The sequence below is a fragment of the Halobellus sp. MBLA0158 genome (assembly GCF_041477585.1).
Classification (GTDB): domain Archaea; phylum Halobacteriota; class Halobacteria; order Halobacteriales; family Haloferacaceae; genus Haloquadratum; species Haloquadratum rubicundus.
On the sequence record NZ_JBGNYA010000001.1, the window covers coordinates 1890257 to 2000108 of the forward strand.

Annotated in this window: 112 protein-coding genes, 2 tRNA genes and 2 pseudogenes (2 of these 116 cut by a window edge); 52 read left to right on the forward strand and 64 right to left on the reverse strand. The window is 68.7% G+C overall.

Annotated elements, in window-relative coordinates; genetic code table 11:
• The 3 genes in view from malA to OS889_RS09690 are tightly spaced (at most 60 nt apart) and all read left to right on the forward strand, a layout consistent with a single transcriptional unit that may run on beyond the window.
• On the forward strand, positions 1–1105 hold the 3' portion of the coding sequence (gene malA / locus OS889_RS09680; RefSeq protein WP_372389444.1) for an alpha-amylase MalA. The gene continues 995 nt to the left of window position 1, outside the view; only the last 1105 of its 2100 coding nucleotides appear in the window; its start codon lies off the left edge, out of view; it ends in the stop codon at positions 1103–1105.
• 18 nt (positions 1106–1123) lie between these two features.
• Positions 1124–3601, forward strand: a complete 2478-nt coding sequence (gene gghA, locus OS889_RS09685; protein WP_372389446.1) for a glucosylglycerol hydrolase — start codon at positions 1124–1126, stop codon at positions 3599–3601.
• A 60-nt stretch (positions 3602–3661) separates the two neighbouring features.
• Complete coding sequence (locus OS889_RS09690) at positions 3662–3913, forward strand: hypothetical protein (protein ID WP_372389447.1); 252 nt, start codon at positions 3662–3664, stop codon at positions 3911–3913.
• Between the two features lie 32 nt (positions 3914–3945).
• On the opposite strand, the gene OS889_RS09695 is transcribed toward OS889_RS09690, so the two are convergent.
• The 5 genes from OS889_RS09695 to OS889_RS09715 form a co-directional block, all read right to left on the reverse strand.
• Positions 3946–6138 carry a DUF7846 domain-containing protein gene (locus tag OS889_RS09695; protein WP_372389448.1) on the reverse strand — a complete coding sequence of 731 codons (2193 nt, stop codon included), beginning with the start codon at positions 6136–6138 and terminating at the stop codon, positions 3946–3948.
• A 3-nt stretch (positions 6139–6141) separates the two neighbouring features.
• Entirely contained in the window at positions 6142–7371 is a 1230-nt protein-coding gene (locus tag OS889_RS09700; protein WP_372389450.1) for an ABC transporter ATP-binding protein, read from the reverse strand.
• Complete coding sequence (locus OS889_RS09705; RefSeq protein WP_372389452.1) at positions 7361–8962, reverse strand: ABC transporter permease; 1602 nt, start codon at positions 8960–8962, stop codon at positions 7361–7363. The genes OS889_RS09700 and OS889_RS09705 overlap by 11 nt, the downstream gene beginning before the upstream one ends.
• 22 nt (positions 8963–8984) lie before the next feature.
• Complete coding sequence (locus OS889_RS09710) at positions 8985–10163, reverse strand: extracellular solute-binding protein (RefSeq protein WP_372389453.1); 1179 nt, start codon at positions 10161–10163, stop codon at positions 8985–8987.
• A 116-nt stretch (positions 10164–10279) separates the two neighbouring features.
• Complete coding sequence (locus tag OS889_RS09715; RefSeq protein WP_372389455.1) at positions 10280–11452, reverse strand: alpha-1 4-glucan-protein synthase; 1173 nt, start codon at positions 11450–11452, stop codon at positions 10280–10282.
• A gap of 117 nt (positions 11453–11569) precedes the next feature.
• On the opposite strand from OS889_RS09715, the gene OS889_RS09720 reads away from it, so the two are divergent.
• A complete protein-coding gene (locus OS889_RS09720) occupies positions 11570–12049 on the forward strand; it encodes an HPP family protein (protein ID WP_372389457.1) in 480 nt (159 codons plus the stop codon).
• Here OS889_RS09720 and OS889_RS09725 read toward each other — a convergent pair.
• On the reverse strand, positions 12039–14408 hold the full coding sequence (locus OS889_RS09725) for a DEAD/DEAH box helicase (protein ID WP_372389459.1): 2370 nt from the start codon (positions 14406–14408) through the stop codon (positions 12039–12041). The two genes, OS889_RS09720 and OS889_RS09725, sit on opposite strands and share 11 nt — an antisense overlap.
• Positions 14409–14540: 132 nt before the next feature.
• Here OS889_RS09725 and OS889_RS09730 point away from each other — a divergent pair, with 132 nt between their 5' ends.
• On the forward strand, positions 14541–14969 hold the full coding sequence (locus OS889_RS09730; protein ID WP_372389461.1) for a DCC1-like thiol-disulfide oxidoreductase family protein: 429 nt from the start codon (positions 14541–14543) through the stop codon (positions 14967–14969).
• Entirely contained in the window at positions 14970–15482 is a 513-nt protein-coding gene (locus tag OS889_RS09735) for a GIY-YIG nuclease family protein (RefSeq protein ID WP_372389464.1), read from the forward strand.
• A gap of 257 nt (positions 15483–15739) precedes the next feature.
• On the opposite strand, the gene OS889_RS09740 is transcribed toward OS889_RS09735, so the two are convergent.
• Positions 15740–16717: a PLP-dependent cysteine synthase family protein gene (locus tag OS889_RS09740; RefSeq protein WP_372389466.1), complete on the reverse strand. Its 978-nt coding sequence runs from the start codon at positions 16715–16717 to the stop codon at positions 15740–15742.
• Between the two features lie 169 nt (positions 16718–16886).
• Between OS889_RS09740 and OS889_RS09745 the strand changes: the two genes are divergently transcribed.
• Both OS889_RS09745 and OS889_RS09750 read left to right on the forward strand, forming a co-directional pair.
• The gene (locus OS889_RS09745) at positions 16887–17273 is read left to right on the forward strand and encodes a thioredoxin family protein (RefSeq protein WP_372389467.1); all 387 of its coding nucleotides are present in this window, start codon (positions 16887–16889) and stop codon (positions 17271–17273) included.
• Between the two features lie 72 nt (positions 17274–17345).
• Positions 17346–18746, forward strand: a complete 1401-nt coding sequence (locus OS889_RS09750) for a PAS domain-containing sensor histidine kinase (RefSeq protein ID WP_372389469.1) — start codon at positions 17346–17348, stop codon at positions 18744–18746.
• A gap of 48 nt (positions 18747–18794) precedes the next feature.
• Here OS889_RS09750 and OS889_RS09755 read toward each other — a convergent pair whose 3' ends face one another.
• Positions 18795–21035, reverse strand: coding sequence for a thioredoxin domain-containing protein (locus OS889_RS09755; protein WP_372389471.1), 2241 nt, complete (start codon positions 21033–21035; stop codon positions 18795–18797).
• A gap of 153 nt (positions 21036–21188) precedes the next feature.
• On the opposite strand from OS889_RS09755, the gene purD reads away from it, so the two are divergent.
• Together purD and OS889_RS09765 are read left to right on the forward strand one after the other, a co-directional pair.
• Positions 21189–22487 (forward strand): phosphoribosylamine--glycine ligase, encoded by a 1299-nt coding sequence (gene purD, locus OS889_RS09760; RefSeq protein WP_372389473.1) that lies wholly within the window; start codon positions 21189–21191, stop codon positions 22485–22487.
• 68 nt (positions 22488–22555) lie between these two features.
• Positions 22556–23185 carry an acyltransferase gene (locus OS889_RS09765; protein WP_372389475.1) on the forward strand — a complete coding sequence of 210 codons (630 nt, stop codon included), beginning with the start codon at positions 22556–22558 and terminating at the stop codon, positions 23183–23185.
• A gap of 19 nt (positions 23186–23204) precedes the next feature.
• Here the strand turns inward: OS889_RS09765 and OS889_RS09770 are convergent, their stop codons facing one another.
• The 3 genes from OS889_RS09770 to proS form a co-directional block, all read right to left on the reverse strand.
• Entirely contained in the window at positions 23205–24044 is an 840-nt protein-coding gene (locus OS889_RS09770; protein ID WP_372389477.1) for a mechanosensitive ion channel domain-containing protein, read from the reverse strand.
• A complete protein-coding gene (dacZ, locus tag OS889_RS09775) occupies positions 24044–24859 on the reverse strand; it encodes a diadenylate cyclase (protein ID WP_372389479.1) in 816 nt (271 codons plus the stop codon). The genes OS889_RS09770 and dacZ overlap by 1 nt, the downstream gene beginning before the upstream one ends.
• 93 nt (positions 24860–24952) lie before the next feature.
• Positions 24953–26419: a proline--tRNA ligase gene (gene proS / locus OS889_RS09780; RefSeq protein WP_372389482.1), complete on the reverse strand. Its 1467-nt coding sequence runs from the start codon at positions 26417–26419 to the stop codon at positions 24953–24955.
• A gap of 121 nt (positions 26420–26540) precedes the next feature.
• Between proS and OS889_RS09785 the strand changes: the two genes are divergently transcribed.
• Together OS889_RS09785 and OS889_RS09790 are read left to right on the forward strand one after the other, a co-directional pair.
• A complete protein-coding gene (locus OS889_RS09785) occupies positions 26541–26825 on the forward strand; it encodes a type II toxin-antitoxin system HicB family antitoxin (RefSeq protein ID WP_372389483.1) in 285 nt (94 codons plus the stop codon).
• Between the two features lie 6 nt (positions 26826–26831).
• Positions 26832–27086, forward strand: a pseudogene (locus tag OS889_RS09790) (type II toxin-antitoxin system HicA family toxin).
• Between the two features lie 81 nt (positions 27087–27167).
• Here the strand turns inward: OS889_RS09790 and OS889_RS09795 are convergent.
• Positions 27168–27656, reverse strand: coding sequence for a DUF7984 family protein (locus OS889_RS09795; RefSeq protein WP_372389485.1), 489 nt, complete (start codon positions 27654–27656; stop codon positions 27168–27170).
• A 338-nt stretch (positions 27657–27994) separates the two neighbouring features.
• Here OS889_RS09795 and OS889_RS09800 point away from each other — a divergent pair, with 338 nt between their 5' ends.
• The 3 genes from OS889_RS09800 (at position 27995) to OS889_RS09810 (ending at position 30906) form a co-directional block, all read left to right on the forward strand.
• Positions 27995–29914: a beta-CASP ribonuclease aCPSF1 gene (locus OS889_RS09800; protein WP_372389487.1), complete on the forward strand. Its 1920-nt coding sequence runs from the start codon at positions 27995–27997 to the stop codon at positions 29912–29914.
• Between the two features lie 68 nt (positions 29915–29982).
• Complete coding sequence (locus OS889_RS09805) at positions 29983–30357, forward strand: methylglyoxal synthase (RefSeq protein ID WP_372389488.1); 375 nt, start codon at positions 29983–29985, stop codon at positions 30355–30357.
• Positions 30358–30420: 63 nt separating this feature from the next.
• The gene (locus tag OS889_RS09810) at positions 30421–30906 is read left to right on the forward strand and encodes a DUF7332 family protein (protein WP_372389491.1); all 486 of its coding nucleotides are present in this window, start codon (positions 30421–30423) and stop codon (positions 30904–30906) included.
• 10 nt (positions 30907–30916) lie between these two features.
• On the opposite strand, the gene OS889_RS09815 is transcribed toward OS889_RS09810, so the two are convergent.
• Complete coding sequence (locus OS889_RS09815) at positions 30917–31741, reverse strand: endonuclease III domain-containing protein (protein ID WP_372389493.1); 825 nt, start codon at positions 31739–31741, stop codon at positions 30917–30919.
• 146 nt (positions 31742–31887) lie between these two features.
• Between OS889_RS09815 and OS889_RS09820 the strand changes: the two genes are divergently transcribed.
• Entirely contained in the window at positions 31888–32286 is a 399-nt protein-coding gene (locus tag OS889_RS09820) for a DUF302 domain-containing protein (RefSeq protein WP_372389495.1), read from the forward strand.
• 39 nt (positions 32287–32325) lie between these two features.
• On the opposite strand, the gene OS889_RS09825 is transcribed toward OS889_RS09820, so the two are convergent.
• On the reverse strand, positions 32326–32760 hold the full coding sequence (locus OS889_RS09825; RefSeq protein ID WP_372389497.1) for a DUF371 domain-containing protein: 435 nt from the start codon (positions 32758–32760) through the stop codon (positions 32326–32328).
• A 333-nt stretch (positions 32761–33093) separates the two neighbouring features.
• Here OS889_RS09825 and OS889_RS09830 point away from each other — a divergent pair, with 333 nt between their 5' ends.
• Positions 33094–34017 (forward strand): coiled-coil protein, encoded by a 924-nt coding sequence (locus tag OS889_RS09830; protein WP_372389499.1) that lies wholly within the window; start codon positions 33094–33096, stop codon positions 34015–34017.
• A 127-nt stretch (positions 34018–34144) separates the two neighbouring features.
• A complete protein-coding gene (locus tag OS889_RS09835; RefSeq protein ID WP_372389501.1) occupies positions 34145–35251 on the forward strand; it encodes a DUF373 family protein in 1107 nt (368 codons plus the stop codon).
• Between the two features lie 42 nt (positions 35252–35293).
• Here the strand turns inward: OS889_RS09835 and OS889_RS09840 are convergent, their stop codons facing one another.
• The 6 genes from OS889_RS09840 to OS889_RS09865 form a co-directional block, all read right to left on the reverse strand.
• Positions 35294–35485, reverse strand: a complete 192-nt coding sequence (locus OS889_RS09840; protein WP_372389505.1) for a DUF7333 family protein — start codon at positions 35483–35485, stop codon at positions 35294–35296.
• Between the two features lie 48 nt (positions 35486–35533).
• Positions 35534–36358: an aldo/keto reductase gene (locus tag OS889_RS09845; protein WP_372389506.1), complete on the reverse strand. Its 825-nt coding sequence runs from the start codon at positions 36356–36358 to the stop codon at positions 35534–35536.
• Between the two features lie 53 nt (positions 36359–36411).
• On the reverse strand, positions 36412–37647 hold the full coding sequence (locus tag OS889_RS09850) for a digeranylgeranylglycerophospholipid reductase (protein WP_372389508.1): 1236 nt from the start codon (positions 37645–37647) through the stop codon (positions 36412–36414).
• Between the two features lie 283 nt (positions 37648–37930).
• Positions 37931–39019: a DoxX family protein gene (locus OS889_RS09855; RefSeq protein ID WP_372389510.1), complete on the reverse strand. Its 1089-nt coding sequence runs from the start codon at positions 39017–39019 to the stop codon at positions 37931–37933.
• Positions 39020–39079: 60 nt separating this feature from the next.
• Complete coding sequence (locus OS889_RS09860) at positions 39080–39943, reverse strand: 2-oxoacid:ferredoxin oxidoreductase subunit beta (RefSeq protein WP_372389512.1); 864 nt, start codon at positions 39941–39943, stop codon at positions 39080–39082.
• Positions 39940–41694, reverse strand: a complete 1755-nt coding sequence (locus OS889_RS09865; RefSeq protein ID WP_372389514.1) for a 2-oxoacid:acceptor oxidoreductase subunit alpha — start codon at positions 41692–41694, stop codon at positions 39940–39942. Before OS889_RS09865 ends, OS889_RS09860 begins: the two co-directional genes overlap by 4 nt.
• Positions 41695–42049: 355 nt before the next feature.
• Between OS889_RS09865 and OS889_RS09870 the strand changes: the two genes are divergently transcribed.
• The gene (locus tag OS889_RS09870) at positions 42050–42688 is read left to right on the forward strand and encodes an FAD-dependent oxidoreductase (RefSeq protein WP_372389515.1); all 639 of its coding nucleotides are present in this window, start codon (positions 42050–42052) and stop codon (positions 42686–42688) included.
• Positions 42689–42778: 90 nt separating this feature from the next.
• On the opposite strand, the gene OS889_RS09875 is transcribed toward OS889_RS09870, so the two are convergent.
• From OS889_RS09875 to OS889_RS09890, 4 genes are read right to left on the reverse strand one after another with little or no spacing between them, the layout of a single operon-like run.
• The gene (locus OS889_RS09875; RefSeq protein ID WP_372389516.1) at positions 42779–43714 is read right to left on the reverse strand and encodes an ABC transporter permease subunit; all 936 of its coding nucleotides are present in this window, start codon (positions 43712–43714) and stop codon (positions 42779–42781) included.
• Positions 43707–44528 (reverse strand): ABC transporter ATP-binding protein, encoded by an 822-nt coding sequence (locus OS889_RS09880; RefSeq protein WP_372389518.1) that lies wholly within the window; start codon positions 44526–44528, stop codon positions 43707–43709. Before OS889_RS09880 ends, OS889_RS09875 begins: the two co-directional genes overlap by 8 nt.
• Positions 44525–46603 (reverse strand): NosD domain-containing protein, encoded by a 2079-nt coding sequence (locus tag OS889_RS09885; protein WP_372389520.1) that lies wholly within the window; start codon positions 46601–46603, stop codon positions 44525–44527. Before OS889_RS09885 ends, OS889_RS09880 begins: the two co-directional genes overlap by 4 nt.
• The gene (locus OS889_RS09890; protein ID WP_372389522.1) at positions 46603–47232 is read right to left on the reverse strand and encodes a nitrous oxide reductase accessory protein NosL; all 630 of its coding nucleotides are present in this window, start codon (positions 47230–47232) and stop codon (positions 46603–46605) included. The genes OS889_RS09885 and OS889_RS09890 overlap by 1 nt, the downstream gene beginning before the upstream one ends.
• 161 nt (positions 47233–47393) lie before the next feature.
• Here OS889_RS09890 and acs point away from each other — a divergent pair, with 161 nt between their 5' ends.
• Together acs and OS889_RS09900 are read left to right on the forward strand one after the other, a co-directional pair.
• The gene (acs, locus tag OS889_RS09895) at positions 47394–49373 is read left to right on the forward strand and encodes an acetate--CoA ligase (RefSeq protein ID WP_372389524.1); all 1980 of its coding nucleotides are present in this window, start codon (positions 47394–47396) and stop codon (positions 49371–49373) included.
• Between the two features lie 227 nt (positions 49374–49600).
• The gene (locus tag OS889_RS09900) at positions 49601–50575 is read left to right on the forward strand and encodes a DUF7351 domain-containing protein (protein ID WP_372389526.1); all 975 of its coding nucleotides are present in this window, start codon (positions 49601–49603) and stop codon (positions 50573–50575) included.
• A gap of 91 nt (positions 50576–50666) precedes the next feature.
• On the opposite strand, the gene sod is transcribed toward OS889_RS09900, so the two are convergent.
• Both sod and OS889_RS09910 read right to left on the reverse strand, forming a co-directional pair.
• The gene (sod, locus tag OS889_RS09905) at positions 50667–51269 is read right to left on the reverse strand and encodes a superoxide dismutase [Mn] (RefSeq protein WP_372389528.1); all 603 of its coding nucleotides are present in this window, start codon (positions 51267–51269) and stop codon (positions 50667–50669) included.
• 255 nt (positions 51270–51524) lie between these two features.
• Complete coding sequence (locus OS889_RS09910; RefSeq protein ID WP_372389530.1) at positions 51525–52280, reverse strand: GNAT family N-acetyltransferase; 756 nt, start codon at positions 52278–52280, stop codon at positions 51525–51527.
• A 177-nt stretch (positions 52281–52457) separates the two neighbouring features.
• Here OS889_RS09910 and OS889_RS09915 point away from each other — a divergent pair, with 177 nt between their 5' ends.
• The gene (locus OS889_RS09915; RefSeq protein ID WP_372389532.1) at positions 52458–52877 is read left to right on the forward strand and encodes a DUF7510 family protein; all 420 of its coding nucleotides are present in this window, start codon (positions 52458–52460) and stop codon (positions 52875–52877) included.
• Here OS889_RS09915 and OS889_RS09920 read toward each other — a convergent pair.
• Positions 52874–53929 (reverse strand): glycosyltransferase family 4 protein, encoded by a 1056-nt coding sequence (locus OS889_RS09920; protein WP_372391596.1) that lies wholly within the window; start codon positions 53927–53929, stop codon positions 52874–52876. The two genes, OS889_RS09915 and OS889_RS09920, sit on opposite strands and share 4 nt — an antisense overlap.
• A 134-nt stretch (positions 53930–54063) precedes the next feature.
• Here OS889_RS09920 and OS889_RS09925 point away from each other — a divergent pair, with 134 nt between their 5' ends.
• Both OS889_RS09925 and trxA read left to right on the forward strand, forming a co-directional pair.
• Entirely contained in the window at positions 54064–54732 is a 669-nt protein-coding gene (locus tag OS889_RS09925; protein WP_372389534.1) for a 2,5-diamino-6-(ribosylamino)-4(3H)-pyrimidinone 5'-phosphate reductase, read from the forward strand.
• Positions 54733–54815: 83 nt separating this feature from the next.
• On the forward strand, positions 54816–55154 hold the full coding sequence (gene trxA, locus OS889_RS09930) for a thioredoxin (protein ID WP_372389536.1): 339 nt from the start codon (positions 54816–54818) through the stop codon (positions 55152–55154).
• 84 nt (positions 55155–55238) lie between these two features.
• On the opposite strand, the gene OS889_RS09935 is transcribed toward trxA, so the two are convergent.
• Positions 55239–55427, reverse strand: a complete 189-nt coding sequence (locus OS889_RS09935) for a hypothetical protein (RefSeq protein ID WP_372389539.1) — start codon at positions 55425–55427, stop codon at positions 55239–55241.
• A gap of 209 nt (positions 55428–55636) precedes the next feature.
• On the opposite strand from OS889_RS09935, the gene OS889_RS09940 reads away from it, so the two are divergent.
• Positions 55637–56362, forward strand: coding sequence for a ribosome assembly factor SBDS (locus OS889_RS09940; RefSeq protein ID WP_372389540.1), 726 nt, complete (start codon positions 55637–55639; stop codon positions 56360–56362).
• A gap of 34 nt (positions 56363–56396) precedes the next feature.
• Here the strand turns inward: OS889_RS09940 and OS889_RS09945 are convergent, their stop codons facing one another.
• Positions 56397–56729, reverse strand: coding sequence for an FUN14 domain-containing protein (locus OS889_RS09945; RefSeq protein WP_372389542.1), 333 nt, complete (start codon positions 56727–56729; stop codon positions 56397–56399).
• 135 nt (positions 56730–56864) lie between these two features.
• Here OS889_RS09945 and OS889_RS09950 point away from each other — a divergent pair, with 135 nt between their 5' ends.
• Positions 56865–57350 carry an Lrp/AsnC family transcriptional regulator gene (locus OS889_RS09950; RefSeq protein ID WP_372389544.1) on the forward strand — a complete coding sequence of 162 codons (486 nt, stop codon included), beginning with the start codon at positions 56865–56867 and terminating at the stop codon, positions 57348–57350.
• 8 nt (positions 57351–57358) lie between these two features.
• On the opposite strand, the gene OS889_RS09955 is transcribed toward OS889_RS09950, so the two are convergent.
• Positions 57359–57432: transfer RNA gene (locus OS889_RS09955), tRNA-Lys, on the reverse strand.
• Between the two features lie 122 nt (positions 57433–57554).
• On the opposite strand from OS889_RS09955, the gene OS889_RS09960 reads away from it, so the two are divergent.
• From OS889_RS09960 to OS889_RS09970, 3 genes are all read left to right on the forward strand, one after another.
• Complete coding sequence (locus OS889_RS09960) at positions 57555–59009, forward strand: DHH family phosphoesterase (RefSeq protein WP_372389547.1); 1455 nt, start codon at positions 57555–57557, stop codon at positions 59007–59009.
• 41 nt (positions 59010–59050) lie between these two features.
• Positions 59051–59482, forward strand: coding sequence for an SRPBCC family protein (locus OS889_RS09965; RefSeq protein ID WP_372389549.1), 432 nt, complete (start codon positions 59051–59053; stop codon positions 59480–59482).
• Between the two features lie 180 nt (positions 59483–59662).
• Complete coding sequence (locus OS889_RS09970; protein WP_372389551.1) at positions 59663–61003, forward strand: hypothetical protein; 1341 nt, start codon at positions 59663–59665, stop codon at positions 61001–61003.
• A gap of 256 nt (positions 61004–61259) precedes the next feature.
• On the opposite strand, the gene OS889_RS09975 is transcribed toward OS889_RS09970, so the two are convergent.
• Positions 61260–61342, reverse strand: a tRNA-Leu gene (locus tag OS889_RS09975).
• A gap of 82 nt (positions 61343–61424) precedes the next feature.
• Between OS889_RS09975 and OS889_RS09980 the strand changes: the two genes are divergently transcribed.
• A complete protein-coding gene (locus tag OS889_RS09980) occupies positions 61425–61733 on the forward strand; it encodes a transcription initiation factor IIB family protein (protein WP_372389552.1) in 309 nt (102 codons plus the stop codon).
• Between the two features lie 22 nt (positions 61734–61755).
• On the opposite strand, the gene OS889_RS09985 is transcribed toward OS889_RS09980, so the two are convergent.
• Positions 61756–62259 carry a phosphopantetheine adenylyltransferase gene (locus tag OS889_RS09985; protein WP_372389554.1) on the reverse strand — a complete coding sequence of 168 codons (504 nt, stop codon included), beginning with the start codon at positions 62257–62259 and terminating at the stop codon, positions 61756–61758.
• Positions 62260–62317: 58 nt separating this feature from the next.
• Positions 62318–62743, reverse strand: a complete 426-nt coding sequence (locus tag OS889_RS09990; RefSeq protein ID WP_372389555.1) for a Tfx family DNA-binding protein — start codon at positions 62741–62743, stop codon at positions 62318–62320.
• A 60-nt stretch (positions 62744–62803) separates the two neighbouring features.
• On the opposite strand from OS889_RS09990, the gene OS889_RS09995 reads away from it, so the two are divergent.
• Genes OS889_RS09995 through OS889_RS10005 form a run of 3 tightly spaced genes read left to right on the forward strand, consistent with a single transcriptional unit; the run spans position 62804 to position 65536 of the window.
• Complete coding sequence (locus tag OS889_RS09995; RefSeq protein WP_372389557.1) at positions 62804–63724, forward strand: extracellular solute-binding protein; 921 nt, start codon at positions 62804–62806, stop codon at positions 63722–63724.
• Complete coding sequence (locus OS889_RS10000) at positions 63699–64508, forward strand: ABC transporter permease subunit (RefSeq protein ID WP_372389559.1); 810 nt, start codon at positions 63699–63701, stop codon at positions 64506–64508. Before OS889_RS09995 ends, OS889_RS10000 begins: the two co-directional genes overlap by 26 nt.
• A 2-nt stretch (positions 64509–64510) precedes the next feature.
• On the forward strand, positions 64511–65536 hold the full coding sequence (locus OS889_RS10005) for an ABC transporter ATP-binding protein (RefSeq protein ID WP_372389560.1): 1026 nt from the start codon (positions 64511–64513) through the stop codon (positions 65534–65536).
• A 137-nt stretch (positions 65537–65673) separates the two neighbouring features.
• On the opposite strand, the gene OS889_RS10010 is transcribed toward OS889_RS10005, so the two are convergent.
• The 5 genes from OS889_RS10010 to OS889_RS10030 form a co-directional block, all read right to left on the reverse strand.
• Positions 65674–66744 (reverse strand): tyrosine-type recombinase/integrase, encoded by a 1071-nt coding sequence (locus tag OS889_RS10010; protein ID WP_372389562.1) that lies wholly within the window; start codon positions 66742–66744, stop codon positions 65674–65676.
• Entirely contained in the window at positions 66734–67177 is a 444-nt protein-coding gene (locus OS889_RS10015) for a DUF5805 domain-containing protein (RefSeq protein ID WP_372389563.1), read from the reverse strand. Before OS889_RS10015 ends, OS889_RS10010 begins: the two co-directional genes overlap by 11 nt.
• Positions 67178–68364: 1187 nt before the next feature.
• The gene (locus tag OS889_RS10020) at positions 68365–69858 is read right to left on the reverse strand and encodes an MATE family efflux transporter (RefSeq protein ID WP_372389566.1); all 1494 of its coding nucleotides are present in this window, start codon (positions 69856–69858) and stop codon (positions 68365–68367) included.
• A gap of 144 nt (positions 69859–70002) precedes the next feature.
• Positions 70003–71097, reverse strand: a complete 1095-nt coding sequence (locus OS889_RS10025; RefSeq protein ID WP_372389568.1) for a putative sulfate/molybdate transporter — start codon at positions 71095–71097, stop codon at positions 70003–70005.
• Positions 71098–71273: 176 nt separating this feature from the next.
• Complete coding sequence (locus tag OS889_RS10030; protein WP_372389569.1) at positions 71274–71960, reverse strand: TOBE domain-containing protein; 687 nt, start codon at positions 71958–71960, stop codon at positions 71274–71276.
• 63 nt (positions 71961–72023) lie between these two features.
• Between OS889_RS10030 and OS889_RS10035 the strand changes: the two genes are divergently transcribed.
• From OS889_RS10035 to OS889_RS10045, 3 genes are read left to right on the forward strand one after another with little or no spacing between them, the layout of a single operon-like run.
• Positions 72024–73154 (forward strand): substrate-binding domain-containing protein, encoded by a 1131-nt coding sequence (locus OS889_RS10035; RefSeq protein WP_372389571.1) that lies wholly within the window; start codon positions 72024–72026, stop codon positions 73152–73154.
• A 27-nt stretch (positions 73155–73181) separates the two neighbouring features.
• Positions 73182–74165 carry an ABC transporter permease gene (locus tag OS889_RS10040; protein WP_372389572.1) on the forward strand — a complete coding sequence of 328 codons (984 nt, stop codon included), beginning with the start codon at positions 73182–73184 and terminating at the stop codon, positions 74163–74165.
• On the forward strand, positions 74162–75163 hold the full coding sequence (locus OS889_RS10045) for an ABC transporter ATP-binding protein (RefSeq protein ID WP_372389574.1): 1002 nt from the start codon (positions 74162–74164) through the stop codon (positions 75161–75163). The genes OS889_RS10040 and OS889_RS10045 overlap by 4 nt, the downstream gene beginning before the upstream one ends.
• A 22-nt stretch (positions 75164–75185) precedes the next feature.
• Here OS889_RS10045 and OS889_RS10050 read toward each other — a convergent pair whose 3' ends face one another.
• Complete coding sequence (locus tag OS889_RS10050) at positions 75186–75896, reverse strand: SOS response-associated peptidase (RefSeq protein ID WP_372389575.1); 711 nt, start codon at positions 75894–75896, stop codon at positions 75186–75188.
• 97 nt (positions 75897–75993) lie between these two features.
• Here OS889_RS10050 and OS889_RS10055 point away from each other — a divergent pair, with 97 nt between their 5' ends.
• Complete coding sequence (locus tag OS889_RS10055) at positions 75994–76776, forward strand: ribonuclease H-like domain-containing protein (RefSeq protein ID WP_372389577.1); 783 nt, start codon at positions 75994–75996, stop codon at positions 76774–76776.
• Between the two features lie 69 nt (positions 76777–76845).
• The gene (locus OS889_RS10060) at positions 76846–77529 is read left to right on the forward strand and encodes a dolichyl-phosphate hexose transferase (protein WP_372389578.1); all 684 of its coding nucleotides are present in this window, start codon (positions 76846–76848) and stop codon (positions 77527–77529) included.
• Between the two features lie 22 nt (positions 77530–77551).
• Here OS889_RS10060 and OS889_RS10065 read toward each other — a convergent pair whose 3' ends face one another.
• On the reverse strand, positions 77552–77749 hold the full coding sequence (locus OS889_RS10065) for a DUF5800 family protein (RefSeq protein WP_372389579.1): 198 nt from the start codon (positions 77747–77749) through the stop codon (positions 77552–77554).
• A gap of 125 nt (positions 77750–77874) precedes the next feature.
• Here OS889_RS10065 and OS889_RS10070 point away from each other — a divergent pair, with 125 nt between their 5' ends.
• Both OS889_RS10070 and OS889_RS10075 read left to right on the forward strand, forming a co-directional pair.
• Positions 77875–78726: a polymer-forming cytoskeletal protein gene (locus OS889_RS10070; protein WP_372389580.1), complete on the forward strand. Its 852-nt coding sequence runs from the start codon at positions 77875–77877 to the stop codon at positions 78724–78726.
• Positions 78727–78945: 219 nt separating this feature from the next.
• Positions 78946–79902: a DUF4349 domain-containing protein gene (locus OS889_RS10075; RefSeq protein ID WP_372389581.1), complete on the forward strand. Its 957-nt coding sequence runs from the start codon at positions 78946–78948 to the stop codon at positions 79900–79902.
• 6 nt (positions 79903–79908) lie between these two features.
• Here the strand turns inward: OS889_RS10075 and OS889_RS10080 are convergent, their stop codons facing one another.
• Together OS889_RS10080 and OS889_RS10085 are read right to left on the reverse strand one after the other, a co-directional pair.
• Entirely contained in the window at positions 79909–80661 is a 753-nt protein-coding gene (locus OS889_RS10080) for a nucleotide exchange factor GrpE (RefSeq protein WP_372389583.1), read from the reverse strand.
• Positions 80662–80737: 76 nt separating this feature from the next.
• Complete coding sequence (locus tag OS889_RS10085) at positions 80738–81481, reverse strand: proteasome assembly chaperone family protein (RefSeq protein WP_372389584.1); 744 nt, start codon at positions 81479–81481, stop codon at positions 80738–80740.
• A gap of 116 nt (positions 81482–81597) precedes the next feature.
• On the opposite strand from OS889_RS10085, the gene OS889_RS10090 reads away from it, so the two are divergent.
• Positions 81598–82536 (forward strand): RsmB/NOP family class I SAM-dependent RNA methyltransferase, encoded by a 939-nt coding sequence (locus OS889_RS10090; RefSeq protein WP_372389585.1) that lies wholly within the window; start codon positions 81598–81600, stop codon positions 82534–82536.
• The gene (locus tag OS889_RS10095; protein ID WP_372389586.1) at positions 82533–83078 is read left to right on the forward strand and encodes a DUF7122 family protein; all 546 of its coding nucleotides are present in this window, start codon (positions 82533–82535) and stop codon (positions 83076–83078) included. The genes OS889_RS10090 and OS889_RS10095 overlap by 4 nt, the downstream gene beginning before the upstream one ends.
• 2 nt (positions 83079–83080) lie before the next feature.
• Here OS889_RS10095 and OS889_RS10100 read toward each other — a convergent pair whose 3' ends face one another.
• Positions 83081–84637 (reverse strand): DUF790 family protein, encoded by a 1557-nt coding sequence (locus tag OS889_RS10100; protein WP_372391597.1) that lies wholly within the window; start codon positions 84635–84637, stop codon positions 83081–83083.
• 92 nt (positions 84638–84729) lie between these two features.
• Here OS889_RS10100 and OS889_RS10105 point away from each other — a divergent pair, with 92 nt between their 5' ends.
• Positions 84730–85131 carry a transcriptional initiation protein Tat gene (locus OS889_RS10105; RefSeq protein WP_372389587.1) on the forward strand — a complete coding sequence of 134 codons (402 nt, stop codon included), beginning with the start codon at positions 84730–84732 and terminating at the stop codon, positions 85129–85131.
• 27 nt (positions 85132–85158) lie between these two features.
• On the opposite strand, the gene OS889_RS10110 is transcribed toward OS889_RS10105, so the two are convergent.
• Positions 85159–86508 (reverse strand): DEAD/DEAH box helicase, encoded by a 1350-nt coding sequence (locus tag OS889_RS10110; protein WP_372389588.1) that lies wholly within the window; start codon positions 86506–86508, stop codon positions 85159–85161.
• Positions 86509–86617: 109 nt separating this feature from the next.
• Between OS889_RS10110 and OS889_RS10115 the strand changes: the two genes are divergently transcribed.
• Positions 86618–86821, forward strand: a complete 204-nt coding sequence (locus OS889_RS10115) for a hypothetical protein (RefSeq protein WP_372389589.1) — start codon at positions 86618–86620, stop codon at positions 86819–86821.
• Between the two features lie 17 nt (positions 86822–86838).
• Here OS889_RS10115 and OS889_RS10120 read toward each other — a convergent pair whose 3' ends face one another.
• The 3 genes from OS889_RS10120 to OS889_RS10130 are packed head-to-tail and all read right to left on the reverse strand — an operon-like array spanning position 86839 to position 89572.
• Positions 86839–87639 (reverse strand): ABC transporter ATP-binding protein, encoded by an 801-nt coding sequence (locus OS889_RS10120; protein WP_372389590.1) that lies wholly within the window; start codon positions 87637–87639, stop codon positions 86839–86841.
• Positions 87627–88508 (reverse strand): ABC transporter permease, encoded by an 882-nt coding sequence (locus OS889_RS10125; RefSeq protein WP_372389591.1) that lies wholly within the window; start codon positions 88506–88508, stop codon positions 87627–87629. Before OS889_RS10125 ends, OS889_RS10120 begins: the two co-directional genes overlap by 13 nt.
• Positions 88505–89572 (reverse strand): ABC transporter substrate-binding protein, encoded by a 1068-nt coding sequence (locus tag OS889_RS10130; protein ID WP_372389593.1) that lies wholly within the window; start codon positions 89570–89572, stop codon positions 88505–88507. The genes OS889_RS10125 and OS889_RS10130 overlap by 4 nt, the downstream gene beginning before the upstream one ends.
• Positions 89573–89822: 250 nt before the next feature.
• Here OS889_RS10130 and OS889_RS10135 point away from each other — a divergent pair, with 250 nt between their 5' ends.
• Positions 89823–90944: a pyridoxal phosphate-dependent aminotransferase gene (locus tag OS889_RS10135; protein ID WP_372389594.1), complete on the forward strand. Its 1122-nt coding sequence runs from the start codon at positions 89823–89825 to the stop codon at positions 90942–90944.
• 27 nt (positions 90945–90971) lie between these two features.
• Here the strand turns inward: OS889_RS10135 and OS889_RS10140 are convergent, their stop codons facing one another.
• From OS889_RS10140 to aglM, 5 genes are all read right to left on the reverse strand, one after another.
• Complete coding sequence (locus tag OS889_RS10140; RefSeq protein WP_372389595.1) at positions 90972–91346, reverse strand: DUF5615 family PIN-like protein; 375 nt, start codon at positions 91344–91346, stop codon at positions 90972–90974.
• Complete coding sequence (locus OS889_RS10145; RefSeq protein ID WP_372389597.1) at positions 91343–91618, reverse strand: DUF433 domain-containing protein; 276 nt, start codon at positions 91616–91618, stop codon at positions 91343–91345. Before OS889_RS10145 ends, OS889_RS10140 begins: the two co-directional genes overlap by 4 nt.
• Before the next feature lie 69 nt (positions 91619–91687).
• Positions 91688–92863, reverse strand: coding sequence for a redox-regulated ATPase YchF (locus tag OS889_RS10150; RefSeq protein ID WP_372389598.1), 1176 nt, complete (start codon positions 92861–92863; stop codon positions 91688–91690).
• Between the two features lie 56 nt (positions 92864–92919).
• A complete protein-coding gene (locus tag OS889_RS10155; protein ID WP_372389599.1) occupies positions 92920–93159 on the reverse strand; it encodes an AF_0619 family ribbon-helix-helix protein in 240 nt (79 codons plus the stop codon).
• A 57-nt stretch (positions 93160–93216) separates the two neighbouring features.
• Entirely contained in the window at positions 93217–94509 is a 1293-nt protein-coding gene (aglM, locus tag OS889_RS10160) for a UDP-glucose 6-dehydrogenase AglM (RefSeq protein WP_372389600.1), read from the reverse strand.
• A gap of 216 nt (positions 94510–94725) precedes the next feature.
• Between aglM and OS889_RS10165 the strand changes: the two genes are divergently transcribed.
• Positions 94726–95637: a DUF368 domain-containing protein gene (locus tag OS889_RS10165; RefSeq protein ID WP_372391599.1), complete on the forward strand. Its 912-nt coding sequence runs from the start codon at positions 94726–94728 to the stop codon at positions 95635–95637.
• Between the two features lie 266 nt (positions 95638–95903).
• On the opposite strand, the gene OS889_RS10170 is transcribed toward OS889_RS10165, so the two are convergent.
• Entirely contained in the window at positions 95904–96053 is a 150-nt protein-coding gene (locus OS889_RS10170; RefSeq protein WP_372389601.1) for a DUF7129 domain-containing putative zinc-binding protein, read from the reverse strand.
• 110 nt (positions 96054–96163) lie between these two features.
• Entirely contained in the window at positions 96164–96718 is a 555-nt protein-coding gene (locus OS889_RS10175) for a class I SAM-dependent methyltransferase (protein ID WP_372389602.1), read from the reverse strand.
• A 101-nt stretch (positions 96719–96819) separates the two neighbouring features.
• On the opposite strand from OS889_RS10175, the gene OS889_RS10180 reads away from it, so the two are divergent.
• On the forward strand, positions 96820–97020 hold the full coding sequence (locus OS889_RS10180) for an HEWD family protein (protein WP_372389604.1): 201 nt from the start codon (positions 96820–96822) through the stop codon (positions 97018–97020).
• Positions 97021–97027: 7 nt separating this feature from the next.
• Here the strand turns inward: OS889_RS10180 and OS889_RS10185 are convergent, their stop codons facing one another.
• From OS889_RS10185 to OS889_RS10210, 6 genes and pseudogenes are all read right to left on the reverse strand, one after another.
• Positions 97028–97711 carry an HAD-IIB family hydrolase gene (locus tag OS889_RS10185; RefSeq protein WP_372389606.1) on the reverse strand — a complete coding sequence of 228 codons (684 nt, stop codon included), beginning with the start codon at positions 97709–97711 and terminating at the stop codon, positions 97028–97030.
• Between the two features lie 83 nt (positions 97712–97794).
• On the reverse strand, positions 97795–100917 hold the full coding sequence (gene ileS, locus OS889_RS10190; protein WP_372389608.1) for an isoleucine--tRNA ligase: 3123 nt from the start codon (positions 100915–100917) through the stop codon (positions 97795–97797).
• Positions 100918–100993: 76 nt separating this feature from the next.
• A complete protein-coding gene (locus OS889_RS10195; RefSeq protein WP_372389609.1) occupies positions 100994–101587 on the reverse strand; it encodes a hypothetical protein in 594 nt (197 codons plus the stop codon).
• A gap of 231 nt (positions 101588–101818) precedes the next feature.
• Positions 101819–102277, reverse strand: a complete 459-nt coding sequence (locus tag OS889_RS10200) for a DUF7992 family protein (protein ID WP_372389611.1) — start codon at positions 102275–102277, stop codon at positions 101819–101821.
• A gap of 190 nt (positions 102278–102467) precedes the next feature.
• A pseudogene (locus tag OS889_RS10205) lies at positions 102468–102899 on the reverse strand (bifunctional nuclease family protein); the annotation flags it as partial.
• A gap of 73 nt (positions 102900–102972) precedes the next feature.
• Entirely contained in the window at positions 102973–103593 is a 621-nt protein-coding gene (locus tag OS889_RS10210) for an ArsR/SmtB family transcription factor (protein WP_372389612.1), read from the reverse strand.
• 113 nt (positions 103594–103706) lie between these two features.
• Between OS889_RS10210 and OS889_RS10215 the strand changes: the two genes are divergently transcribed.
• Positions 103707–104300 (forward strand): GNAT family N-acetyltransferase, encoded by a 594-nt coding sequence (locus tag OS889_RS10215; RefSeq protein ID WP_372389613.1) that lies wholly within the window; start codon positions 103707–103709, stop codon positions 104298–104300.
• 6 nt (positions 104301–104306) lie between these two features.
• Here OS889_RS10215 and OS889_RS10220 read toward each other — a convergent pair whose 3' ends face one another.
• Both OS889_RS10220 and OS889_RS10225 read right to left on the reverse strand, forming a co-directional pair.
• Complete coding sequence (locus tag OS889_RS10220; RefSeq protein WP_372389615.1) at positions 104307–104585, reverse strand: DUF8142 family protein; 279 nt, start codon at positions 104583–104585, stop codon at positions 104307–104309.
• Positions 104586–104783: 198 nt separating this feature from the next.
• Positions 104784–105098: a DUF7520 family protein gene (locus OS889_RS10225; protein ID WP_372389617.1), complete on the reverse strand. Its 315-nt coding sequence runs from the start codon at positions 105096–105098 to the stop codon at positions 104784–104786.
• Positions 105099–105220: 122 nt separating this feature from the next.
• On the opposite strand from OS889_RS10225, the gene cdd reads away from it, so the two are divergent.
• From cdd to OS889_RS10240, 3 genes are all read left to right on the forward strand, one after another.
• Positions 105221–105667, forward strand: a complete 447-nt coding sequence (gene cdd / locus OS889_RS10230) for a cytidine deaminase (protein ID WP_372389618.1) — start codon at positions 105221–105223, stop codon at positions 105665–105667.
• A gap of 57 nt (positions 105668–105724) precedes the next feature.
• Positions 105725–106543: a nucleoside phosphorylase gene (locus OS889_RS10235; protein ID WP_372389619.1), complete on the forward strand. Its 819-nt coding sequence runs from the start codon at positions 105725–105727 to the stop codon at positions 106541–106543.
• Positions 106544–106636: 93 nt separating this feature from the next.
• Positions 106637–107824: an NAD(P)/FAD-dependent oxidoreductase gene (locus OS889_RS10240; protein WP_372389621.1), complete on the forward strand. Its 1188-nt coding sequence runs from the start codon at positions 106637–106639 to the stop codon at positions 107822–107824.
• 209 nt (positions 107825–108033) lie between these two features.
• Here OS889_RS10240 and OS889_RS10245 read toward each other — a convergent pair whose 3' ends face one another.
• On the reverse strand, positions 108034–108567 hold the full coding sequence (locus OS889_RS10245; protein ID WP_372389622.1) for an Rrf2 family transcriptional regulator: 534 nt from the start codon (positions 108565–108567) through the stop codon (positions 108034–108036).
• Positions 108568–108754: 187 nt separating this feature from the next.
• Here OS889_RS10245 and rocF point away from each other — a divergent pair, with 187 nt between their 5' ends.
• The gene (gene rocF / locus OS889_RS10250) at positions 108755–109672 is read left to right on the forward strand and encodes an arginase (RefSeq protein WP_372389623.1); all 918 of its coding nucleotides are present in this window, start codon (positions 108755–108757) and stop codon (positions 109670–109672) included.
• Between the two features lie 93 nt (positions 109673–109765).
• Here the strand turns inward: rocF and gyrA are convergent, their stop codons facing one another.
• On the reverse strand, positions 109766–109852 hold the 3' end of the coding sequence (gene gyrA, locus OS889_RS10255) for a DNA gyrase subunit A (RefSeq protein ID WP_372389624.1). Its footprint extends 2490 nt past the window's final position; only the last 87 of its 2577 coding nucleotides appear in the window; its start codon lies off the right edge, out of view — the gene reads right to left on this strand; its stop codon occupies positions 109766–109768.

Below are 109852 nucleotides of genomic sequence, written 5' to 3' on the forward strand. Positions count from 1 at the left end.
CTGGCTCACGCCCGTCCTCCAGAACGACCACGCGCCCCACGGCTACAACATCACGGACTTCTTCTCGATCGCCGAGGACCTCGGCGACCGCGAGGACTACGAGCGGTTCGTCGAGGCCGCCCACGACCGCGGGATGAAGGTGCTCTTCGACCTCGTGATGAACCACTCCGCGCGGGACCACCCGTTCTTTCAGGACGCGTACAAGAACCCCGACTCGGAGTACTACGACTGGTACGACTGGCAGGACAGCGGCGAGCCCGAGACCTACTTCGAGTGGGAGTACATCGCGAACTGGAACTTCTCGAACTTGAAGGTCCGCCGGCACCTGCTCGACGCCGTCGACACGTGGTCCGAGATCGCCGACGGCTTCCGGTGCGATATGGCGTGGGCGGTCCCCGACTCCTTCTGGCGGGAACTCCGGGACCGCGTGAAGTCCCGGGACCGCGACTTCCTCCTCCTCGACGAGACCATTCCATACATCGCGGACTTCCACGACGGGATGTTCGATATGCACTTCGACACCACGCTGTACTTCACGCTGCGGCAGGTCGGCCGCGGCGACGAGCCGGCGGACGCGATCCTCGACGCGATCGACCAGCGCGCGGAGGTCGGCTTCCCGCCGCACGCGGCGTTTATGCTCTACATCGAGAACCACGACGAGACCCGGTACGTCGTCGAGTGCGGCGACGACGCCGCCCTGGCGGCCGCGGGCGCGCTCGTCACGCTGCCGGGCGTCCCGATGCTCTACGGCGGCCAGGAACTCGGCCAGCGCGGCCGCCGCGACGCCCTGGCCTGGGACCACGCCCGCGAGGAGTTCCGCGAGCACTACGATCGCCTCCTCGACATCCGCGAGGCGGTCGACCCACTCGGCTACGCGGGCGACCTCCGACGGATCGAATACGACGCCGACACCGACCGCGCGGTCGCGTTCGAGCGCTCGCTCGACGGGGACGCGTACGTCTGCGTCCTCAACTTCGGCGAGTCGACGGCGACGGTCACGCTCGACGGGCTGGAGGTGGATCCCACGGACGTCGTCTCCGGCGCGTCGCTGGCGACCGCCGAGGGCCTGGCGGTCGACGACGTCGCGGTCTTCCCGGTCGCCTGAGGGCCGGCGCGATCCCCGATGGCCCACCCGGACCCGGATCCGCCGCGACTACTCGACCGGCGCACCGACGATCTGCTCGCCCGACACCGCCGCATCGAGGCGGCCCACGAGGACCGGTTCGCGGTCGCGGCGGAGCTCGCAGCGCACCTGGGCGGCCGCGTCGTCGGCGACGAGACCGCCGCGTTCGGCTTCTGGACGCCCGAAATCGTCGAGCGCGGCGTAGAGACCGTCTTCCTGGAAATCCTCACCCCGCCGTGCGACCTCGATCCCGGGCGAACAGAGCGCCGTGAGGTCCGCTTCGACCGCACGCGCGTCCCGCTGGCGCGGCGCGGCGAGTACCACTGGGGCGCCGTGGCGGGGATCCGTCCGGGCACGCGCGACACCCTCGGTTCGCTCTACCGGCTGGCATACGAGACCGACGACGGCTGGGAGACCGCCCCCGATCCGCTGGCGTCGTCGCTGCCGTTCGGGGCGTTCGGCCCCGCGGAGCTCTACGACCGCGACCGCCTCGACCGGGACCGGACGGACCGCTCGTACTTCGCGTCGCTCGGCACCGACGACGAGCGCGTCGCGACGACCGTCGGCGACGACGGCGTCCCGCGGATCGACGCCGCGACGAACGTCCTCGAAGTCCATCCCGGGACGGCGACCGAGGCCGGCTCGCTCGGAGGCCTCGCCGACCTCTTCGAGTCGATCGGCCGGAAGCGGCGGGCCGGAGACGATCTGTCCCCGTGGGAGCGCAACTTCGCCGGCTACGACGCCGTCGAGCTCCTCCCGATCGAGCCGGTCACCGAGAGCCGCGAGCGGCACGACTTCTGGATCGAATCCGACGACCCCGACGGCTCCGGCGACGCCACCGGGGCCGCAGAGTCCGCCGATCCGACCGCCGCCGAGTCCGTGACGGCGACCGTCGCTCGGCCCCGGATCCGAAACTGGGGATACGACCCCGTGATCGCGGGCTTCGCGGCGCCGAACCCCGCGCTCCTGGCGTCGGGTCGGCCCGACGAGCTCGTCGACTTCGTCGCCGCGTGCCACGCCGGGCCGCGGCCGGTTCGCGTGGTCTTCGACGTCGTCCTCGGCCACGCCGAGGGGCGGGCGACGGAACTGCTCCCGAGCCGCTACTTCGACGGGCCGGGCCCGTACGGCAAGCGCCTGAACTACGCCGATCCCACCGTCCGCGCGGTTCTCCTCGAACTCCTGCGCCGGAAGCTCCGTTACGGCGCCGACGGAATCCGCGTCGACGCGTCCCACGACGTCCGGCGCGGAGGAGCGGCCGGCGGCGAGTCGGCGATCGACGACGCGTTCCTGGCGGCGATGCGGCAGATCGTCGTCGAGGTCGCCGGCGCCGAGTACCGGCCGTGGACGATCTACGAGGACGCCAGGCCGTGTCCGGACCCCGACTGGCCGCTGACGGCGACGTTCCGCGGACTGCTCGATCAGCACCCCGCGGCCTTCCAGTGGTCGCCCGTCACGTTCGGCGACAACACGCCGGGGCTCTCGACCTACTGGGCGCGGAACTGGTGGCGCCTCCGCGAGGTCGCCGACGCCGGCGACCGCTGGCTCACGGGCGTCGCCACCCACGACACCGTCCGCCGCGGGACCCAACTCGACCCGCACGGCGAGGCCGGCCGCGTCCCGGTGAATCCGCGCCTCGGCGACGACCCGCGGGAGCGACACGTCCGCGCCTACGACAACGCCGCCGTCTCGCTGCTGTTTCACGCCTTCCTCCCCGGCGTCCCGCTCGATTTCGCCCACGCGAACGTGCGCGCGCCCTGGGGGTTCTTCCGCGACACCGACGACGGCGGTGTCGGCGTCGTCGCCGACGAGGCGAACGCGCTCCACTGGGCGGTCCGCCCCGCCGACTTCGACGACGGGCGCTTCTTCCGGCGGACGAAGGCCCTCGGCTTCGAGTCGCTGTCGGCGCTCCGGTCGTTCACCGACGCGCTGTCGGCCGCCGTCGACGTCGCGGGCGCGGACCCGGCGGCACTGTCGGACGTCCTGGCGCGGACCGACCACCCCTTCGAGGACTGTTCCGCGGACCGAATCCGCACGTTCGCCACCGCCTGGCTGAATGACCTCCGCGACGCCGCCGTGCTCGAACGGTGGCGCGACTGCCAGGACGGGGCCAGGACGTCGTTCCGGCTGCGCGTGCGGGAGTTTCGTCGGGATCGGCCCTGGCTCCGGCATAGCCTCGCCGACGGTGACTACTTCGCATATAGGCACCCGGCAGACGGGACCGTGCTGTACTACGGCTACCGCGCGGCGCCCGCCGACGCAGAGACGGAAGGACTGCTCTTCGCGGGGAATATGGAAGGCCGTCCGGTGACGGTCACACCGCGGGGGATCGCCGAACTGGCGGCCGACGACGGTGGATCGGCAGTCCCGCCCGATGGGTGGGAGCCGGCGCTCGTCCCGCCGGGCGTCGCCCTCGGCGACACCGACGGGTCGGCGTCGCTCGACAACGCCGAGGCGGTCGTCTGGCACCGTCCGCGCTGACCCGACCGCGGCCGTCCGAAACCCACAGATACGAGTTACCTCGGTCCGTAGCCCCCGGCAGTGACCGAATCGTACGTCTGCCCCCACTGCGGGCGCGTCGAAGACCGCTCGTACCGGGTCCGTTTTATGATCTTCACGTGCCCGGACTGCGGAGAGAACGGTCGGTTCCTCAACGAGTCCCTCGTCGATCGCCTCGACGAGGTCCCCGAGGCGGAGCGCCCGGAGGGGTGGAGCGAGATGCCCCTCGACGAGCGCCTGCGGTACGCCGTCGAGGAGGGGCTCTTGGACGTGTCGTTCTCCGGACCGATGTAGACGCGTCCGGAGCGGCGTCGTGTCGGTTTCGACTACGCCGGTGTGCCGATCGAGCTGTTTTCCACGGCGCTGGCGCTCGTCTCCACGGCGACCCCGCGGACGTAGTCGCCGTCGGGGCCGACCCACGTGCCCTCGCGGCCGCACTCGGTCGTGAGCCGACAGACCCGCGTCTCGGGCGGCCAGACGGCCCGGACCGAGTCGCCCCGGGCGTCGAGGGTCACCTCCTGGCGGTACGTGACGCTCGACCCGCCGACGCCGACGAACGTCACCGCGAGGTCGACTTCAGCGCGGCCCGCTTCGAGCGGCACGTCGCCGAACCGCGAGCCGCCGGCGTACGGGAGGTTCCGCACCCGCGCCGTCTCGGGACCGATGGTCCACTCGACGGTCACCGACTCGTTCGCGGTCGCGTTCGCCGGCACCGCATAGCGCGCGTAGCCCTCTGGCGTCTCGATCCGGACGCTCGCGCTCGTCGCCTCCGCGGGGACGCCGACGGTGGTTCGCGCTCGCACTCGCTCGGCCTCGATGACCCGAAGCCGCGTGAGTTCGGGGTTCACGGGCGTCGCCGCCCCGGTCCAGGTCCCGCGGTAGGTGAAGCGGTACGGCGTCCGATCGGTCGCGTTCAGCACCCGGAGGTCGCGGTCAGGACCGCCGTCGGTCGCATACACCACGTCGCCGTCGTAGCCGGGATCGGAGCGGAGGTACTGGAAGGGGTGGGCCTGCCAGTCGCCGTAGGGGTCCGGCGTGAACACGAGCCCGTCGTCGAAGGACCGGTCCTCGAACGGCTCGTAGGTGGCCGCGAGGTTCTCGGTCCGGAGTTCGTTCGCCGCCAGCGGATGCTCAATCACCGAACGCTCGGCCGACGCCACGACCGGCGCGGCGGCGACGAGCGCCACGAGGACGACGAGCCGCGCGCGGCGACGCGTCGTGACCGACGAGAGGACGTCGGCGGCGCCGCGGACGAGGAAGGCGACCCCCGCGGCGGTGAAGACCGCCACGGGGATCAGGGCATCGAAGTGGTAGAACGGCCCCAGCAAGTCGATGAGTCCGTTCCGGAGGCCGTTGTGCGTGCCCCAGAAGTACGCCTCGCCGAGGAACACCGCGGGGACGACCCCGACGAGCACCGCGCGGACCTCGCCGTCGGTCATCCCCGCCGCGGGCCGGAACCGGGCGCGGAGGTTGACGCCGCGGGCTCGCCAGGCCGCCCCCGCGACGCCGACGAGCGCGAGCGCGGTCCCGAGGCTCCCCGCGGCGACCCACTCGGTGAAGAAGTACTCCGTGACCGTGACCGTGGTCTCGTGGGCCAACTCCGGCGTGTAGTTGCGCTCGTAGTTGAGGATCTCGTGGGGGCCGAACCCGATGCCGTCGTTCGGCGCGAACGCCGCGTAGGGGAACACGAGCAGGTCGCCGGTCACCACCGCGTTGTAGGCGAGCGTGACGCCGACGAGCGCCGCGCCGGGGAGCGCGACGGCGAGCGAGCGCCCGAGGACGTCGCGGAAGCCGTCGGTCCACCCCGCCCGTCGCCACGCGACCGCAAGCGACAGGAGGGTGTGCGCGATGAACGGGAGCGCGAAGAGCACGGCCGTGTACGGCCGACAGAAGAACGCCAGCCCGGTCGCGACGCCGGCGGCGGCGCCCCAGCGCGGGCTCCCGGACCTGGCGGATTTGACGTAGGCGACCGCGAACGCGACGTTCAGCATCGTCGCGGGCGCGTACGAGAAGAACGTCGCCGACGTCAGTAGGAACAGCGGCGCGGCCGCGAGCGCGGGGACGGCGAGGAGTCCGACGCGGCGGTCGAACGCCGCCGCCGCGAGCCAGTAGACGCCCGCGGCCGTGCCGGTCGCGACGAGGCCGAGCGCGAGATTCCAGTCGCCGAGTAGCCGCCCGACGGCGAAGACCGCGGGCGCGACCGGCGAGTACTTGCTGTACATCCGAACCCCGCTCTCGGTGCCGTCGACGACGAAGAACCACGGGCGGACGGCCTCCCAGGGGATGTCGCCGGGCCGGAGGAACAGCTTGCCCTCCAGGAGCATCGCCGCTTGGTAGAGATAGACGCCCTCGTCGTCGTTGACCGAGTGGTACGGGAAGAGATCGACCGCGAGGTAGTAGATCAGGAGACCCACCCCGACGGCGAGCGCGGCGGCGACGACCCGCTCGGGGTGGGCCCGCGCGCCCTCGATAATTCGTCCGAGGCGGTCGCGAACGCGGTCTGTGGCCCCTCGGAACACGGATCAGCCGCTGTACCGCTCGCCGTCGCCGGGGCGCTGTTCGCGCGGGAACCACGCGAGTTCGTGGTCGGCGTCGAGCTCGAGGGCGACGGGACCCTCGTCGGGGACGTCCTCGTCGTGGTTGTGCATACACTGGATCGACTCGCCGGTCTCCAGTTGCACCTCGTAGAGGAACGTCGGCCCCAGGTACCGACGCCCGACGACCTCGCCGCAGGCCTCGTCTTCGACGCCGGCCCGGCGGACGCTGACGTCGTCGGGGCGGACCAGGAGATCGATCTTCGTGTGGTCGTACTCGGAGGCGAGCCCGTGGATCTGCTCGCGGGGGACGGTCCCGAGGTCGGTCTCGACGCTGTCGCCGGAGACGTAGCCCGGGACGAAGCTCGCATAGCCCAGGAAGGCGGCGACGAAGCGGGACTCGGGGTGCTGGAAGACGCCCTCGGGGTCGCCGATCTGTTCGATCTCGCCGTCGTTCATCACCGCGACCCGGTCGGAGATCGACAGCGCCTCCTCCTGGTCGTGGGTGACAGAGACCGCGGTCACGCCGGTCTGTTTGATGATGTCGCGTACCTCCTCGCGCATCTCGACGCGGAGGTCGACGTCGAGGTTCGAGAAGGGCTCGTCGAGGAGGAGGATCGCCGGCTCGGGCGCCAGCGAGCGCGCGAGCGCGACGCGCTGCTGTTGGCCGCCCGAGAGCTGATCCGGGTAGCTGTCGCCCTGTCCCGCGAGGTCGACGAGGTCGAGCAGTTCGTCGACCCGCTCTCGGACCTCGTCCTCGGGGCGGTCCTTCAACCCGAAGGCGACGTTCTCGCGGGCGGTCAGGTGCGGGAAGAGCGCGAAGTCCTGGAACACGACGCCGACGCCGCGCTCTTCGGGCGGGACGAACGGCGTCCCCGACACCGCGCGTCCGTTGAGCCGGACGTCGCCGCCGTCGGGTCGTTCGAGCCCCGCGATCATCCGCAGCGTGGTCGTCTTTCCGCAGCCCGACGGCCCAAGCAGCGTGAGGATCTCGCCCTCGTGGACCGACAGCGAGAGCCCCTCGACGACGGTCTCGGCCCCGTAGGACTTCTCCAGTCCGTCGAGTTCGAGGACGGCGTCGCCGCGGTCGCTCTGGTCTGTCCCCGAACCCTGTGTCGTCGGGGCGACGGTACCGTCTGCGCCGCCGGTCGCGTCGGCGTCGCTTCCGACGCCGGTCCGATGGTCCGATTCTACGCCAGCCTGTGTGCTATTTGACATCATATCCCTCCTGTCTGAGAATCACGAGCATCGAGAGCCCCGAGACGAAGAGCAAGACCAGGGCCGGTATCGCCGCCTGTCCGAAGTACCCCGACTCATACGCTGTCCAGATATGCGTGACCAAGGTGGTAAAACCCGACGGTCGCAGAAGCAGCGTCGCCGGCAGTTCCTTCATCGTCGTCAGGAAGACGAGCGCGGCCCCGCCGAACAGGCCCGGCGCGACGAGCGGCAGCGTCACGTACCGGAACGCGCCCGCGGACGTCTGGCCGAGGGTCCGCGCGGCCTCGGGCAGTTCGGGGTCGACCGTGAGGAACGACGCCCGGAGCGAGCCGACCGACTGCGGCAGGAAGCGGATCACGTACGCGAACACGAGGAGATAGAGCGTCTGGTAGATCGGCGTCGCGTACTGGCTCCCGAAGTACACGAGCGCGAGGCCGAGCACGACGCCGGGGACCGCGTAGCCGACGTAGCTGATCCGCTCGAACGCGGTCGGCAGGAAGCCGTCGTAGCGCGCCGAGAGGTACGCGACGGGCAGTCCGGCGACGACCGCGACGGCCGCGGCCGCGGTGGCGACGACGACGGAGTTCGTCACGTAGGACCACTGGAACGCCAGCGACTGATTCACCGACGCGGTGGCGGTCCCGAGCCACGAGAGCAGGATGACGACGGGCACCGCCAGCGCCAGCCCCGCGATCAGGGTCGCAAAGCCCATCGCCGGGTACCGCCAGGCGCCGAGCGACAGCGTCGCGCGCGAGCGGCCGCCCGCCGTCGTCCGCTCCTCGCCGCGGACGCGCGCTTCGAGCCAGAGGATGAAGAGCGTCACCGCGACGAGCTGGAGCGACAGCAGGGTCGCGGTGTCGCGGCCGAACGTTCCGAACTCGACGAAGATGACGCGCGTGAACACGTCGTAGCGCATGATCGACGGCGTCCCGAAGTCCGCGAGGACGTAGAGCGCCGAGAGCAGCGCGCCGGCGGCGACCGCCGGGCGGATCTGCGGGATCGTCACCCGACGGAACGCCTCCCAGCGGTCGTGTTCCAGCGTCCGGGCCGCGTCGATCAGCGTCGTGTCCATCGACTTCAGCGACGCCCGCGCGGTGATGTAGACGTACGGGTACGTGTACAGCGTGAGGATCAGCACGGTCCCTTCGAGCCCGTAGATCTCGGGGATCCGCTCGATCCCGAGCGGCGCCAGGAACCGCTGAAATCCGCCCTGCGGACCGAACGCGGAGACGAACGCGAAGGCGCCGACGTAGCTCGGGATGACGAGCGGAAGCGAGACGACGACCGTCCAGAAGCGCCGGAACGGGATGTCGGTCCGGACCGTCAGGTACGCCAGCGGGACGCCGATGAGGACGCACGTCGTCGTCGTGAGCGCGACGAGGATGGCGCTGTTGACGAACACCTGGACGGTGGTCGGTCGGGTGAGGAGCGCGAGCGCCTCCGCGTAGCCGACGGAGAGTCCGGTGCGGACGAGCCACAGCACGGGCAGCACGACCGCGGCGGCGACCGCGGCGGCCGCGACCGACACCCCGAGGGGGAGCGGGCTCTCCTCGTCGGCGCCGTCGTCGGTCGTCTCGTGCTCCGTGGCCATCGTGTGTGTCCGTCTCGGAGGCTCAGAGGACGCCGGTCTCCCGCAGGAGATCGATCGTGGCCTCGAGGTCCGAGAGTTGAGAGAGGTCTAGATCCTCCGGTGGGTTCAACTCGTCGATCGCGGGCAGCCGACCGATCGGCTCGATCTCGGGGACCAGCGGGTACTCGAAGGTGGTCCGCGCGAAGTAGTCCTGGGCCTCCGCCGAGAGGAGGTGCCGGACGAAATTCGAAGCGAGCGTGTCGTCCTCGGCGGTGTCGAGGACGCAGGCGCCCGCGACGTTGAAGATCGCGCCGGCGTCGTTCTGGGTGAACGTCGTCCGGAGCGGCGCGGAGAGCCCGCGGCGGGCCAGCACGCGCTGGATGTAGTAGTGGTTCGTCAGCCCGGCGGAGATCTCGCCGTCGGCGACCGCGCGGGCGACCTGGAACTCGTCGGCGTACTGGCTCACGCCGAGGTCCTGCATGTCGGTGAGCCACTGCCGCGTCGCCTCCTCGCCTTCGAGGATCCGCATCGCGGTGACGAACGCCTGGAACGAGGAGTAGGTCGGCGCCCACCCGAGTTCGTTCTCGAACGCCGAGACGTCGGGGAACGACATGATGTCGGTCGGGATGTCCGACTCCGCGAAGGTGTCCGTGTTGTACGGGACCGAGCGGGCGCGGCCCGAGGTGCCGATCCACGCGCCGCTCGACGCGCGGAAGCTCGCGGGGACGAACTCCAGGACCTCCTGGGGGAGCGACTGGGTCCGCCCGCGGTCTTCGAGCGCGCCGAGCGCGCCGGCGTTGACCGAGTAGAAGACGTCGGCGGGGCTGTTCTGCCCCTCGGTCTCGATCTGATTCACCAGTTCGGCCGCGGAGTTGTACAGCGGCCGGATCGTGAAGTCCGGGTAGAGGTCCTCGATGAAGGAGACGAGTTCGCCGACGAGCGCCTGCCCGCGGCCGGAGTACAGCGTCAGTTCGCCTTCGAGGTCCGGCATCTCCTGCATCGAGACGCCGTCGGAGATGTCCCGGTCGCCGAACGGGGAGCGACCGGATCCGATCTGTTCCGGCGTGTCGCCGTCGACGCTGCCGGCGTCGGTCTCGGTGCTCGTTTCCGTCCCCTCGCCGGGGGTGTTACATCCTGCCACGCCGACGATCCCCGCGGCGGCGGCCGCCTGCAGGAACCGCCGCCGGTTCGGCCGCCGAGAGAAGTCCTGTGATTCGTCCATATCCGATTTAGGCTAACCTAAAACGTATATACCTTCCGGTTCGGAGAGAGCCGGCGGGGACGTCCGGCGCCGTCGCTCGCCGGCATCGCGTCGGAGAAGTCGAGCCGGCCGGCCGCTCAGTCGTCGGCGACGACGGCGTCGCGGGGCGGATCAGCTGGCGACTCGGCCAGTTCGGTGAGGCAGTCGAGCCAGTCGAGCCAGTACTCGCCGCAGTGATTCAGGAACGCGCCGTTGTTCCAGTCGCCGAAGTCGCTCGTCGCCAGGGCCGTCGCCATCGCGTCGGCGGCCGCGCGCCAGGAGTCGGCGTCGTCGCCGACGGCGTCGACGACCTCCCAGACGTGCTCGTTGAGCTCCAGGCCGGGGACCTCGTTGTTGAGGTCGTCGAACGTCGGCCGCGGCGCCTTGTTGTGCTCACAGAGGGGGTAGCCGTTGACGACGTCCTTGTCGAGGAGGTCGGCGGCGCGCTTGAGGAACACGCCCGACCAGATGTCGTCGAAGCGGCCGACGTCCCACTCGTTGTCGTCCATCGGGAGCTGGTAGAACGCCGGCACGACCTCGCGCTCGAACGCGAGGTTCATCGAGCACACGGTGAGGTACTGGCCGGGTTCGGCGACGAAGTCGCCCTCGAAGTCGTCCTTTCCAGTCCGGGTCTGGGCCTGCCCCTGCAGGTCGCCGTCCATCAGGATTCGGACCGCGTCGAGGTCCGGCACGTTCGTCCAGAGCCCCTGGGAGGCGACGACGTCCGTGAGCTCCTGTCGGTCGGTCTCGACGTCCTCGTCCATCGCGGAGTAGGGGTACCCGCGGGGGTAGAGACCGTGCTCGTCGGCGTTCTGGTAGAGGACGTTCACCCAGCGCTCGTCCGAGCGGACGGACTCGACCTCGTCGGTGCGGTCGAGGTTCGCCATGTGGCGGCCGAAGAAGTCCCACTCGTCGTGCGGCAGCGTGTCGTCGTCGATGAAGACGCCGCGCTCGAACCGCGGGTGGGCCCACATATACAGGAGGCCGAAACTGGTCTGGGCGTGGGAGGCCGCCGGGATCAGGTGGGAGAACTCCGAGAGCCCCTGGGACTCGAACCACGCCTCGCGGCGCGAGCCGTCGTAGACCGCGCCGTCGACGCCCTCCTCGTCGAGCATCCGTTCCATCGCGTCGGTGTCGCAGAAGTCCTCCGTCACGAGGAGGACGAACAGCCGGTCGAGGTCGAAACCGTGCTCGCGGGCGTTGTCGAAGTAGGCCCGCATACACTCGTACTCACGGATCGTCGGCACGATCACACAGACGTCCTGTTTCATTGCTCCGGGCTATTTAGGCCGCCCTAAAAACTCTGTCGCTATGGACTGCACGCGGGGGTCGGGCCGGCGCCGAGGCGTTTCGATCCATTCTTGACCCTCAGCGACCGCCTCGGAGTCGTGTCGAACCCGACTCTCGCCCGAGACGCGGCGGTGGGCCTCCGGGCCGGCGCGCTGCTGTCGCTCGTCGCCGCCGTCGCGTGGGTCACGGGCGCGCCCGCCGTCTTTCCGAGCCTCGGCCCCTCCGCGTTCGTGCTCGCGACGGCCGACTCCCGCCCGGACGGCGACGTCGTGATCGGCGGCCACGCCGTCGGCGTCGCGGCGGGACTCGTCGCCTACAGCATCGCCGTCGCGCTCGTCACCGTTCCCGCGGCGCCGCTGTCGTTCGAGCCGCCGTGGCTCGTGCTCAGCGGCATCGCCGCCGTCGCGCTCACCACCTTCGGAATGCGGGTGACGGACCTCGTGCATCCGCCCGCCTGCGCGACGACGCTCATCGTCGCACTGGGCCTCCTCGAACCCCGACCGGCGGTCCTCGTGATGCTGCCGGCCGTCGCCTCCCTGCTCGTCGTCGACCGCGCCCTCGACGCCCTCAGTCCGTGAGCGAATCGAGCAGGCGGACGGCCTCGTCCTTCGCGAGCGGGTCGTTGGCGTTGCCGCAGTGCGGCGACTGCACGCAGGCGGGACAGCCGTCCGCGCAGTCGCAGTCGGCGATCATCTCGCCGGTGTGGGCGAGCAGCCCCTCGATCTCGTCGTAGCCGCTCTCGGTCAGGCCGACGCCGCCCGGGTAGCCGTCGTAGACGAAGATCGTCGACTGGCCCGTGTGCGGGTGGTGCGGCGTCGACAGGCCGCCGATGTCGCCGCGGTCGCAGAGAAACGAGAGGGGAAACAGCGAGATCATCCCGTGTTCGGCGGCGTGGATGCCGCCGTTGAAGCCGTACTCGCCGCCCATCTCGCGCATCTCGACCTCGACGTCCCGCGGCACCGTGAAGTACAGCGCCTTCGTCCGCAGGGTGGTCTCCGGGAGGTCCAGCGCCTGCGTGCCGATCGCCTCGCCGCGGCGCGGGTCCCGGCGCTCGAAGCCGGTGATCCGCTTGCGCATCGTCACCTCGGCGAAGCGGATCTCGGTGTCCGGCCGGGCCGAAAGCGACTTCTCCCGCAGATCTTCCTCGACCGTGATCGTCTTGTCGTGGAGGACGCGCGTGTAGTAGTCCGCCCAGGTGCGCTGGAGCGTGGCGACGTCGCGGTCGAGATCCAGCTCGGCGACCTCGTAGGTGGTCCCCTGGTGGTGGTAGATCGCGCCCTCGTGGGCGTCGCGCAGGGCGTCCGAGAACGACAGCGACGCGATCACCTCACCCGAGCGCGAATCTACGAGGTCGATCTCCCGGCGCTCGATCGTCCGCAGGCTCATCTCGTGTTGGGGGCTCCCGTCGCCGTCGTGGAGCCAGCGGATCCCCCGATCGGTCTCCCGCCGATCGAGCCGTCCCGACTCGGTGAGGTTGGCGACGACCTCGGAGAATCCCTCGCCGAAGTGCGCGTCGTCGTCGACCCGAAGCCAGTTCTCGGCGGCCGCGCAGGCGACGTGGTCGGGGAGCAGTTCCTCGTTTTCGGGATCGCAGACCGCCCGTTCGGGCTCGCCCTCCCAGAACTCTTCGGGGTGCGAGAGGAGGTACTGGTCCAGTTGGTCCTCGCCGCCGACGAGGATCACGAGCGCGTCGTCGTCGCCGCGCCCCGCGCGGCCGGCCTGCTGGAACGCGGACATCCGGGTGCCGGGGTAGCCGTCGATGAGGACCGCGTCGAGTTCGCCGACGTCGACGCCGAGCTCTAAGGCATTGGTCGACCAGACGCCCCGAACGGAGCCGTCGTGGAGGCCCGCCTCGATCTCCCGCCGCCGCTCGTTCCGCAGGGTCGACTGGTAAGCCGTCACCGACGTCGCCGCGTCGTGGTGGCCGCGCTCGCGGAGGTCCGACGCGCTCTCTTTGGCGTACCGCTCGGCGGCCTGTCGCGCCCGGGTGAACGCGAGCGTCTGGAAGCCCTCGGCGACGAGGTCGACGAAGAGGTTCTTCGTCTCGACGTGGCTCGACCGGCGGCGACCGCTGCCACCGGAGGCCGCTGCCGCGCCGCCCCCGTCGCTGCCGTCCGTCCCGTACTCCGGCGGATTCCACAGCAGCCAGTGCTTCGGCCCCGTCGCGCTCGTGTCCTCGTCGACGAGGCGGAAGGCGTCCGCCTCGCGCCCCGTCACCCGCGCGGCGTGCTCGATGGGATTGCCGATCGTCGCCGAACAGCAGACGTACTGGGGGTCGCTGTCGAAGCGCTCGCAGATCCGATTGAGCCGCCGGAGCACCAGCGCGACGTGGCTCCCGAAGACGCCGCGGTAGCCGTGGACCTCGTCGATCACGACCGTCTCCAGCGACTCGAAGAACCACTCCCAGAGCCGGTGGGCGTGCGGGAGCAGGCCGTAGTGGAGCATATCGGGGTTCGAGAGGAGCACCGTGGGCCCGCGGTCTCGGATCTCCCGCTTTTCGGACTTCGACTGCCGGCCGGTGTACTGCGCGACCGAGACGCGACTGCCGAACCCGAGGCCGTGGGCCAACTCCGAGAGCGTCTCCTCCTGATCGGCGACGAGGGCGTTCTGCGGGCCGAGGTAGAGCGTCCGGCCGCCGTGGTCCATCGCGCGCTCGAACGCCGGGACCGTGTAGGCGAGGCTCTTCCCGCTCGCGGTCGGCGTCGCGAGGACGACGTCGTCGCCGTCGCGGACGGCCTCGATCGCGGCCGCCTGGTGGGCGTAGAGGCGGTCGATGCCGGCCTCCGAGAGCGCACCCGCCAGCCGGGGTTCGAGGTCGACGTCGGCGTACGTCGGGGACCGGCCCTCGATCCGGCGGTGGTCGCGGATCTGATCCACGTAGTGCGGTCGCTCGCGGAGGTCCTCGACGAGGTCGGCGACGGTCGGGCGGTCGTCCACGGTTGAGTCCCGTCTCACTGTCGGGGCGACGGCGACCTGATCGTTACGGTCCGAGCGATCGCCTCCGGAACCGCGGATCCGCCGATACCGTCCCGCCAGCACGGTTTAGGCCGCGCGGCCCCAATGTGGGATATGGCCGACTACGACGCGGTGCTGATCTACGACGGGGAGTGCCCGTACTGCTCGATCGCGGCGCGGGCGCTCCGCCGCCTCGACGACGTCGGCGCGATCTCGTGGTACGACGAGGCCGCCCAGTCGTTTCTGGAGACCCAGTTCGGCGAGACGCCGTTCGCGATGTTCCTCGTCGACCGGCGCCGCGGGCGGGTCTACGCCGGCCGTTCGGCGGCCGAGGAGCTGGCCGACCGCGCCGGCACGCTCGGCATCGTGGGATCGCTCGTCCGGGAGAACTACGACCGGATCGCGAAGGCCGTCGGGCTCGCCAGCGGACGCGGCCGCGACCCCGACGACTACCACGAGATCTACCGACTCGACGCCGAGGCCGAAGAGCTGTTCGACCGCCTCGTCGACGCGGCCGCCGAGCGGCCCGAAGCCCTCGCGTAGATGAGCGACTCGGAGGTCTACGTCCTCGATCCGGCCGCCATCGAGGCCGACCGCGACCCCCTCGGAGTCGGCGCCGGCGACGCGCCGTCGGGGACGTACGCGCTCGTGTACTCGCTCCGGAAGGCGGCGACGCTCCCCGTCGGCGCGCTCGGCCGGGCCGCGTTCCCGGCCGGCGCCTACGCGTACGTCGGGAGCGCCTTCGGCTCGAACGGGCTGGGCCGGATCGACCGCCACCGACGCGTCGCCGCCGGCGACCACGACGTCACCCACTGGCACGTCGACTACCTCGGCGCCCACCCGGAGACGTCGCTGACGTCGGTGCTCGCCGCCCCCGACGCCGACGTGGAGTGCGCGCTCGCGTCCGAACTGCTGGGGACTGAATCGGCGCGAGCGCCGCCGCTGGCCGGCTTCGGCGCGTCGGACTGTGACTGTCCGGCCCACCTTGTCGCGGGAGCGGACGGAGACGAGCTCCGCTCGGCGGTGCGGTCGGCGTTCGAGGCCGTCTCGGAGTAATCAGACGAACGCCGCACCGGTCCGGGCAAGGCCGGTGCGGGTTCGCGGGTGGCTCGCGGCGCACTCACCGGAGCCGCACTCACGGCGTGTGTCGTACTGCGAGGCCACGATATGCCGGTTGTCAGAGGCACCCCGGCAGGGCCTTCATTCGCCGTCTGACTACTTATACTCACCCACTCGTTCGACAGAATCGTACGAGTGTCAAAGAGTGACTCACGCGGCGGCCCAGAACCGAACGCCTCGCTCGGGGGTCGGCGTCACTCGAACATCCCGGTCGACATATACCGCTCGCCGCTGTCCCAGAAGACCGTGATCACGAGCGGTCGGTCGTCGGGCGCGGCGTCGTCTGCTTCGTCGTCCGCCTCGGGCTCAATGATGTATCCCGGCTCTGCGTCCCGCGCCGTCGCGTCGGGATCGGCGAGCCGTTCGGCGACGCGCTTGGCGGCGAGGTTCGAGGCCCCCGAGGACTGGCCGACGAAGATCCCCTCCTCGCGGGCGAGGCGGCGACACTCGGCCTCGGCCTCGTCGATGGTGACCGTCTCGACGCCGTCGAGCAGGTCCGTATCGAGGTTCGGGCTGACGAAGCCCGGGCCCATCCCCTGGAAGTCGTCGATGCCGGGCTCGCCGCCCGAGAGGACGGCGTTGTCGGCGGGCTCGACCGCGACGATCTCCATCTCGGGGAACGCCTCGCGGAGGCGACGGCCGATGCCGGTGATCGTCCCGCCGGTGCCGACGCCCGCGACGAGCGCGTCGACGGTGCGGTCGCCGATCTGGTCGAGGATCTCCTCGGCGGTCGTGAGGTAATGTGCGCGGGGGTTCGCGTCGTTTTCGAACTGCCTGAGCTGGAACATCCCCTCGGCCTCCAGTTCGTCGGCGCGGTCTTTCGCATCGGAGATGTCGCCCTCGACGAGTTCGATGTCGGCGCCGTAGGCCTTCATAATACCGCGGCGCTCCGGTGACTTCGAGGACGGCATCACGACCGTGAGGTCGTAGCCCTTCACGGCGGCGACGACCGCGAGGCCGATCCCGGTGTTGCCGCTCGTGGGCTCGACGAGCGCGTCGCCGGGGGAGATCTCGCCCTCGCGCTCGGCGCGCTCGATCATCGCGAGCGCCGGGCGGTCCTTCGCCGATCCCCCGGGGTTCTTCGATTCGATCTTCGCGGCGACCGTCGCGCCCGGCGGGGAGTCGACGCGGACGAGCGGCGACCCGATCGTCTCCAGCACGTTGTCCTTCATATCCCACCGTTCGACGGTGGGGCACAAGACGATGACGACGCCGGACGCGGCGTGCCGGTACCGACGACGCGCGCCGGGGACGCGCTCGTCGAGCCCACGAGCGGCGGCGAGACGGAGCGACGCGGATCCGACCGCGAGGTTTACGCCGCCGGCCCGCGTACGGCCGCGTATGTCCGAATCCGAGACCGAGGCCGGCACGCTGGAGACGATGCGACCGAACCCCGCCTGGAGCGCCGACGCCCACGAGGACGCCGTCGAGGCGCTCTCCGAGGAGGGGCTCGTGTTCCGCGTCTGGGGCGGCGACTGGTGCGGCGACTGCCGCGGCCAGCTCCCCGACTTCGGGGCCGCGCTCGACGCGGCGGGCGTCCCCGACGAGCGCGTCCACCACTACCCCGTCGAGAAGGAAGACGACGGGAGCAAGACCGGCCCGCTCGTCGAGGAGTACGGGATCGAACTGATCCCCACCGTCGTCGTCGAACGCGACGGCGAGGAGGTCACCCGCTACGTCGAAGACGAGGACCGACCGATCGCGGCCTACCTCGCAGCGCGGCTGTAACCCCGCCGCTCGGCCGTTCGATCGCCCGTCGACTCGTGCTTTTTTGTGCGTCCCGTTCCGTAGTCGACACGAATGGTCCCTCCGGACCCGGATGGTATCCTGCTCGATTACTCGCAGGACAAGGTCGTGCTCTTGGACGAGTCGGGGACGTTCACGTACGCCAACGACGCCGTCGAGCCCATCCTCGGATTCGCGCCCGAGGAGCTCGTGGGCGAGAACGCCTTCGAGTACATCCACCCCGAGGACCGCGAGGCGGTCCGGACGGCGTTCGAGCGGACGATCGCGAGCGACGCGTTCACCGAGACGAGCGTCGAGTACCGCCACCGGGCGAAGGACGGCTCGTGGGTCTGGCTCGAAAGCCGGATGTCGAACCTCACCGACTCGGCGCTCGACGGCTACGTCGTGAGCTCCCGCGACGTCACGGACCGCGTGCGGGCCGAAGAGGAGCGCCAGCGGACCGCAGAGCGGCTCGAAGAGATCGCCGCCGCCTCCGGCGACGTGCTGTGGATGTTCGACGCCGACTGGTCGGAGGTGCTCTTTGTCAACCCCGCCTACGAGGAGATCTACGGCCGGCCGGTCGAGGAACTGGAGTCGGACCCCGAGTCGTTCCTGGAGACGGTCCACCCCGACGACGTGCCGCAGGTGCGAGACGCGATGGAGTGTCTCAACTCGGGGATGTCGGTCGATATGGAGTACCGCATCGACGCCGAGGAGGGCCAGGACCGCTGGGTGTGGGTCCAGGCCGAGCCGATAATCGAGGACGGCGAGGTCGTCCGGATCACGGGCTTCACGAGCGACATCACCGACCGGCGCCGCCGCGAGCGACAGCTCTACGTGATGGACAATCTGCTCAGGCACAACCTCCGCAACGACCTCAATCTCATCCTCGGGATGGCAGAGCTCATCGAAGACGACGTCCCGGAGGCCGAAGCGCGGACGGCGGTGATCCGCCGGACCGGCGAGGCCCTACTCGAAAGCGCCGAGAAGGGCCGGGAGATCATCGACCTCCTCACGAAGCGCGGGCGACGGGAGCGCCTGGACCTCGGGAACGTCGTCGCGGACGCGTGCGACACCGTCCACGAGCGGTTCGACCGGCCGATCGTCGAGACCGGCTCGATCGAGCCCTGCACCGTCCGCGCTCGCACCGAACTCCGCCTCTGTGTCGTCGAACTCCTGGAGAACGCGATCCGCCACAGCGACAGCGAGACCCCGTTCGTCCGCGTCTCCGTCCACTGTGCGGACACTGGAGACGAGGCCGTACTCACCGTCGAAGACGACAGCGCGCCGATCCCGTCGATCGAGGCCGACGTCCTCGAAGGGAACCACGAGATGAACGACGTCTATCACAGCAGCGGGCTCGGCTTCTGGCTCCTCTACTGGTGCGTCGAGCTCTCCGGCGGGTCCGTGAGCGTCGAGTCCGACCCCGAGAGCGGCAACACCATCACGGTCAGGCTCCCGCTGGACGAAGGGTAGCCGGCGCTTGAGCGACGGAGCGCCGGGATGCCGCGTCGGATCCGCCGGCTACGACCCGTCGGCGTCGGTGCCGGCGCCGACGTCCGAAGCTTGTCCGTCGTCGAACCACCCGAACGCCTCAGCGAGGTCGTGCGCGGGCGGCGAACAGACTCGGTCCTCGCAGACGTAGACGGTCGGCTCGCCGTCGCGCTCGGTCCGGCCCTTCCAGATCGGCGGCGCGGCGTCGAGGCTGAGGAGGTCCAGCCACTCGGCGAGCCCGTCGTCGGTCGCGGGCCGCGGCGCCACGATCCCGTCGGGAAGGTACGTGGACGCGAGCGACGACCGGAACGCTTCCGGGAGCCCGGCGGAGGCCTCGCCGACTCCCGAGGCCGCGATCACGACCTCCGTGCCGCCGCGGGCGCGCTTGTCCGCTGCCAGCGCGAGGGAGACGTGTTCCAGCGGGCGCCCGCGGATCGTGTCCCGGTGCGTGTCGACGACGTCGCCCACGGCGGCCGCGAGGCCCGCCTCGGGCGCGAACGCGTCCAGATCGAAGAGGAGAGACGCCGCGACGCCCGCGCTGGCCGGGGTGGTCTGGTCGCGGAGGTCCTGCGGGCACGTGACGAGCGACTCCCCGTCGGCGGGCGTGAGATAGAACGTCCCGCTGTCGGCGTCGTAGAACGCCTCGACGATCGCCCGCGCGAGGTCGACGGCGAACGCCAGGTGGGCGACGTCGCCGGTCGCCTGATGCAGGTCGAACGCGCCGCGTGCGAGGAACGCGTAGTCGTCGAGGTAGCCCTGGCCCTTCACGTCGCCGTCCTTGTAGCGCCGGGCGAGCCGCGTTTTTTCGGGGTCCCACAGGTGCTCGCGCACGAAGTCGAGCGCGTCTGCGGCGAGGTCCGTGTAGTGGTCGTCGCCGAGAATGAGGCCGCCGCGCGCGAGACTGCCGATCGCGAGGCCGTTCCACGACGCCAGGATCTTCTCGTCGCGCGCCGGGCGGACGCGCTCCGAGCGGGCCTCGAACAGCGCCGCGCGGGCGTCGTCGAGATGCGCGATGATCTCGGACTCCGGGCGGTCGTACTCCGCCGCGAGGTCGGGGATCGAGCGCTGGACCGCGAGCACGGTGGACCCCTCGAAGTTCCCTCCTTCAGTGATGCCGAAGCGCTCCATCGCGATCCCGGCGGTCAGTTCGTCGTCGACCGCGGCTTCGACCTTCGCTGGCGTCCAGACGTAGAATTTGCCCTCCTCGCCCTCGCTCCGGGCGTCGAGCGTGCTGAAGAAGCCGCCCTCGGCGTGGCGGAACTCCCGTTCGAGGAAGTCGAAGGTCTCGCGGGCGATCGTCGCGTACGCGTCTTTGCCCGTGAGCTGGTAGGCCGAGAGGTAGACGCGGGGGATCTCGGCGTTGTCGTAGAGCATCTTCTCGAAGTGCGGCACCGTCCACTCGCGATCCGTCGCGTAGCGATGGAAGCCGCCGCCGACGTGGTCGTAGACCCCGCCGGCCGCCATCGCGTCGAGCGTCTGGGTCGCCGCCGAGCGCGCCTCCTCGGTCCCCGAGCGCGCGTAGGCCCGCAGGAGGGCGTCGATCCGCCACGGCTGGGGGAACTTCGGGCCGCCGGAGCCGAAGCCGCCGTGCTCGCGGTCTGTCGCCCGGAGCGCCGACTTCGCGACGCTCCCGAGGATCTCAGCGCCGAACGGCGCCGCGTCGGCGTCGCTGTCGGCCGACTCTCCGCCGACGCCTCCCATTCCGGCGTCGGGAGCGCCCCCCGACGTCGATTTGCCCGTCGTCTCCAACTGATCGCGGAGCGCGTCGGTCCACTGCGACGCGCGGTTTTCGATCTCCTCGCGGTCCCGCTCCCAGGCCTGCGCGAACGACTCGCAGACGTCCAGAAAGCCCGGAGCGTTGCCGCGGCGGTCCCCCTCGCGTTTCGGGAAGTAGGTCCCGACGTAGAACGGCTCGCCCTCGGGGGTGAGCCAGACCGACAGCGGCCAGCCGCCCCCGCCGGTGACCCGCTGACAGATCGTCTGGTAGACTCTATCGAGGTCCGGGCGCTCCTCGCGGTCGACCTTGATCGGCACGAAGTAGTCGTTGAGCACGGCCGCGACCGCCTCGTCCTCGAAGCTCTCTTCGGCCATCACGTGACACCAGTGGCAGGCCGAGTAGCCGACCGAGAGGAAGATCGGGCGGTCGCGCTCTCTCGCGGCTGCGAGCGCCGCCTCGTCCCACGGCTGCCAGTGGACCGGGTTGTCTGCGTGTTGCCGGAGGTACGGGCTCTCCTCCTCGTCGAGCCGGTTCCGAGCCAGCGGATCGTCCATACCCGCGGTAGGCGACTGGCAGGGAAAAGCGGTGTGACGTCGGAACCGATCCGCCCCTTATGCTCGCTCGTCCCGCGTCGACAACCACGAACGTGCATACCGAGCGATCGAAAAAGAGCAACCTTTACACTCCTATGCGTACCCCCTCCGGGTATGACAGACTCCGAGACGGTCCTCCTCGTCGGGGGCGGCGGACGCGAGCACGCGATCGCCCGCGCCCTGACGGACGACCCGGCGTGCGAACTGTACGCGGTCGCGAGCAACCGAAACCCCGGCATCGTCGGACTCGCGGCGGGGTTCGAGACGGCCGACGAGCGGGCCGCAGACGAGATCGTCGCCTACGCCGAGGACGTCGGCGCCGACCTGGCGATCATCGGCCCCGAGTCGGCCCTGGAGGCGGGCGTCGCCGACGCGCTCGACGAGGCCGGCGTCTACACCTTCGGGCCGGGCGCCGAGGCCGCCCGGATCGAGACGGACAAGGCCTTCCAGCGGGAGTTTATGCAGTCCGAGGACATCCCCGGCTGTCCGGACTTCGCCGTCTTCGACGACGTGGAGGCCGCCTGCGACTACATAGACGAGTACGACGGCGACCTCGCGGTCAAGCCCGCGGGCCTCACCGGCGGCAAGGGCGTGAAGGTCATCGGCGATCAGGTCGACGAGGAGGGAGCCAAGACGTACCTCCGCGAGAACCAGTACGATAGAGTCGTCCTCGAAGAGCGCCTCGTCGGCGAGGAGTTCACCGTCCAGGCGTTCGTCGCCAACGGCGAGATCCGGACGACGCCCGCCGTCCAGGATCACAAGCGCGCCTACGAGGGCGACGAGGGCCCGAACACCGGCGGGATGGGCAGTTACAGCGACGCGACGCCCGAACTGCCGTTTATGACGGCCGACGACTACGAGGCCGCCGTCGACATCCTCGAAGCCACGGTCGAGGCCTTGCCCGACTACAAGGGCGTCCTCTACGGGCAGTTTATGCTCGGCGCCGAGGGCCCCCGCGTCGTCGAGTTCAACGCCCGCTTCGGCGACCCCGAGGCGATGAACACGCTGCCGGTGCTCGAAACGTCGTTCCTCGACGTGCTGGTCGCCGCCCGCGACGACAACCCCCTTCCGGACCTCGAATTCGCCGAGCGGGCAACTGTCTGCAAGTACGCCGTCCCCGACGGCTATCCGACCGACCCCGACAGCGGCGCGAAGATCGCCGTCGACGAGGAGACCGTCGGCGACGCGCTCCTCTTCTATGCCAGCGTCGACGCCCGCGAGGACGGCCTCTACACGACGACCTCCCGCTCGTTCGCGGTCGTCGGCGTCGCAGACACCATCGAGGCGGCCGAAAAACAGGCCGAAGACGGCCTCGCGGCCGCCGGCGACGGCCTCCGCATCCGCCACGACGTCGGCAAGGCCGACCTCGTCCAGCGCCGCATCGACCATATGAACGACCTCCGCGGCGAGTAGCGGTCCCGTACGGACCTCGCCGCCTCCGACGAGCGAACCTTTTGTTCGTCGCCCGCCTATCGGGAGTCGTGAGCGACGACGCCGACGGGACGGACGAGTCGAGACCGGGAGACGATCGCAGAGCGGACCGCAGACACGATCGACTGCGGCGCCACTCGACCCCCGGCGTCGGCAACTCCCTCCGGCGCTGGACGGACGCGAAACCGGTCTGGCGGGTCGCGCTCAACTACGTTCTGGTGTGGATCGCCCGCGTCGTCCCGTCGCTCCGCCTCCGCAACTGGGCGCTCCGGCGTCTCGGCGTGACCGTCGGCGAGGGCGTCTCCTGGGGGCTGGAGGCGACGCCGGACGTCTTCTGGCCCGAGCATATCACCCTCGGCGACCACGCCGTCGTCGGCTACGACTCGGTGCTCCTCTGTCACGAGTTCCTCCAGGACGAGTACCGGACCGGGGAGGTCGTCGTCAGCGACCGCGCGATGATCGGCGCGAAGGCGGTGGTCCTCCCCGGGGTCCGGATCGGCGAGGGTGCACAGGTGGGCGCGAACTCCCTCGTGACCGAGGACGTCCCGCCGGGGGCGACCGTCGTGGGCGTGCCCGCGCGGCCGGTCGAACGCGAGGGAGGTGCCGACGACGGCGACAGCGACGACGGCACAGAAAGGGACGGCGACGACGAGACCTCGAACCGCGGACCCGACGAGTGATCGACGGGAGCGATGGCCGCTACTCGCGGATGCGGACGACGCCGTCCTCGAAGACAGCGCTGTTGGGGACGACGAACTCCTCGCCGTCGTTCTCGATGTGGGTCACGAAGAGGTTCACCTCCTGGACGATCCCGCGGTTTCCGCCGATCTCGACCTCGTCGCCGATAGAGTAGGGCTGATTCAAGAGGAGGTACGACCCGGCCGCACCGGACTTCAGAAGGTCCGAGAGCGCGATCCCGCCGAGCAGGACCACGGCGAAGAGGTACGCCGCGAGTAGGACGACCAGCGCGAGCGTCGCGACGCCGAGCTGGGAGAGCGCGATGAGCACCGCGATGTAGAAGACGGTTACCTTCGCGATCTGCGGGAACACCCCGATCTGCGGGAGCTTGATCCCCGTCAGGCGCTCGCTGACGACGAGGTGGGCCTTGTCGCCGACGACGACGCCGACGATGAGGATCACGACCGCGAGGAACAGCTGCGGGAGGAACTGGACGGTCCGGCTCCAGAAGGTCGCCGCGATCGAGATGTTCGCGATCGACAGCAGCAGCAGGACCGCGATCCCGATGACGAAGTAGCGCACCAGAGAGCCCAGCACCTCGACGGTCGAGGTGTCGAAGTTCCGCGCGGTCCGCTCGAAGGCGGTCCCCTCGATCGCCTCCGGGACGCCCAGGCGGACGAGGATCCGGGTCGTCAGCGCCCCGAGGACGAACGCGACCGTCAGCCCGACGACGATCACGAGGAGCGCCGCCCAGATCTCGCGGGGCACGGTCCGGATCACCCGATCGAGGATCTGCGTATCGAACTGGAGCGCGGTCGGAACCGCTCCGCTCGCGGCCGCGGGCGCCTCGACCCCGGTCATCAGTATTCCTCCGGGTCGATCTCCAGGATTATCTGACCGCTCTTGAACGCGCGGACGAGGCCGTCCGACTCCGAGAGGACGATCGCCGTGGCGTTGGTGTCGCGGGTGATCGCCGCGGCGGCCATGTGCCGCGCGCCGAGGCCCTTCGGGATGTCGACGCCCTCGGCCGCCGGTTCGAGGTAGCGGTAGGCGCTGACGATCTTTCCGGAGTCGGAGATGACGAAGGCGCCGTCCAGTCTGGAAAACTCCTTGAGCATCACGTTCACGATCGGGTCGCCGACGTGGACGTGGGACTTCTCGAAGGGGTTGTAGCTGAGCGGGCGGGACTTGTTCATCACCTTGCCCGCGTCGCCGACAACGAACAGGGCGCCGACGGGCTTGCCCTTCTGGCCCTTCTTACCCAGTTCGATCGCCACCTCGAAGACGTCGCGGATGACGCCCGGATCGGCCCGGGAGTTCGCGAAGAGGTCGTAGATCCCCGAGCGCATCGACTCGTCGATGCGGACGCGGACCACGCCGTCGGGATCGCCGTCGAAGACGCGCACGCTGCAGGCGACGTTGTCGCCCTCCTCGACGAGGTCCTGTTCGAGCGCGCCCTCGATGCCGAACCGGATCCGGTCGCGGACGTTGTCGAACTCGAGCGGCAGTTCGACGAACGTCTCGGCCCCGACGGCGTTCTCCGGGGCGACGACCACCAGGTCCACGTCGAGGTCGGCGTCGACGAACCGCTCGTAGTGGGAACTGCTCGGCGAGAACAGGAACGCGCCCTCGACGCCCGACACGACATCCCCCAGGAGGTCCGATAACGCCGTCATTGGTCACGATAGTCGTCGTGCGCTTATAAAGCGTTGTGGGACGTTTTCGCGGGTGATATCAGTCTGACGGACGTCTGACAGAACGGGGGCGGGTCAGTACGACTTCGCGAAGTACGCCGTCTCCTCGGCGTCGTCGTCGCAGATCGCACACGACTCGCCGCCGTGGATCTCCGCGTCCTCGTCGTTCAGCGGGACCATCACGATCTCGGCGGCGATCTGGTCTTTGATCTCGCCTTCGCAGGCCTCGTCGCCGCACCACGGCGCCTTGACGTAGCCGCCGTGCTGGCCGATCGTCCCGAGGATCTCCGCCCTGTCGTCGGCTTCTCGGACGTTCGATTCGAGGTTCTCCTCGGCCGCCGCATAGAGCTTCGCGTAGACCTCGTCGAAGTGCTCCTCGACGGTGTCGACGATATCTTCGCGACTCTCTTCTTCAGACTCCCCGTCGGGCCGGTGGACGAGCGTGACGGTCCCGTCGTCGGCCTCGTTGGGGCCGATCTCCATCCGGACGGGGACGCCCTTCAGCTCCCACTCGTTGAACTTGAAGCCCGGATTCCGCTCGTCGCGGTCGTCGAGTTCGACGCGGATGCCGGCGTCTTCGAGGTCTGCGGCGATGTCCTCGGCGTACTCCAGCACGTCGTCTTTCGTGTCGGCCTGCCAGATCGGGACGATCACGATCTGCTCGGGCGCGATCGCGGGCGGCAGGACGAGCCCCTGATCGTCGGAGTGAGTCATAATCAGCGCGCCGAGCGCCCGCCAGGAGAGCCCCCACGAGGTCGTGTGGGCTATCTGTTCGTCCTCGTCCTCGTCGGTGTAGGTGATGTCGAACGCCTCCGCGAAGGAGGTTCCGAGGTAGTGGGAGGTCGCGCCCTGGACGGACTTGCCGTCGGGCATCAGCGCCTCCACGGTGGTGGTCGTGTCGGCGCCGGGGAATTTGTCGTGTTCGGGCTTCGCGCCGCGGAGGACGGGCATCGCGAGCAGGTCCTCGTAGGTCTCCTCGTACTGGTCGAGCCGACGGGTGGTCTCCTCCCACGCGTCCTCGCGGGTGGCGTGGGCGGTGTGGCCCTCCTGCCAGAGGAACTCCTTCGTCCGGAAGAACGGCTTCGTCTCCGTGGCTTCCCAGCGGACGACAGAGACCCACTGATTCACGCGGAGCGGGAGGTCGCGGTGGCTGCGGACCCACTGGGAGATGTACGGCGTGATGATCGACTCGGAAGTCGGCCGGACCGCAAGGGGCTCCTCTAACTCCTCTTTGCCGGCGCGGTCGACCCACGCGACCTCGGGGTCGAAGCCCTCGACGATGTCCTTTTCCTGTTCGAGGTAGCTCTCGGGGATGAACATCGGGAAGTAGGCGTTCTGGACGCCCGTGTCCTTGAACAGGGAGTCCAAGTGGCCCTGGAGGCGCTCCCAGAGTTCGTAGGCCCGGGGGCGCGTGACGATGAAGCCGCTCATCCCCTCGGGCGCGTAGTTCGCGAGGTCGGCCTTCTGGACGACCTCGGCGTACCACTCGCCCGTGTTGTACTCTTTCGACTCGGTGATGCCGAGTTCCTGCTCGTCGCTCATTACGTGTTTCGAGCCCCAGGTCGGTCTTAAATCTCCTGAAGCGGCCCCCGCTCGGCGACGGATCGGTCTATCCGGACGGCGCCACAGCAGATTTATGCCTCGGTCGGTCGTTCGTAGGAGTATGAGCGCCGATGTCGACGGGTCCGACAAAGGGGACGACGGTGGTCCGGTCAACATAACCCTGAAACTGGGCGAGGAGACCGATCTGTGGATCGCCCGCGACGAGGACACCGGCATGACGTCGCAGGGGCCCACCCGCCAGGCCGCGCTGTCGAATCTGGACGAGGCCGTCGCGGGCTACAAAGGGGCGGGCGACGCCCCGACGGAGGCGGAACTCAGGGAGTTCGGGATCGATCCCGACGAGAACACCGCGGGCGATCTCGAATCGTCCGACGTGTTCCAGTAGGGCCGTATGGATCGCGGCCCATTCTCCGGTCGCGACGTCGTGAAGGTGATGGTGAACAGCGGGATCTATCGGTGGGACCGGACGAACGGTGACCACGCGATCCTTCGGTAGGAGCCACCCGATGAACACGACGCAGACGCGCGGACCGTCCCGGTGCCACTGCACGACGAGCTCGACACTGGAACGCTCCGGAGCATCGCCGACCAGGCGGGCGCGAAGAGTTTCGAGGAGTTCTGCCGCTGGATCGATCGGAACCGATAGCTTATACTGTCGGACACAACTGTTTCAAGATATTCGCCGCCCCGGGCGGCGAAATTCTTCACAGACTTGTGTCCGACAGTATTAGAGCTCTCCTGAATCGACCGCAAACGGACTCTCGCCCGCCTGCCAGTCCCACCCCGGCAGCCGCGTCTGGAAGCCCGCGGCGAGCGCGGCGTCGAGGTCGTCGGCGCCCGCCCCGCCGTCGGTGTGCGTCGCCACGTCGGCGTAGTGGAACGTCGCCTGCGCGAGCAGCGACAGCGGGCTCCCGCCCGCGATCGTCGCCGCCAATTCTCGGCCGAGCACCTCGTCGACGACGAACCCCGGGTAGTCGCCTTCGACGTCCAGCTCCCGTAGAATGGCGACGTAGCCGGCGACGTTGACCGCGACGTCGCCGTCGGCGAAGACCGCCCGGACTTCGTCGCGGTACTGGTCGGACGAGACGGTCCCGACCTCCGTCTCGAACTCCTCGCCGAGTCGCCGCCGCGTCTCGTTGATCAGGGGGACGACGACGTCGCTCCTGTCGCGCACCCACGCGGCCTCCGCGGCGACCCGGTCTGCGGTGAGCCTCATACGGCCACAGAGGCGACCGCGGGATATCGGCTTTGCGAAGGCTTTTATACGACCGCGGAGGAAGAAGCTACCAAGCGGGTTCTCCCTGCCTCCTCGAACGAACCGCAGAGACTGCCGGTCACAAGTCGTCTTATGCTCTCTCGTAGGACTTCGTCGTCTCGGATTCACGACCTGCACGCCCGCTCGGTCCGTCGAGGAGGCGGGGGCGCCCCGACCGAACGCCGACGGCCCGCGCTGTCGGTCGGATGGGACCGATCGCGCTCGGTGCGGCCACGCGCCGCCCCGGGTCGGCCGGTCCGAATCGACGGCGCCGCGGCCCCGACGACACGCTCTCAGGTATGAGTTCAGTAGACACGCAACTCGAGGAGTTGAAAGCAGAGATCAAATCGGAACTGCCGGCCGACATCTCGATCACGGACGTCACCTACGAGGGTCCCGAACTGGTGATCTACACCCGGGACCCCAAGCGCTTCGCCCGGAACGGCGACCTCGTCCGCGACCTCGCCGGCACGCTCCGGAAGCGAATCACCGTCCGTCCGGATCCGACGGCGCTGTCGACGCCCGACCGCGCCCGCGACCGGATTCTCGACGTCATCCCCGAGGAGGCCGGCGTGACGGACCTCGACTTCCACGAGGACACCGGCGAGGTCGTCATCGAGGCCGAAAAGCCCGGGGTCGTCATCGGGAACCACGGCGAGACGCTCCGGCGGATCACCCAGGAGGTCGGCTGGACGCCCGAGGTCGTCCGCACGCCCCCGATCGAGTCCTCGACCGTCTCGAACGTCCGGAGCTTCCTGAAGCAGGAGCGCGAGGACCGCCGGGACATCCTCGAACGGGTGGGCCGGCAGATCCACCGCGAGACCCTCGCCGACGAGGAGTGGGTCCGGATCACCTCGCTGGGTTGCTGCCGGGAGGTCGGCCGCGCCTCGTTCATCCTCTCGACGGCCGACACGCGGATCCTCGTCGACTGCGGCGACAAGCCCGGCTCCGACGACTACCCGTACCTCCAGGTGCCCGAGGCGCTCGGGGCGGGCGCGAACTCCATCGACGCGGTGGTGCTCACCCACGCCCACCTCGACCACTCGGCGCTGATTCCCCTCCTGTTCAAGTACGGGTACGACGGGCCGATCTACACGACCGAGCCGACCCGCGACCTGATGGGGCTCCTCACGCTCGATTACCTCGACGTCGCGGCCAAGGAGGGCCGGACGCCGCCCTACGACTCCGAGATGGTTCGGGAGGCGATCAAGCACACCATCCCCCTCGACTACGGCGACGTGACCGACATCGCACCGGACGTCAAGCTCACGTTCCACAACGCGGGCCACATCCTCGGGTCCGCGGTCACGCACTTCCACATCGGCGACGGCCTCTACAACGTCGCCTTCTCGGGCGACATCCACTACGAGGACACCCGCCTGTTCGACGGCGCCGTCAACGACTTCCCGCGCGTGGAGACGCTCGTCCTCGAATCCACCTACGGCGGCCGCAACGACTACCAGACCGACCAGGAGGACGCCGAGCGGAAACTGATCGATGCGATCAACGAGACCCACGACCGCGGCGGGAAGGTCGTGATCCCGGCGTTCGCGGTCGGGCGCTCCCAGGAGCTGATGCTCGTCCTCGAAGAGGCGATGCGCGAGGGGAAGATCCCGAGTATGCCCGTCCACCTCGACGGGATGATCTGGGAGGCCACGGCGATCCACACGACGTACCCCGAGTACCTCCGTGACGACCTCAGCGACCGGATCCTCCACGAGGACGAAAACCCCTTCCTGGCCGACGAGTTCAACCACATCGACGGCGGCGACGACGAGCGCCGGGACGTCGCCGACGGCGACCCCGCGATCGTCCTCTCGACGTCGGGGATGGTCACCGGCGGGCCGATTATGTCCTGGCTCGAACAGCTCGGCTCGGATCCGGACTCCACGCTCGTCTTCGTCGGCTACCAGGCCCAGGGCACCCTCGGCCACCGGATCCAGAACGGCCGCCGGGAGATCCCGATCGACGGCGACCGGGTCGGCCGCTCGGAGACGATGACCCTAAAGATGGACGTCGAGACCGTCGACGGCTTCTCCGGCCACGCCGACCGCCAGGGCCTGGAGAACTTCGTGAAGACGATGAACCCCCGTCCCGAGAAGGTCCTCTGTGTCCACGGCGACGAGCGCTCGGTCCAGGACCTCTCGTCGGGGCTGTACCACGACCACCACCTGCGGACGTTCGCCCCGAAGAACCTCGAGACGTTCCGCTTCCGGTGATCGACGTTTCGGGCGCGTGAGGCTCCCCCCGGACACACTTTCTTGCGGGCGCGGCCCGTAATTTTCGTATGCGAATCGCGCTCATCGCCCACGACGAGAAGAAGCCCGACATCGTCGAGTTCGCGCAGAACCGCATTGAGGACCTCCGACGGATGGAGCTGATGGCGACCGGAACGACCGGCAAGCGAATCCGGGAGGCGACGGGACTCGACGTCGAGCGCAAGCAGTCCGGCCCGATCGGCGGCGATATGCAGATCGGCGCCGAGATCGCCGACGGGAACTGCGACGGCGTGATCTTCCTCCGGGATCCGCTGACGGCACAGCCCCACGAGCCCGACATCACCGCGCTCCTGCGGATCTGCGATGTCCACGACGTGCCGCTGGCGACGAACCTCGCGAGCGCCGGTGCCGTCCTCGACGAGCTCGTCCGAACGATTGACTGACCCCAATCTCACGCGTGAGAATCGCGCAGTGAGACTTAATCCGGGAAGCGCGCAAGGCCCCGTATGCCCACTCCTCGGACCCCTGATACGCTCCGCCGCGCCGTCGCCGTCTTCGCGGCCCTGGCGGTGTGCGCCTCGCTCGCGCTCGCCGGCCTCCCCGCGGTCGCCGCACAGTCCGGCGGCGACGGCGGTGCGGCGGCGGCCGATTCCGACCGCTGCTTCCCGCCGGGCGGGCACGACCTCGCGGTCGGCTCCGGCGACCCGCACATCAACGTCACCGTCCACACCTCGCTCTTCACGTCGGCGCCGCCGAACGCGCTCGGCCTGTCGGCCCGCGGCGTCGCACTCGACGCCGACATCGTTCGGCTCCGGACCGGCGTGCTGTTCGAGGCGAACCAGGAGAACGTCTCGGTCGGCCAGATCTGGGACTCCTTCGTCGTCGTCTTCGACTACCGGCTCTCGCTGCCGATGTTCTCCGACGCGTTCGACGACTCGACGTACGAGCCCTCCGAGGGGCCGGTCTCGGGCGTCGAGACGCGGGGCTGTTAGGACGCGGAGGTCAGTCGCCGGCGACCTCGGCGGGATCGACGACCGACTCCGCCATCTCGTCGACGCCGACGCGGTCGCACAGGTCGTAGAGCGGGCACGCCTCGGGGCCGTCGAGACACGCGGGCTTGCGGGCCGAGCAGTACTCGCGGCCGAACTGGATCATTGCGGTGTGGCCGAAGCCGCATTTCTCGCCGGGGACGTCGGCTTCGAGGTGCTCGCGGACGGTCTCGTGGTCGGCGTCCGCGGGCGCGAGGCCCATCCGGCGCGCGATCCGGTGGACGTGGGTGTCCACCGGAAAGACGCCGTCGCGGCCGCCGGCGAAGAGCAGCACGCAGTCGGCGGTCTTCGGCCCGACGCCGTGGATGTCGAGGAGTGCGTCCCGCACCTCGCCCGGATCGCCCTCCGTCACAAACGCGTCGAAGCCGTCGGCGCCGCCGTACTCCTCGCAGATCCGCTCGGCCGCGCCGACGATCATCTCCGACTTCTGGTTGTAGAGCCCCGCCGAGGAGATCGTCTCCGCCAGTTCGGACTGCTCGGCGTCCGCGAGCGCGGCCGCCAGGTCGTGGTCGGCATCGCTCGATGTCTCCCCGGCCGAACCGTACCGCTCCATCAGCGCGTCGTGGGCGGGCTGGCTCGCCACGTCGCTCGTGTTCTGCGAGAGGATGGTCCGCACCAGCGACTCGAAGGCGTCCTTGCCGCCGTAGGTCTTCTGCCAGTACAGCCGGCCGAGCTCGTCGACGACGGCCTCGGCGCGCGTCCCGGCTTCCCCCGATTCGAAGGCCGCCGCGGTGGCGCCGTCGCCGCCGCTGATGTTCTCCCGCGGTTCCTCGGGCATACTCGCGGCTTCGGATCGGATCGAAAAAAGCCGTCCGGCCGCGGATCGGCTGCCGACGGACTCCCGACACCGTGGACCGATCCACTGCCGCGCACCGTAAGAGTGTAGTCCGTGTCCGGTCTCAGTAATCGTGTGGAAAATAGACTATGACGTACACGACATCAATCTCCGTCGACGGGTCGTTCGAGGACGTGGTCGAGACGACGACGGACGCGCTCGCAGCGGAGGGGTTCGGCGTCCTCTGCGACATCGACGTGCAGGCGACGCTGAAGGAGAAACTCGGCGAGGAGTTCCGCGACTATCGGATCCTGGGCGCCTGCAATCCCGAATTCGCCCATCAGGCGATGGAGGAGGAACTGGAACTTGGCGCGCTGCTGCCCTGCAACGTCATCGTCTACGCGGACGACGACGGGGGCGTCGTCGTGAGCGCGGTCGCGCCCGACAAACTGCTCTCGGTGGTCGAAAACGACGCGCTCGACCCGGTCGCCGACGAGGTCGACGAACGGCTCCAGTCGGCGCTCGCGACCGTCGAAGCGGCGTACTGACGGCCGTACGTCCGATCGTGAAGACGGACACTATCCATCCTACTCGACGACCAGCTCGAAGCGGAGGTCGGCGCCGTCCGCGAGCGCCTCGACGAGGTCGCGGTCGACGTCTGCGGCCGCGCCGTCGGCATCGACGAGCACCGTCCGATCGTCCACGTAGTCGCTGGTGCGACCGACGTGGCTCCGCTCGTTCTCGAAGGAGAGGTCCGGATCGCCGCTGCCGGTGATCGTTTGGGTGTAGGTGTCGCCGTCGGCGGTCGTCGCGGTGAGGGTCGCGGTGATCGTCGCGTCGGCGTCGCGGCAGGCCGCGACGAAGTCCGCGTCGAAGTCGGCCGGCACCCGGTCGGCCTCGACCGCGAGGATGCAGTCGCCGGCGGGGGTCAGCCAGTCGTCGCTCGTCACCTCGAACGTGCTCGCGTGTTCGGCGGAGACGTTCTCGTGTCCGCGCGCGTGAACGACCTCTCGCAGTGTCATACTGCCGACTCCGGGACTCCCGGGTAAATCCCGACCGATTCCACACCGCGATCGGCCGTCCGTATGCGAACAGTTCCCACTTTCTTTTATATATGACTCGTGTACACTGCGAACGTCTCACAAGGCCCGTATGGGGTGTGAGAGCGGCTTTCAGCCCGTCAGTTCACCGGCAGATTTATATGTAGTAGCCGACAACTGATAGGTACCAGAACGCCTCCGGCGTTCCGGCGGCACAGCACGCAGAATGATCGGGAATTCTTATCCACGGTCGGCAGCGATCCACCAGCGGCCGCCACGGTCCGGAGCGGTGATGGTATCGAGGTTTGATTACGTATGGTAACGAAGCAAGACGTTCTTCAGGAATACGACGTACAGGAACTCAAAGACGCAGACAACATCGAGCTCACCGACGACAAGCTCGAAAACGGTTCTAAAGGCCAGCTCATCAAGGTCGCCGGACAGCTCCGGGACCGACGAAACGAGCTCAATCAGATGGCCTCCGAGCGCGCCTCCAAGCGCGACGACCTGAACGCCAAGACGCGCGAGAAGGTCGACGAGGCCCAGGAACACCGCGAGAAGCGCGACGAGCTCAACGAGCAGGTCCAGGAACACAAAGAAAAGCGCAACGAGCTCAACGCGGAGGCCAACGAGCTCTTCGACCAGGTCGAGGAGATGAAAGAGGACCTGGAGCTCGACGACGGCAAGGACATCGAGGAGCTCGAAGACGAGATCGAGCAGCTCGAATTCCGCCAGCAGACCGAGGTCCTCTCGACCGAGGACGAGCGCGAACTCATCGAGAAGATCGAGGACAAGCGCGAGGAGCTCCGCCAGAAGAAGGAGAAGGTCGAAGACAGCGGTGAACTCGAAGAGCTCATCGAGGAGGCCGAAGAGGTCCGCTCGGAGGCGTCCCAGCACCACCAGAAGGTGACAGAGCTCGCCGACGAGGCCCAGGAACACCACAACCAGATGATCGAGGCCTACCGCGAGGCCGACGACATCCGCGACAAGGCCGACGCGATGCACGAGCTCTTCGTCGAGGCCCAGGAGGCCGCCGACCAGCACCACGAGGACTTCGTCCGCGTCCAAAAGCGGCTCCGCGAACTCGACAAGCAGGAGGAAGAAGAGCGCGAGGACGAGCGCGCCGAGGAGCGCGAGGCCGCCAAGGAGGAGGCCGAAGAGATCTACCAGAAGTTCAAGGAAGGCGAGACCCTCGACACCGAGGACCTGATGAAGCTCCAGAAGACGGGGCTTCTCTAAGCGCCGACGCTTCCGGATTCGACGCGGCCGCGGTTTTTTCGACGGGACGGACGTGACACGTAGCCGTAGCTTCGCTTCCCTGTCGCTGACCGGGAGGCCTTTAACCGAGTGAACCCTTCGCACGACCGTGACCACGCTCGTCCTCTGTGTCGATCGGTCCAACGACGTCGGTCACGCGGCCGGCCTCGAACTCCCGATCGTGGGGTGGGAGGCCGTCCAGTCGCTCGTGACCGACGTCGGCCTCGCCGATCCGGAGGATTCGAGCGTGAACTGCCTGCTGGAGGCGCTGCGAGTCGCTCGCGACCTCCGCGACGAACGCGAGGAGACCGTCGTCGCGGTCGTCGCGGGCGGCAGGGACTCGCTCGTCGGCGCCGACCGCTCGCTGTCGACCCAGGTGGACGCGCTCGTCGAGGAGTACGACCCCGACTCCGCGATCGTCGTCCTCGACTCCGCGAACGACGAGCGCGTCGTCCCCGTGATCGAGAGCCGCGTGCGCGTCGACTCCGTCGACCGCGTCGTCGTCCGGCAGGCCCACGACATCGAGTCGACGTACTACCTCCTCAAGCAGTTCCTCGCCGACGAGGAGCTCCGATCGACGGTCCTGGTGCCCCTGGGGGCGACGCTGCTCTTCCTGCCGATCCTGCTGACGCAGTTTCCGCCCGCCGTCGCGCTCGCGGGGCTGGCCGCGGTGCTCGGGGCCGCGCTGCTCTACAAGGGGCTCGCGGTCGACGAGTACCTCGCCGAGGTCCCCGACCGCGTCCGCGCGGCGCTGTACTCCGGCCGCGTCTCCGTCGTCACCTACGCCGTCAGCCTCGGGCTCGGCCTCGTCGGCATCTTCCTGGGCGCGCTGTCGGTGTCGCCGCAGCTCGGCCCCGAGTCGGTCGTCCTCCGGACGATGCAGTTCACCTACAATGCCGTCCCCTGGCTCGCGCTGGCCGCGCTCACCGCCAGCGCCGGCCGGCTGCTCGACGAACTCATCGGCACCGACGGCGTGAGCACGCCGTACCTGAACCTCCCGTTCGGCGTCGTCGCGCTCGGGCTCGTCGTCCGCGGCTTCGCCGGGTGGTTCCTCCAGCGCGAGGCCGTCCTGCCCGACCCGTTCATCTTCGGCTACATCGTGACGCCCCAGCAGCGGCTCGCGGCGTTCATCGTCGTGGGGATCGTCGTCAGCATCGTCGGCGTCCGCGTCGCCGCCAGCGTGAGCGGCGAGTCGATCGAGGACGTCGTGCAGTAGCGCGGTAGGCCGAAAGCCGCCGCGTCGGATTTCCTCGTTATCTCAGGTCCCGGCGCGGTACTCGCCGTGTTTGACGCCGATCGCGACGCAGATCACGCCGAAGACGAGCATCGACGGCGTCACCATCATCAGCACCGTGCTCGTCGCCATCACGCCCGACGCGACGAGGACCGCCGTTCCCACGGCGACGAGCGCGACGAGCGCGCCCACCGTGGTTCCGAGTGTGAAGTCCATACGGGTCGTTCGACCCCGACCGACAAGGCCGTTGCGCCCGCCGGAGCCTCACCAGGGCGAGAAGCTGGGGTCGACCTGGCGGTCCGTCCGGTCGATGGCGTCGATGGCGGCCACGTCCTCGTCGTCGAGGTCGAGGTCGACCGACGCGAGGTTGTCGAGGACGTGCGCCTCGCCCGTCGCTTTCGGGATCGCCGTCACGCCCTTCTCGCGGAGCCACGCCAGCGACACCTGGGCCTCGCTGACGCCGTGTTTCTCCGCGATCTCGGTGATCTCGGGGACGTTGAACACCTCGCCGCGAGCCAGCGGCGAGTAGGCGACGACCTCGACGTCGCGGTCGGCGCAGTGCGCGCGGAGCTCCTCCTGGGGGAGCAGCGGGTGGAGCTCGACCTGGTTCGCGAAGATCGGCGCGTCCGCGTGGTCGATGGCCTCGTCGACCTGCTCGGGCAGGAAGTTGCTGATACCGATCCGCTCGACCTTCCCCGCGTCGACGAGCTCGTCGAAGGCGCGGAGCGTCTCCTCGGGGTCGTACGCCCGGGAGGGCCAGTGGACGTACAGGAGGTCGACGTAGTCGACGCCGAGCTTATCGAGGCTCGCCTCGGTCGTCGAGAGCACGTCGTCGTACGCGAGGTTGTCGATCCAGACCTTCGTCGCCAGGAAGACGTCCTCGCGGTCGACGTCGGCCGCCTCGATCCCGCGGCCGACGGCCTCCTCGTTGCCGTAGGCCTGCGCCGTGTCGATATGGCGGTAGCCCTCGTTGAGGGCGGTCTCGACCGTGTCTGCGCAGGTGTCGGGATCGTCGTTCTGCCAGGTGCCGAGGCCCAGCATCGGCATCTCGCTCGCGAGCGGTACGCGTCGCTCACCTTGCTGACTCATATCCGAGTGAAGGTCCCTCGGACGGTTAGGGGTTTGGATAGCGGCGTGTCAGGTCACTCGGCGAGCCGCTGTTTCGCAAAGCGCGCAAGAAGCGGCACGTCGTCGAGGTGGATGAGCTTCGAGAGGCCGCGGATGCTGCCGTCGTTGGCGTCGCTGAGCGTCTCTACGTCCATCGCGTTCAGGTCGTTCATCAGGCGGTCGTAGCGGTCGTTCGGCGCGAGGTACAGCAGCTGGGTCATCGTCAGCCGCGTGCGCATATCCGGGGCGACCCGGGCGTGCCAGAGGTCGTCGTAGGCGGCCATCGCGTCCGCCGAGGTGTCGACCTGCGATCCCATCAGGCAGCGGTCCGCCGTGATGGCGGCCGCGCGCGCGGACTCCATACACTTGTGGATGCCCTCGCCCCACAGCGGGTCGATGGTGGGCACGGTGTCGCCGATGGCCATAAAGCTGTCCGTGCTGAGGTCCGCCGGCATCTGGATGTGTGCGCTGCCGCGGTGCTGTTGTTTGTCCGCGATGCGGTGGGCGTCGGCGAACCGGGGGTCGGTCTCCAGCCAGTGATTGAGGTGGTCGTCGATGCTCTTCGAGGCGTCGCCGAACCGCTGGTAGCTCTCGTTTTGGATGTAACACAGGCCGACTTTCGCGGTGTCGCCGCCCGTGTGGAAGATCCACGAGTAGCCGCCGGGCGCGTACTCGTGGTCGAGGCGCAGCATCATCGCGTCGGTGAGGTCTGCGAACTCGGGGTGGTCGACGTCGACGCCCTCCATCTCCCACTCGATGCCGACCGCCTGATTCTGCCGTTCGAGACCGCAGACGTCGAGTTTCTTCGCGAGCGGCGCCGCCGGCCCCGTGGCGTCGATGACAATCTCTCCGAACACCTCCTCGTCGCCGGCGTACCGGACGCCGACCACGTCGCCGTCTTCCACGACGGGGTTGTTCACGCGCGCGTCGAAGCGGTACTCCGCGCCGTGGTCGCGCCCCTCCGCGACCAGCCAGCGCTTGAAGTCCGCGAATTCGAGGACGGCTCCGGGCTGGTACTGGACGAAGTGCCTGTTGGGGGATTCGAGGACGACGTCGTCGGTGTAGTTCATCACGACGTCGTCGGGGATCCCAAAGGCGCCCGTCATCGACGCGAACGTCCCCGCCGTGGACTTGTTCGACTGCCGGGGGAACCCGTCTTCGGGCTCAGCCTCGAGCACGAGCACGTCGTAGTCGCGCTGTGCGAGGTCCCGCGCGCACTGTGCTCCGGCCGGCCCCGCGCCGGCGATGACGACGTCGTAGTGCTCAGACATAGCGTACTCCCGTGGTGTGCGTCGGCTGCGCGCCCCGGCGCGCCAGTGCGGTTGTCGCACAGACGCCGCGTGGCGAGCGCTGTTCCCCCCGCACACGTCTTCGGTCGGGCGTCACGGCGTCCGCGGTCATTGGTATTACCGTAAATCGGGGCGCGGGTAAAAAACGCGCCGGAACATTCCTGACGCCCACGAGAGGGCGGAATTCGGGACTCGGGATTCGAAGCGATCGATGCCGCGGCCGGCGAGCACGTGACCGCCGCGAGGGCGTCGGCCTCGACCGCCGCTACACCGCCGGCCGTTCGGCCCCGCCCACGCCGGCGCCGATCCGACGACGGAGGGCGGGAATGACCGTTCCGTCGAGCGAGAGCGCGCCCGCGCCGGTCACCATCAGCGCCGACGACAGCCCGAAGAGCGTGACGTGGGCCAAGACCGGATCGTCCGGGAGGCCGAAAAGCGTCGTCGTCAGGATGACGAACGCCGCGGTCGCGGTCCCGCGGGTGAACGTCCCGGTCAGGAGGAACACGCCGACGACGGCCTCGGTGAGGCCCGCGCCGAAGATCCACAGCTCCGGCGAGACGGGGACGACCCCGGTGAGCCCGTACTTCTCCACGACGGCCGCCGCCTGGGCGGGCTGGAACCACTTCTGGACGACGCCCAGGTACACGAAGTTCGCGCCGAGGAAGACGCGGATCAAAAGCGGCGCGGTCCCCTGGGTCAGGCCGAGCTCCGAGAGGACGTCCTCGGGCTTTGGGAATCCCCTGAAGCGGCTGAGGAGGGTCCCCTCGGCGGCCACGATCCGCCTGAGCATCATATCGGCGCTGGGCTGGCCGGGCCCCACGACGAAGATGCCGAGGAAGCCGGCGACGTACTCGCTGGCGAGGAGGAGTTCGGGGAAGGCGCCCGCGAGCGCCCAGAAGTACGCGAGCAGGCCGACGGCCGCCACGACGCGCGTCAGCAGGCCGAACAGCAGGAGGAATCCGATCCCGACCTGGAGGAGCCGCGCGTCGGCGGTGACGGTCGGCGAGAACAGGTAGCCCGAAAAGCCCGCGCCCACGAGCGGTAGGCCGACCGAGAGCCGGAGCATCCACGGCAGGTACGGGCGGTACGACGCCAGCGTCCGACGGGCCACCTCGACGTCCCGCAGGGACGCCGAAAAGCGGAGGTACCCGAGGGCCGCCACCGCGACGGTGGCCCCGCCGCCGGCGAGCAGCGCGAGCGCGAGCGGCGAGGACATCACCGCCGCGAAGAGCTCCGCCGCCGATCCGGGCGCGGTGTCCTCTGTGACGTAGTCGACGTGGGCCGCCGCGGATCCGGTGGCCACCGCGAGCGCTCCGACTGTCGCGCACACTGAACGCAGGGCTCTTCGGACCATACGCCTATGGTACGAAGTGACACGGGAAAAACGGTGCGCTGCGAGGCCGCCCCTGGCCCCTCAGTAGAACTCGCGGACGAGGTCCATCGCGCCCTCGGGGGCGCCGTCGTCGATCTGGGACATGTCGGCGTCGACGCCGTGCTTCTCGCTGTAGGGGATCGACTTCTCCGACTGCCAGATGACGCCCTGGTACTCCTTGCTGGCGTCGAGGATCTTCTCCTTGGCGGCGTCGTAGTCGGTGCGGTCGTGGCCCTCCTCGGCGACGTCGACGAGGTTGTCGCGGAAGTAGTCGTAGGTGTCGACGTCGTTGAAGGTGACACAGGGACTGAAGACGTTGACGAAGCCGAAGCCGTCGTGTTCGATCGCCTCCTGGACGATCTCGGCGTGGCGCTGGGCGTCCGTCGAGAACGACTGCGCGATGAACGTCGCGCCCGACGCGAGCGCGAGCGCCAGCGGATTGACCGGGGGCTGCTGGGGCCCCTCGGGCGTCGTCGACGTCTCGAAGTCCTTGCGCGAGGTGGGCGAGGCCTGGCCCTTCGTGAGGCCGTAGATGCGGTTGTCCATCACGACGTAGGTCATGTCGACGTTCCGGCGGACGGCGTGGACGAAGTGGCCCGCGCCGATCGAGTAGCCGTCGCCGTCGCCGCCGGCGACCATCACTTCGAGGTCGGGGTTCGCGAGCTTGACGCCGGTGCCGACCGGGAGCGCGCGCCCGTGGACGCCGTGGAGCGCATAGGAGTGCATGTACGTCCCGATCTTCCCGGAACAGCCGATCCCGGCCACGACGAACGTGTTGTCGGGGTCGTTGCCGGTGTTCGCGAGCGCTTTCATCATCCCGTTCATCGTCCCGAAGTCGCCGCAGCCGGGACACCACGTCGGTTGCTTGTCCGATTTGAAGTCGGTGAAACGTACGTCTGAGCTCATTGGTCTGCCTCCTGGAGGGTCGCTTTGATGTCGTCTGCGAGTTCGTCGGCCTTGAACCGCACGCCGTCGTACTTGTTCAGGCGGTCGACCCGCGAGAGCGTGTCGTGTTCGACGACGTCGGCGAACTGCCCCGTGGCGTTACACTCGACGACGATGACGTTCTCCGCGGACTCGACCTCCGCTGTGAGGTCCGGCCGAGGGAACAGATACGGCACCGAGAGGAACCGGACGTCGACGCGGTCCTCTTCGAGGAACTCGATCGCCTCCTCCATCGCGCCCTCGTTCGACCCCCACGAGATCACGAGGTTCTCGGAGTCGGGGTCGCCGAACTCCCGCGGCTCCCAGTTTTCTTCCTCACGCGCGGTCTCGACCTTGCGGTTGCGCTTGTCGACCTGTTCGACGCGCATCTCGGTGTCTTCGGTCCGGCGGCCGAGTTCGTCGTGTTCGAGGCCCGTCGACATATGTGCGCCCTCGGCGGTGCCGGGGAACGCCCGCGGGGAGACGCCGTCGTCGGTGATGGCGTGCGGCTTGAACTGGCCCTTCTCGTTTTGCCACTCCTCGATGGACTCCTCGTCGACGACCTTGCCGCGCTCGATCTCGACCTCGTCCATATCGAACGTCTCCGGCGGGAAGGTCTGTTCTGTGACCGCAAGCGAGAGGTCGGCGGCGATGTAGACCGGCGTCTGGTACTTCTCGGCGAGGTTGAACGCCTCGACGGTCTTCCAGAAGCACTCCGAGATGGTCGTCGGCCCGAGGACGAACCGGGGAATCTCGCCGTGGCCGCCGTAGAGCATCATGTTCAGATCGCCCTGTTCCTGCTTCGTCGGCATCCCCGTCGAGGGGCCCGACCGCATCACGTCGACGACGACGAGCGGCGTCTCGGAGGTCGCCACCAGGCCGAAGGTCTCGGCCATCAGGTCGATCCCGGGCCCGGAGGTCGCGGTCATCGAGCGGGCGCCGGCGCGCGCCGCGCCGAGCGCGATGTTGATCGCCGAGAGCTCGTCTTCGGCCTGGACGACGTGGCCGCCGAACTGCTCGATCCGGCCGGTGAGGTACTCCATCACGTCGGTCGCGGGCGTGATCGGATAGCCGGCGTAGAACTTACAGCCGGCGGCGATCGCGCCCATCCCGATGGCCTCGTCGCCGTTCAGGAGGACGTAGTCCGAATCCGTCGTCTCCAGTTCGTAGTCGAAGTCGTGGTCGTACTCGTCGGCGACGTAGTCGCGGCCCTTCCGGGCGGCCTCCTTGTTGTTGTCGACGAGGGCCTTCCCCTTCGAGCCGAAGCGCTTCTCCAAGGCGCTGTCGAGGTTCTCGATCGGGAAGTCCGCGACCTCGCAGGCGGCGCCGAGCGCGACGACGTTGCGCATGATCGCGCCGCCGGCCTCCTCGGCGAGGCGCTTGAGGGGGACGTTCAGCCCGATCATCCCCTCGGGGATCTCGACGTTCTCCATCGTCGTGCGCTCGCCGTCGTAGATGATGACGGAGCCGTCGTGGAGCTCGTCGAGGTTCTCCTCGATCGTGCGCGGGGTCAGCGCGATGAGGACGTCGAGCCGGTCGACGACGCTCTGGACGGGATCGACCGCGGTTCGAACCTTGTACGCCGTGTAGCCGCCACGGATCCGGGACGCGAAGTCCTTCGACGTGAACACGTGTCGCCCGGCCCGAGAGAGTGCCTGGGCGAAGATTTTTCCCGTCGAGTCGATGCCATCGCCGGCTTCCCCGCCGATGGCCCAGTTGAAGTCCGCAGGCATGTGGCTAAGGGGTTGCCCAGGCCCGAAGAAAAGCCTTCTGAAAAGCCTTGAAAAAAGAAACGGTTCGAGACAGCCAAAAGTTAACAGTAACAGGCATTATACGGAATATAAATTGAAGAAGTAATATAATATACCAAAATTTCCATCTAGAATGATCAAATGTCCATCCGAAATTTCCGGTCGCGAACGCCGTCGACTCGCCGGTTCGGCGGCACTTATACCGGGCGTCGACTCGCCGGTTCGGCGGCACTTATACCGGGGATTCCTCGTCGTCGTGCGCGCGAGCGGAATCGCCGGAGCGTCGACTACGAGGCCGGAAGGCAAAGGCCTTCTCGCCGGATCCGATAGTGGGGATATGGACGCGACAGTCACCGTCAGTGCGGTCCGCGACGTCGGACCCCACACGATCGCACTCGAACTGGAGTCGCCGGACGGATTCGACGCCGAGCCCGGGCAGTTCGTGAAGCTCCGCGGCACCGTCGACGGCGAGGACTACGCCCGGTTCTACACGCTCTCGTCGCCCGACGCAGACGCGACGTTCGAGGTCACCGTCGGCGTCGATCCCGACGAGGCGGGCCCGTTCAGTCAGTACCTCCTCGATCTTGCCGCGGGCGACACCCTGGAGATTTCCGGGCCGTTCGGGCGGAGCTTCTACGACGGGGAACCGCGCGCGGTCGTCCTCGCGGGCGGCCCGGGGATCGGCCCCGCGGTCGGGATCGCCGAGGCGGCCGTCGCCGGCGGCAACGAGGCCGCGATCGTCTACCAGACCGACGCTCCGGCCCACGAGGATCGCCTCGACGCGCTCGAAGACGCCGGCGTGTCGATCGTCGTCACCGACGGCGACATCACCGACGCGGTCGGCGACGCGGCCACCGGCGCCGAGGGCGAGCAGATCTTCGTCTACGGCTTCGCCGACTTCGTCGACGACGCGACGGCGGCGCTCGAAGCGGCGAGCGTCGACACCGACCGGGCGAAGTTCGAGAATTTCGGCTGAGGAGAGATCCGAAATCGAGATGGTCGGAGCGCCGGCCGAGACGACAGCCATCCCTCCGAACGACGATTTAAATAGTCCTCCAAGGACGCATCACATCTCGGTCTCGATCTCATCGACGACCGGCCAGACCCGCCAGACGGCGATCGCGAGGGCGCCGAGCCACCAGAGCAAGAGGCCGAACGCGTTCGCCAGCGCGTTTCCCGCGGCGACGTCGGCCCCGCCGACGACGCCCACGGCCGACGAGAGCACGAGCCCGCGGAACGCGCTGTTGGGGCTCAGCGCCAGCAGCGCCGCCACTACCTCCTCGGAGACGAAGCCGCCGGCCAGCCCGGCCACGAGCGCTGTATCGATCCCCAACACGAGCGTCACCGCGAGCGCGGCCGCGAGCGCGAAGGCCGTCCGGACGGTCCGGGCCGCCGCGGAGATGGCGACCGTCGCCGCGAGGACGACGAGCGTGAACGCCGCCGCGAGCGCCACGAAGCGGACGTAGCGGACGCCCGAATCGGCCGCGGCGTTGATCGCCAGGAACGTCGGGATGTCCGCGGTGAGAAGCGGGACGAGCAGGCCGACGGCGACGAGCGCCCCGACGACGACGCTCACCAGCGCCAGCGCGCGCCCGAGGTAGATCCCGCCGACGTAGGCGAGCCGGGGGACGTCGAACGTCCGGAGGACGTCCAGTTCGCCCGTCTCGCGGTCGCCGAGGATCGACCGGTATCCGAACGCGATTGCCAGGAGGGGCACCAGCACCTCGACGAACGTGAGCAGGTCCAGCGTGAGGGGGACGAACCCCCCGCCGCCGCCCGTGCCCGCCCAGGCAACGGCGACAACGCTCGCGACGAACGCCGCAGACAGCGCCAGCAACGCGGGCGTCCGGGCGATGGTCCGGAGTTCGCGCGTCGCGACGACCAGCAGGTCGGTCCGGATCCGCTCGGAGCGGGTCCACGTCGTCGCATCGGAATCCCTCTCGGGGGCGTCTCCGTTCCCACCACCCGTCGCCCCGGTTGCCTCGCTATTCGCTTCACTCATCGTCCCGCACCTCCGTTTCCTCGGCGTCTCCGCTTTCGCTTCCGCCTCCGCCGGCGCCGGCCCGCACCGTCGATTCCCCGGCCTCAGCGCGGACGAGCCGGAGGAACGCCTCCGAGAGCGATGCGGTATCGGTCTCGTCGAGGAGCGTCGCGGGCGCGCCGCTCGCCACGAACCCGCCGTCGTCGAGGACGTAGACGGTGTCGGCGTGGGCCTCGACGGCCGGGAGCTCGTGGGATGCGACGACGACGCCTGTGCCCTCCGCGGCGAGATCGCCGACCACGGCGAACAGCCGCTCGACCATCGCGGGGTCGAGGCCGCTGCCGGGCTCGTCGAGGAGCAGTACCGCGGGATCGCCGAGGACGGCCTGTCCGAGGCCGAGCAGTCGGGTCATTCCGCCCGAGAGCGAGCCGACCGCGCGGTCGCCCACGTCGGCGAGGCCGACTCGACCGAGCGTGGCCGCGACGGCGTTGCTCCCGACGCCCGGGAGCAGCGACGCGTAGAATTCCAGGGTGTCGCGGGCGGTGAAGCCCTCGCGGAACGCGGGCTGCTGGGGGAGGAAGCCCACGCGCCGGGCGCCCCCGGCGCCGCTCGGGACCGCGACGTCGCCGCCGGCGGCCCCGTCGAGGCCCGCGAGGACCCGGAGCAGGGTCGACTTCCCCGATCCGTTGGGACCGACGACCGCCGCGACCTCGCCGCGCTCGACCGTCAGGTCCACGCCCGAGAGCACCTCGACGTCGCCGAACGCCTGTTCGATACCGTCTGCGCGCAGGGCGACCGCGTCCCCGCTCGGACCCTCGCTCGCGCCGTCGCTCACGCCGCCTCACCCCCGGTCGGTCCGTGTGTCGGCTCGGGGACGGGCGTGCTCGATCCGTCCGAGGCGGCCGATTCGGACGCGTTCCGCGCGGCCGCGACGAGATCGGGGTGGAAGGGCCGCGTCCGGGCGGCGGCGTCGACGACGCCCGACTGCCGGAGGCCGGAGACGGCGTCTTGGACCCGCCGGAGCGTCGCCACCGCGGGCGACTGCGCGAGCGTCGTCGCGCCCGCGGCCGCGCCGAGCCGGGAGTCCACCGGCCCCGTGGGACGGTACGGCCGGTCGTAGACGCCGTCCCCGTCGCCGTCGGCGATCGGGAGCGCGCCCCAGTGGTTGCCGACGCCGCGGTGGGACCACGTCCGGAGCGGGCCGATTCTCGCCTCCACCGCGCGTCCGTTGCCGACGAAGTCGTTGCGGACGACCCAGTTCGACGGCAGGATCTCGCCTGCCCGCGCGCCGACGCGGTTGTCGACGACGACGTTGCCGACGAAGGCGTTCCGGTCGCCCGCGACGGTGATCCCGTACTCGTTGCCGGCGACGACGTTGCGGGCGTAGTAGGAGGCGCCGCCTGCCGGTACGACGCCGTAGGTGCTGTCGCGCACGTCGTTGCCGACCACGAGATTCCTGGTCGGACGCGTCATCACGATGACGCCGGCCTGGGCGTCGCGGACGGTGTTGTTCGCGACCAGCGACGCGGAGGTGTACATCTCGTGGACGCCGTACCGGCCCGGGTCCGCGCGGTTGTCGCGGATGACGCTCCCGTCCGCGCGGTGGGTGTAGACGCCGTCTCGGCCGCCGAGAAACGTCGAGTCCTCGACGACGCTCGGCGCGCCGATAAGCACGACGCTCATAAAGCCCTCGCTGGCCGTGTCGGCGCCGCGGACGGTCAGTCCCGAAATCACGCTCTGCGGGCTCTCGCGGACGATGACGCCGCTCGCGGGCGTATCGATCGCGACGTCCGCGACGGCGGCGCCGGCCGCCCCGTCGAGGACGATCCCGGCGTCGCCGTAGCCGTAGGCCAGCTGGACCGTGGTGTCCCAGTCCGCCGACTCGTTCCGGCGCTCGCGGCCGCGGCTTCCGATGTCGCCGACGCCCGCGATCCGGAGGTCCGTCACGGCGGCGCCATCGGCCCTGACCACGACGACGGTCCCGTTGCCGTCGCCGCGGAGGGTCGTCGGGGGCGCGGCTCCGTCGCCGCCCGCTCCGCCGGTCGCAGTCGCACCAGCGCCAGCGCCGGCCAGCGTCACCGAGCGGTTCAGCACGACCTGGTCGACGTCGTAGCTCCCGGCCGGGACGTAGACGGTCGTGTTCGGCGGCGCGCTCCCGACCGCGGCCGCGACCGTCGGCGCGGTCTCTACGTCCGCAGGCGTGCCCGAAGCCGCGGCGCCGCCGCTGCCGACGACGACGCTCACGGGCCGGTCACGTCGCTCGGCGGCTTCGCCGACCGTCCGGTTCGCCCAGGCCTGACGCTCTTCGATCGACGCCTCGAACTCGGCCAGTCGAGCGTCGAGCGGGTCGCCGGCGCTGTCTTTCAGCGCCTCCCAGCCGGCGACCGAACCCCCGTGCGCCGCGGCGAACCGCTCGGCGTCGTCACGCTCGGAGAAGGGCACGACGATCGTCCCCGAGGGGATTCGCGCGTCGCTGTCGACGACGAAGTGGGCGCTCTCGGCGGGCGTCCAGCCGACCGCGCGGCCGCGCTCGGGGACGACGTAGCCCTCGTCGGTCAGGGTCGGCGTGACCGTCGAGAAGTCCGAGACGTAGACCGCGAGCGGGTCGCCGAACTGCCGCCGGGCGCTCGCGTCGCCGAGTTCGCTCGCGACGGTCTCGATGCCGACGTAGCCGACGACGTAGCGGTATCCGGAGTAGAACACCTGGGCGCGGGGGAGCGCGAATCCCTCGGCTTCGGCCCGCCGGGCGTCGACGCCCGTCCCGCCCATACTCACGGTGTCCTCGAAGTCCACGGGGCGGAGCGTCTCGCCGCTGGCCGGCGTCAGCGCGAACGAGAGGCTCGCGACGACGAGCACGAGCGCGACCCCCGCGGTCAGCCACGCGGTCCCGGACGGCGAGAGCAGCGCCATCACTTGCCGAGGCCGGCGACGACCTCCGGGGTCACGCCGTCGTGGGTCGTGAGCGACCCGCCGTGTTCGGTCTGGAACGCCTCCGCGTCGCTTTCGCTCGTGAACGCGATGAGGTCTCTGCCCATCGTTCCCTTCACCTCGGAGTCGACGACGTAGGTCACGTCGCTCGCCGGCGCGAACGCCGACGCCTCGTAGTGCCGCGAGATGAGGGTGTCGCCGCCGTCCTCGAACACCTCGTAGTCGACCGCGGAGTAGTCGGTGACGTAGAACGCGACGTCCTCCCACTCCCCCTCGCGCTCGAACTCGTACTGGTAGGCCTCCCAGGTGCTGTCGAACCGCGCGGGGTTGTCGTGGCCGTTCGGCCGCTGGTCCGCGTAGAAGATCTCGGTCGTCGGCCCCGGGTGCTGTCGGATCGTCATCCCGCAGACGTCGCAGGTGGCGCCCTCGGGGACCGTGACCGCCGCGGGGGCGTCGGCGTCGTCGCTGCCGCCGTCCCCGTTGCCTCCGCCGCCGAGACACCCGGCCAAAGCCGTCGTCGCCGCGCCGGCCCCGGCGAGGAGGAACGGTCGCCGCCGGACGCCGGCGGTGTCGATACGGGCGTCGCCCGCCGCCCGTCGCTCGTCTCTCATACCCGAGCGTAGACGTGCGCCGGATAAAACACGCGGGTCGGTTCCAGCCTCGTGAGAAATGTTTGGGATATTTACAATATTAGGAAATACCGATCGGGGGATGGACCGTGCGAACGCGTCGCGAGGATTTATGAACTGGTGACAGAATGTTTCGAACGACTATGACCGACGACGGAGACGGAGACCTCGAAGCCCGCCTCGTCGAACAGGAGACGTTCGAGCCGTCCGACGAGTTCGTCGAGCAGGCGAACGTCTCGGACGAGTCCATCTACGAGGAGTTCGAGGAGGACTGGCCCCGGTGTTGGACCCGCGCGGCCGACCTCCTCGACTGGGACTCGCCGTACAGCGAGGTGCTCGACGACTCCGAGGAGCCGTTCTACGAGTGGTTCGCCGACGGCACCCTGAACGCCTCCTACAACTGCGTCGACCGCCACGTCGAGAGCGGCGACAAGAACCGCGCCGCGATCAAGTGGGAGGGCGAACACGGCGAGACGCGCACCTACACCTACCAGGACCTCTACCGCGAGGTCAACGAGTTCGCCGCGGCGCTCCGGGAGCTGGGCGTCGAGGAGGACGACGTCGTCACGCTGTATATGCCGATGGTCCCCGAGCTCCCGATCGCGATGCTGGCCTGTGCGCGGATCGGCGCGCCGCACTCTGTCGTCTTCGCGGGCTTCTCGGCGGACGCGCTCGCGACGCGGATGAACTCCGCCGACTCGCGGTATCTGATCACCTGCGACGGGTACTACCGCCGCGGCGACCCGCTCGACCACCTCGCGAAGGCGAACGAGGGCCTCGCGGGCGTCGACCACGGCGTCGACGCGACGGTCGTCGTCGACCGCCTCGGCGAGGACGGCTTCGGCCACGACCTCAGCGGGAACCAACACGACTGGGACGACCTCGTCGCCGACCACCAGGGCGCCCGCGTCGACCCCGTCGAGCGCGACGCCGAGGATATGCTGTTCCTGATGTACACCTCGGGGACGACCGGCGAGCCGAAGGGCGTCAAGCACACCACCGGCGGCTACCTCGCCTATGCGACCTGGACCTCCCACGCGGTACTGGACCTCGAACCCGAGGACACCTACTGGTGCTCGGCGGACATCGGGTGGATCACGGGCCACTCCTACATCGTCTACGGCCCGCTGTCGCTCGGCACGACGACGGTGATGTACGAGGGCACGCCCGACTACCCCGAGCGCGACCGCCTGTGGGAACTGGTCGAGAAGTACGCCGTCGACGTGTTCTACACGGCGCCGACGGCGATTCGGGCGTTTATGAAGTGGGGTTCGGAGTTCCCCGAGCGACACGACCTCTCCAGCCTGCGACTGCTGGGGACGGTCGGCGAGCCGATCAATCCCCGCGCGTGGAAGTGGTACTACAAGCACATCGGGAACGAGGAGTGCCCGATCGTCGACACGTGGTGGCAGACCGAGACCGGCGGGATGATGGTCACCACCCTGCCCGGCGTCGGCACGATGAAGCCCGGGTCGGCGGGCCCGCCGCTTCCGGGTATCGACGCGCGCGTCGTCGACACCGAGGGCGAGGAGGTCGGCGCCGGCCGCGCGGGCTATCTGACGGTCGATAAACCCTGGCCGGGGATGTTGCGGACGCTGTACAACAACGACGAGCGGTTCATCGGGGAGTACTGGGAGGAGTACTCCGACCCCGACGCCGACGAGTGGGTGTACTTCCCTGAGGACGGCGCGAAGATCGACGACGACGGCTACATCACCATCCTGGGCCGCGTCGACGACGTGATCAACGTCTCGGGCCACCGCCTGGGGACGATGGAGATCGAGTCCGCGATCGTCGGCGTCGAGGGCGTCGCCGAGGCCGCCGTCGTCGGCGGCGACCACGAGGTCAAGGGCGAGGCCGTCTACGCCTACGTGATCCTCGAAGACGGCTACGACGGGTCCGAGGAGATGCGCGAGGCGATCATCGAAGGCGTCGAGGACGCGATCGGGCCGATCGCCCGCCCCGAGCAGGTGATCTTCACGCCCGAGCTCCCGAAGACCCGGTCCGGGAAGATTATGCGTCGCTTGCTGGAGGAGATCGCCAACGGCGAGGAACTCGGCGACACGACGACCCTCCGCAATCCCGAAATCGTCGAGGACATCCAGGCGAAAGTGTCCGACTGAGTCGGCGCGTCGACGCTGCCGCGCTGGTGTATCGCGCCTTCCGCACGCTCGTCGGCGCTGAAGGGTCGACCGCGATGAGATGGTACAGGACAGGACGGGACCGCAGTCGTTTCGTCCGTTTCGTCTCCTCGCTTGGAATTCATCCGTCCGTCGTCGATCTTGCCCGTCGAAGAATCGCCGGCCATCCCACCAATAGGTTTACCGGGAGACCGGCGCGATAGTACTGTATGAGCCGGTATGGGTACGAGGTCGACTCCGAGACCGACGTCGACAACATCGAGGGAAGCGCTCAGTCCTCAGCGGAGCAGGGGCACCTCGGAACGGAGTCCACCGAGGAGCGACTGCTCCCCGCAGAGGCGTTCTCGCTGCTCGGGAACGACACCCGTATCGAAATCTTACAGGCGATGGTGGACGCGGACGCCGACGCGACGCCGGTCGGTTTCACGGAGCTGTTCGAGCGGGTCGACATCGTCGACAGCGCGAACTTCAATTACCACCTGCAGAAGCTCACCGGCCACTTCATAAAACAGACCGAGGACGGCTACGAGTTCCGTCACCCGGGGCGAAAGGTGGTGAGCTCGATATTCGCCGGGACCCTCACCGACCGCGCCCAGGTCGGGTTCTTCCCGGTCGACGGCACGTGCCACTCCTGCGACGGCGACCTCCACGGGTGGTACGTCGACGAGGTCCTCACCATCGCCTGCGTCGATTGCACGACCGTTCTCGTGCGGTATCCGTTCCCGCCGGGCGGCATCGACGAGCGAACTCCCTCCGAGTTGCTGCAGGCGTTCCACCACTACGTTCGCCACCACTACTGTATGGCCGCCGACGGCGTCTGTCCCGAATGCACCGGGCCCGTCGAGACCGAGCCCGTCTACGATCCCTCGGAGAGCGACACCTTCGACGTGACGGTCGAACACACCTGCCAGCGGTGCGGATACGATCTGCAGTCGAGCGTGGGCGTGAATCTGCTCGACAACGCCGAGGTCCTGATGTTCCACTCGGAACGGGGCGTCGATCTGAGCACCGAGCCGTTCTGGCACTTCGAGTGGTGCGTGAGCGACAAGCACACGACGGTCCTGTCTGAGGACCCGCTCCGTCTGCGCATCGACATCCGGTGCGACGGGGACGAACTGCAGATCGTACTGGACGACACGCTCTCGGTGATCGAGACGACGAGGGACGACGCGCGCTCGGAGTGAGCGGCGCCGTTCTGTCCCCCGGGCCAGCGTCAAAACGGGGACGACCGATGATGCCTACCGGTCGGAACGGCGGGAGTACCGCCGTGCTGGATTACTCGAAGAGTTCGACGGCCTGTTCGTAGCGGGCGGTGGGTTCGTCCCAGTCGACGACCTCGAAGAAGTTGTCGATGAAGTCGCCGCGGGCCGGGCCGTAATCGTGGTAGTAGGAGTGCTCCCAGACGTCCAGCGCCAGGATCGGGTGGGAACCCCAGAGTGCGCCCTGGTCGTGCTTGTCGACGACGACGTTGCGCAGTTGGTTCGAGAACGAATCGTAGACCAGCAGCGCCCAGCCGCCCGCGTTGGACGCGGCGGCCTCGAACTCGCCCTTCCAGGCCTCGTAGGAGCCGAAGTCCTCTTCGATGCGGTCCGCGAGGTCGCCCGAGGGCTCGTCGCCGCCTTCAGGCGACATCGAGTTCCAGAAGAGGTCGTGCAGGATGTGACCCGACCCGTTGTGGGTCACGTCCCGGATCGCTCCGGCGGACGAGGAGAAGTCGCCCGCCTCGCGGTTCTCTTCGAGCGTCTCTTCGGCGCTGTTCCAGCCGTTCACGTAGCCCTGGTGGTGCGTGTCGTGATGCCACGTCAGCACCTGCTCGGAAATGTGCGGTTCCAGTGCGTCGTAGTCGTACGGCAACGGTGGGAGATCGTATTCTGCCATTGCTATCACCAGTAGCCACAACGGGCGACGAGAATATGAGCGTTTTCTGTACTGCCTTACGGTAATTTTGCTGTCATACTATCTTGGGCCGAAATACTGGTATTAGCGTACCAGTACCGGGTCCGAATCCGCAGGCGCAGAAAACCAACAGACGCGTGATAAGAATCGCCGGGGAGCGACCCGTACTCGATTCCTGTGATGCGTGATCCACGGAACGCATCGACGAATCTCACGCCGGCCCGAAGGTCACTCGAATCAGAGGTAGGCGGCGTCCCAGCGGACGGGCTTGCGTCGGTTGCCGCAGGCGTTGCACTCCAGGCGCTCCATCGTATCCATCGCGATGTCGAGGCTCTCGTCGACGCCGCACATCCAGCCGTACTTCTCCGTCCGGTCGCCGTCGAGATAGACCGCGAAGAACGGCGCGTCCGAGCCCCGGACGGACTCGTCGTAGGCGACGTGGACCGTCGTCCCGTCGGCGTCGCGCTCGACGAGCCCCGTGGGGTCGGTCTCTTCCTCGTCGAGGAACGTCGAGTAGACCCGCTCGGTGAAGGTCTCGCCGTGGATCTCGACGGGCCGTTCGCCGACCTCGCTGAAGCCCTGTTCCTCGTAGAACGAGACGCCCTCTTCGTTCTCGGTGAGCACGCGGCCCTCCAGGCGGTCGACGCCGCCGTCGACGAGCTCCTGTTCGAGCCGCGCGAGCAACTGCGAGCCGATCCCCTCGCCGCGGTGCGCCGGGACGACGTGGAGCCAATCGAGGTAGCCGACGGTCTCGCGGCCGTCGGAAATCTCGCTTTGGGCGAATCCGACGACGCTCCCCTCGTCTTCCGCGAGGACGAACACCTCGCTGTCGTCGCCGAGCGAGTCCGTCACGCGCTCTGTGCTGTACCACTTGTCGACGGCCGCGGTGATCACGTCCTCGTCTATGGCGTGGCCGTAGGAGGCCCGTAACGATTCGGTGGCGACCCGGCGAATCTCGTCGACGTCGTCCGTCGTCGCATCGCGCACGTCCATAGTAGTCGATTCGGCGTCCTCCTACTTGACATTCAGGGACATCGGCGCCTGGGTGGGACTCTTTCCCAATACGAACGGAGATACCCGGAAATTACTGAATGGATGTCAAATTCGACGCGTCGACGGCGGCGTGCCGCGCGCCCGAGCATATAAGTGCGCAGCGGACGCCCTCCCGGTATGAGCGGCCCCGACGACGGGACGGCGGACGAGGCGGCCGAGGACGCCGGATCGGTCACCTTCACCGTCGCCATCGAGCACGGCGAGACGATCATCACGATGCGCGGCGACCGCGACACCGCGGTGATCGTGCGCTCCGAGATGGGCGAGCGGATCTACCTCCCGCCGGAGGACTTCGAGCGCGAGGCCAAGAGCGCGAGTCCATATCAAGGCGCCGAGGACGCCAGCCCCTACCGCGGCGCCGAGAGTTCCAGCCCGTATCAGGGCGCCGAAAGCTCCAGTCCCTACCGCGGCATCGAGAGCGACAGCCCGTATCAGGCCGCGCGCGAGGAACTTCCGAGCGAGGGAATGGTCCCCACCGCGGACGGCTATCGGATCCGCCACCCCGAGCCCGCACGCGACGTGCGCGTGTTACGCTAAGAACCGCTCGCTTCCTGACTCCCGTCGCCGAGGATCTCCTCGTAGAAGCCGACCGTCTCGTCGACGACTTCCGCCCAGGTGATCGGCTCGTACTCGGGCGTCCCTTCGAGGTCGAGGCCGCGTTCGATCCCCGCGGCGATCGACTCCGAGTCGGGGTCGACCTCGACGACGCAGTCGTCGGGGAGCACCTCGTTGACGCCGCTTTCTGTCGCCACGACGCGGGTCCCCGCCGAGAGCGCCTCCGTGATCGTGATGCCGAACGGCTCCGCGAGCGACGGCGAGACGAACAGGTCCGCCGAGGCGTAGTAGTCGCCCAGTTCCTCCTCGGGCACGTAGCCCACCCACTCGATCCGGTCGTCGACGCCGAGCAGTTCGGCGAACCGCTTCAGCTGGTCGGTGAGGTGACCCGAGCCGCCCATCACGAGCGTCACGTCGTCGCGGCGGAGCTTATCGAGGGCGTAGACCAGGTGGGAGATGCCCTTCTGGTCGGTGTGGCGGCCGACGAAAAAGAGCATCTTCCCGTCGATGCCGAGCTCGGCCTTGTAGTCGCGGCCGGTCGTCTCGCACTCCGAGAAGCCGTTGTAGATGACTCGGCAGTCGCCGCCGTACTGCCTGCGCACCTCGTCGGCGGTGAGCTGGCTCACCGCGATCAGGTGATCCGCGCGCTCGACGAGGCGCCGCTCGGTCTCGACCTCGCGCTTCGGCGGATCGACGTTCCGGTCGTTCGAAAGCGAGTGGAAGGTGGTCACCCACTCGACGTCGGCGTTCGAGGCCGCGCGCGATCCCGGGCCGTAGCCGAACCAATCGTGGGTGTGGATGAGGTCCGCGTCCGCGGCGCGCTCGGCGAACGTCGAACTCATCCGGCCGACCCGGGTGATAATGTCGCCGTCGCCGGTCGGGACGGCGACGATTCCCTCCCGGTCCCGCGGCGCGTACTCGGCTGGGAGCACCAGTTCGACGTCGAGGCCGCGTGCCCGCATCCCGTCGAACAACTCCCCGACGTGGGTGTCGAGTCCGCCGCTCACGTTCGGGGGGAACCCCCAACCGAGCATCAGCACTTTCGGCGACATCTCTTTGGAACCACCACGTTCGATCACATAAGTTCTGTCGCCGCGGCAGCGTCCCGAGGGGCCGTCGATCGACGATAAACCGAAATCCGCTTGACGTGTCGGCGTCAGGGTCCCGTATGCACGTCGTCGTCAACGCCGCCGTCAGCGCCGACGGGAAGCTCTCGACGCGCCGGCACGAGCAGGTCCGGATCAGCGGCCCCGACGACTTCGACCGCGTCGATCGGCTCCGCGCGGAGAGTGACGCCGTCCTCGTCGGCGTCGGCACCGTGCTCGCGGACGACCCGCACCTCACGCTCGACGACCCCGACCGCCGGGCAAATCGGGAGCGGCGCGGCGAGGAGCCCACCCCCGCCCGCGTCGTCGTCGACTCGACGGGCCGGACCCCGACCGACGCGCGGATCCTCGACGACGCGGCGACGACGTACGTCCTCGCCGCGGAGGCCATCGCCGACGAACGCCGGGCGGCGCTCGAATCGGCGGGCGCGGAGGTGCTCGTCGCCGGCGAGGAGCGCGTGGCGCTCGCGGCGGCGCTCGACGCGCTCGAAGACGAAGGGATCGAGGCGCTGATGGTCGAGGGCGGCGGCGAGATCATCTTCTCGCTCTTCGAGGCCGGTCTCGTCGACGAGCTCTCGGTGTACGTGGGCTCGCTGCTCATCGGCGGCCGCGACGCCCCGACTCTCGCCGACGGCGAGGGATTCGTCGAGTCGTTCCCCTCGCTCTCGCTCCGGGACGTATCTCGGATCGACGACGGCGTCCTCCTGCGGTACGACGTCGGGACTGAGTGAGCCGCGGCGCCGACTCCGGCGGTCGTGCGGCGGTCGCCCCAACCCTCGAAATAGGTAAGAGGCTCCCCCGACTACGGGACGGTATGAGTACGCCAGAAGCGACCGGCGCGCCGATCCACATCGAGAGCCAAGCGCAGTTCGACGAGCTCGTGGCCGACCACGACGTCGTCCTCGTCGACTATCACGCCGAGTGGTGCGGCCCCTGCAAGATGCTCGAACCGACCGTCGAAGAGCTCGCCGCCGAGACCGACGCGGTCGTCCTGAAGGTCGACATCGACGAGCATCAGGACCTCGCGCGCGATGCGGGCGTCCGGTCGGTGCCGACACTGGAGTTCTACAAGAACGGCGAGTCCCAGGACCGCGTCATCGGCGTCCAGGACAAAGACGACCTCCTCAACGTCATCGAGGAGCTCTCGGCCTGACGGACGCGAACGTCGGCGACCGTCGGTTCTCGGAGTGAAATCACAGAATGGATCGAGGAGAAAGGGGGACCGTAGACTGGGTTTTCATTCGAGTTCGACTGCTGTGATCGGGGCGAGTTCGACGTTGTGGCCGGTCTCGGCACGATGGGCCTCCAGCTGCTCTTGGGCCACCCGTTCGCCGGCAATGACGGATTCGGTCGGGCAGTCGTGACAGACCAGGTGGTAGACGGACCGTTGCTCCTCGGAGGTGTTGGTGTCGACGGCGTGTGTCACGGTTGAACACTATCGCCGACAGCTATAACTAATCGTGAATTATGCATCCGATCGCTCAGTGTAACCACTGATTAATCGGGGAGCCCCGCGGTCACGGTCGTGATTGATCCGAGCGCTCAGGTCGACGGGGTACGGTGATCCGCGCCCGACCCGGCGGCGACGCGGCGCGGCGGGGAGGGCTTTTTACCCCCGAGAGAGAAAGAAGCGGTATGATCTCACTTGACGAGGCCGTGACGGCCCGGCTCGAATCGCACGGCGAGCGGTTCGAGGTGCTCGTCGATCCGGACGCGGCGCTGGCGATCAAACGCGGCGAGTTCGAGGGCGACCTAGAGGACGTGATCGCCGCCGAGGACGTCTTTGAGGACGCGTCCCGCGGCGACCGGCCCGCCGAGTCCGACTTAGAGACCGTCTTCGGGACGACAGATCCCCTAGAGATCATCCCCGAGGTCGTACAGCGCGGGGAGATCCAAATCACGGCCGAGCAGCGACGCGAGATGCAAGAACAGAAGCGCAAACAGCTGATCAACCGCATCGCGCGGAACGCGGTGAACCCCCAGATGGACAACGCGCCGCACCCGCCCGAGCGGATCGAGCGCGCGCTCGAAGAGGCGGGCTTCCGCGTCGACCCGATGGAGCCGGTCGAATCGCAGGTCGACGACGCGCTGGACGAGTTGCGGCCGGTGATTCCGATCCGGTTCGACGAGGTGACCGTCGCGGTCCAGATCCCCGCGGAGTACGCCGGCAAGACCCAGGCCCAGGTGCGGGAGTACGGTGACCTCGAACGCGAGGAGTGGCAGCCCGACGGCTCGTGGGTCGGCGTCGTCACCTTCCCCGCGGGGATGCAGAACGACTTCTACGATCTCGTGAACGAACACACCTCCGGCGAGGCGGAGACGCGCATCATCAAAGACAAGGACGAACTCAGCACGCGATAGCGGCGACAGCGGCCAAAATCGGCGCCGAAGACGATTACCCCTTCTTGAAGCCGACGAGGAAGCCGCCGGTGAAGCCCGCCGAGATCGACAGCGTCGAGAGGATCGTCGAGAGCCAGTCCGGCGGGGCGCCCGTCGCGGCGTTCTGGGCCGGCTCTATGATCCCCGCCGTGAGCCGCTCCCAGTCGACGGTGAGGATGCCGCGCGATTCGAGGAACTTGAAGAGCGCGAGTTCGAGGCCGACGATCACGGCGATGATCTTCGCGACCTTCTTCGCCGCGAACCCGATGATCCCCCCGATGACCGCGCCGCTCCCGAATTCGAGGCCGAGCTGAGTCGGGTCCAGGGACAACTGCAACGACTCGAACATAGCTGACCTCCGCTTCGGCGGTATAAGTCGTTTGTGGAGGTTCGGCCCCCGATCGTTCACGCGACTTGACATATATCGGGGCTCTGACAGGCGCAATATACAACTAATGTGGGACGAAACGGACCCCATCGGAATATGGACGAACGCGATATTCGCCTCCTGAAAGCTATCTCGGACCTCGGTACCGGGAGCCCGGAGCGGCTTCACGAAGAGACCGACATCCCGGTCTCGACGATCCACTACCGCCTGAACAACCTCCGCGAAGCGGGCATCATCGAGAACGACCTCTACGACATCGACCTCGAAGCCGTCGGCCTCGGCGTGACCGTCATCGTGGAACTGCTGACGGACTACAACGGCTCACACCACGACTTCGAGGACAAGATCCTCGACGTCGAGGGCGTCTCGCAGGCGTACTTCACGATGGGCGAGACCGACTTCGTCGTGATCGCACACCTCCCCGACCAGGAGATGGTCGAGCGGCTCATCACCGACCTGGAGACCATCGAGGAGATCCGGCGGACGAACTCGACGTTCGTCGTCTCGTCGCTCCGACACAGCACGCGGGCGTTCGAACACTACGATCTGGAGACGCTCCTGGAGGAACTGGCCGACGAGTGAAGAACGAACGGGCCGGACGCGATTTGAACGCGCGACCGTCTGATTAAGAGTCAGACGCTCTGCCGGACTGAGCTACCGGCCCACTGCAATCGCTCATTCCGGTGGGGTAAGTAAAGATGTTTCCTTTCGGCCGGCGGGCTCGGATACGGGGACGCCGCGCGAACGAGTGCTGTTAAGTGGCGGCCGACCGCAGTGGTCCACATAATGAGCGCCGGGGTCACTATCTCGTCGATGTCGTCGTACGCGATCCTCGGGTGCGGAAGCGTCGGCTACGCCGTCGCGGAGGATCTCGTCGAGGACGGCAAGGACGTCCTCATCCTCGACAAGGACGAGAGCCGGGTCGAGTCCCTCCGCGATCAGGACCTGAACGCACAGCAGACCGACATCGCGGATCCGGACGTCGTCGACGCGGTCGCCGATCGCGACGTCGTTCTCATCCTCGCGTCCGACGTCGAAGCGAACAAGGCCGCGGTGTCGGCGATCCGCGAGCGCGGCGGCGACCAGTTCGTCGTCGTCCGCGCTTCGGACCCCGTCTCGGAGGACGAACTCTCCGAGCTGGGCGCCGACGTCGTGATCAATCCCTCGGAGGTCATCGCCGACTCCGCGCTCCGCTCGCTGGAGTCCGGCGAACTGGAGTACAAGGCCCGCCAGCTCGCGGAGGTCCTCGAAAGCGCCGACGAGGGGCTCGCGGTCCTCACCCACGACAACCCCGACCCCGACTCGATCGCCTCCGCGGTCGCGTTGCAGGCGATCGCCCGCGAGCACGGCATCGACGCCGTGATCAACTACGACGGCGAGATCGGCCAGCAGGAGAACCGCGCCTTCGTGAATCTCCTCGGCATCGAACTCGTGCCGCTCTCGGAGGGCAAGCCGCTCTCGGAGTACGGCGCGGTCGCGCTCGTCGACCACATGAAATCGGGCGATCCCGAACTCGACGTCGACGTCGACATCTTCATCGACCACTACGAGCCCGAGGAGGCCATCGAGGCGGCGTTCACCGACGTTCGCCCGAACGTCTCCTCGACGTCGACCATCCTCACGAAGTACCTCCAGGAGTTCGACATCTCGCCGAGCGAGGCGGTCGCCACGGCGCTCCTGTACGGGATCCGCTCGGAGACGCTCGACTTCAAGCGCGAGACCACGCCCGCGGACCTGACCGCCGCGGCGTACCTCTATCCCTTCGCCAACCACGACACGCTCGAACAGGTCGAGTCGCCGTCGATGTCCCCGGAGACGCTCGACGTCCTCGCGGAGGCTATCCAGAACCGGGAGGTCCAGGGGAGCCACCTCGTCTCGAACGCGGGCTTCATCCGCGACCGCGACGCGCTCGGACAGGCCGCCCAGCACCTCCTCAAACTGGAGGGGATCACAACCACGGCGGTCTTCGGGATCGCCGACGACCGGATCTACCTCTCGGCCCGCTCGAAGGACATCCGGATGAACATCGGGAAGATCCTCGAAGACGCCTTCGCGGGGATCGGCGAGACCGGCGGCCACTCCACCCAGGGCGACGTCGAGATCCCGCTCGGCATCTTCACAGGGATCGAGACGAGCGACGACAACCGCGACACGCTCCTCCAGCTCACCGAGGAGGCCGTCCGACGGAAGCTGTTCGAGGCGATGGGCGTCGAGAGCGCCGAAAGCGGGAACGGAAGCTGACGGGCGTCGGGCTTTTCTCCGTCAGCGCGCTACCGTAGGGTATGAAGGCCTCTGCCGAGATCGTCGTCGACCGACCGCGAGAAGCCGTCTTCGAGTACATGGACGTCCCCGAGAACCAGGCACGGATCTCGCCCCGCCTCTCGGCGGTCGAGACCCTGGGAACGCTCGACAACGGCGGGAAGCGGGCGTCGTACACCTACCGCCTGGGGCTCGGCTTCGATGGCGAGGTCCGCGGCGTCGTCCACGAGCCGCCGGAGCGGGTCGTCTTCGAGATGGACGGCGACATCGAGGGCCGGATCGAGTGGACGTTCGAGGAGGACGACGGCGGGACGCGCGTCACCTACACGGCCGAGTACGATCTCGGGCTGCCGACGGCGCTCGACCTCCTCCTCAGGCCGCTCACGAACCGGTACAACCGCCGAGAGCTGGAGCGGACGCTGGCGAACCTCGCGGACAGACTGGCCGACGACTGATCGTGATTACTCTCACTGTTTCCAGCCGAACACCACCCCCGGTGACGGCGTTTGGTGGGAAGAGACGAGAGACGAGAGTAATCACTACGAGAACGGATCCGTCCCGCCGGGAGCGGGTGCTGCGGCCGCAAGCGGCAAATGAGTTCGGTCCTCAGGGGTCGCAACCGGACACCGTCCCGTATGACCCACCCCACGCCGATCCCGCCGGACGTCTTCGCCGACGCAGTCGCGCGATTGGACGAGTCCGAACTCGCCGCGTTCGTCGGCGCGCTCCAGCGGGGGACGGGCGGGGACGTCGCGGTCGAGATCGATCCCCCGTACGTCACCGTCGGGAGCGACGATACCCGGACGACAGTCCTCGTGGCGGGCGCGTCGGGCGAACCCGACCGACCGACGGACGCCGATCGGATCGTCCGGCCTGTCGAGGACGACGCGGATGCGGCCGACCCGTCGATTCTCACGCTCTCGGACCTTCGGGAGCAGTTGCTGTACGGACTCGCTCCCGAGGAGGCCGAGGCGGTCTGCGAGGAGTTCCTCGGGACGGCCGCGCGGTCTGTGTCCTACGCCTCCGAGATCGCCGAATCGACGGGGCCCCAGCGGACCGTGGGCGCGAAGACCGACGATTCGAGGCCTGGAGCAGGAGCGTCCGGCGGCCGTCAGACCCCGTCGTCGCAATCGAAAGGATCGAAACGGGAGTCGACCTCGACGGGTCCGAGCGGAAGGGACGCTGACGAGGGGTCGGACTCCCGGAGGCACCCGACGACCGCGACGCGCCTGTCGAATGCAGTCAGTACACGGCGTGCGGTCGTGGTTGCCCTCGTCCTCCTCGTCGCCGCGGGCGGTGTGGCCTCCGTGGCCGATCGGCCGCTCGGCGACGCCGCGGGACTGCTCTCGGGATCCGCCGGCGACGGCGGTGAGTCGCTGACAGGACCGGAGGGGGAGGTGACCGGCGCCGCTCCCGCGACGGGGACGGCGACGACCGAAGAGCCGGGGACCTCGACCGGTGCCGGAATGGAAGCCGAGGTCCTCGACGACGGGACGAACGGGAGCGAGGCGGGCGTTCAGGACGGGATCTCGGAACGCGAGCGACACTTCAGGCCGGAACCGACGTGTACGCGCTCGTTCCTGTTGGTCACGCAGATTCAGATGAACGCGCTGCGGTACAACGACAACGAGACCGACGCGGGCATCCGGACGGTCAGGCGGTTCGCCTCGCCCACGAACCGCCGCGCCGTCGAGAGCTTCAGCGAGTACGCCGAGGTGATCCGCAGTCCGACCTACGCGGCGATGCTCACCTACGAGAGCGTGCAGTACGACCCGGTCCGCACCGGCGAACGCACCGCACAGGTGCGGGTCGTGACGCGCGAAAACGACACCGTGACCGGACGCTACGCGTTCTTCCTGCGGAAGGTCGGAGACGGTGAGTACGACGGCTGCTGGATGACCGACGCCGTGCTGACGCAGTCGACGGTGGTCCTCGATGCCGATCCCGTCGCGAGCGAGGAGTCGATCGGCGCTTGAGGCCGTGCAGAGTGCGACTCGGTCCGGGGTCCGTTTCCGCTCTCGCTCGGTTGTTTTCCGTAGATACCGTTATTCGGCGTGATCGATAGGTCGTCTTCATTTTTGATTCTATCGGAGCAAAACCGACGGACTGGGGCGGGGTCAGATGCGCGGGACAGGATTCGAACCACGGTCGCTCTGCTCGCTCCGCTCGCGTCGCTCCCTGATTCGAATCCTTCGGAACGAGATTCGTCCTCGCTGTCGCTCGGACAGAATATGCGCGGGACAGGATTCGAACCTGCGGACCCCTATGGGACAGCGTCCTAAGCGCTGCGCCTTTGACCGCTTGGCTACCCGCGCGCAGACGCCACTACACCCAAGTCCCAAATCAACCTATCGCTCCGCGCGGAGGATTCTTATACGATCCCGACCCACTCCGGGTGTGTACAGCGCCCGCGACCGCGTCGCCAACGAGGAGTGGCTGGCCCGCATCGAACAGGCGGCCGACCGCCTGGACCTCGGGTCGGAAGCCCGCTCGTTCGCGACGGATATGTTCCTCTCGGAGGTCCCGGACGAGGATCGCTCGAAGCGGGCGATCGCCGCCGCGAGCCTCTATGCGGGCGCGCTGATCGCCGGTGAGGAGCGCTCGCAGTCGCGCGTCGCCGACGCGATGGACGTCAGTCGGCTCAGCGTCCAACAGAACTGGAAGCCCGTGCTCGAAGCGGCGGGATTCCGGCCGCCGTCGTGGTGAGGTCTCGGAGCCGAACCGACCGTCACCCGTCCGCGCTCGGCCGCTCCGCGCCGCGGCCCTCGCGCTCCGGGGTTATGTTGCCGTGGCGGTCGATCTCGCCTTTGACGATCCGAGTCGAGGAGATCCGCTCGCCGTCCTCCGCGGTGACGTGATCGACGACTTCGATCTCCAGCGGGTCGTAGCCGCGTTCACGCCGGATCTCGTTGATCCGCTCGCCCCCGTCTTTGGTCTCCGGAGAGACGATCAGGTAGTCGAACTGCTTTTCGGTGGCGATCCCGGTCGGCTCGGTCAGCTCCCGGACCTCGAAGTCGCGGTCGTGCGCCTCCGCGAGCGGCTCCAGCTCGGCGACGAGGTCGCGCTTCCGCTCGTCGAACGGCCGGACGTAGCGGTCGACGTGGCGGGTCTTCGGCGCGAGTTCGTCGCTCGTCAGCCCGACGGTGACATCACCCAACTCGAAGGCGCGCTCGAAGAGCGCGTGGTGGCCGTCGTGGACCGGATCGAACGTCCCGCCCAGCGCGACGTGCATATCCGGCCGAGGTCCTCCCGGAACTTAAACGGGACGGGTCCGGGTCGACGGTCTGCGGTCACGACTCGTCGGCGAACACCCGCACGTCGCCGTCGCTCGTCAGCCCCACGCTGACCGCGGCGTTCAGCATATTCTCGTTCGCGACGTCGCCGAGGACGCCGTAGAGGTGGGCGTACAGCTCCGGTCGGCAGTAATCGACTTTCAGGCCGGCCTCGTCGCCGCGCTCGTAGATGCGATCGACGAGGTCCTCGAAGCACGTCCCCGCCGGGACTGTGAATCGCGCGGGCGCGCGGAGCGTCCGGACCAGATCCAGCGTCCGTCGCGCTTTCTCGACGTTCTCCTCTGCGGCCCGTTCGATGGCGCTCACGTTCGAGTCGGTCGTGCCGAGCTCCGCTGCGACCTCCCGCTGTGTCCGCCCGCGCTCGCGGAGCTCTAACACCTCCACCTGTCGGTCGGTCAGGATCGTCGCCCCGGGGTCGGTCATACCCTGTCAAACAGATCCGTTTGAGGTAAGTTTATTGGTCAAACAGAATATGTTGCCCCTATGCCGACTCCCCCGCGCCGTCTCGTCCGCCGTCGGTCCGTTCTCGCGGGTATCGGGGCCGCGTTCGGTGGCGTCGCGGGCTGTGTGGGGACCTCGGGAGGCTCCGGGGGGACAGGGACCGTCTCGATGCTCGCCGCGGGCAGCCTGAACAACGCATTGGAGAACGGTCTCCGGCCGGCCGTCGACGCGCGACTCCGCGTCGAGTCTCACGGCTCGGCGCAGGTCGCTCGCCTCGTCGCGGAGGGACAGAAGGACCCCGACATCGTGTCCTTGGCGGACGTGGCGCTGTTCGACGGCCCGCTCGATCCCGAGTGGTACGCGGAGTTCGCTACGAACGCGATCGTGGTCGCCTACAACCCCGAGACCGAGGGCGGACGGCGCGTGGCCGACGCCGGCCGCGACGGGTGGTATCGGCCGATCGTGTCGGGCGAGGTCGATCTCGGCCGGACCGACCCTGACCTCGATCCGCTGGGCTACCGGACGCTCTTCGCGCTCGAACTCGCGACCGACTACTACGGCACCGAACGGGACCTCCGGACTGCGATTCCCGAGCGCGACCAGATCTACCCAGAGACCCAACTCATCAGCCAGTTCGAGACGGGCTCGATCGACGCCGCGATCGCCTACCGCAGTATGGCCGTCGAGCGCGACTACGACTACCTCGATCTGCCCGCCGAGATCGATCTCAGCGATCCCGCGTTCGCGGAGTCGTACGCGACGTCGACCTACGAACTCCCGAGCGGGAAGGTAATCGAGGGCGGCCCGATCAGCTACGGCTCGACGATCAGACACGACGAGCCCTCCGTCCGCGACGTCTTCGAGGCGCACGTCGCGGGCGACTACCTCCCGGCGTATGGATTCGACCGGCCCGATGACCACCCCCGATACAGTGGAGATGTTCCCAGCGAAATCGCGGGCTAGGCCGATCGAGGGGCGGCTCGACTGGCTCTCGGTGGCGTTCGTTCTCGGTGCGGTGCTTCTGGTGTACTACCTGTTTCCGCTGGTGTCGCTCCTCGTGAGCCAGCCGCCGGGGGCCGTGATCCGCCGTCTGTCGAGTCCGGACGTCGTCGCAGCCGCGACGACCTCACTGGTCGCTGCGACCGCGAGCGCCGCCATTGCGACCGCGTTCGGACTCCCGCTCGCGTACTGGCTCGCACGCGCGGACGGGCGGATCGAGACCCTGGTGACCGCGCTCGTGGTCCTGCCGCTCGTCCTCCCGCCGATCGTCAGCGGGATGGTGCTTCTCACCGTGGTCGGCCCCGAGACGCTCGTCGGGCGGCTCGCCGCGGCGAACGGCCTCCCGCTGACGCGCTCGCTCGCTGGCGTCGTCCTCGCGCAGACGTTCGTCGCCTCGCCGTTCGTCGTCGTCACCGCGAAGGCCGCCTTCGAGAGCGTCGATCGGAGCCTCGAATACGCCTCGCGGTCGCTTGGAAAGAGCCGGCTCGTCACGGTCAGGCGCGTGACGCTTCCGCTGGCCTGGCCGGGCATCCTCGCGGGGATCACGCTGGCGTTCGCGCGCTCGATCGGCGAGTTCGGCGCGACGATTATGCTGGCGTACTACCCGCGGACGATGCCCGTCCAGATCTGGGTCTCGTTCACGACGCTCGGCCTCGATCGGGCGTTTCCCACCGCCGTCGTCCTCGTCGCGATCGCCGTCGCGACGCTCGTCGTGCTCAACGCCCTCGGGCGGAATCCACTGGAGTAGCGATGCTCGAACTCACAGACCTCACGAAGCGCTACGACGGGTTCGCGTTCGGCCCCCTCGATCTGACCGTCGAGGACGACGTCCTCGCGGTGCTCGGTCCCTCGGGGAGCGGCAAGACGACGTTGCTGTCGCTGATCGCCGGGATCGTCGAACCGGACGACGGAACGCTCGCACTGCGCGGGCGGTCGCTTGTCGGCACGCCGCTCGAATCCCGACGGACCGGACTCGTGTTCCAGGACGGCGCGCTGTTCCCGCATATGACCGCGCGTGAGAACGTCAGGTACGCGGCCGCAGACTCCGAGCGCGTCGACGAACTGGCCGAACGCCTCGAAATCAGCGGCATCCTCCACCGCAAGCCCGGACAGCTGTCGGGCGGCGAGCGCCAACGGGTGGCGCTGGCCCGAACGCTCGCCGCCAACCCGGACGTGTTGCTCTTGGATGAACCGCTATCGAGCCTCGACGCGCCGATCAGACGTCGCCTCCGGAGCGAACTGCACACGCTCTTCGACTCGCTTTCGATTCCGGTGGTCTACGTGACCCACGACCAACGCACGGCGACCGCACTCGGCGACCGAATGGCGATCTTTCGAGACGGCCGGATCGAACAGATCGGCGACGCCGAGTGCGTGCTCTGTGAGCCCGCGAACGAGTTCGTCGCCCGGTTCACCGGCACCGAGAACGTGTTCGACGCCGTCGGCGACGGCCGGTCGCTCCGAGTCGGCGACCGCACACTCAACGTCGACGAATCCGTCCCGGAGGGAGCTTCCGTGACGGCCTGTATCCATCCCTCCCGCATCGGACTCGTCTCGCCGGACGACCAAGCAGGTGACGAGGCGACTACCCTCCCGGGAACGGTGGACCACTGGCTCAACGAGGGCGGAGAGTACCGGATCGTCGTCGACGTCGAAGGAGTTCCGGCACCGATCGTCGCGGCGGTCCAGCCGCCCGTGTTCGAGGCGTTGCGCGCGGCCGACGGGACAGCCGTCCGCGTCGTGATTCCCCGCTCTTCCGTTCACCTCATCCGGTAGCGTTCCCCTACTCCGGCGTTTCGGCCCCGAGAACCGTAGAATTCTGGATGCCTGCTTTCGAACTGATCGTAGATCCGCTCACCAAATTCTATATAGCGAGATACAATATATCAGTCGCTCTCCGAACGGCTGTCGTGTCAATACAACGAATAGATGTGGCGCTCGTAGGTCTCTCGGACTCGATCGCCCCAGTTGTGGGTGTACGTGTCGATGATGTCGCCGCCGACGTCGCCGCGGAGATACTTGACGATCCCCCGGTCACCGGTCCGATCTCGGAGGTGCGTCGTGAAGAAGTGCCGAAAGTAGTGCGGGGTGACGTTCTCGTCGGCCCCCCCGCCGGATCGATGCCAGCCGGCGGCCTTCGCGTGGCGCTCGACGATGTGATGGACCATATCCGGCGTCAGCCGCGCCCCCCAGGTACCAGACGTGCTAGCGAACAGGGGCTCCGCGGGAGATCGTGTCGCCGGGCGCACGGCGAGCCAGCGACGGAGCGCCGTTTCGAGCTCCTCGTCCACCGGAACGACCGTCGCGCGCTTCCGCTTGTTGGACGCCGAGCGTTCCTCGTCGTTGAGGACCTCGCCGGCCGTGGGTTCGGCAGAGACGTACAGCGACGGTCCGCGGCCGTCAAGCTGCGTCCGGGAGACGACGTCGCCGTTCGTGACAGCACGTAGCGGTGTATCGTCGGCCAGGGAGACGTCGCGCAAGTCCAGATTGCAGAGTTCGCCGACCCGCATTCCGGTCTTCAGGAGGGTACAGACCACCGCGTGATCGAGCGGATGGGTGACGTCGCGGACGAACTCCCGCATCGCCGGCAGGGAGATCTCACGGCGAGACGGGTCGGTGTCGATCTGTTCGTCCATCTCCTCCATCACGAGCGCCATCGGATTCGAATCGAAGGTCCCGACCTGCGTCAGATACGCGTAGAATCGATGGAGGTACGAGGCGTACGTCGCGATCGTGCTGTCGGCCGCGTCGGAACGCCTGAGCGTGTGTATCCAGGCCATACAGTCCCGATAGGTGGCCTCAGCGACGTCTATCGAGGCGTTCTGTGGATTCGCGCCGGGATCAGCGAGGAACGCCTCAAACCGTCTGAGAACCCGCTCGTACGCCTCGCGAGTCCTTTCTGACTTCCCGTGGTAGGTCATATCCTCCAGGAAGTAGGCGATCGGATCTTCGGGCCGCTCTGTGGTGACCGATTCACCGCTCATCGACGCCCTCCGCGGACTCCGCGAGGGTGTACCCGCCGTGACGACCGCTGTACTGCACGGCGTTCGACGCCTGTAACTCCTGGAGCGTCGCGTCGAGTCGGTCTTCGATATCGTCTGTCAGCTCTGCCAGCAGTTCGTCCCACGAACGGTACTCGGATGCCGAGAGGACGCGCTTGACGCGGCGCTCGAAGCCGTCCTCCGGATCGTTGGTCCGGTCGGACTCGGGGGTCGACGCCCCGGAATCGGCCTCATCTCCGTCCGTCGTCAGCGAGGGGACCTCGAAGTCTCGCCGCCCGGCCTGGACCATCGTACGAACGAACTCGCTTTGGCTCATTCCCAGCTCCTCGGCGTGGGTCGCCCACCGCTCTTTCTGATAGGCCGGCACGTACGTCATCACCGTGGTCCGCTCCGTATCCGATCCCTCAGTCGACATAGAACCGACTGCGAACGCGATCCACTTCAGTGTTTGCAGATACCAGGATAAGAGAGATTAGGTGTGTTTGTAAATGCGTCAAACGAGGGTTTGAGTTTAATTATTTGTGTGACTATGAGCAAATTTAGCAAGAGAGAATATACTTACACATCTAATATTTGTTGGATGCAAAAGGTCATAGTATGCCTGAGAAATCCCGCTATTTCTTCGATTACGATTTCCGATGAACAACTTCGATTCGGTGTCGGCGGGAACGAAAATCCAAAATCGGATCGGGGGTCTTCGGAACGTTACCCCTGGGGTCGATGGGGTGAAGAAGCCCTTCCAGATGTGAAGTCTCAAAAACAGTTTCGCCCGAATTGACGTGGTTTCTCGAACTCATCGTTCTCGACTCAATCACGTAGTGTTGAGATAGCGAACAGAGGTCCCCCATAATTGGTACAACGAGAATTCGACGGACTGTGAACGACATCCGTCTCCTCACTTCCCACGATGGTTCGTGACTGGAGTTCGCACCCGCTCGGTGGGAGGTCAGATTTTCGGATGCATTCGAATGGAGACTGCCGTTCGATTCCTGACCACCGCACTGATTCGATAGCGAGCGCGGTGAATCCCATTAGAGCGCATCAAGCCATCAGCGAGTGGGATTCTTCGTAGATACAGCCGATCTTCGGAGCCCGTGTGCAGGTAGATATGCGGAATCCTGGCCAACTACGGCTCCACTGAACTGTGCTGGGAATCACGAGTCAGTTCTCGCTACACAGGAACCAAAGCGGTCCTCACGAAAGGGTAGGATCTATTGGTCCCGACGCACGGGGACCTCCGGACGCTGAACGAGTCTGCGTCATCCGTTTTTGCATTCTCTTCTCGTCTAGTTTCGATCGACAGTAATATTTGGTAACATTCTACATATCCACGACTGTCTTCGCTCGCACTTGTAAATTATATACCGCTATATCGATTGGCCGGTGCTCACGCTATGCAATTTGGTTGTAAATTGGCACATCCGTGACGCGACTGAGTAACAGGAACTCAGATAGTCCGGATCCTACCGATCGCCGAATTAGATCGGTAAAATCGGTCACTTACCCTCGCTCACGGACAAACGCCAAGAATCGATCACCGAGAGCCACCAAGAGAGTCGGACGGAAGTAGCGGAGGCCGTGACGAGCGGCCCGTCAGTAAACTCAATCATCCGCCGGGACTTCCCGTTCGCGGCCTCGCTCGATCACGCCGTCGGTCCAGGTGCCGCGCCGGAAGTACAGTCCCGAGATGAGCACCATCGCGACGTTGGCGAGGGCGATCCCGTACCAGACGCCGGTCGCGCCGAGATCGAACCACGCGAGCAGGACGTATGCCGGCGGCACGCGGAGGAGAATCAGCCCGAGCACGCCGAAGATCATCGCCAGCCGAGTGCTTCCGCTCCCGCGGTAGGCGCCCTGGAGGACGTGGAACACGCCGAGGAAGGCGTACGTCGCGCCGACGATGCGGAGGTACTCGGCCCCGACCGCGACGACGCGTGTGGCGTCGGGGCCGGTGATGAAGACGTCGACGATGGCGGCCGCACCGAGATACACGATCACGGAGACGACGGCGAGCACGACAGCGGTAATGGCAGCGCTCGCGACGACCGACTGCTTCGCCCGGTCGGGCTGCTTCGCGCCGAGGTTCTGCCCGACGATCGTCTCCGTCCCGCGCGCGAGGCCGAGCGCGGGCAGCACGACGAGCGAGGTGACCCGCGTTCCGATTCCGTAGGCCGCGACCGCGTCGGCGCCAGCGAGCGCGACGAGCGCGGTGACGACCGTCACGCCCAGGGACTGGGTGCTCATCTCGATGCTGGCCGGGCCGCCGATCCGGACGATCTTTCGGATCGTCTCGCGCGTGGGAACGAAATCACGCGGTGCGAGGTGGATCCCGACGCGGCCGGAGAGCAAGAGCCCGATCGCGACGACGGCCCCTAGGCCCCGCGAGGCGATCGTCGCGATCGCCGCGCCCTGGACGCCGAAGCCGGTGAATCCGGTCGCGGCGAACAGGTCCGCCTGCAGCGCCGTCAGGCCCGCGACCTCGAACAGGAGATTGTCCTGGAAACCGAGGATCAGGAAGGGATCGGCGACGACGTTGAGCACGACGCCGAGGAGCATCAGGTACAGCGGCGTGCGGGTGTCGCCCCAGCCCTGGAGGAGCGACTGGAAGATGAAGAAGCCGAAGACGAACGGGATCCCCAGAAACATCGTCCGTGTGTAGGTCACAGAGAGGGCGAACACCTCGGTCCCGGGCGTCGCGCCGATCAGTCGGAGCAGCCACGGCGCCAGCGCGTAGCCGACTACCGAGAGCAGAACCGACGCCCCGATGACGAACGCGATCGTCTGCCCGGCGACCGCGCTGATCCGATCAAGGTTGCCCGCGCCCTTGTTCTGAGCGACGAGGACCGTCCCGGCGACGGTGAAGCCGGCGGCGAGGGTGATGATCAGGAAGACGATCGCCCACGAGAACGAGAGGGCGCTGACCGCGTCCTGGCCCAGTCGACCGACCCAGAAGGTGTCCGCGAGGTTGTAGGCGACCTGCAGGAGGTTCGTGAGCACGATCGGCAGCGACAGCACCACGAGCGGCTTGAGCAGGGGGCCGTCGGTGACGTTCACCGCGCGCCGCCCGCCCGAATCGGGGGCGTCGCTCCCGCTCATCGTTCCGCTCCCGTCGGGAGCGCGTCGTCGGTCGGAGGGCGGTCGCGGTGGACCAGTTGCAGTGCCGTCGTCAACGTCGTAGTGGTATCAGGTCCCGCTGGATAGCGGTTGCGTTCCGCGCCCGCGAGGACGTCGCGGACGCGGTCACGCGTCGGCGACGCGTCGGCGGAGACGGGCGGCGACGACGCCGACCACGAACGCGATCCCGACGTTCGTCGCCACGCCGAGGAGCCCGACCCCGACGGTGATCGGGAGGTCGTCCGTATCCAGGCCGGCTCGGCCCAGTTCGACGGCGATGACCGCGAGGACGACGCCCAGCATCGAGAGGGGAAAGGCGGCCACCGCGCCGACCGCGACGACGGCCGCGAGCGCGTAGAGGACGCCGAGGATCACGTTCGCGCCGGCGGTCCGGGCGCCGAAGGCGTACTTGCCCGCGACGCCGCCGCTGCCGTGGCACATCGGCATCGCGCCGACGGGGATCGCGAGGAGGTTCATCGCGCCCATACTGCTCGCGAGGTCGTCGGCGGAGACGTCGGCGTCGAAGTAGTCCGAGAGCAGGAGCGACGTCGCCACGGCGGCGTTGCCGACCGTCATCGCGAGCTGGCCGACGGTCGCGCCGACGGCGTCGGTCGAGAGCGCGACGGCGCCGGGAGGGACGAACGCGAGCGTTGGGAGGTGCGGGCTCGGCATCCCGGTCTCGGCGAGCGCGACGGCGATCCCGACCGCGAGGACCGCGAGCGTGCTGCCCCGACGGTATCCGACCGCGACGGTCCCGGCGACGACGCCGATCGCGACGAGCGCGTACACCGGGCCGCCGAGGCTCAGTTCGACGCCCGTGCGGAGGAGCACGAGCCCGACCGCGAGCTGGACGCCGCGGATCACCGGCCGGTCGACGTAGCGCTCGATCCGGGCCAGCGTCCCCGTCGCGCCGACGGCGAGCAGCGTGACGCCCGCGAGCAGGCCAGCCGCCGCGAGCTCCGACGGCGTGAGCGAGCCCGCGATCACGAGCGCGGCGAGCGCCTTCATCGGCTCGACGGAGATCGGGAGCCCGTAGTAGAGCCCCCAGACGACCTGGAAGACCGCGAAGCCGAGCAGCAACCGCGACAGCGAGAGGTCCGTGAGCGCCGCGACCGCGACGACGACCGGAAGAACCGTAACCGAATCCCCTAACGCCCCGGTCAGCTCGCTCCGGGAGAGTTCGAACCCCGAGAGCCGCCGGACGCGAGCGAGGTTCTCCATCACATTCGTACAGTATCCGGCCCTACATAACCGCTTGGTTCGGAAGGCGGATTCGGCTAGGAAGTAGATTCCGCCGTGTCAGGTCTGCGATCGCGATCAGTGGTGACGGTTACCCACTCCGAAAACGAAACCACGTACGGTTTCGTTCGTCGATGTCGACGACGGCGCGGACGCGATCAGACGGAGATGCCGCGGGTCGCCGTCGCCTTGAACGAGACGACCACGTCGCTTCCGGGCGCCAGCCCCAACTTCTCGCGGCTGTCCTGAGTGACAAGCGCCAGGAGCGGCTCCTCGGTCCCGATATCGACGGCGATCCGGGCGATGCGCTCTCCCGACTCGACGCCGGTGACCGTCCCCGAAAAGCGGTTTCGCGCGCTCGTGTGCTCGGGGACGGGGGTGTCGGCGGGGTCGGTCAGCGTCACGGCGTCGGCGCGGATCGACAGCTGTACGCGGCCCTCGCCCTCTGGGACGAGTGCGCGGACGGGCCCCGCGTCGGTGTCGACGGTGACGAGCTCGCCGTCCCGCGCCGTGATCTCGCCCTCCAGGACCGTCTCGGCGATGTCGGCGACGCCCTCGAAGCTCTGTTGGGTCCGCTCGAAGGCCGTGAGGAGATCGTTGGCGGTCTCTGTGAGTTCGCTCCCGCCGCCGCCGGACCCGCCGCGACGGCGCTCGACGAGCGATCCGAACGCCTCTTCGAGTTCGACGACGCGCCGCTGGGCGTGTGCGTACGATCGGCCGAGGACCTCCGCGGCGTGATTGAGCGAGCCCTCCCGGTCGATGGCGCGCAGGAGCGCGGCGTCGCGGGCGTCGAGCGTCACGCCGTCGTTCCGGATGTAAGCGTCGAACGAGGGGCGAACGTCCATAGCTGTTCTTCGTGGCCGCGAGCAAAAGCATTATGTCTCCGCTGATAAAACGGGGATGTATCTATGTCGGAACAACGATCCGAACGCAGAGACACAGCAGAGAGCGGATGGAGAAAGGCAGCCTCCCGTCGACAATACCTGACCGCAGCCGGTGCCGCGGGCGTCGCCGCCCTCGCCGGGTGTTCGGGCGGTAATAGCGGTGGCGGAGGGTCCGAAGACACCGAGACGGAGGCCTCCGGGGGCGACTCGACCGCCACCGAGACCGGGACGCCGACCGCGACTCCGATGGGTGACTCGATGACGATCTTCCACGCGGGGTCGCTCGCGCCGCCGTTCAGCGAGGCCGAGCCGCAGTTCGAAGAGGAGTACGGCGTCGACGTCACTCGCGAGGCGAAGGGCTCAGTCGCGTCGACCCAGAAGATCACCCAACAGGGTCGCTCGGCCGACGTCCTCGGCGTATCGGACTTCCGGCTGATCCGGAACCGGATCCTCCCGGACTACGGCGACTGGTACGCCATCTTCACGACGAACTCGATGTCGATCCAGTACCGCGAGGACTCCCCCGGCGCCGACGAGATCTCGTCGGACAACTGGTGGGAGATCCTCACCCGCGACGACGTCACCATCGGCCACTCCGATCCCGCAGTCGACCCCGGCGGCTACCGCGCGGTGATGTCCCAGCAGCTCGGTGCGATCGAGTTCCAGGGCGAGCGCCTCTACGACGACGCCACCTACCAGCAACTCCGGGAGAACTCGACGGTCCCGACGGGCACCGAGACCAACCTCGAAGGCCAGCTCGAATCCGGCGAGCTCGACTACGTCTTCTACTACCAGTCGATCTCAGCGAGCTCCGGCCTCCCGTACGTCGACCTCCAGCCCGAGGTCGACCTCTCGCGGGCGAACAGCGAGTACGCAGAACACTACGCGAAGGCCGAGGTCGAGACGGGCTCGGGGACGTTCACCGGCGCGCCGATCGCCTACGGGATCACCGTCCCCTCCGTCGCGGAGTCTCCGGGCCGCGGCGCCCAGTGGGTCGAGTACTTCGCGACCGACCCCGGCCGGACCGTGCTCGAGGACTTGGGGCTCGTGCCGGTCGATCCGATCGTCGTCCCGGCGGGCGCCGAGGACGCCGTCCCCGACAGCGTGATGGAGGTCGCGAGCGCGCAAGAGAACCTCGGCCCGCTGGAGCTATAGGCGGGGCCGCTCTCTTCTGGACTCACGATGGCCACAGAGACCGGACCCCGACTGGACGTCGACGCCGGCGGGATCAACAGCGCCGCGCTCGTCGCCGCGTTCGTCGGCCTCCAAGCGGTCGCGTTCGCGGCGGCGTACACCGCCGGGCGCCCCACGTGGTACGCCTACTTTATGATCGGGAGCACCGCGGTCACCGCCTACGCGCTCGACGGCTCCTCGTTCGTCGTCGCGAGCGCGACGCTCGGGAGCGTCCTCGTCGTCGCGCTCGGCCTGCCGCTGTTTATGTTCGTCGCGCGGCAGACGCCGTCGCTCGTCGTCGAGAAGGCCCTCGATCCCGGCGTTCACCGCGTGCTGTACCTCGGCGTCTACGGGCCGCTACTGGCGGCGCTCCTCAGCCTCGCGTTCGGCGTCCCGCTGGCGCACCTGCTGGCCGAGGGCTTCCGCGGCCAGCCGCTCGTCGAGAGCCTCGTCGACCTCCCGCTCGTCGTGCCGCACTCCGTCGCCGGCATCCTGATCCTCTTCGGCTTCGGGAAGGGCGGCGCGTTCCCCAACGTCTCCGTGCTGGGGTCGATGATCGGGATGGTACTCGCGATGGCGTTCGTCGCGGCGCCCTACGCAGTCAACGCCACGCGTGAGGCGTTCGAGGCGATCGACAACCGCCTCGAATACGCCTCTCGGATCCACGGCGCGAACCGCTGGGAGACCTTCCGCCGGGTCACGGGTCCGCTGGCCGCCCGCGGGATGATCACCGGCGGCGTGCTGGCGTGGGCCCGCGCCGTCTCGGAGTTCGGTGCGGTCGCCGTCGTCGCCTACAGCGTGGAGTTCTTCTACCCGTTCGAGGGCGGGGACGTGACCGCCCAGCACGCCCCGGTGTTCGTCTACAACACCTACCTCCAGGGCGGCCTCGAGGAGAGCGGCGCCGTGGCCTTCCTGCTCTTGGCGGTCTCTGCGGTCATCTTCCTGATCGTCCGCTACCTGACCGACGACAACACGATGGGGGGTGTGCCGTGAGCTACCTCGCCGCGGACGTCGTCTCGACGTTCACCGCCGAAGGGGCCGAGCCGTTCACCGTCAACGCCGGCGTCGAGGTCGGGGCGGCCGAGAATCTGGTCATCCTCGGGCCGTCGGGGAGCGGCAAGACGCTCCTCCTGGAGTCGATCGCGGGCTTCCACGAACACGACGGCACCGTGACCGTCGACGAGACCGACATCACCGACCACGCTCCGGAGGACCGCGACTTCGGCTTCGTGTTCCAGGACTACGCGCTGTTCCCGCATATGACCGTCCGCGAAAACGTCGAGTACGGGGCGCGCTACCGGGACTCGTCGCGCGAAGCCGACGAACTGCTCGCAGAACTCGGCGTCTCCCACCTGGCCGAGCGGAACCCGCCGACGCTCTCGGGCGGAGAGAAACAGCGCGTCGCGCTCGCCCGCGCGCTTGCGGTGCGTCCGGACGTCCTCCTCTTAGACGAGCCGCTCGCCGCGTTGGACGTGCCGACGCGGCAGTTGCTGCGGGACGATCTCGTCGACGTCCTCGCGGACGTGACCTCGATCTACGTCACGCACAACCGCACGACTGCGCGGGCGATCGCCGATCGGATCGCCGTGATGCAGGACGGGAGCGTCGTCCAGCGCGGCACGCCCGAGGAGGTGTTCGAGCGGCCCGAATCCCCGACAGTCGCGAGCTTCACTGGATCGAACGTCGTCGACCTCACGTCGGCACCTTCGCTGCGCTCGCGCCTGAACGGGACGCTCACGAACGCCGAGACGGACTCGGGGTCCGAGCCCGAGCGCGTCGCGATCAGGCCGGAGGCCGTCCGCTTCGACGGAGACGCGAGCGGCGACGGCGACGTCCGCGCGCGGGTCGAACGCGTCGTCCGTGAGGACGCGACGAACCGCATCACGCTGGCCTTCGACGACGTGACCGTCGAGGCGTTCGCCGACCGCCCGCCGGAGGTCGGCAGCGAGATCGTCGTCTCGTTCCCGCGCGACCGGCTCCACCCCTGCTGACGGCCGACCCCGACCCTCTCACTCACTCAGCTTCGACCGGCTCGATCAGGCTCGGGTCGTCGTTCGCGGGGCTGTTCACCCGCGTCGAGACCGGATGGGCCGTCCACTCCTCGCCGGGGTGCGGATCCAGCAGTTCCGCGGCCTCGTCGGTCGAGCCGTGGAGCCACTTTTCCTCCTCGTCGGGGTCGAGGACGACCGCCATCCGGTGGTGGAGGTCGGCGACGACGTCGTTGGGCTCGGTCGTGACGATCGCGAACGACTCGATCGTCTTGGGCTCGGTGTCGGTCGCGCCGCCAGCGCCGAAGTCGCCGAGGCCGGTCTGGGTGTGGGACGGCTCCCAGCGCTCCCACAGGCCGGCCATCGCGAACGGGCGATCGTCGTCGAGCGCGACCCGGTAGGGCCGTTTGGTCTCCCCCTCCTGCACCCACTCGTAGAAGCCGTCGGCGGGGACCAGACACCGGCGGCGCTCGTAGGCCTCCGAGAAGGAAGCCTTCTCGGAGACCGTCTCCGCGCGGGCGTTGATGCGGTCGTTGCCGGCGGACTCGTCGTCGGCCCACGAGGGGATCAGTCCCCACTTGAGGCGGCGGAAGGTGTCCGGTGCGTCGTTCCTGACGACCGGCAGCGACTGCCCCGGCGCGCAGTTGTACCGCGGCCCCGGCGGCTCCGCGAAGGTCGCATCGAACCGCGCTTCGAGCTCGTCGGCGGGCGTGAAGAGCGTGTAGCGGCCGCACATACCCGCCCCTGGTCGCCCGGGGGGAAAACGGAATCGGCCGTGGCGTTGCCCGCGTCCGTCCGACACCCTTAGGCCCCCGCCACCCCCTGACTCGGATATGCGAATCGAGAACAGCTTCGTCCCCGCGGAGGGCGTCGGCGAGGCCCGCGAGCGCTCGCTGTGGGAGGCCGGAATCGTGCGGTGGGCGGACTTCGACCCCGACCGCGCGCCGCTCGGCCCGAAGACGAGCGAGCGCGTCGAGTCCTTCCTCGCCGAGGCGCTCGAACGGCTCGACGACGGCGACGCGCGCTACTTCGGCGAGCGGTTCCCCGCCAAAGAGACGTGGCGCTTCTACGAGAACTTCCGCGACGAGGCGCTCTTCTTCGACATCGAGACGACCGGCCTCGACGCTCACACCGAGGATGTCACCACCGTCTCCGTCACTCGCGGCGGCGAGACCACGACGCTCGTCCGCGGCGAGAACCTCACGAGCGAGGCGCTCGCCGAGCAGTTCCGGGGCGCGCCGCTCGTGATCTCCTTCAACGGCAAGCAGTTCGACGTGCCCTTCCTCGAACAGAACTTCGAGGTCTCTATCGACGCGCCGCACTTAGACCTCATCTATCCCTGCCGGCGCATCGACCTGACGGGCGGCCTGAAAGCGATCGAGACGGAGGTCGGCATCGACCGCGACCGCCCGGATCTCTCGGGGCGGGACGCCGTCCGGCTCTGGTACCGCTACGCCCGCGACGGCGACGACGACGCGCTCGACACGCTCGTCTCGTACAACCGCGACGACACCGAGAACCTCCGGAACCTCGCCGACGTCGTCGCCCGCCGGCTCCACGAGACGTCGATCGGCGCGGTCGCCGGCGAGCCAGCCGGAATCCCCGACCCGCGCTGAGGAGACGTTCGCTCGCCGACTTTTTGGCGAACCTAAAAGTTCAAATATCCCCGGCGGAAACGGCGGGTAATGACCGAGTACACCTTCGACGACCTCGCGGTCGTGATGGGGACCTACAACGAGGAGGCGGCCATCGAGACAGTCCTGGCAGACATCGACGACGTCACCGACGGCTGCGCGGAGGTCGTCTGCGTCGACAGCTCCGACGACCGGACCCCCGAGATCGCCCGCGAGCACGGCGCGACGGTGATCGAACAGCCGCCGATGGGCTACGGCTACGCCGTCCGGGAGGCGGTGCTCACGCCCGACCGACCGGTGGTCGTCACGACCGACTGCGACGACACCTACCCGATGGAGAAGCTCCCCGAGTTTCTGGATCTGATCAACGAGGGCTACGACGTGGTCTCCGGCGACCGGCTCTACCACGGCGCCGACGCGATGCCCGACTTCAATCGCCTGGGCAACGTCGCGTTCGCGCTCGTCGCGTCCGCGCTGATGGGCGAGCGCGTCCACGACACCACGACCGGGATGCGCGCCTACCGACGGGAACTCCTCCACGACATCGAGTGGACCGAGAACACCGGGCTGTCGGCCGAGCTCCTCATCCGGCCGCTGATGCGGGGCTACGAGGTCCGCGAGGAGCCGATTCCCTATCGCGAGCGCGCCGGCGAGACGAAGCTCGATCCGCTCGGCGGCGGCGCGGCCATCGCGAAGTCGATCGTGAAGGTGTGTCTCGAAGAGCGGTTCGGGTAGCGCGGCCGACGCGGAAGGCGGATCAGCGGATGATGTCCTTGATCCGCCGGGGTTCGCCGCTCAGCGCGGGGTTTTCCTCGACGATCTTCAGTACCTCGTGGTCGGTGACGTCGGGGTAGGACTTCTCTGTCGCCTCCTCGATGAGTTCCTTTTCGAGGCGGAACTCGGTCCCCTCGTAGACGACGTCGACGCCGTCCTCGTCGAAAGAGAGTGCGGTCATACGCGGATCTACTCGGCCGCGGAGTAAAAGCCCATCAGTCCGCGTCGCGGCGGGGTCGCTCCCGACCGCTCGTCCGACGGGCGTCTGACGCGCCGTTTATTACGACGCGTGCGCTGATGCGGAGTGTGGCACTCGGGAAGGACCCGCTCGACGCCCTGGAGATCCCCGACGGGACGACCGTCGAGGAGCACGACCTCGTGACCGACGGCGACGTCGTCGTCGGCGGGCAGAGCACCGTCGAGTTCGGCGTCCGCGGCCGGAACGTCCTCGCCGGCGAGCGCGTCACCTTCGGCGGCGACATCGAAGCCGAGGGCGACTGCCGGCTGGACGTCTGGTGCGACGTCGCCGGCAACGTCCTCGTCGGCGAGGACGCCTACCTCGGCGAGCGCGTCCACATCGGCGGCCGGCTGATGGTCTCCGGCGACCTCGACATCGGCGACGACGTCGACATCGAGGAGGGCTTCGAGGCCAACGGCTGGATCGTCATCCGCAATCCGGTGCCGACGCTCGTCTTCTACTTCGTCGTCCTCTCACAGCTCCTCCGCCTGGGCGAGAACGACGCGGCCGACGAACTCGCGGAGGCGCTCTCCGGCGACAGCGAGGACGACCCGCTCGTGATCCCGCGGGGGTCGACCGTCTCCGACGACGCCTGGCAGGCCTCGACGCCCGCGGTCGTCGGCGACGGCTGTCGGCTCCACGGCAACATCCGGGCCGAGCGGCTCGAAGTGGGCGAGGACAACAACATCTTCGGGAGCCTCCGCGCCCGCGGCGACATCTCGATCGCGGAGGGCACCCGGATCCACGGCGACGTGACGACCCGCGACGGGACGGTCACGATCGCCGACGGCGCCCAGATCCTCGGTGACGTCTCCTGCTCGGCGCTGGAACTCCACGACGGCGCGGAGGTCGACGGAACGATCCGCGCCCAGGGCGACGTTCGGCTCGTCCGCTCGAACGCCTCCCGCGACGCGGAGTGACAGGTCCCCGATAAGAGTCGAGTCGCGGACGAGATCTTATATACTGTACCGCGGCCAGCGCCGCCGTGACGTAGCGACGGCCCCGCGCCGGCCGCGGTTGTCCGGCCACCCGGTGCGGGCGAGGCGACGGACGGCCGGCTGTTTGCCCCTTGGGAAACTCAAAGACCCCTTTGTGCCATCGGCGCGTCTTTCCCGTGAGGTGTCGTACCCGTATCCGTGATGACATCGAGACGCACGCTTGCGACCCTCGCGCTCGTCGCGCTCGTCGCGCTGGCCGGCTGTGGCGCGACCGGCAGCGGCGGCGCGGGCGGCGGCGACGCCGGCGGCTACGAACAGGCCACCCAAGCGGCCGCGGGGCCGGAAGCCACCGGCGCCCCGACGGGAACCGCCGTCGCGCGGGACGCCGCGAGCGGCTCCGGCGGCGACGGCGGGGGCGGAGGCGGTGACGCCGTGAACGTCCAGGAGCGACAGGTGATCAGGACCGGAACCGTGGTCGTCGAGGTCGACGACTTCGAGCGCGCCCGGGCGGACATCACCTCGACGGTCGAAGGCTACGGGGGCTACGTCAGCGACACCGCTCAGGACCGCCGCGAGATCGACAACGAGACCTGGGTCCGCGGACAGGTCGTCCTGCGCGTGCCACAGGACCGCTTCGAGGGCCTCGTCGAGGACGCGAAGGCGCTCGGGGAAGTCGAATCGGTCGAGACCAACGCCCGCGACGTCACCGGACAGATCGTCGACATCCAGGCCCGACTGGAGAACCTCCGCGCGGAGCGCGACCGCCTGCGCGAACTCTACGATCAAGCGAACACCACCGAGGACGTGCTGGCCGTCCAGCGCGAGCTCTCGGACGTCCAGGGCGAGATCGAGCGCTTGGAGGCCCGACTGCAGTCCCTGCAGAATCAGGTCGCCTACTCGACGCTGACAGTCAGGCTGGAGGAGCCGCGGCCGACGCCGAACCGCGTCGCGCCCGATCGGTGGTACGACACGCCCGTCGTCTCGGCGTTCCTGCAGTCGGTCGACGGCGTCGTCGTGGTCGCCAGAGCGATCGTCGTCGGGCTTGCCTACGCGCTCCCGTACCTCATCGCGTTCGGCCTCCCGGTGGTGCTCGTCGGCGGCGCGATCTGGCGGTACCGCGGCCGGATCGGCCTCCCGAGCCGCGGCAACGGCGACTGATTCGAGCTACTCCGCGTCCGTCTCGTCTGCTTCGCCGCCCTCCTCGCTGTCGGCGCCCGGCCCGTCGCTGACGGTGACCTGTGCCTCCCGGACGACCGATCCGGCCATCTCGTAGCCGGGGCGGTATACCTCCGCGACCGTTCCCTCGGGCTGGTCGGCGTCCTCGACGCGCATCAGTACCTCGTGGCGCGTCGGGTCGACGTCCTCGCCGGCCGCCGGCTCGATCGCCGAGACCTCCTCCTCGTCGAGGATGCGGTCGAACTCCTCCAAGGTCGATTCGATCCCCGGGCGGATGTCGGCGTCCTCGTCCTGGTCGAGCGCGCGCACGAGGTTGTCGCGGACGCTGACGATCCGGCCCACGAAGTCCTCCGTGGCCCGCTCGCGGATCTCCTCCTGGCGCTTCTTCGCGCGCTTCTTGTAGTTCTTGAAGTCCGCCTTCGAGCGCTTCAGCGCCGACTCCAGTTCCTCGATGCGGCCGTCCCGTTCTTCGAGCTCGGATTCGAGATCGGCGACTCGCGACTCCAGCGCCGCGACCTCGTCGGCGAGCGCCTCGTCGTACTCCGCCACTCGGTCGGCGAGATCCGATTCCTCGTGGTCGTCCCCGGAGCCCGCCCCGTCGGCGTCCGCCTGCTCGTCGGGTGCGGCGTCGTCGGACACGTCCGCGTCCGCATCCGCCTGCGCGTCCGTGGCCTCGTCGTCCGCGTCTACGTCGGAGTACTCGGCGGCCGCGGTGCGGCTCTCGGGGGACTCATCGCTCATATCCGGTGAGAGTGGACGACGAGCCTTAAACGTGTAGAAAGGGGGTCGACCGGCGGGACCGCTGCGCTACTGTACTCTACTGGTACATCCCGATCGGCCGGGCCTGGGTGCTCTCCTCGCCGGCCTCCTCCATCCGCTTGGCGAGGCGCTCTTTCGCCTGTCGGATCTGCTCGGCGCGGTCGACGAGGTCGTCGACGGGCACGTCCAGCCCCGTCAGCGGTTCGATGCCCTGCTTGATCAGGATCCGGGCCGCCTCCGGGTCCGGGAACCGCGGGTCCGATTCGACGACCAGCCCGACCGCCGTCCGCCCGGACTCGACGGCGTGATTCAGGAGGACGCCCGTCGGTCCCGAGACGAGGCCCATCTCGTGTGGGACCTCGATCCCGACCTCGGAGATCCGATCGACGCCGTCGGCGATGCCGAGGCCGTACAGCGACGGGACGGTGCCCTGGTCCTTCTCCCGCGGGATCCCCGAGAGGTACAGCGGCGTCACGTTCAGTTCGTCGAACCACCCGGACAGGCAGTCGGCCAGTTCGACGGCGGCGTCCGGTCGGATCGGGACGTCGCTCTGGAGGACGAGCAGGTCGCGGTCGGCGTCGGCGTAGATCCGGACCGGCGGTCGGAGCTCGGCGTCGTCCTCGGCGTAGACCGCGACCTTCGGCAGCCCGTCGCAGTAGACGTTGGCGTAGTGGACCATCTCGAACTCCTCGACGAGGTGGTCGGCGGCGATCTTGCCGACGAGGCCGACGCCCGGGAACCCCTCGACCAGCGACGGTTCCGACAGCGACACGTCGGCGGCGAGCGTGGAGATGCGAGCCATACGGTCACCACGGCGCCGACCGTGGTAAAACCGCTGGGAACCGGACCGAACCACCGTGCTCGGAGGGGAGTCGCGGAACCGACACCCACAAGCGGGCCCGCCGAGTTGCCTCCCCTATGGAACCACTCGAGCGGTACGCGTCGCTCGTCGACGACTTCGACGCGTTCCGCAGGGCGTGCGAGCGGCCGCTCCCCTCGGTCGTCCGCGTCAACACCCTGAAGGCCTCCGTCGACCGCGCCCGCGAGGCGCTCGACGACGAGGGTGTCGACTACGAAGTCACCGACTGGCATCCCGGAATCTTCCGGCTCGACGAGCGCGGCCCGGGGACGTCGTGGCCGTACTTCCACGGCTGGCTCCACGGCCAGGAGGAGGTATCGGCGCTGCCCGCGCTGGCGCTCGATCCACGGCCGGGAGACGTCGTCTGGGACGCTTGCGCCGCGCCGGGGAGCAAGACCACCCAGCTCGCGGACCTGATGGACGATTCCGGCCTCCTGATCGGCAACGACAACAACCTCGGGCGGCTCTCGGCGCTCCGGCACAACGCCGAGCGCCTCGGGATCACGAACCTCGCGGTGACGAATCAGGACGCGCGGAACTTCTCGTTCAAGCCGTTCGGCGACCGCACCGACCACGACAACCGAGTCGAGGCCTTCGACCGCGCGCTCGTGGACGCGCCCTGCTCGTGTGAGGGGACGATCCGCAAGAATCCCGACGCTCTGGACCGCTGGTCGATGGACCACGTCGAGAGCGTCGCGGGCATCCAGAAGGGCATCCTCCGGCGGGCGATCCAGGCGACGCGACCCGGCGGCACCGTCGTCTACTCGACCTGTACCTTCGCGCCCGAAGAGAACGAGGCCGTCCTGGACCACGCGCTCGAATCCGAGGACTGCGAGCTCCGCGAGTGGGAGGCCCCCGACGGCTTCGAGACGGATCCGGGCGTCACCGAGTGGGACGGCGAGGAGTACGATCCGGCCGTCGAGCGGGCCCACCGCGTCTACCCGCACCGCAACGACACGGGCGGGTTCTTCTGTGCGAAACTGGAGGTGACGGGATGACTGACGAGACGGAGGACGGTAGCGGCGGCGACCCGCCCGAGAACGACGGTCAGCGGTTCGACCGCCTGCCGGCGACGCCCGACGAGCGCGAGGTCCCGGGGCGGCCGGCCCGCTCGGAGGTCGTCGACTGGTGGCACGACCGCTACGGGATCCCGCCGGAGATCTGGGACGACTACACCTTCTGGGAGAAGGGCAACGGCAAGCTCTGGGCGTTCGCCGCCGACGTCGTCTCCCCCATCTCAGTGGAGGGGCTCGGGCTGCGGATCCTCCGCGCGCGCCAGGAGCACTGGAAGCCCTCGACGAACGCGGTCCAGCGGTTCGGCGGTGCGGCGACCGAGAACGTCGTCGTCCTGGGAGGGGAAGAGGCCGAGCGCTTCGCCCGCGGCGACGACCAGGACCTGCCGCGCTGGGACGGCGACTGGGGCTACGTGATCGCCGCCCACGATATCGCCGGCGACGTCGACCCGATCGGCGTCGGGCTCTACCTCCACGGCGAACTCCGGTCGACGATCCCGAAGGGCCGCCGCGAGGACCTCTCGTAGCGCTACGGCTCTTTCTCCTCGATCGTCCCGCCGCCGAGGCTCTCCCACGCGACCCGATAGCCGAGCCGCGAGAGGACGGCGGATGTGTCGTCGATGCCGCGGTCCGCCAGCACCGACTCGGCCTCCGACAGCGACAGCCCCGGCTCGATGTCCGCCGCGAGCGCGTCGAGCACCGCCGGGCGAATCAGCGTCCGACCCACGCGCTCGTGCTCGGGGAACGACACCGACTCGATGGCTGAGGCGCTCACGCCGTGGTCGCGCGCCAGGGTATCGAGGTGGACCACGTCGTCGTCGGGGACGAGCGAGTCGGGGAGCGATTCCGCCGCGGCGTCGACCAGGGCCGACTCGTACTCCCGGAGGGCGTCGACGACGTCCTTCACGCGCACCCGATCGGTGAAGGTGACCACCCGGTGGTCGAGGGCCTTGATCTCCTCGCCGACGCCGAGGGACTCGTCGACCGCGACGAGAAGTTCGACGTCGTCGTCGACGCTTCCGAACTGGTCGAGCTTCTTCTCGACGTACTCGGGCGTCCAGAACCCCATCACCTCGAAGAACACCCGGAGCGCGGGCGCGTCGGCGCCGCCGGGCCGGTAGTCGAACGCGAAGTCGGGGATCATCGCCCGCGCGCCCGCCGCGAGCGGCTCGGGCTCCCGCGAGAGTTCCCAGTCGAGGTCGAGGCCGGCGAACCGGGCGGCGAAGTCGGCCTCGACGCCGCTGTCGTAGGTCGGTTCCGCGACGGGATCGACGTCCGGCACGGAGACGTCCCCCGAGTCGAGCCGGAGTTCGCGCTCGGTGCCGCGGTCGTCGATCGTCGCCGACAGCGACCACTCGGCCGTGCCTGCGACGCTCCGCAGGAGGCGCGCGAAGGCGGTCCCGTAGCGGCGAGTCCGCCGGAAGAGCGCGTCGGGGCCGGTCACGACGAGCTCGCGCTCGGCGATGCTGTCGTCCGCGTGGCCTCCGCTCCCTCCCTCACGACGGATCTCGTACATCAGACCGAGGCGTTTGACGGCCGAGACGAGCCGCTTCGGGTCCGAGCTCCGGACGCGGACCTCCGTCGCGTCGAAGAGGGCGGTCTGGGCCAGCGAGAGGTTGTACTGCTCGATGAGCTGGTCGGGATCCCACCGCGGCTCGAACGACGACAGCACCTCGTTTACCTCCCGATCGGCGTACAGCGACGTCTCGATGGACTCGACGTCGGTCCCGAGCGCGTCGGCCGCCGTCTCCAGCGCCTCCAGCCGGTCGCTCTCGGTCACGACCGCGCCGACTCCCTCCGCGGACTCGAAGACGACGCGCCTGACCCGCTCGGGCGGGTGCGGCGCGCGCGTCTCGAAGACCCCCTCGCGTTCTACGAGCGCCGCGAACCCGCGGACGAGCTTGAAGTCGTCGGCGTCGCGTTCGAGGTCGTCGAGCGCCTCGTCCAGGCGCCGGCGCGGCTCGCCGACGTGCCCCTGGAAGACGCCGATGACGCGCGCGGCGAGCGGCCGGTCCTCGCGTCCCGCGAACTGCGGATGGTAGCCGCCGCCTGCCCTGGAGACCCGGAGGAGGTCCTTTCGCAGCACGCTCCCGCGTTGGCGGCCGCGGGCCAAGAGCGTGCCGCTCTCGCAGGTCCCGAGGAGAAGACTCATCACCACGGCCGGCCGTTCGTGGCACGATGGACCGACGCACCGTACTCGCCGCCGCGGCCGGGTCGCTCTCGGCGCTTCTCGGCGGCTGCCTCGGCGCGGCGCCGGGAGCGACGGGTCCGCGCCACCCGCCCGACGCGCCCGCCGGCGAACCCCGCCGAACGACGGCCCCGCCCCCTCTCAGCGTCGGCACCTTCGACTTCGAGGCGACGGACGCGGGCGACCTCCGCGTGTTCGGGACGGTCCGGAACCGAAGCGACGCCGAGCGGACCGCGACCGTGACGGTCACCGTCGGCCTCGGCGACGAGGAGTTCGAGCGGGAGGCGTCGCTCGCGGTTCCCGCGGGGGAGACGGCCGAGTGGTCGGTGACGTTCGACGTCGCCTACGAGCGGTTCACGACGAACGGGAATCTCAGCGTCGACGTCGCCTGAGCACCGTCTCGATCACACTGATCACACTCACCGGCGCCGGTCCGCGACGCGCTCTTCGGCGGTCTCCTCGCTCACGACCTCGTACAGCAGCGCGCGTCCGCCGTCGTCCTTCGGGCGGAGGATCCGTCCGAGCCGCTGGGTGAACTCCCGCTCGGAGCCCGACCCGGCGAGCACGACCGCGACGTTGGCGTCGGGGACGTCGACGCCCTCGTCGAGAACGTTCGCGGTCACGACCCGCGAGTACGTCCCGTCCCTGAATCGGTCGAGGATCTCCCGGCGCTCGCTCGCGCCGGTCTCGCTCGTGATCGCCGGAAGCAGGTACCGCTCCGAGAGCCGATAGACCAGGTCGGTGTGGGCCGTGAAGACGATCACCCGGTCCTCGCGGTGGCGATCGAGCAATCGGCCGAGCGTCTCCACCTTCGCGTCGGCGTTCATCATGATCCGCCGGGCGCGCTGCTTCGCCAGGAGCGCCTCGCGGGCCTTCGGATCGTTGCCGGAACGCATCACCAGCTTCCGGTAATCGGAGCCGCTCTTCAGCGAGAGGTTCGAGCGCTTGAGGTAGTCGACGAAGGTCCCCTGGGCCGCCTCGTAGGCCTCGCGCTCCTCGGGGCCGAGTTCGACCTCGACGCGCCGGACCTCGTAGTCCGCGAGGTGCTCGCCCGCGAGGTCGTCGACGCCGGCCTCGTAGACTTTCGGCCCGACGAGGTCCTCGATGATCTCGTGGGCGCCGTCGGGGCGCTCGAAGGTCGCCGTCAGCCCGAGGCGGGCGGGCGCGGCCACGAGCCGCGCGACGTCGCGGTAGCCCTCGCCGCCGAGGTGGTGGACCTCGTCGAAGACGACGAGCCCGAAGTCGCCGCCGACGTCTTCGGCGCGCAGGTACGCCGAGTCGTAGGTCGAGACCGTGATCGCCTCCTGGGTCTGCTCCCCGCCGCCGAACTGCCCCACGGGGACGTCGAACTCGGTCTCCAGTTCGCGCTTCCACTGGTCGAGGAGGTCGATCGTCGGGACGACCACGAGCGTCGGCACCCCGAGTCGAGCGATGACGTCGACCGCGAGGACGGTCTTCCCGGCGCCCGTCGGGAGTTCGACGACGCCGCGGTCGTCGCCGGCGCGCCAGGCGTCGATCGCCTCCTCCTGGTACGGGCGGAGGTCGTACGCGTGCGACAGCGAGAGGGACGTCTCCGGGAGCACCCGATCCTCGAAGCGGACGTCGGCCTCGCGGAGCGCGCGCCGGAGGTCGGCGTAGCGGTGGGCGGGCGCGCGAGCGACGAGGCCGCGGTCGTCCCAGGCGACGCCCGGGAGCGAGTCGGACCCGACGTCGGACTCGTCGAGCCCGTCGATCCGGATCGTTCCGTCCTCGAACCGGAACGTGAGCACAGGCGTGAGTCCGTCGCGGTCGTATTTATATGTGGGCCGGTGGCACCGGGCGCGACGTCGCCGCCGCCGCGACGGCGCGCTTTTCACACTCGGGACGAGACGGTCGGGTATGACTGACGACGCTGACGCGGCCGATCCCGAAGCCGAAGCATCGAACGAGAGCCTCGACGACGTCGTGACGGAGTTCCTCCGCGACGTCGACGCGGCACGCGAAGACTACGACCGCGGCTACACCGACGCTGACGCGACGCTGTCGGTCGTGCTCTCGCACGTCGACCGACTGCGGGAGGCGTTCGAGGACAGCGACGAATAGCGGGGGCGAAACCCGACTCACTCGCCGATCAGGCCGCGGATCCGATCGACGTGCTCGCCGAACGCCGGGTCGGTGCGCTCGCGCGGGCGGTCGAGGTCGACGGAGACGACCTCCCGGACGCGGCCCGGATTGGCCGCCATCACGACCACCCGATCGGAGAGCTTCACCGCCTCCTCGACGTCGTGGGTCACGAACAGCACCGTCTTCTCTGTCTCGGACCAGATCCGGAGGAGTTCTCCGTGGAGCATATCCCGGGTCTGTGCGTCGACGCTGCCGAACGGCTCGTCGGCGAGCAGGATCTCCGGGTCGACCGCGAGCGCCCGCGCGATGCCGACGCGCTGTTTCATCCCGCCGGAGAGCTCCTTCGGGTAGGCGTCCGCGAAGTCCGAGAGCCCGACCAGATCGAGCATCTCGTCGATCCGGCGCGTCCGCTCGGCGCCGTCGACGCCCTGCTCTTCGAGGCCGAAGGCGACGTTGCCGCGGACGGTCCGCCAGGGGAACAGGCCGTACTCCTGGAAGACCATCCCCCGGTCCGTTCCGGGCCCGGTGACGGGCTCGCCGTCGAGGCGGATCTCGCCGCTCGTCGGCGCCTCCAGCCCCGCGATCGTCCGGAAGAGCGTCGTCTTACCGCAGCCCGACGGGCCGACGAGACAGACGAACTCCCCGTCGGAGACCGAGAAATTCACGTCCGAGAGCGCCTCGACGCGCTGGCGCTCCGACTCGTAGACCCTGCCCACGCCGTCGACGACGACCTTCGGGCTGGCGTCGGACTCGTCTGAGCCGGCCGCCGCGCCCGGGTCGTCGCTCACTCCCGCCACGCCAGAACCCTCCGTTCGACCCGGCGGAATAGCCCGTCGCTCACGAGGAAGACGAGGCTGATGACGCCCATATACGCCACGCTCACGTCCGTCGCGAGGTTCTGGGCGGCGTTGATGATCTGGAAGCCGACGCCCGGCGCGCCGAACAGCTCGGCGGCGACGACGATCATCCAGCACTGCCCGATGCTGGTCCGGATCCCCGTCGCGATCGAGGGGGTCGCCGCGGGCAGGACCACCTTCCGGATCATCGTGAGGTCGTCGTCGACGCCGAGGCTCGCCGCGACCTCCTTCAGGTGGGTCGAGACGCCCTCGACGCCCGCGTAGGCGTTGTAGAAGTTGATCCAGAAGGCGCCGATGCCGACGATGAACGCCGCGCCGCCGTGGCCGATGCCGATCCAGACGATCGCGAAGACGATCCACGCCAGCGGCGGGATCGGCCGGAGGAACCGAGTGACGGGCGTGAGCGCGTCGTCGAGGCGGGCGCTCCAGCCCATCCCGACGCCCAGCGCGATGCCGAGGACGCTCCCGACGACCAGGCCGGGGACGTAGTGGAGCAGGCTCTGTGCGAGGTTCGCGATCAGGCGCGTCGCCGGGACGGTGACGCCGACGAACGGGACGGCGAACGTCGTCGGCGCGGTGAACTCGACGACGAACGCGGTCGCGACCTCGACCGGCGAGGGGAGGAGGTACGTCCGACCCACCGCCATCGCCGCGGCCTGCCAGACCGCGAGGAAGACGACCGATCCGACGGCGCCGTACGCCAGACCGACCGTGTCGAGGCCCGAGGCTCCCTCGGTCTCGCCGTCGCTGCGGGACCGCGCGACGTCGGTCGTGCTCGACTCCGACGCCGTCCCGGCCTCGACGCTCATAGCGAGTCGTACACCCCGAAGTCGAACATCGCGTCGTTCGAGAGCGCCTCGCTCGTCTTGCCGAGCTGGGCGGCGTACTCCGAGAAGACCTGTGCGCCGTCGGCGATCTTGTGCGGGTCCGTGATGAAGTCCGACGCCGGCGAGTCCATCGCGCGGCGCGCGGTCTCGACCGGCAGCGACGACTCGCCGATGACGGTGCTGGCGTGCTGTGCGGCCTGATCGGGGTTCTCGGTGGCGAACGTCGTCGCGCGCTGGTGCTGCTCGACGAACGCCGCCGCCTGCTCGGGGTTGTCCTCGCGGAGCCGGTCGTGCATCAGCGTCACCGCCGCGGGCTGGCCGGGCATGAAGTCGCCCGCCCAGGCGATCGACTGGTACGGCGCGTCGTTCATCTCGGCGATGGTCGGGACCGGCTCCATAATCGAGGTGCCGTCGATCTCGCCGGCCAGGAGCGCCTGCCGAACCGGGCCGGCACCGCCGAGCGCCGTGATGTTCACGTCGTTTTCGGGGTCGACGCCGACGATCTCCGCGAGCCAGTAGCGGAGCAGGATGTCGGGGACAGAGCCCGGCGGGAACGTCCCGAACTTGAACTTCCGGCCGCGTTCTTCCTCGAAGCGGGCGAAGGCGTCGGCGCCCGAGTCGGCCTCCTCCCAGATCGCCGCGAAGTCGTCGTGGGCGAGGATCTGCATCGCGTTCTGGATGTTCGCGGCGGTGATCTTCGAGGGGATGCCCTTGTCCATCACGATCATCGCGGGGACGATCCCGAACATCATCACGTCGAAGTCGCCCGTCGCCGACGCCTGCACGATGCTCGGACCGTCGGAGAACACCTCCCCCTCGACGGTGGCCGACAGCTCGTCGAAGTACCCCTCCTGGTCCATCACGAAGTACTGCATATCGGGGTAGATCGGCATGTACGCGACGCGGATCTCGTCGAGGCCGCCGCCCGATCCGCCGCTGCCGCTACCGCCGCCGGTGCAGCCGGCGATGCCAGCCAGTCCGGCGGCCGAGACACCGGCCGTCGATTTGAGGAGTCGTCGTCGCGAGATCGCAGTCCCGTCGGTCATAGCGTCGTTCGTCATTTTACGACGTTAGGGGTCTCAGCCCTATTTAGACCGCGCACGCGGCGAGCATCGCGCTGATACTCGACGGGGCGAATCCGGCGCTTCAGCCGGCAGGCGTCCGAACGAAGGCGTATTTCAGAGGCATAAGGGAACAGATGCGTCGTAGATAGAAGAAAAAATTGCTTGTATATTTTCGCCGAGCCCCCGACCGCGACCAGCAAGACCTAACTCGGTGGCCTCCCCGGGCGAGCATATGACGCACTTTTCGGACCGTGTCGAGCAGGTGTCGATCAGCGGCATCCGCGAGGTCTTCGAGGCCGCCGGCGAGGACGCCATCAACCTCGGGCTGGGCCAGCCAGACTTCGCGGCGCCGCCCCACGCCCGCGAGGCCGCCGCGGAGGCCATCCGCGAGGGGCTCGCCGACGGCTACACCGAAAACAAGGGCACCCGCTCCCTCCGCGAAGCCATCGCCGACAAGCACGCGCGGGACCAGGGGCTCGACGTCGATCCCGACGACGTGATCGCCACCGCGGGCGGCTCCGAGGCGCTGCACGTCGCTCTGGAGGCCCACGTCGACGCCGGCGACGAGGTCATCATCCCGGATCCGGGGTTCGTCTCCTACGACGCCCTCACGCGACTCACCGGCGGGACGCCCGTCCCCGTGCCGCTCCGCGACGATCTCACGATCGACCCCGCGGCGGTCGAAGAAGCGATCACCGACGACACCGCGGCGTTCGTCGTCAACAGCCCCGGCAACCCCACCGGCGCGGTCTCGCCGCCCGAGGACGTCCGGGAGTTCGCCCGGATCGCCGACGAACACGACGTGCTCTGCATCTCTGACGAGGTCTACGAGTACACCGTCTTCGACGGGAAGTTCCGCTCGCCGATCGAGTTCGCCGACTCCGACAACGTCGTCGTCGTCAACTCCGCCTCGAAGCTCTACTCGATGACGGGCTGGCGGCTCGGTTGGGTCACAGCCTCCTCACGCAGAGTCGAGCGGATGCTCCGCGTCCACCAGTACGCCCAGGCCTGCGCCGCCGCGCCGTCGCAGTTCGCGGCCGAGGCCGCCCTCACGGGGCCGCAGGATCAGGTCGACGAGATGACCGAATCGTTCCGGGAGCGCCGGGACCTCGTCGTCGAGGGGTTAGAGGAGATCGGCCTCGACGTTCCCACCCCGGGCGGCGCGTTCTACGTGATGCCGGAGGTGCCCGAGGGCTTCGTCGACGAGTGTCTGGACCGCGGCGTCGTGATCGTCCCCGGCGACGCCTTCGGCGAGCACGGCGACGGCTACGCGCGGCTCTCGTATGCGACCGACGAGGACTCGCTGCGGGAGGCGCTCGACATTATGGAAGACGCCTACGACGCGGTGGTCTGAGCGCGACCTCGCTCCCGCGTAGGGCTGTCAGTTTCGACTGTGAAGCCACTCGTACCACTCCCCGAGGTCGACCAGTCGGCCGCTGACTCCGTCAGGCCCGTACTGGGTGAACACCTCGTCGACGGCGCGAGCGAGCCCTTCCGGGTCGGCGTCGGGGAGGCTCTGATCGTAGTAGAGTAAGATCCCCGCGTGATCGATCTCGCCGTGGAGCGCCTCGAAGTCCTTCGCGTTGTTCGTCAGCAGGACGCTGTCGGAGTCCCCGCACCACGACAGAAGTTCCGGATCGCTCGTGTGTTCTCCGAAGCGGTCTTTCGCCTGCTCGACCTCGTAGCCGCGTTCCCGGAGCAGTCGCTCGAAGACTCGTCCGACGTGCTCGTCCAGCAGGATCCGAACGCCCGTCACTGCACGGTCTCTTTGGGCTTCAGGGACGACTCGCGAACGCGATCGAACGCCGCTTCGTTCTCCCGTTCGAGTTCGCGCATCTCGTCGATGTGAGCGTAGTAATACGAGAGAGATTCGTACACGTCGGCGAGAGCGACGTCGAACTGATCCGCGACGTGGGCGGGCGACTGCCCGCCGTCTATCACCCGCGCGGCGACGTGGCGGACGCCGACGCGCGTGCCGGCAATCCGCGGCTCGCCCCCGAGTACGTCATCGTTACGGGTGATACTCATACGGCTCACTAAGCACCCTCATCGGTTATATCTTTTCGGCGGCTTCCGCAAGAACCGCAGAAGGCGCCCTCAGTTCGCCGTGCTGACGATCTTGATCACGTCGCCCTCCTCCAACTGATAGTCCTCCGCGATCCGACGCTTCGACCGCGCGTCGACCGCGTGGAGGTAGCCCTCGCCGATGTCGGAGTGGACGGCGTACGCGAGGTCCTTCGGCGTCGACCCGCGCGGCAGGAGGAAGGCGTCGGGGAGCACCTCGCCGGTCCCGTCGGTCCACTTCGACTCGCTCTGGACGGGGTAGACCGTCACCATATCCAGGACGTCGTAGACGGCGGTGTTGATCGCCTGCTGGACGCCCGTTCCGCCGTGGGCGTCGAGCACCTCGCGGATGGTGTCGAGGCCCTGACGCTGGGCGTCGGAGACGTCGCCCGCGATGCGGAAGTCGTCGTCGCCGGGGAGGTACTCGACGACGCCGCCCTCGGCCGCCGTTCGGAGGGCTTGCTCGCCGTCGGCGGTCGCGGGGATCACGGGCTTTTCTGCCTCGCTCAGTCGTTCGAGGTTCTCCGGCGGCGCGGCGTCGGCCTTGTTCGCCACGAGGACGATGGGCTTCGTCCGCTCGCGGATGTCCGTCGCCAGGCGCTCGCGGTCCTCGTCGGTCCACTGTTGGGGATCTTCGGGGTAGTCGAGCGCCCGGAGCGAGGCCGCGACGTCGTACTCCGTCGCGCCGAACCCAGTCAGCATCTCGGTCAGCGCCTCGTCGATGTCGAAGTCCGGCGAGCGCGACTTCCGGACGACGCTCTCCCAGTTGCGCTCGATGATCCCCGCGAGCCACTGTTCCAACTCGGCTTCGACGAAGTCGGCCTCCTCGACGGGGTCGTAGGTCCCGACCTCGACCGGCTCGCCCTTGGCGTCGGTGGCGCCGGCGGCGTCGACGACCGCCAGGATGGCGTCCGCGTCGGTGAGCGCGTCGAGGAACTGATTGCCCAGCCCGCGTCCCTCGTGGGCGCCGGGGACGAGCCCCGCGACGTCGAGCAGTTCCACGGGGACGTATCGGACGCCGTCCTCGCAGTTGCCGCAGCGCTCCTCCCGGTCGAGGCAGGGACAGCGCGTCCGGGCGTGGGTCACGCCGCGGTTGGGATCGATCGTCGTGAAGGGGTAGTTGCCGACGTCGACGTCGGCCATCGTCGCCGCCTTGTAGAAGGTAGACTTGCCCGCGTTGGGCTTGCCGGCGAGCGCGAGCGAGAGCATACCGGACGGACGGCCGTCTGCGGCAAGTAGGTTTCCGTCCGCACTCGGTCGTTCTGTCAGTCCGACGCCTCGCGAATCCGCCGCTGTGCGATCTCGTCGATCCGATCGGCGAGCTCCGCGGCGTCGGCGTCGCTGATGTCCGTGTCGGCGGTCGCCTCCTCGACGAGCTCCAGCGTCTCCAGCCTCTCGCGGATCGCCCGCCGCGACACCTCGTCCCACTCGACGTCGCCGTACTGTTCCATCCGCTCCTTGAGGGGTTCGCCCACGTCGACGGTGATCGATGGCACGCGTGTCATATGACACCACAACACACTGTGTTTTTCGGTCGTTTTCACCCGCTGAGGACCGGTCGGTCAGACGAGCGACTCGTAGACGATGCCCTCTCTGCGCGTGACGATCCGGCGGCCGTCGACGACGATCGGCGTCGCCATCGCGTCGAAGGCCTCGTCGAGGTCGGCGAACTCCGGCCAGTCGGTCACGACGAGCGCGGCGTCGGCGTCGTCGAGGGCCGCTTCGGCCGTCTCGGCGTAGTCGATGTCGGGGTATCGCTCGCGGAAGTTCTCGGTCGCCACGGGATCGTAGCCGACGACGTCGGCGCCAGCATCGACGAGCGCGTCGACGAGCGGGAGCGCGCGCGAGTTCCGGATGTCGTCGGTGCCGGGTTTGAACGCGAGGCCGAGCACGGCCACTCGCGCGCCGTCGGGGTCGACGTGCCCGCGGAGCAGTTCCAGGAGCCGGACGGGCTGGCGGTCGTTCACTTCCACCGCGGCCTGCAGCATCGCGGGCTCGTAGCCGACGTCGCGGGCCGCGGCGATGATCGCCGCGACGTCCTTCGGGAAGCAGCTACCGCCCCAGCCGACGCCCGCGCCGAGGAACGCCGCGCCGATCCGGTGATCCAGCCCGATCGCCTCCAGCACCTCCTCGGAGTCGATGCCGTACTCCTTACAGATGTTCGCGAGGTCGTTCGCCAGCGAGATCTTCGCGGCCAGGAAGCCGTTGTTGGCGTACTTGATCATCTCCGCTTCGGCGACGCCGGTCTCGACGATCGGCGGCTCGCCGGCCCGCTCGGCAAGCGGCTCGAACACCCCGCGGAGCGTCGCTTTGGCGCGGTCGCTCTCCGCGCCGAGGACGATCTTGTCGGGATCGAGGAAGTCCGAGACCGCACTGCCCTCCCGGAGGAACTCGGGATTCATCCCGATTCCAAGGTCCTGGCCGAGGACCTTACCGGACTCCTCGGCGAGGATCGGCGCGATCACCTCCTCGGTGGTCGTCGGCACGACGGTGCTCTTGGTGACGACGACGTGGTAGTCGTCCTTCTCGGCGAGCGCGGCGCCGAGCGACCGCGCGCCCGCCTCCATAATCGAGAGGTCGATGTGGCCGTCCGCCTCGGAGGGCGTCGGGAGCGCGAGGAAGGTCGCGTCGGTGTCGCGGACGGCGCCGTAGTCGGTCGTCGCCCGGAGCCGATCGCCGGCGTGTTCGACGACCAGCTCGTCGAGTCCCGGTTCGTGGATCGGCGCCCGCCCGTCGTTGATCGTCTCGACGATCTCCTCGTCGATGTCGACGTTGACGACGTCGTGGCCGACCTCGGCGAAGCAGGCCGCGATGGTCGTGCCGACGTAGCCGCTGCCGACGATGCTGATCTCCATAGGCCAAGGCACGCCAGCCCTGGATTTCAATTTTCGCTCTCCGTCCGGCTCCGAAGCGAAAGGTCGGAGTAGGGGGCGCCTCAACGCCACGCTATGTCGAGAGAGCAGGACGGGTCGGCGGGCGTGACGGAGTCGGAGGCCGCTGCCGACGACGTCGGCACCGAGCTCCTGTCCGACGACTCGTCGTGGCTCGTGATCTTCCTGAAGGGCGTCTGTATGGGCGCCGCGGACGCGGTTCCCGGCGTCTCGGGGGGCACGATCGCGCTCATCACCGGGATCTACGAGCGGCTGATCAGTGCGATCACCGCCGTTTCCATCGATCGGATCCGCGACGTCCTCCTCGGCGTCCTCCCGGACCGCCGCCAGAGGGCTTACGAGGCCCTTCGCGCCGTCGACACCGTGTTCCTGATCGTGCTGGGCCTGGGCATCGCGTCGGCGATCGTCACCGTCACCCGCGTCGTCCACGCGGGCATCCAGTCGATGCCGGTGCTCACCTTCGGGTTCTTCTTCGGCCTCATCGCCGCCTCGGCGTGGGTCCTCTTCTCGGAGGTCAGCGTCGATACGCCGCCCCGGATGGCCGCTGCCGTCGCCGGGTTCGCCGTCGCGTTCGTCGTCTCCGGCCGCGCGGCCGCGACGCTGGGCCAGAGCCTCCCGGTGACGGTGCTCGCGGGCGCCGTCGCCGTCAGCGCGATGATCCTCCCGGGCATCTCCGGCTCGCTCATCCTCGTGATCCTCGGCCAGTACGAGTATATGACGGGGACCCTGTCGTCGTTCGTCGACGGCCTCCTCGCGCTCGTGACCGGCGGCCCCGTCGATCCCGTCAGGGAACACGGCGTCGTCGTCGTCGCGTTCGTCGGGGGCGCCGTCGTCGGCCTGTTCACCGTCGCCCACGCCGTGCGCTTCGCGCTTGACCGCGCCCGGACCGCGACGCTCGCCTTCCTGGTGGCGCTGATCGTCGGCGCGCTCCGCGCGCCGGTCGTCCGGACCGGCGAGCAACTGGCCGACCTCGGTCGGACGTGGACGCCGACGGCGATCGCGCTGTTCGCGGGCGCTGCGGTCGTCGGCGCGGTGTTCGTACTACTCTTGGAGCGCTACACCGGGATCGCCGAAATGGACGAAGCAGTCTGAACTAAGCGACGGACGGCGCGAGGGCTACGCGGTAGGTCTCGAAGGACGGTGAGCCGGACGTGACTGACGACGGCAAGACACAGGATCTCCGACCGTCGCGGCGGTCGACTGGGCGCGCCCGAGTGGAGTCCGGCTCGATGGGCGCCCGCGCGGTCGGATACGAGGTCTTCGGCTGCGCGGCGGGCGGTCGGTCGTCGGCGCGGGGCGACCGTGACCCGAACGCCGACCGACCGCCGTCGCCGCAGTGTGTGTTCCCGTGACTGGTATCACTCCCGTGGGACGGCGAGGTTCACGAGCGATTCGCTGCCACACATCTCACAGACGCTGCCGCTCTCGATGCGCGCACCACACTCGCGGCACTCGTAGCGACTCTCGTCGGGATGGTATGGATCGACTGTCCCGTGGTATATCACCATATGTGGTAGCAGTACACACACGCTGATAACTGTTTCCCTGATACGGAAATTATGAGAACGGAACTCCTAAGATGAACTAATATTCTTCTGTTTCGACCACGTTTCGAACGCTATCTGCGAGCGATGTGGAAGAACGTCTCTTTTCGGCTCGTCGCGCCGACGGTTCGGAAGCCGGCGGTTTCGAAGGCGTCGACGGCGTCCGCGAGCGCGAACCGCTCGTCCATCGCCGGGCCGTCGTCGCCGGTGCCGTTCGCCGACCAGTCGAGGGTGACCACGCGGCCGCCGGGCCGGACGACGCGCGCGAGCTCTGCGAGCGCCGCCTCGGTGGCGAACTCGTGGTAGGTCATCGTCGAGAACGCGGCGTCGAGTTCGTCGTCCGCGAGCGGGAGCGACGACGCCTCGGCGGTCACGGTTTCGACGTTCTCCGGGAGCCCCTTCGCCCGATAGCGGTCGTGCATCTCCGCTTGGACGTCGACGGCGTAGACCGTCCCGGCGAACGGGGCCACCTCGTCCGTGTAGAATCCGGTTCCGCTGCCGATGTCGGCGACGACGTCCTCGCCGCCGAGATCGAGCGCGGCGAGCAGTTCCTCGCGGGAGCCGAAGCGGTAGCGGTCCGGCCGTTCGAGCTTGGCCGACTCGTCGGCGTCGAAGGTGTGAAATCCCATAGCAGAAGCAGGCGCGCGCCGGACCTAAGTGTGTCCGTCCGAGCGGCCAGCCGTGCGGTCGACAGTCACAGTTAACAGGATCGCGCGCCGACGAGTGGGCGATGGCACCGACACTCCGAACCCCGACCGAACGGACCTGCGAGCGGTGCGGTCGCGAGGAAGTCTGGGACGGCGACGCCGGCACCTGGCGGCTCGCCGAGACGGACGGCGAGCGCGCCGTCGGGAGCCCGTACTGCATCCACGAGTGGGACATCAACGGCTCGTTCGTCCCGTTCGAAGACGACCACCCCGCGACGGCCTAGCTACTCGTCACTCGGCCCGCGAGCCGAGTTCTTCCAACACCGAGGCGGTCCCGTCGAAGTACGACTCGTCGAGAACGAGGTCGGCGGCCTCGCGCGCGGCCGCGTCGGCGTTCGCGACGGCGTAGGACCGGCCGGCGACGCCGAACGTCGAGACGTCGTTCTCGCTGTCGCCGATCGCGACGAACGAGTCGGGATCGCGGTCGAGCGCCTCGGCGACCGCCTCCAGGCCGACGCCCTTCTCGACGCCCGGCGTCTTGAGGTGGTACGCATAGCCCGTGTCGACGACTTCGAGGTCGTACTCGGCGGCGACCTCGCGGAGGAGTTCCTCGTCGGCGTCGAGGTTCACGGCGATCTCCGTCCGTCGCCACTCGTTGACCGCGTCGAATCCGTCCCAGCCGAGGTCGCCGCCCCGCTCGACGAACGCGTCGGCCGCGGCCTGTGCGCGCTCCCGGTCGCCCTGGTAGGAGACGGCGCCGGCCGCGAGCACGACGCCGCCGTTCTCGGCGATCACGGTCGGCTCGATCCCGAGGTAGTGACAGAGGCTCACCGGGTAGGGGAACGCCTTCCCGGTCGCGAGGACGACCGGCGCGGTCCAGGCCTGGAGGTGGGCGAAGACACGCGGATCCAGGCGGCCGGCGGCGTCGGTGAGCGTCCCGTCGATGTCGAGGACCAGCGGAGGCTCGGAGGTCATCGACGCGGATAGGCCCGCCCGGGGGAAAGAAGCACCGTTTGGCGGGTCGCGAGAGCGGTCCGTGGGCCGCGACCGCGACTCGCTTACGCGTCGACCGGCTCGACGCCGATCGTGACGGTCACGCCCTCGACGTCCCACTCCTCGAAGAGCGCCGCGTCGCCGAGTTCGTCGGCGTCGACGAACGCCCGCGTGCGGGTCTCCTCGGCGACCACGTCGCGGTGGCGGTCGACGAACTCGGCGACCCGATCGTCGGCGACGTCGACGGCCGTCTCGATCTCGGCGTCGACCTCCAGGTCGAGCTGTTTGCGCATCTCTTGGATCCGCCGGATCACGTCGCGCGCGTAGCCCTCGGCCTCGATCTCCTCGGTGAGGGAGGTGTCGACGTAGACGGTGCCGCCGTCGAAGTCCGCGCCCGAGACGTGCTCGGGGGGCTCGGCCTCGTAGGTCACCATCTCGTCGGTGAGTTCGTAGGTCTCGCCGTCGACCTCGACGCCGGATTCGACCGCCGCGCGGGTCTCGCCCCGGACGGCCTCCATCACCTTCTGGGCGTCGGCGCCGAACTCGGGGCCGATCACGCCCATCTCGGGGCTGGCGCGCTCGACCAGTTCGTCGAACTCCGCGACGACGTCGATCTCGCGGGCGTTGACCCGCTCGGAGAGGAGGGCCGACAGCGACTCGACCGCGTCGGCGACGCCGTCGTCCTCGGTGGCGACGACGACGCGCTGGACCGGCCAGCGGAGCTTCCGGCCGCCCTGCTGGCGCGCGTTCGCCGCGGCCTCCTCGACGTCGCGGAGGACCGCCATCTGCCGCTCCAGTTCCGGATCGCGGCGGTCCGCGTCGGCCTCGGGGTACGACAGCGCGTGGACGCTCGTCGCCGATCCGTCGAGGTGCTGGTACATCTGCTCGGCGAGGTACGGCGTCACCGGCGCCAAGAGGCGGATCGTCTCGTCCATCACCGTCGCGAGCGTGGCGTAGGCGCCGCGTTTCGACGCCGAGTCCTCCTCTTCCCACATCCGCTCGCGGATCGCCTTCACGTAGAAGCGCGAGACGTCCTCGGTGAGGAATTCCAACACCGTGTTGAGCGCGGTGCTCACCTCGTAGTCCTCCCAGGCCTCTCTGGCTTCGGCCTCGACGGACTGGAGCCGCGAGAGGACCCACTCGTCGACGACGGTGAGGTCGCCGTCAGAGAGGTCGGCCTCGGCGGGGTCGTAGCCGTCGAGGTCCATATACGGCAGCGGGAAGCGGAAGACGTTCCAGAAGATGTTGAGCGTCGACTGCATTTCGCCCAGGCCGTCCCACTCGAAGGAGAGGTCGACGCCCTGCTGGTCGTGGCTGAGGAGGTACGCCCGCAGCGGGTCGCGGCCGGCGCGCTCGATGGCCTCCTCGGGGGTGACGATGTTCCCGAGCGACTTGGACATCTTTCGCCCGTCCTCGTCGTTGACGAAGCCGTGCATCATCACCTCCTCGTAGGGCGCGCGGCCGACGGCCGCAGAGCCCATTCCGAGCTGGGACCAGAACCACCCGCGGGTCTGGTCGTGGGCCTCGACGATCCAGTCGGCGGGCCACAGTTCGTCGTATTCCTCCGTCTCGCTCGGGTAATCGAGCGTGCCCCACGTCGCGACCGAGGAGTCGATCCAGACGTCGAAGACGTCGGGGACGCGCTCGTAGGTCTTGCCGTCCTCGGTGATCGTCAGCGGATCCACGGAGGGCCGGTGGAGGTCGAGTTCGTCGGGGTCGACGTCCTGGTCCGCGCGCTCGGCGAGTTCCTCGCGCGTGCCGATCACGATCCACTCGCCGTCGTCGGCCTGCCAGATCGGCAGGGGAATGCCCCAGTAGCGCTGCCGGGAGATATTCCAGTCGGGCGCGTCCTCGACGAAGTCTCGGAAGCGGTTGTCGCGCGCCCACTGTGGGTACCACTCTGTCTCCTCGATGTTGTCCAGGAGGTCGGCCTTGATGTCGGTGACCGTGATGAACCACTGGTCGGTCGCGAGGAAGATGATGTCCGTGTCGCACCGCCAGCAGTGACCGTAGCGGTGCTCGTGGGTGCCCGAGGCGAGCAGCGCGCCGTCGGCGTCGAGGTCGTCGATGATCTCCTCGTTGGCGTCGCGGACGAAGGTGCCCGCGTACTCGCCGGCCTGATCCGTGAACTCCCCGCGGCCGTTCACGGGCACGAAGACGTCGAGATCGAGTTCCTGGCCACGGGCGAAGTCCTCCTGCCCGTGGCCGGGCGCGGAGTGGACCAGGCCGGTGCGGTCGGCCTCGACGTAGTCGGCCGTGTACACTTCCTGGGCGCCCTCGAAGTCGGCGTGTTCGTTCAGGTGCGGTTCGAGGGGGTTGTCGTAGGTCCAGCCCGTCAGGTCCTCGCCCGCGTACTCGTCGAGGACTTCGTAGTCCTCGTAGCGACCCTCCTTGAGGACGTCCTCCACGCAGGGCTCGGCGATGTAGAGGACCTCGCTCTCGCCGCCCTTCTCGGCGCGGACGGCTTGGTAGGTCATCTCGCCGTCGACCGCGACGAAGGTATTCGCGGGGATGGTCCACGGCGTCGTCGTCCAGATGACGAGGCTTCCCGCTCTTTCTTCCAGCGGGAACTTCACGTAGATAGACGGCGAGGTGATCTCGTCGTACTCGACCTCGTTGGCGGCGATGGCGGTCTGACACCGCGGGCAGTAGTTCACCGAGCGCTTGCCCTGCTCGACGAGGCCGCGCTCGTCGACCTGCTGGAACGCCCACCACGCGGCCTCCATGTACTCGGGCGTGATGGTCTCGTAGGGGTTCTCCCAGTCCATCCAGACGCCGATCGACTGGAAGTCCTCGTCCATCGCCTCGCGGTTGCGGACGGCGAACTCCTTGCACTCTTGGATGAACTCCTCGATGCCGTACTCCTCGATGTCGCGCTTGGTCTCGAAGCCGAGTTCCTCCTCGACTTTGACCTCGATCGGCAGGCCGTGCATGTCGTAGCCCGGCCGGTCGGTGACGCGGTGGCCGGTCATCCGCTTGTACCGGATGACGGCGTCCTTCAGCGTCTTGTTCCAGGCCGTCCCGAGGTGCATTTGACCTGACGTGTACGGCGGCCCGTCGACGAAGAAGAAGGGCGGGTCGTCGGCGTGGGCCTCCTTCGTCGCCTCGTAAGCGTCGGCGTCGTCCCAGTACTCCTCGACCGCGGACTCGACCGCCGCGGGCGTGTACTGGTCGTCGACTTCGTCCATACTGGTGGAGTACCAGCGAACGTATATGAAATCCGTGGAACCGCCGCGTACGATCGGTTCTCGGAACTGGCGGGACCTACGACTCGGCCCGGACCGTCAGCTCGCTGCGAAGCGTTCCGGTCTCCTCGTCGTAGACGGGCAGGCGGACCCGACGGGGCGTCGCCTCGGCGCTGTACCGGACGACGGTCGTCGCGATCACCTCCTCGGTGTCCGGCGGCAGATCGAGTTCCGAGGGATCGCGCGACGCTCGCGCCATCGGCGCCGTCACCGTCCGCCAGCCGGTCCAGTCGAGGTCGCCGTACAGGATCGTCGGCGCGACCTGATAGGCGTCCGCCCGCGGCATCCGCGCCTCGTAGACCAGGAGGAAGTGCGAGGCGTAGTCGGTGTCCCGCAGTTTGTCGTCGAAGGTCCGTTCGTCCGTCGGATACTCATCGGTGAAGACCGCCGACACGTCCGACGGCCGTTCGGTGTAGAGCGCGGCGTGGCGGGTCGCGTCCGCGGACGCGGAGAGGCCGTCGGCGAACCACGGCTCCGACGCGGGGTGAAAGACCATCGTGGCGACGTCCATCTCGACGCGGTCACTGAGTTCTCGGCGCACTGTCCCAGTACAGCCAGCAATCGCGGTCACCGACAGGGCGGCGGTCGTCGAGAGGAGGGCTCTGCGGTTCACGGTAGAAATTCTCGAAGCCATCGGCATATATCCGTGGACTGGTCCCGATAATTTGGGACACGAAGCCTTGGATAGTGAGTGAATTACTCGTGTTGCTGTGCGGTAGTCGCATCGAATCGCACCGCGAGACTCGCAGTGCGAGTCTCGCGGCTCTTTTTTGGTGCAGATTTTTTGCGGGGGTTCGAGGCCGCGCGGAGCGCGGCCGAGGACCCCCGATAAAAAAGTGCGTGCTTAGAAATCGGGGAGGTCCTCGGGCGCCTCGTACTCCGACTCCCAGGTGATGTACTCGTCTTTCAGGACGTCACACACGGTCTGTCCCAGTTCGGTCAGCCCGGCGTTGATCGACGAGACCGTCTTCCAGGAGTCGACGTCGGGGTGGATCTCCCGCTCCTTCCAGTCTTCGGGGATGCCGGGCGCGTGATAGCCCACGCGGTCGGCGAAGTCGTCCCAGAAGAAGTCGAAGTGCGAGAGCAGATCCAGATCGAGGACGACCTCCCACTCGGCTTCGGTCACGTCCGTCGACTCGCGCCACTCGACGAAGGCGTCCTCCCAGGCGCCGTCGCGGAGGAGCGCTTCGAGGTCGTCGCGCCGGTAGTCGGTGTCGCCGACGATCTCCGCGTCCTCGTACTCGTTGGGGTCGACGGCGTCTTCGAGCTCCGGTACCGCCGGGGTCTCGACCGAGAGCGTCATAGGGCTCGATTCGAGCGCGACCGGGATATACTGTCGGGAGTCGAGGCGCGCCGCCGACCCGTCACCGGCCGCCGAGCCCGCCGAAGTCGTCGAACTCGTCGAAGTCGTCGCGCTCTCCCGGGGGATCGCCGGTCCGTTCGTCCGGCCCGCCGGGGCCGGAGGGGCCCTGTCGACCGTTCTCCGGGCCGCCGTCGAGGTCGAAGCGCTCGGGCGGTTGGCCCGCCTCGTCGAGGACGACGTCGGAGACCTCGATCCGGCAGTCGACGCGGACCGCCAGCGCGATGGCGTCGCTCGGGCGGGCGTCGAAGACGAACTCCCGGGCCTCGCCGCGCTCGTAGCGCTCGGCGTCGACCTTCGCGTAGAAGGTGCCGTCCGCGACGTCGTCGATCCGCACGCGATCGATCGCGCCGCCGAACTCGGTGAGCATCTCCACGAGGAGGTCGTGGGTCAGCGGCCGCTCGAACGCGTCGCCGGAGAGCGCGAGCTGGATCGCCCGGGCTTGGTCGGCCGTGACCACGATCGGGAGGTACTCCTCCCGCGCGGACACGACGACCGCCGGGATGTTCTCGCCGTCCGCGTCGACGCCGACGGCGATGCCCTCGACCTCGCCCGGGTGGTTCATACCTCCCCGTAGTGCGTCCTGGTACGAATACTTACGGGAGGCGGGCGGTGCCGCGGCAGTCCGCGGGCACCGATCACCGGCGCTGTCGGACGAACCAGACCGCGAACCACGCCAGCAGGACCGTCACCCCGCCGAGGAAGACGAGCAGGCCCGGCGGGATGCCCGAGGCGGCCGATTCGGCGGCGATGCGCGCGGATTCGGTGGACTGCGCCGAGAAGGTGCCGGCGTCGCCACCGCCGCCGGTCTGGGCGCCGAAGGGGAGCCCTTCGAGCGCGACCTGGGCGATAACGCTCACGAGGCCGACGACCGCGACGCCGCCGATCAGGCTCTTCAGCGCCGACGACAGCCCCGCCTTCTCCTCGTCGTTCGCCGCGACCACCACGAGCGGGCGGTCCGCGGGACCGTAGACGTTCATCTCCCGGCCCTTCTCGGAGTAGACGGTGTCGACCACCTCGACCGCGCCGGCCGATTCCAGGCGTTCGAGGTGGTACTGGACGTTCTGCAGGGACGTCTCGACTGAATCGGCGAGGGCGGCGGGGTTCGTCGGCTCCTCGTGGAGCGCGGCGAGGATCTTCCGGGCGGTCGCCGAAGAGAGGACCGAGAGCAGTTCGTCGGCGTCGTCGTCGTCGAGTCCGACGACCCGGGGGGAGGCGTCGACCTCGGGCTCGGACTGGGAGGGCAGGAGGCGGGCCATCGTCCGATCGTACGACGGGGTCCGATACAAATCTGTTGTTCTCGCGGGGTCGGTGCGGTCGATCGATCGACCGCTCCGCAATACACTTGCGTGCCGGCGTTGTACTGGTCGCTATGTACGTCCGGGACGCGAAGAACCGCGACGAGGTCTGGTTGCTCGACAGGATCGAGGAGGCCGACATCGACGATCCCGCGTTCCGGTCGCGCGACTACGTCATCGCGCTCGACGAGGAAACGTCGCGGAAGGCGGGCTTCGGGCGCATCCGCGTCCACAAGACCGACGCGGGGAACTTCTGCGAACTCGCGTTCGTCTACACCCTGCCGCCGTGGCGACAGCAGGGCGTCGCCGCCCACGTCATCGAGCGGCTCGTCGCCGAGGCCTCCGACGAGGGCTACGACACGGTCTACACGTTCACGCGCCAGCCCGAGTACTTCACGCCGTTCGGGTTCGAGCCGCGCGAGACGAGCGAACTCCCCGAGCCGGTGGCAGAGCGGCTCCGCCGAGTGCGGAAGGAGCGGGGCGAAGACGTCATCGCGATGGCCGTCGATCGGGCGGACTTCTCGGTGCCGACGCGGTTCCGCGAGCGCTTCAAGAACGCCTCGCCCGCGGACGAGCCCGAGGACGGCGAGGTCCCCGTCGAGGAGACCGCCGAGGACTTCGGGATCGACGCCGACGAGGCGACGTACAAGTACGACACCGGGAACTGAACGCGGTCAGGTCCGGTCGTCGAGGAAGTCGGTGCTGAAGACGATGTACGCGAGGACCGAACAAAAGAGGATCGGCGGGAGGATCGCGAACGCCCACAGCGGCTCGATCCCCCAGCCCAGGAGGAGCACGACGTCCGCGAGCCCGATCGCGAGGAACGGCGCGACCGCGAGCGCGGCGCGTTTCCGGTTCTTGCTGTCGTCGCCCTGGAGGGGCGCGTCGGGGTCGAACTCCTCGTCGGGCGCCGCGGCGTCGCCGCGGTCGTCGGCCGTCGTGGACGAGGCCATACCCGAAGTCGGCGCCGGAGCGACAAAAGCGCCGCGCTCGCGGCCGCGGGGAGGCCGTCGATATCGGTCGGATTTCGATTTCACCACGGACGATGGTGGCGTACAAGTCTTCACTCACCAGATCGTACGACTGCGTGCTATCTGACGAGCGATCAGTTGCAAACGTACCCTCTCCTTCGACCCCGAACCGGGAGCCGATCAGACGCCGTCCTCGGCGCGTTCCGCGCGTGAGACCAGTTCCACGAGGCCGAACAGCAGCCCGAGGAGCCCGCCCGAAATGACGACGCCGTAGAGCGCGAAGGCGAGTGGCGTCACCGGCAACGTCACGCCGGTGCCCAGGACCGGCATCTCCGAGGCGACCGCCGAGCCGTTGCTCCCGACGAACCACCCGATGCCGGCCGAGATCCCCACGATCGAGACCCCGACCGCGAGCATAATCCGGCGGCCGAGCCCCTCCCGTCCCGCGGCGGCGTCGGGAGTCGCGTCCGCGTCCGCGTTCGGTTCCGATTGCACACCCCCGCTACGGCGCGCGGGGGCCTTGCCCTTTCGGTCCGGCGTGGTCGGGATCTGCCAAGAGCGGCGGCGATCGGACCCGACGGCAACGTACAAACCCCGACCGCTCCAACGGGCGATCGATGACGGACGAACACGACCTCGTCGGGCGCGCTCGCGAGGCGCTCGAAGACGCGCACGTCCCCTACTCCGAGTACCGGGTCGGCGCCGCGCTGGAAACCGCCGACGGCTCGGTCTACGTCGGCTGCAACATCGAGAACGCGAACTACTCCAACAGCCTCCACGCCGAGGAGGTCGCGATCGCCGAGGCGGTAAAGGAGGGCCACCGGGCCTTCGAGCGGGTCGCGGTTTCGTCGGGCGCCCGCGACGGCGTGACGCCCTGCGGGATGTGCCGGCAGACGCTCGCGGAGTTCGCCGACCCAGGGTTGGAAGTGATCTGCGACGAGGGCGGCGACGAGACCTCGACGTACACGCTCGGCGAACTCCTCCCGAACGCCATCTCCACGGAGACGCTCTCGGACGCCGAAGCGAGGCGGGCCGGCGACCCGGACGGCGACGACGGCGGGTAGTTCGACCGCGGCCCGCGCGGGCGACAGTATATTTTCCCCGCGGACGGGAGTGCCTGTATGACCGACAGCGAAGACCCGAACGACGAGACCCAGTACCACCTCGCGGTCGGCCCCGACGACGTCGCCGACAGCGTCCTGCTGCCCGGCGATCCCGATCGCGTCGACAAGATCACGGCGCTGTGGGACGACCACGAGGAGCGCGCCGCCCACCGCGAGTACCGCACGGCCACCGGCACCTACGAGGGGACGCCGATCTCCGTGACCTCGACCGGCATCGGCAGCCCCTCCGCGGCCATCGCCGTCGAGGAGCTCGCCCGCGTCGGCGTAGACACGTTCATCCGCGTCGGATCCTGCGGCGCGATCCAGCCGGAGATGGACGTCGGCGACCTCGTCATCACCTCGGGCGCGGTCCGCCAAGAGGGCACCTCGAAGGAGTACGTCCGGGAGGACTACCCCGCGGTCGCCGACGGCGAGGTCGTCTCCGCGCTCGTCGCGGCCGCCGAACGCCTCGGCTACGACTACCACGTGGGGCTGACGATGAGCGCCGACTCCTTCTACGCCGGCCAGGGCCGCGCCGGCTTCGAGGGCTTCACCGCGGCGGGCTCGGAGTCGCTGGTCGAAGAACTCCGGGACGCCAACGTGAAGAACATCGAGATGGAGGCGGCCGCGCTCCTCACGCTCGCGAACGTCTACGGGCTCCGCGCCGGCGCGGTCTGTTCGGTCTACGCGAACCGCGTCACGGGAGAGTTCCGCACGGAGGGCGAGTCGCGCGCGGCCGAGGTCGCAAGCCTGGCGGTCCACCTGCTCGCGAAGATGGAGGCGGTGAAGGAGGAGGCGGGCGCCGACCGCTGGCACGCGGGCCTGTCGATCGAGTGAGCGAGGCGGGAACCGCGGAAACCGCACCACGGCGGATTTCGGCGTCGGCGGCGTTTCGCAGTCCCTTTATTCGATGCCGCCGCAGAGTCGCGTATGAGTACGCAGGTCGTCGTCGTCGGTTCCGGCTACGCGGGCGCCGGCGCCGTCAAACGGCTCGAAGATGAACTCGATTCCGATGCGGAACTCACCTGGATCTCCGAGAACGAGTACCACCTCGTCCTCCACGAGGTCCACCGCTGCATCCGCGACCCGAGCGTCGAATCGAAGATCGCGATCCCGATCGACGAGGTCAAATCCGACTCGACGGCGTTCGTCAAGGGGCACGTCACGGACGTCGACGTCGACGAGCGCGTCGTCGAACTCGACGGCGGCGAGGACGTCGACTACGACTACCTCCTCCTGGCCGTCGGGTCGGGCACGGCCTTCTTCGGCATCGACGGGCTCGAAGAACACGCCCACGAACTGAAGAGCCTCGACGACGCCCGCGCGATTCACGCCGACGTGAAGGCGGCCGCAGAGGACGCCTCCCGCGACGACCCCGCACAGGTCATCGTCGGCGGCGCGGGCCTCTCGGGCATCCAGACCGCGGGCGAGATCGCGGAGTACCGCGACGAGCACCGCGCGCCGATCGACGTCACGCTCGTCGAGGGCCTCGACGAGGTCTTCCCCGGCAACGACCCCGAACTCCAGGGCGCGCTCCGCAAGCGCCTCGAAGACCTCGACGTCGAGATCCTCACCGGCGACTTCATCTCCGAGGTCGACGAGGAGACCGCCTACCTCGGCGACGGCGAGGATGACCCGGCGCTCGACTACGACGTCCTCATCTGGACCGGCGGGATCACCGGCCACGACGAGGTCCACGGGATGGACCTCGACCAGGACGACCGCTCGCACCGGGTCTTCGCGGACGCGGACTTCCAGACCTCCGACGAGCGCGTCTTCGCGCTCGGCGACACCGCCCTGGTCGAGCAGGGTCCCGACGACGTCGCGCCGCCGACCGCCCAGGCCGCCTGGCAGGCCGCCGACGTCGCCGGCGAGAACGTCGCCCGCGCCGTCGCGGGCAAGCCGCTGAAGACCTGGCGGCACGACGACAAGGGGACGGTCGTCTCCGTCGGCGACGACGCCGTCGCCCACGACGTCAAACTGCCGGTGCTGGGCCGCTTCCCGATGAACGTCTTCGGCGGGCCCGCCGCGCGGAACCTCAAGAAGACGATCGCGGCCCGCTGGATCGCCGACGTCGCCTCGCCGCGCCACGCGCTGGACGCGTGGGACAGCCTGTAATCCGGCATCCGTAGCAGCGTCCACTCGTCGGCGGCGCGACGCCCCGACGGAGCAACCCTGCACGCAACGATCGGCGTGCGGAGTAATCACTATCAGACGGAAGCGTGGGAGCCGCGGCTGTCCGGGATGCTACGATGCCGGCGGCGTGGCAGAGTCGACAGTCGGGAACGGCGGCAGAGGCGAGTCGAGAGGCGGAAAGCGCCGAGAGATCAGTGCGAGGCGTCGCCGACGGGCGCGCGCATGTCCTCGATCCGGAGGATCAGGATGTTCCCGGTGTCGTCCTTGCCGTCGACGACGCCCTCGATGACGAGCTTCGAGAGTGGCGTCGGGCCGACGGTGACCTCGTCGCCCTCGTGGAACTCCCGTACCGAGCCCTGGATGTGGATCTCCGCGCGGCAGAGTTCCGGATGGTGAACCGACGAGAGGTCGATCTCGTCGACGTTGGCGTTCTCGACCTCCTCGCCGTCGTGGAAGAGCGGGACGAACGCGGGCTCGTCCATCTGATTGACGTCGAGCGCCTCGTAGGCGTTCGCGGTCGGCTTGTACCCGCCCTTGGGGCCGGGGACGCCCTCGACCAACTGGAGGGCCTTCAGGCTCTGCATCTGGTTCCGGATCGTGCCGGGGTTACGGTCCACCTCGGCGGCGATGTCCTCGCCCTTGACTGCATCTTCGGTCTCGCGATGGAGATTTATCAGCGCCGTCAGAATAGTTTTCTGACTGGACGTCAGTTCGATGGATGACATACCCGATCATTCGCCGTATACGGCCTTAAATCCGGTGGATGGTTTTACCGACTGTCAAACAGTCACCCGATTTTCGACCCGAAACCGTACCGGTATCTCAATATCGGAACATAGCGCTCGGGTCCGCTCCCTTCGTCGTCGGCACCGTCGGCGGAATCACTTTGTGCGTTCTGGCTCGTGAAGGCCTATGGACGGAGTGACGCGAACGGTCCAGATCATCGGTGCGCCGACCGACTACGGCGCCAACCGCCGGGGCGTCGATATGGGTCCCTCGGCGATCCGCTATGCGGGCCTCGCCGACCAGCTGAGACAGATCGGCATCGACGTCGTCGACGGCGGCGACATCCCGGCGCCGCGGGCCGAAGAGCGCGACCCCGAGGCCGAGACGCTCGCGAGCGGCCGGGCGAAGTTCCTCCGGGAGACCCGCCAGGTCGCGACCCGGCTGGCCGACCGCGTCGCCGAGACGCTCGCGGCCGGGGAGACGCCGCTGGTCCTCGGCGGCGACCACTCGGTGGCGATCGGCTCGGTCACGGGATCGGCCCGGGACGCGCGGGTCGGCGCCGTCTGGTTCGACGCCCACGGCGACTTCAACACGCCGGCGACGTCGCCGTCGGGGAACGTCCACGGGATGCCGCTGGCGGCGCTCCTCGGCGTCGGCGAGTTCGACGGCGTCGAGTGGGCGAACGCGGTCGGCCTCGACGCGGAGAACGTCGCGCTCGTCGGCCTCCGCGACGTCGACGGCGACGAGCGGCGGGCCATCCGGGACTCCCCGGTGACGGCGTTCACGATGTCGGACATCGACGAGCGTGGGATCCCGGCGGTCGTCGACGACGCCCTCGACGTCGCGACGGTCGGGACCGACGGCGTCCACGTCAGCCTCGATCTCGACTGGCTCGACCCCCGCGAGGCGCCCGGCGTCGGAACCCCCGTCCGCGGCGGCGTCACGTACCGGGAGGCCCACGCGGCGCTGGAGGCGGTCGCCGAGTGCGACTGCCTGCGCTCGCTGGAACTCGTCGAGGTGAACCCCATCCTCGACGAGCACAACGAGACCGCGGCACTGGCGACGGAGCTGGCGGCGAGCGCGCTCGGAAAACAGATCCTGTGACGGGCGTGCGATGCGCCCCCACACCACGTTTCCGGTGAAATCGACCGGTTCGAAGGTGTCAGGTCGCGCGGCGGGCCAGTAGATCCCCCGCCGTCAGTCCCCGTCGCCGTCGCCGGATGCGGACGCGGACTCCCCTTCCGATTCGGCGTCCGAGTCGGCGTCGGCCGCGACCTCGTCGGC

What these genes read in the sequence shown, in the direction of transcription:
- gghA (WP_372389446.1), top strand. Translation starts at nt 1,124, where the DNA reads ATGGCCCACCCGGACCCGGATCCGCCGCGACTACTCGACCGGCGCACC.
- OS889_RS09700 (WP_372389450.1), bottom strand. Translation starts at nt 7,371, where the DNA reads ATGTCAAATAGCACACAGGCTGGCGTAGAATCGGACCATCGGACCGGC.
- OS889_RS09705 (WP_372389452.1), bottom strand. Translation starts at nt 8,962, where the DNA reads ATGGCCACGGAGCACGAGACGACCGACGACGGCGCCGACGAGGAGAGC.
- OS889_RS09710 (WP_372389453.1), bottom strand. Translation starts at nt 10,163, where the DNA reads ATGGACGAATCACAGGACTTCTCTCGGCGGCCGAACCGGCGGCGGTTC.
- OS889_RS09715 (WP_372389455.1), bottom strand. Translation starts at nt 11,452, where the DNA reads ATGAAACAGGACGTCTGTGTGATCGTGCCGACGATCCGTGAGTACGAG.
- OS889_RS09730 (WP_372389461.1), top strand. Translation starts at nt 14,541, where the DNA reads ATGGCCGACTACGACGCGGTGCTGATCTACGACGGGGAGTGCCCGTAC.
- OS889_RS09735 (WP_372389464.1), top strand. Translation starts at nt 14,970, where the DNA reads ATGAGCGACTCGGAGGTCTACGTCCTCGATCCGGCCGCCATCGAGGCC.
- OS889_RS09740 (WP_372389466.1), bottom strand. Translation starts at nt 16,717, where the DNA reads ATGAAGGACAACGTGCTGGAGACGATCGGGTCGCCGCTCGTCCGCGTC.
- OS889_RS09745 (WP_372389467.1), top strand. Translation starts at nt 16,887, where the DNA reads ATGTCCGAATCCGAGACCGAGGCCGGCACGCTGGAGACGATGCGACCG.
- OS889_RS09750 (WP_372389469.1), top strand. Translation starts at nt 17,346, where the DNA reads ATGGTCCCTCCGGACCCGGATGGTATCCTGCTCGATTACTCGCAGGAC.
- OS889_RS09755 (WP_372389471.1), bottom strand. Translation starts at nt 21,035, where the DNA reads ATGGACGATCCGCTGGCTCGGAACCGGCTCGACGAGGAGGAGAGCCCG.
- purD (WP_372389473.1), top strand. Translation starts at nt 21,189, where the DNA reads ATGACAGACTCCGAGACGGTCCTCCTCGTCGGGGGCGGCGGACGCGAG.
- OS889_RS09770 (WP_372389477.1), bottom strand. Translation starts at nt 24,044, where the DNA reads ATGACCGGGGTCGAGGCGCCCGCGGCCGCGAGCGGAGCGGTTCCGACC.
- dacZ (WP_372389479.1), bottom strand. Translation starts at nt 24,859, where the DNA reads ATGACGGCGTTATCGGACCTCCTGGGGGATGTCGTGTCGGGCGTCGAG.
- proS (WP_372389482.1), bottom strand. Translation starts at nt 26,419, where the DNA reads ATGAGCGACGAGCAGGAACTCGGCATCACCGAGTCGAAAGAGTACAAC.
- OS889_RS09785 (WP_372389483.1), top strand. Translation starts at nt 26,541, where the DNA reads ATGAGCGCCGATGTCGACGGGTCCGACAAAGGGGACGACGGTGGTCCG.
- OS889_RS09795 (WP_372389485.1), bottom strand. Translation starts at nt 27,656, where the DNA reads ATGAGGCTCACCGCAGACCGGGTCGCCGCGGAGGCCGCGTGGGTGCGC.
- OS889_RS09800 (WP_372389487.1), top strand. Translation starts at nt 27,995, where the DNA reads ATGAGTTCAGTAGACACGCAACTCGAGGAGTTGAAAGCAGAGATCAAA.
- OS889_RS09805 (WP_372389488.1), top strand. Translation starts at nt 29,983, where the DNA reads ATGCGAATCGCGCTCATCGCCCACGACGAGAAGAAGCCCGACATCGTC.
- OS889_RS09810 (WP_372389491.1), top strand. Translation starts at nt 30,421, where the DNA reads ATGCCCACTCCTCGGACCCCTGATACGCTCCGCCGCGCCGTCGCCGTC.
- OS889_RS09815 (WP_372389493.1), bottom strand. Translation starts at nt 31,741, where the DNA reads ATGCCCGAGGAACCGCGGGAGAACATCAGCGGCGGCGACGGCGCCACC.
- OS889_RS09820 (WP_372389495.1), top strand. Translation starts at nt 31,888, where the DNA reads ATGACGTACACGACATCAATCTCCGTCGACGGGTCGTTCGAGGACGTG.
- OS889_RS09825 (WP_372389497.1), bottom strand. Translation starts at nt 32,760, where the DNA reads ATGACACTGCGAGAGGTCGTTCACGCGCGCGGACACGAGAACGTCTCC.
- OS889_RS09830 (WP_372389499.1), top strand. Translation starts at nt 33,094, where the DNA reads ATGGTAACGAAGCAAGACGTTCTTCAGGAATACGACGTACAGGAACTC.
- OS889_RS09840 (WP_372389505.1), bottom strand. Translation starts at nt 35,485, where the DNA reads ATGGACTTCACACTCGGAACCACGGTGGGCGCGCTCGTCGCGCTCGTC.
- OS889_RS09845 (WP_372389506.1), bottom strand. Translation starts at nt 36,358, where the DNA reads ATGAGTCAGCAAGGTGAGCGACGCGTACCGCTCGCGAGCGAGATGCCG.
- OS889_RS09850 (WP_372389508.1), bottom strand. Translation starts at nt 37,647, where the DNA reads ATGTCTGAGCACTACGACGTCGTCATCGCCGGCGCGGGGCCGGCCGGA.
- OS889_RS09855 (WP_372389510.1), bottom strand. Translation starts at nt 39,019, where the DNA reads ATGGTCCGAAGAGCCCTGCGTTCAGTGTGCGCGACAGTCGGAGCGCTC.
- OS889_RS09860 (WP_372389512.1), bottom strand. Translation starts at nt 39,943, where the DNA reads ATGAGCTCAGACGTACGTTTCACCGACTTCAAATCGGACAAGCAACCG.
- OS889_RS09865 (WP_372389514.1), bottom strand. Translation starts at nt 41,694, where the DNA reads ATGCCTGCGGACTTCAACTGGGCCATCGGCGGGGAAGCCGGCGATGGC.
- OS889_RS09870 (WP_372389515.1), top strand. Translation starts at nt 42,050, where the DNA reads ATGGACGCGACAGTCACCGTCAGTGCGGTCCGCGACGTCGGACCCCAC.
- OS889_RS09875 (WP_372389516.1), bottom strand. Translation starts at nt 43,714, where the DNA reads ATGAGTGAAGCGAATAGCGAGGCAACCGGGGCGACGGGTGGTGGGAAC.
- OS889_RS09885 (WP_372389520.1), bottom strand. Translation starts at nt 46,603, where the DNA reads ATGGCGCTGCTCTCGCCGTCCGGGACCGCGTGGCTGACCGCGGGGGTC.
- OS889_RS09890 (WP_372389522.1), bottom strand. Translation starts at nt 47,232, where the DNA reads ATGAGAGACGAGCGACGGGCGGCGGGCGACGCCCGTATCGACACCGCC.
- acs (WP_372389524.1), top strand. Translation starts at nt 47,394, where the DNA reads ATGACCGACGACGGAGACGGAGACCTCGAAGCCCGCCTCGTCGAACAG.
- OS889_RS09900 (WP_372389526.1), top strand. Translation starts at nt 49,601, where the DNA reads ATGAGCCGGTATGGGTACGAGGTCGACTCCGAGACCGACGTCGACAAC.
- sod (WP_372389528.1), bottom strand. Translation starts at nt 51,269, where the DNA reads ATGGCAGAATACGATCTCCCACCGTTGCCGTACGACTACGACGCACTG.
- OS889_RS09910 (WP_372389530.1), bottom strand. Translation starts at nt 52,280, where the DNA reads ATGGACGTGCGCGATGCGACGACGGACGACGTCGACGAGATTCGCCGG.
- OS889_RS09915 (WP_372389532.1), top strand. Translation starts at nt 52,458, where the DNA reads ATGAGCGGCCCCGACGACGGGACGGCGGACGAGGCGGCCGAGGACGCC.
- OS889_RS09920 (WP_372391596.1), bottom strand. Translation starts at nt 53,929, where the DNA reads ATGCTCGGTTGGGGGTTCCCCCCGAACGTGAGCGGCGGACTCGACACC.
- OS889_RS09925 (WP_372389534.1), top strand. Translation starts at nt 54,064, where the DNA reads ATGCACGTCGTCGTCAACGCCGCCGTCAGCGCCGACGGGAAGCTCTCG.
- trxA (WP_372389536.1), top strand. Translation starts at nt 54,816, where the DNA reads ATGAGTACGCCAGAAGCGACCGGCGCGCCGATCCACATCGAGAGCCAA.
- OS889_RS09940 (WP_372389540.1), top strand. Translation starts at nt 55,637, where the DNA reads ATGATCTCACTTGACGAGGCCGTGACGGCCCGGCTCGAATCGCACGGC.
- OS889_RS09945 (WP_372389542.1), bottom strand. Translation starts at nt 56,729, where the DNA reads ATGTTCGAGTCGTTGCAGTTGTCCCTGGACCCGACTCAGCTCGGCCTC.
- OS889_RS09950 (WP_372389544.1), top strand. Translation starts at nt 56,865, where the DNA reads ATGGACGAACGCGATATTCGCCTCCTGAAAGCTATCTCGGACCTCGGT.
- OS889_RS09960 (WP_372389547.1), top strand. Translation starts at nt 57,555, where the DNA reads ATGAGCGCCGGGGTCACTATCTCGTCGATGTCGTCGTACGCGATCCTC.
- OS889_RS09965 (WP_372389549.1), top strand. Translation starts at nt 59,051, where the DNA reads ATGAAGGCCTCTGCCGAGATCGTCGTCGACCGACCGCGAGAAGCCGTC.
- OS889_RS09970 (WP_372389551.1), top strand. Translation starts at nt 59,663, where the DNA reads ATGACCCACCCCACGCCGATCCCGCCGGACGTCTTCGCCGACGCAGTC.
- OS889_RS09985 (WP_372389554.1), bottom strand. Translation starts at nt 62,259, where the DNA reads ATGCACGTCGCGCTGGGCGGGACGTTCGATCCGGTCCACGACGGCCAC.
- OS889_RS09990 (WP_372389555.1), bottom strand. Translation starts at nt 62,743, where the DNA reads ATGACCGACCCCGGGGCGACGATCCTGACCGACCGACAGGTGGAGGTG.
- OS889_RS09995 (WP_372389557.1), top strand. Translation starts at nt 62,804, where the DNA reads ATGCCGACTCCCCCGCGCCGTCTCGTCCGCCGTCGGTCCGTTCTCGCG.
- OS889_RS10000 (WP_372389559.1), top strand. Translation starts at nt 63,699, where the DNA reads ATGTTCCCAGCGAAATCGCGGGCTAGGCCGATCGAGGGGCGGCTCGAC.
- OS889_RS10005 (WP_372389560.1), top strand. Translation starts at nt 64,511, where the DNA reads ATGCTCGAACTCACAGACCTCACGAAGCGCTACGACGGGTTCGCGTTC.
- OS889_RS10010 (WP_372389562.1), bottom strand. Translation starts at nt 66,744, where the DNA reads ATGAGCGGTGAATCGGTCACCACAGAGCGGCCCGAAGATCCGATCGCC.
- OS889_RS10015 (WP_372389563.1), bottom strand. Translation starts at nt 67,177, where the DNA reads ATGTCGACTGAGGGATCGGATACGGAGCGGACCACGGTGATGACGTAC.
- OS889_RS10020 (WP_372389566.1), bottom strand. Translation starts at nt 69,858, where the DNA reads ATGAGCGGGAGCGACGCCCCCGATTCGGGCGGGCGGCGCGCGGTGAAC.
- OS889_RS10025 (WP_372389568.1), bottom strand. Translation starts at nt 71,097, where the DNA reads ATGGAGAACCTCGCTCGCGTCCGGCGGCTCTCGGGGTTCGAACTCTCC.
- OS889_RS10030 (WP_372389569.1), bottom strand. Translation starts at nt 71,960, where the DNA reads ATGGACGTTCGCCCCTCGTTCGACGCTTACATCCGGAACGACGGCGTG.
- OS889_RS10035 (WP_372389571.1), top strand. Translation starts at nt 72,024, where the DNA reads ATGTCGGAACAACGATCCGAACGCAGAGACACAGCAGAGAGCGGATGG.
- OS889_RS10040 (WP_372389572.1), top strand. Translation starts at nt 73,182, where the DNA reads ATGGCCACAGAGACCGGACCCCGACTGGACGTCGACGCCGGCGGGATC.
- OS889_RS10050 (WP_372389575.1), bottom strand. Translation starts at nt 75,896, where the DNA reads ATGTGCGGCCGCTACACGCTCTTCACGCCCGCCGACGAGCTCGAAGCG.
- OS889_RS10055 (WP_372389577.1), top strand. Translation starts at nt 75,994, where the DNA reads ATGCGAATCGAGAACAGCTTCGTCCCCGCGGAGGGCGTCGGCGAGGCC.
- OS889_RS10060 (WP_372389578.1), top strand. Translation starts at nt 76,846, where the DNA reads ATGACCGAGTACACCTTCGACGACCTCGCGGTCGTGATGGGGACCTAC.
- OS889_RS10065 (WP_372389579.1), bottom strand. Translation starts at nt 77,749, where the DNA reads ATGACCGCACTCTCTTTCGACGAGGACGGCGTCGACGTCGTCTACGAG.
- OS889_RS10075 (WP_372389581.1), top strand. Translation starts at nt 78,946, where the DNA reads ATGACATCGAGACGCACGCTTGCGACCCTCGCGCTCGTCGCGCTCGTC.
- OS889_RS10080 (WP_372389583.1), bottom strand. Translation starts at nt 80,661, where the DNA reads ATGAGCGATGAGTCCCCCGAGAGCCGCACCGCGGCCGCCGAGTACTCC.
- OS889_RS10085 (WP_372389584.1), bottom strand. Translation starts at nt 81,481, where the DNA reads ATGGCTCGCATCTCCACGCTCGCCGCCGACGTGTCGCTGTCGGAACCG.
- OS889_RS10090 (WP_372389585.1), top strand. Translation starts at nt 81,598, where the DNA reads ATGGAACCACTCGAGCGGTACGCGTCGCTCGTCGACGACTTCGACGCG.
- OS889_RS10095 (WP_372389586.1), top strand. Translation starts at nt 82,533, where the DNA reads ATGACTGACGAGACGGAGGACGGTAGCGGCGGCGACCCGCCCGAGAAC.
- OS889_RS10105 (WP_372389587.1), top strand. Translation starts at nt 84,730, where the DNA reads ATGGACCGACGCACCGTACTCGCCGCCGCGGCCGGGTCGCTCTCGGCG.
- OS889_RS10115 (WP_372389589.1), top strand. Translation starts at nt 86,618, where the DNA reads ATGACTGACGACGCTGACGCGGCCGATCCCGAAGCCGAAGCATCGAAC.
- OS889_RS10125 (WP_372389591.1), bottom strand. Translation starts at nt 88,508, where the DNA reads ATGAGCGTCGAGGCCGGGACGGCGTCGGAGTCGAGCACGACCGACGTC.
- OS889_RS10130 (WP_372389593.1), bottom strand. Translation starts at nt 89,572, where the DNA reads ATGACCGACGGGACTGCGATCTCGCGACGACGACTCCTCAAATCGACG.
- OS889_RS10135 (WP_372389594.1), top strand. Translation starts at nt 89,823, where the DNA reads ATGACGCACTTTTCGGACCGTGTCGAGCAGGTGTCGATCAGCGGCATC.
- OS889_RS10145 (WP_372389597.1), bottom strand. Translation starts at nt 91,618, where the DNA reads ATGAGTATCACCCGTAACGATGACGTACTCGGGGGCGAGCCGCGGATT.
- OS889_RS10150 (WP_372389598.1), bottom strand. Translation starts at nt 92,863, where the DNA reads ATGCTCTCGCTCGCGCTCGCCGGCAAGCCCAACGCGGGCAAGTCTACC.
- OS889_RS10155 (WP_372389599.1), bottom strand. Translation starts at nt 93,159, where the DNA reads ATGACACGCGTGCCATCGATCACCGTCGACGTGGGCGAACCCCTCAAG.
- aglM (WP_372389600.1), bottom strand. Translation starts at nt 94,509, where the DNA reads ATGGAGATCAGCATCGTCGGCAGCGGCTACGTCGGCACGACCATCGCG.
- OS889_RS10165 (WP_372391599.1), top strand. Translation starts at nt 94,726, where the DNA reads ATGGGCGCCGCGGACGCGGTTCCCGGCGTCTCGGGGGGCACGATCGCG.
- OS889_RS10170 (WP_372389601.1), bottom strand. Translation starts at nt 96,053, where the DNA reads ATGGTGATATACCACGGGACAGTCGATCCATACCATCCCGACGAGAGT.
- OS889_RS10175 (WP_372389602.1), bottom strand. Translation starts at nt 96,718, where the DNA reads ATGGGATTTCACACCTTCGACGCCGACGAGTCGGCCAAGCTCGAACGG.
- OS889_RS10180 (WP_372389604.1), top strand. Translation starts at nt 96,820, where the DNA reads ATGGCACCGACACTCCGAACCCCGACCGAACGGACCTGCGAGCGGTGC.
- OS889_RS10185 (WP_372389606.1), bottom strand. Translation starts at nt 97,711, where the DNA reads ATGACCTCCGAGCCTCCGCTGGTCCTCGACATCGACGGGACGCTCACC.
- ileS (WP_372389608.1), bottom strand. Translation starts at nt 100,917, where the DNA reads ATGGACGAAGTCGACGACCAGTACACGCCCGCGGCGGTCGAGTCCGCG.
- OS889_RS10200 (WP_372389611.1), bottom strand. Translation starts at nt 102,277, where the DNA reads ATGACGCTCTCGGTCGAGACCCCGGCGGTACCGGAGCTCGAAGACGCC.
- OS889_RS10210 (WP_372389612.1), bottom strand. Translation starts at nt 103,593, where the DNA reads ATGGCCCGCCTCCTGCCCTCCCAGTCCGAGCCCGAGGTCGACGCCTCC.
- OS889_RS10215 (WP_372389613.1), top strand. Translation starts at nt 103,707, where the DNA reads ATGTACGTCCGGGACGCGAAGAACCGCGACGAGGTCTGGTTGCTCGAC.
- OS889_RS10220 (WP_372389615.1), bottom strand. Translation starts at nt 104,585, where the DNA reads ATGGCCTCGTCCACGACGGCCGACGACCGCGGCGACGCCGCGGCGCCC.
- cdd (WP_372389618.1), top strand. Translation starts at nt 105,221, where the DNA reads ATGACGGACGAACACGACCTCGTCGGGCGCGCTCGCGAGGCGCTCGAA.
- OS889_RS10235 (WP_372389619.1), top strand. Translation starts at nt 105,725, where the DNA reads ATGACCGACAGCGAAGACCCGAACGACGAGACCCAGTACCACCTCGCG.
- OS889_RS10240 (WP_372389621.1), top strand. Translation starts at nt 106,637, where the DNA reads ATGAGTACGCAGGTCGTCGTCGTCGGTTCCGGCTACGCGGGCGCCGGC.
- OS889_RS10245 (WP_372389622.1), bottom strand. Translation starts at nt 108,567, where the DNA reads ATGTCATCCATCGAACTGACGTCCAGTCAGAAAACTATTCTGACGGCG.
- rocF (WP_372389623.1), top strand. Translation starts at nt 108,755, where the DNA reads ATGGACGGAGTGACGCGAACGGTCCAGATCATCGGTGCGCCGACCGAC.